The organism is Geodermatophilus sp. SYSU D00703, assembly GCF_054050155.1.
In genome coordinates, this window is sequence record NZ_JBJGYU010000021.1 from 1 (window position 1) to 84,701 (window position 84,701).

Consider the following 84,701-nt stretch of genomic DNA (forward strand, 5'->3'; position numbering starts at 1 on the left):
CGTCTTCCGGGGGCCGGACACGTGGTCGCCCGAGGTCGACGTCGCCGAGCCCAGCAACTGGTTCACCGGGGCGCTGCTGTGGCTGGGGCGCGCCGTGGGGGGGGGGGGGGCCCCCCCCCCCCACCCAGCAACCCGTCCCGGCCGCCGAGACGACCACGACCCCCGGCCGGGTCAGACGATGCGCACGTCGACGTGCACCTCCTCGGGAGCGGTGTGGGTCATCGCGATGACCAGGTCGACGGCCATCTCCTCGAGGTCGTCGACACCGTCGGCCTGGGTGGTGCCGACACCCGGGACGTCGATCACCCAGTGGTCGCCCTCGCAGATCGCGGTCGCGGTGTAGTCGGCCATCCGTCCTCCAGGTGGGGTCATCGGCGGGATGCCGCTGAGGGAACGCCACCTGGATCCTGCCCGCCTCGGCAGCGGGTGGAGTCGGTTCGGAGCCGCCGGCCGAGCGCGGGGTGCGGCCGGGACGGGCGCGGACCGGCGCGCCCGTCCCGGGACCGCGGCGTCAGCGGGCGGGTGACCAGGACAGCGGCGCGCGGACCGGGGAGGTGTTGAATCCCGGCAGGACCAGGTGGCCGCCGTCGACGGGCAGCGCGACGCCGGTCATGTCGGCCGCGTCGTCCGAGGCCAGGAACACGACGGCCCGGCTGATCGTCTCGGGGGTCAGCATGCCCAGGCCGGCGAGCGCGTGCCAGTTGCGGGCGCTCTCCGCGCGGTCCTCCGGAGTGCCGCCCGGGTGGCCGGCCATCATGTCGTAGGACCCCTGCCAGTCGTTCATCTTCGTGTCGACGAACCCGGGGCAGACCGCGTTGCACCGCACGCCGTACGGCGCCATCTCGACGGCGAGGCTCTTCATCAGCCCGATGACGCCGTGCTTGGCCGCGGTGTAGTGCGCGAAGCCGGGGCCGGCCTCGAGCCCGTTGATCGACGCGGTCAGGACCACCGATCCGCTCCCCTGGGCCAGCAGGTGGGGCGCGGCCGCCTTCACCGTCCGCCAGGGACCCGACAGGACGACGTCGAGCATCTCGGCCCACTGCTGCTCGGTGATCTCCCACGCCGGGGTGAGCCCCCAGATGCCGGCGTTGGCCACCACGACGTCCAGCCGGCCCAGCTCAGTGACGGCGCGCTCGACGGCGGCGTCGAGATCCTCCTGTCGGCGCACGTCCCCGTGCACGGCGATGGCCCGGCGGTCCAGGGCCTCGACGGCGGCGACCGTCTCCTTGAGGTCCTCCGCCGTCCCCGGGGAGTAGGGCAGCGTCTCCAGGCCGTCCGGGACGTCCAGGCAGACGACGTCGGCGCCCTCGCGGGCCAGCGCGACGGCGTGCGCCCTGCCCTGCCCCCGCGCGGCACCGGTGATGAACGCGACGCGACCTGCCAGTCGACCGCTCATGTTCGCTTCCTCTCGAGTTCGGGCTCTCCGGAGCTGGGTGTGTCCGGCGGTACGACGGATCAGGCCGGGATCGCGGTGGGCTGGAAGGCCAGCAGGCGCCACCGGTCCCCCTCGGCGACCCACACCGCGGCGACCCGGCTGTTGAGCGTCTTCGCCTTCCCGCGCATCTGGATCGAGCCGGACATGGTGCCGCCGACGACCACCACACCGGGCCGGCTGACGACGGCCTCGGTGGTGTGCTCCAGGCTGTGGTAGACGAGCGTTCCGGCGCGCAGGAGCTCCAGGTAGGAGGCCTTGCTGTCGACCGTCGCGTCGGAGTGGGCGTACCGGACGTCGTCGCTGAGCAGCTCGTCGAGGGCGTCGAGGTCGGCGTCGACCATCGCCGCGTAGCGACGGTCCTCGAGGTCGTTGATCTCGCTGGTGGAGAGCGTGTCGGACAGGGTCATCGTTCCTCCATCTGGTCGTCGTTCCGGAGCAGGCGCAGGACCTCGGCCATGTCCCGGTCGGCCAGGCCGGCTCGCCGGGCGTCGTCGAGGACGCGACCGACCGTGGTCGCGACCGGGAGGTCCAGCTGGTGTTCGCGGGCGAGCGCCAGACCCAGCCCGACGTCCTTCTGCAGCAGGGAGACCGGGAAGGCGACGTCGGCGCTCTCCGGCCTCAGGAACGTCTCGCGCTTGTAGGAGACGTAGGGCGCGGCCACGGCGCTGGCCTGCAGGACGTCGTAGAAGACCTCGGGGTCGAGCCCGTCGGCGCGCGCGACGACGAGCGCCTCCGCGACGGCCTGGTTCAAGGACGCCAGCGCGAGGTTGACCGCGAGCTTGGCGGCCGATCCGGAACCCACCGGCCCGGTGTGGAACTGGGCCCGGGTCATCGCGGCGAGGAGGGGCCGCACGGCGGCGAACACCTCCGGCTCCGCGCCGACCATGGCGGTGAGCGTGGCGTCCTCGGCCATGCTGACGCTGCCGGACACCGGGGCGTCGGCGAGTGCGACGCCCGCCGCGTGTGCCTTCTCCGCCAGCGCGCGGACCGGCGCGGCGCCCACGGTCCCCATCACCACGTGCACGTGGGAGGAGCCGCAGTGCGCCACGATCCCGCGCTCGCCGAAGAGCAGGCTCTCGGTGGCCACGGCGTCCGGCAGCATGCTCACCGAGACCTCGGTCCCGGCGAGGCGGGCCGCGTCCTCGACCACCTCCACGCCGGCGTCCGCCAGCTCGGGCGGCACGGCGTCGGCGGAGACCGCGGGGTCGTACCCGACGACCCGGTGACCGGCTGCCGCCAGATGGCGCGCCATGGGACGCCCCATCCGGCCCAGCCCGGCGAAGCCGACCTGCATGACCTGACCTCCTGGACCTCGTGTTCCGTCCCACTGCGGTCAGCGAGACGGGGGACGGACCGCGGACGGGCCGCGCGTCCGCGGAGAGCGACCGGTCCCGGGCACCGCCCGGCCGGCAGCCGGCGGGCTAGCGCTGCAGGCCGGGCGGCGGTTCTCCCGCCCACGCGGCCCCCAGCAGGGCCTCGACGCCGTCGCGGGTGACCGGCCGGGGGTTGCGATAGCTCGACCCGGCCCCCCCGGCGACGGCGAGCTCGGCGATCCGCGGGATGTCGTCCTCGGCCATGCCGAGCTCGGCCAGTGACCGGGGGGCGCCGAGCCGGCCGGCGAGCTCCCACAGCTCCCGGGCCGGGTCGGGGACGCCGCCCAGCGCCCGGGAGAGCGCGGCGACCGCGTCGGGCGCGGCGGGCTGGTTGTAGGCCAGCGCGTGCGGCAGGACGACGGTGTGGGTCTGGGCGTGCGGCAGGTCGAGGGTGCCGCCCAGGGTGTGGCACAGCTTGTGGTGCAGCGACATGGTGGTCGCGGCCAGCACCGCGCCGCACAGCCAGGCCCCGTACTGCGCCTCGCCGCGGGCCTCGAGGTCGGAGCCGTCGGCGACCACCGCCGGCAGTGCGGCGGCCAGCGCCCGGGTGCCCTCCTCGGCCATCAGCGACACGATCGGCGTCGCGTCGGGGGCGTAGAGCCCCTCCACGGCGTGCGCGATGGCGTTGATCCCGCTGGTGGCCGACAGCCCGGCCGGCAGGGTGAGGGTGAGCTCGGGGTCGTAGACGACGCTGCGGGGCAGCACCCGCAGGTCGCGGCCGGTGCGCTTGGCCCCGCCCTCGGTCAGCCCCCACACCGGGGTCATCTCCGACCCGGCGTAGGTGGTCGGCACCGCGATCACCGGCAGGCCGTGCTCGAGCGCGATCGCCTTGCCCAGGCCGACCGCCGAGCCGCCGCCGACGGCCACGCAGCCGTCGGCGCCGAGCTCGCCGGCCAGCTCCCGGGCCCGGGTCGCCACCTCGATCGGCACGTGCATCCGCGCCTCGGGCAGCACCCCGGCGGCGCGGTCGCCGAGGGCGTCGGCGACCTGCTTGCCGGTGTCCTCCTGCTCCGGGGAGCACAGCACCAGCACCCGGGTCAGCCCGAGGGCCGCGACCTCGTCGGGCAGCGAGGCCAGCGAGCCGGGGCCGAAGACCACCCGCATGGGCAGCGCGGAGTACGTGAAGGGCCGGATCACGACGGCGCTCCGCGCACCACGGTCGGCTGTGCCTGGGCCGGCTGCGCGGCCGGTGGCGCCTGGTCGGCGCGCAGCAGCGTCAGGTCGAACGTCAGCGTCCGGAACGGGTTGGCCAGCCCGACCTCGGCCGCCCGCGCGGGGTCGTCGACCTCCGGCACGTCCCGGATCAGGCTCTCCTTCACCCCGAACACCGCGTCGGAGTCCAGATACGGGCTGTCGGCGACGAACACGTGCGTGGTGACCGGCCGGTAGCCCGGGGCGGCGACGATGAAGTGCAGGTGTGCCGGCCGGTTGGGGTGCCGGCCGGTGGCCGCCAGCAGCTGACCGACCGGGCCGTCGTCGGGGATCGGGTAGAAGCGCGGCACCACCGACCGGAACCAGAACCGGCCCTGCTCGTCGGCGGTGAACAGCCCGCGCAGGTTGCCCGGCGGCTGGATGCCGGGCTGCTGGACGTCGTAGAAGCCGTCCTCGTTGGTCTGCCACACGTCCACGCTCGCCCCGGCCAGCGGCTCACCGTCCGGGCCCGTCACCCGCCCCGACACCAGGCACGGGGTGCCTTTGCGGTCGAGGTTGATGTCGTCCCCGAGCTCCCGCCGCGGGGACTCCACCATGTGGAACGGCCCCAGCACCGTCGACTCCGTCGAGGTGCCGCCGGTGCGGTGGTTGATCGTCTCCACCAGCATCGAGACGCCCAGCACGTCGGAGAGCAGGATGAACTCCTGCCGCACCTCGTCGCTCATGTGGCCGGTGCGGGTGAGGAAGTCGATCGCGAACCCCCACTCCTCCTCGGTGAGCTCCACGTCCTTCACGAACGCGTGCAGGTGGTGGACCAGCGAGGTCAGCACCCGCTTCAACCGCGGATCCGGGGTGTCGTCGAAGCTCGCGGCCACCACCTCGGCCGACCGCTCCTCGCTGAACAGTTGCCGGTGGCTCATGCCGTCACCTCGGTGTCCACCAGGAGCTTGCCCCGCGAGGCCCCCTCGGCCATGGGGACCAGGGCGTCCTCCACGGCGTGCTCGAGGGGCACGACCTTCTCGACCAGCAGCGACGCCAGGTCGCGCTGGGCCAGCAGGTCCAGTGCCGCGGGCAGGTTCGTGTCGCACACGTGCGCGACCGTCGTCATCACGTCGATCTCCCGGAGGATGAGGTCCACGGCGTTGAAGGACACCTCTTTCTTGGGCAGGCCGACGAGCAGCACCGTGCCGCCACGCCGGGTGAGCCGCTGGACCCGGGACAGGCCGTCGGCCAGCCCGCTCGCCTCGACCGTGACGTCGGCCAAGGCGGACCCGGTCAGCCCGCGCACGGCCTCCAGCGGGTCGGCTTCCCGGGCGTCGACCGTGTGGGTGGCGCCCAGCCGGGTCGCGACCTCCAACCGGGCGGGGTCCACGTCCACGGCCACCACCGCGCCGGCGCCGGCCGCCACGGCACCGGCGACGACGAAGGAGCCGATCGCGCCGGCGCCGTGCACCACGACGACGTCTCCCTGCCGGATGCGGCTGCGGTCCACGGCGTGGAAGCCGACGGCCAGGGGCTGCGCGAGCGCGGCGTTGTCGTCGGAGACGTGCGGTGCGATCGGGTACAGCATCGCGGCCGGCACGGTGAGGCGTTCGGTGAGGCCGCCGTCGGCGGACAGACCGAAGGTCCAGTAGGACGCGCAGAGGTTTGTCTGCCCGCGCCGGCACCAGTCGCACCGGCCGCACCACACGCCCGCACCGGCGGCCACGCGGTCGCCGACGGCGAACCGGTCGACCGCGGGCCCGGCCTCCTCGACGACGCCGATGAACTCGTGTCCGAGGACGACCGGACCCTGCGCGCCGCTGGCCGGGTGGCGTTTCTCCAGCGGGGTCATCACCGGGCCGGCCGCGAACTCGGTGGCGTCCGTGCCGCACAACCCCGCCCGGACGACCCTCAGCCGCACCTCGCCGGGACCGGGGGGCGGCGGTTCGGGCCGCTCCTCGATGCGGGCGTCCCCGGCGGCGTGCAGGACGAGGGCCTTCACCGCTGGCTCCGGTTCTCGATGTGCACCTTGATGTTCTCGCCGGTCTGGCGGGCGGCGGCGTAGGCGTCGGGAGCCTCGTCCAGCGCGAAGCGGCGGGTGACCATCGGCGACAGGTCGAGCCCCGTGCGGGCAAGGAAGCGCAGCGTCTGCGGCCACACGCCCGGTGAGCCGATGCTGCCGCGGATCTGCAGCTGCTTGGACTGGATGAGGCCCAGCTGCGCCGGCGCGCTGCGGCCGACGTCGATGCCGATGTTGACCAGCCGCGCGTTGAAGCCGGCCACCTCCAACGTCGCGGCCATGGCGGCCGGTTGTCCCGAGGCCTCGAGCACCACGTCAGCGCCCCGCCCCCGGGTCAGCTCCATCACCGTGTCGAGGAAGCCGTCGGCCGTCGGGTCCACGACCTCCTCGGCACCCAGCTGACGGGCCAGATCCGCCCGCGCGGCGTTGGGTTCGGCGGCGATGACCCGGGCGCCCAAGGCGGAGGCGACGGCCACGCAGCTGAGGCCGATCGGGCCGGCGCCGAAGACCACGGCCGTGTCGCTGGCGTTCAGGTTGTCCGCCCGCATGGCCGCGAAGTAGGCGCAGCTGAACGGCTCGACGAGGGCGGCCTGGGTGTCGGTCAGCTGCTCGGGCACGCGGTGCAGCCACTCCGGCCGCGCGACGAAGTACTCGGCCGCGGCACCGGAGATCGAGAAGCCGAAGTGGTCCTCCCCGATGACGCACTCCCCCACCACGCGGTCCCCGGGCTTGAGGTCGGTGACGTCGCGGCCGACCTCGACGATCTCCCCGGCCCACTCGTGGCCCGGGATGATCGGGTAGTCGAACGGGATGATGTAGCGCCCTTCGAGCAGCTCGAAGTCGGAGTGGCAGATGCCGACCGACCGCGAGGCCACGAGGACCTCGTCGTCCTTGATGGCCGGGGTGTCGATCTCCGCGAGCGCCAGCTCGTCGACGTCCTGGAACTGAACGGCCTTCATCGTGTCCTCACCTCGGGATGACCCGCTCCTGGCGGAGCCGGTCGAACAGGTCCAGGAACGAGCGCTCGCTGTCCTGGACGTCGGGGAAGCCGGCCTCCCGGCTCTTGGCCATGTCGGCGTGCGTCTCGACGGTGCGACCGAGGTCGCTGTCGGTGTGCCACCACGGGGCGAGCCGGTCGACGTCCGGCTCGGTCAGGCCCTCACGCTCGGCGATCGCCCGCCAGGTCGCGGGCGCCTCGGTCATCTGCTCGACCAGCGGCGTCGGGTGACCCGGGTAGCGCGCCGGCTCCACCCCGAGGCCCGCCGCCACGACCTCCCACATCCGACGCCAGTGGAAGGTGTCGCCGTTGACGACGTTGAACGCCTCGTTCGCCGCGGTCGGTGACGTGGCAGCCCAGGCGAGGTGCCGGGCCAGCAGCCGTGCGTCGGTGATGTCGGTCGTCCCGTCGTACTGCTCCGGGGACCCCGGGAAGACGAACGGCTGGCCGGTCTCCTTCGCGATCGTGCCGTAGACGGCGAGCGTGACGCCCATGTTCATGGCGTTGCCCAGCGCGAAGCCGATGACGGTGTGCGGCCGGTGCACCGACCAGCGGAAGCCGTACTTCTCGGCGGCGGCGAAGAGGACGTCCTCCTGGTCGTAGTAGAAGTTCTTGTAGTCCAGCCGTGGCTGGCTCTCCCGGAACGGCGGCTTCGCCGGGTTCTGCGCGTACGCCTCGAACGGGCCGAGGTAGTGCTTGAGGCCGGTGACGAGGGCGACGTGCTCGACGGTCCCTACGGCGCCGGTCGCGTCCAGCGTGTGGCGCAGCATGGCCCCGTTGACCTCGATGTTGAGGTCCTCGGTGTCCTGCCGGAGCCACGTGCAGTAGAAGACGTGCGTCGCCCGCACCTGCTCGGCCACCGCGGTGACCGAGGCGGGGTCGAGCGCGTCCCCGGCGACCGGGCGCACGCCGTCGGCCTCGGCGCCGGGACGGCGGGACATGCCGTACACCTCCCAGCCGGTGGCGGCCAGGTGCTCGGCGGTGTTGCGGCCGGTCAGGCCGGTGGCGCCGACGACCAGCGCCCTGCGGTTGCTCATCGGGACCTCGATCTCTCCGCCGCGCGGGAGCGGCTCGTCGTAGATGTGGGCACGGGGCTCACGGGTGACCGTGGGCGCCGCTCTGGAAGAGCTCGAGGGTCACGCCGTTGGGGTCCTTGAAGTAGGCGAAGGCGCACCCCTCGAGCGGCCCCTCGTCGATGGCCAGCGGGGGCGCGAGGAACTCCACGCCCTTGGCCTGCAGGTCCTCGTAGGCCTTCTGCAGGTCCGGGACGTCGATGCACACGTGCGCGCTGCCGACGTCGGCGTTGGACCGGCCGAAGGTCTCCTCGCGCTCGTTGGCGTAGCAGAGCAGCTCGACGACGCAGCTGCCGAAGCGGAGGAACGCGAACTGCAGGTCGGCGTCGGGGACCCCTACCGCCCGCGACAGCTCGGGACCCGAGCCGGTCGCGATGAACTCCCGCTGCACGTCGAAGACCCGCTCGTACCACTGGAGCGACTCCTCCAGGTCCCGGACGGTGATCCCGACGTGGTGCACGTCGCCGAACGAGGTCATGGCAGTGCTTCCCTTCTCTGGGTCAGGAGCCGGCGCGGACGAGCACCTTGAGCTCGTCGCCCTGGGGGTCGATGAGCGTGTCGAAGCCCCGCGGCACGACGTCGTCCAGCGGGATCTGCGCCGTGACGGCCTTGGCCACCGGGTACTGGCCCGTGGCGATGAGCCGGATGATCCGGGGCCAGTCGGTGGTGTTCCAGCACCAGCTGCCGTAGAGCGTCAGGTCCTTCTCCGACAAGGCCATCGCGTCGAGGGTGGCCGGCTTGGTGTGCAGGCCGGTCTGCACGATCGACGCCCGCTTGCGGGTGAGCGTGACGCAGCTGGACAGGCCCGGCGTGCTGCCCGAGCACTCCACGGCCAGGTCGACGCCGTCCCCGCCGGTGAGCTCCCCGACGAGGTCGTCGAGCGCACCGGTGGTGGGGTCGACGACGTGGCCGATGTCGAGCCGCTCCGCCAGGGCGGCCCGGTTCTCGTTGGGCTCGGAGATGATCACCGAGGAGGCGCCGGCGGCGCCGGCGTACATCGCGCTCAGCACGCCGATCGGCCCGGCCCCGGTGACCAGGACGACGTCGCCACCGGTGACCCCGGCCCGCTCCACGCCGTACGCCGCCACGGCGGCCGGTTCCACCACCGCCCCCTCGAGGTCGGACACCTCGTCGGGCAGCCGGGCGACCTGGTACTCCTTGACGACGGCGAGCTCGGCCATCCCCCCGGTCTCGGCGCTCAGTCCGGTGCACGCGAACTGCACGCACAGGTGTCCCTGGCCGCGCCGGCAGTACCGGCACCGTCCGCACACGATCGCGGGCATGATCGCGACGCGGTCACCGGGGCGCACGTCGCGGACGGCGGGGCCGACCTCCACGACGCGCGCGGAGAACTCGTGCCCGAGGGTCTGCGGCAGCGTGACGCCGGTGAGGGGGTGCGGCGACGTGGGGGTGACGATCGGCCCGACCGCGTACTCGTGCAGGTCGGTCCCGCAGATGCCGCAGTAGAGCGGGGCGATGAGCACGTCGTCGGGCTCGCGGACCTGTGCCTCCGCGACGTCCTCCACTCGGATGTCGCCCTTGCCGTGGTAGCGGGCAGCGCGCACGGGGGTGCTCCCTTCTGGATCGGGTGGGTGGCGGGAGAGGTCGCCGTCAGTGGGCGACGCCGCGGCGGGTGCCGCGGATCTGGCTGTAGACGACGGCCGCGACGACGATCAGCCCGCCCTGGAAGATGTACTGCCAGGTCTGGGTGAGGTTCAGGAAGGTCGTGGCGTTCAGCAGCTGGACGATCAGGCCCGCCCCGAGGAGGGTCCCGACGAAGCTGCCCCGACCGCCGAGCAGGCTGGTGCCGCCGAGCACGACGGCGGTGATGCTGCTGAGCGTGTACCCGACCCCCTGGGCCGGGTCGCCGATGCCCAGCTGGGCCAGCAGGATCAGGGCGCCCAGGAAGGTGAACACCGACACCGCCACGTAGGCCAGCACGACGGTCCGGGTGGTGCGGACGCCCAGGCGACGGGCCGACTCCTCGTCGGAGCCGACGGCGCGCAGCCGCAGCCCCCACCCGCTCCGGCGCAGCAGGAACTCCATGGCGAGCGTGGCGACCACGAAGAGGACGAAGGCCACCGGCACCGGACCGACGGTCCAGGTGATCGCGTCGGTCACGGAGCGGGCGATCAGGCCGCCGGGTTCGTCCCGCAGCAGGAAGCTGAACCCCTGCAGGGCGATGTAGGTGGCCAGCGTCGCTGCGACGGCGGTGAACCTGCCGAAGCGGATCAGGGAGCCGTTCACCAGCCCGGTGGCCGCGGCGAGCAGCAGCATGAGGACCAGGCCCAGCAGCATGGTGCCGCCGGACGACCCGTCGACCAGGAAGAAGGACCCGACGACGACGAGGAAGCCGGCCAGCGGCCCCACCGACAGGTCGATGCCGCCGGTCATCAAGGCGATCGTCTGGCCCATGGCGATGAAGCCCAGGGCCGTGCACAACAACATCACCGAGGTGACGTTGAACGGGAAGAAGTACCGGTCGTTCTGCGAGTAGATGTAGGCGGCCAGGGTCAGCATCACCGCGGCCAGGATGACGACGGGGGCGTAGTCCCCCTCGAGCCGCCGGCGCAGCGCGGAGCTCTTCGGGGTCCGTGCCCGCTGCTCCGCCTGCTCCTTCTTCAGCGTCGTGGAGGACACGGCCGCGTGGACCATCCGCTCCTCGGTGACCTCGTCGCCGCTGAGCGTGGCCACCACGTGCCCGCGGGACATGACGATCACGCGGTCGCACAGCCCCTCGAGCTCCTTGGCGTCGGACGAGGCGACGACGACCGGGACGCCGCCGGCGGAGACCTCCCGGAGGATGCGGTAGATCTCCGCCCGGGCTCCCACGTCGACGCCCTGCGTGGGCTCGTCCGCCAGGAGGATCGCCGGCCGGGACAGCAGCGCCCGCGCCATGACGACCTTCTGCTGGTTGCCGCCGGAGAGCGCGGTGACCGGCGACTCCATCGAGCGGGCCTTGACGTTCAGCTCGCCCAGTTCGGCACCGACGACCTCGACCTCGCGGCGCCGGCTGACCAGCCGGCCGACGCGCAGCCGGTCGAGCGCGGCGACCGCCGCGTTCTCCCGGACCGACATCGTCATCATGAGGCCCTCGTGGTGACGGTCCCCGGGCATGTAGGCGGAGGAGTTGTGCAGCTGGCGCGGGGAGAAGTCCCGGTCGCCGATGCGGACGGTGCCGGTGGACTTCGCCAGGCCGGCCAGGGCCCGCAGCAGTTCGGCCTGGCCGTTGCCGACGACGCCGGCCACCCCGATGATCTCGCCCCGGTGGGCGGTGAACGAGACGTCGGAGAACCCGTCCCCGGAGAGGCCCTCGACCACGAGGGCGGGCGGCCCGTCCGCCTCGACCGGGTGCTTGGGCGGGAAGGTGTACTCCAGCTGGCGCCCGACGATCATGGCGAGGAGCTCGTCGTCGGTGACGTCGTCGACGACCACCGTGCCGCGCTTGCGCCCGTCCCGCAGGACGGTGACGCGGTCGGCGAGCTCCCGCACCTCCGCCATCCGGTGGGTGATGTAGACGATCGCCGTCCCCTCCCGGGCGGCCGAGCGGACCCGGTCGAAGAGCAGGTCCACCGAGTCCTGGCCGAGCGGGGCCGTCGGCTCGTCCAGGATCAGCAGCTTCGGCCGCAGGGCCAGCGCCTTGGCGAGCTCGAGCAGGTGCTTCTGGGCCACGGTGAGTCCGTTGACCCGGTCCTCGAGGTGGACGGTCAGTCCGACGTCGTCGAGCAGCCGGCGCATCGACGCCGTCGTGCCGCCGGCGAACTCGAGGAACTCGCCGGGGACGGCGACGAGGATGTTCTCCGCCACGGTCATGTCCGGCAGCACTGCCGGGTGCTGGTGCACGATCGCGATGCCGAGCCGGCCGGCCAGCGCCGGTGTCAGGTGGTCGACCACCTCGCCGAGGACCTCGATGGTGCCGGTGTCGGGCTTGGTGGTGCCGGACGCCACCCCCATCAGGGTCGACTTGCCCGCACCGTTCTCCCCGAGGAGGGCGTGGACCTCGCCGGGCAGCACCTCGAGCGACACGTCGGTCAGCGCGGCCACCGCGCCGTAGTTCTTGGAGATCCCGGACAGGGAGATCGTCGGGCGCCCGCCGACGACGACCGGGGTCTGCTGGGTCTGCTCTGTCACCACGTCGTCCTTCCGCCTGCGCGAGGGAGGAGGTTCGGGTCGGGGGGTGCGCCGGTCGCCGCGGGTCGGCGACGGCCGGCGCACCGTCCGCCGGTCGTCAGTCGTTGAGGAGTGCTGCCTGGTCCTCGCCGGACATCTCCGCGGAGAGGTAGACGTCGTCGGGCAGGTTCGGGTCGCACGTCACCGGGTTGGGGTCGCTGGTGACCGAGTTCTCGAACGCGCTCGACGGGTAGACGTCCTCCGCCGGGACCTCACCGCCGGTCGCCCGGGCCACGGCGTGCTGGATCGCCAGCCGCGCGTGGTCGTTCTGCGTCGACACCGTGAACAGCTGGAAGTCCGGGTTGTCGGCCTTGCTGTCCTCGTAGAAGCACGCGAGGGCGTTGCCGTCAGACGTCGCGATGGCCGGGATGGAGCGGCCGCTCTGCTCGAAGACGGGCAGCGCGCCGACCAGCGAGGGGCCGAAGTCCGAGACGATGACGTCGATCTCGGGGTTCTGGGCGATGGCGGCGGTCAGCACCTGCTGGGTCTCGGCGGGATCCCAGTTGGTGACCTCGAACGGTTGCTCCCCGACGAACGTGTACTTCCCCGTCGGGTCGAGGACCTCGTGCAGGCCCTCCGCCTCGTCGAGGCCCTGGCTGTTGCCGGGAGGACCGCTCAGGAAGAGGACGTTGCCGCCGTCGGGCAGGGTCTCGGTGATCCACTGACCCCACAGCCGGCCGGCCTCGGCGAAGTCGGTGCCGATGAAGACGTCGTAGTCCTCGCCCGCCTCGCCGCCCGGGGACACCCGGTAGGGCACGGTCACCACACCGGCGCCGTACGCGCTGCGCAGGGCGGGGAGGATCGCCTCGCCGGCGTCCGGGAAGACGACGAGCGCGTCGACGCCCTTCGCGACCATGCCCTGGATGTCGGCGATGGCCTTCTGGGTGTTGCCCTGGCCGTCCGCGTACTCCAGCGAGGTCACGCTCGGGCACTTGGCGGCCTCGTCACGAGCCGAAGCGGTGGTCACCAGGCGCCAGCTGTTGCCGCCGAAGCCGTCGGTCATGCCGAGGACGATCTCGTCGGGGCCACACCACGACGGGACGTCGCCGTTGGCGGCCGCGCCGCCCGCCGACGTCCCACCGTCGTCGCCGCCGCCACCGCACGCCGCGAGGGTGAAGACCCCTGCGCTGCCGAGCGCCAGGAGCTTGGTGCGGACCGTGGATCGGGTCATGGGTCGAGTCCCTTCTCAGTTCTGCCGGACGTTGGACGGGTGCGCGGGTCAGGTGGCGGTGCGGGGGGTCGGTGAGGACCGGGAGAACCTGGCGCGGAGGTCCCGCCAGTTGACGCTGTAGAGCGCGACGCCGACCGTCAGGGCCGCGGCCTCGACGAGGGTGCGGATGGCGAAGGAGACCCCGAGGGCGAGCACGAACTGGTCGAGCTGGCTGAGGAACAGCGCGGCGACGGCCGTGGCCACGAGGTAGCCGCGACCACCGAGCAGGGAGGTGCCGCCCAGGACCACCGCGGCGACCGAGGGCAGGAGGTAGGCGTCGCCCTGGAAGGCGGTCGGCTGGGCGATGATCCCGGCGAGCAGGACGCCGGCGAGCCAGTAGAGGACCTGGGCCCACACGTAGGCGGCGGCGCGGTGCCGGGTCACCGGCAGCGCAGTGGCGAACGCGGCGTCCGGGTTGGCCCCGACGGCCTCGAAGCGCCGTCCGGCCATGGTCATCTTGACCACGACGGCGGCCACGGCCACCACGACGACGGCCACGTACACCGAGTTCGGGATGCCCCACGTCAGGCCACCGGCGACCTCGCGCAGCAGGTCGGTCGTGCGGCGCGGTGAGCCTCCGGAGATCCCCAGGACCCCGGCGTACAGGAGGGCGTTCATGCCGAGCGTCGCGACGATCGGGTTGAGCCCGAGGCGGCCGATGAGCACGCCGTTGCCGATCCCGGCCACGACGGCCACGACCAGACCGAAGGCGAGCGCCGGCAGCAGCTTGCTGTCGTCGCCGTTCGGTTGGTGGGTGGTGATGACGACGGCCAGCGAGATGGCGCCGGGGACCGACAGGTCGATCCCGCCCTGCTGCACCACCAGGGTCTGACCGACGGCGGCGACGGCCAGCACCGCCGCGAACGGCAGCATGCCGAGCAGTGCCCCGCGGCTGATGCTCGTCGGCGCGATGAGGGCGCTGGCCACGAACAGCGCCACGACCGCGAGGGTGATGGTGATCAACCCGCGGGAGACGGCGATGCGGGGCCCGGCCTGGATGGCGGGGCGCGGTGGTGCGTCGAGGGTCATGGCCTCGGCCTCCTCCGGTGGTGTGGGCCTGCCGGACGACGTGACCGGCGTCACGCAGTGATGTGGGACCGTACAGACGGATGTCAGTGTTCACAAGCACTTCACAAAAGTTCCTCAAGGGCGCATGCTGGCACCTCGTCCGGGTGACAGGGGTCACTCCGTCACCCCCGGTCGAGGAACCGCGACGCCGCGTGCGTTAAGCGCTGGCGATCGCAGTGTTAAGTGCTGAGCCGTCTCGCCGGGTGGCCGCAGCAGCGCCCGGCAGCGACAGGAGAGGCAGGTGCGACATGACCGACCACATCGAGGGCAGGGGCGTCGTCATCACCGGTGCGGGCAGCGGCGCGGGTCGCGCCTCCGCCGTGAGCCTGGCCCGTGAGCGCGGAGGCGCCGGGAGGACGGTCCTGGTGTGAGAGGCAGGGCGGCCGTGGACGCAGTGGATAATCGGGGGATCACCGCCAGCGACAGGGGAACCAGCATGAGCACCAGCGCGGAACCGCCTGCCGCCGCGGAGATGGACCCTGCGGAGAACCTGGGTGGACGGCTCCGGCAGGCACGGCTCCAGGCCAACCTGTCACTCCGGGAGGTGGCTCGACAGCTCGGGGTCTCCGCGTCCTTCGTGTCGCAGCTCGAGAACGGCAAGTCCCAGCCGTCCGTGGCCACGCTCTACTCGCTGGCGCGGCTGCTCGGGGTGTCCATCGACCGGCTCTTCGACGAGCAGGACGCCGCCGCGGTCCCGGAAGGGACCGATCCCGGAACGCGGCCGGCCGAAGGGCACGCCCCGGCTCCCGCGCCGGAGGACGACCCGACCTCCGCGGACACCACGGGCGAGGAGGAGGCCGAACCCCTCCACCGGGGCAAGCCGGGGTTCCCGGCCGTCACCTGGGGCGAGCAGTCCTCCGAGCCGGCGCGGTACTCGGTCTCGACGCCGGGCCACCGGAGCCGGCTGGTGCTGGAGTCCGGGGTCTCCTGGGAGCAACTGGTCCGCAAGTCCGACGAGCTGGACTTCATCGAGCTCGTCTATCCCGCGGGCAGCAGCTCCACCATGGACGGCCGCATGCTGCGTCACGACGACTACGAGTACGGGATCCTGCTGGAGGGCGAGCTCGAGGTCACGCTCGGCTTCGACGTCTTCGTCCTGCACGCGGGCGAGGCCATCGGGTTCGACTCGACCATCCCGCACCTCTTCCGGAACCCCGGGACGACGCCGGCCCGCGGGATCTGGGTCATGCACCACCGGCACCAGTAGTCCCGGGAACACGTACCCGCAGGCGCCGCGGCCGGACGTCGCGGACGCCGTCGCACCACCTCGTCGAGCCCGCTGTGCGTCCGCGCCCGGGCACGCCCGCCGGCGTCGGCTGTCGACGAGGCACCCCATCGACCCGGCCGCACGGTTCCGGCCGAGGTCGCTTCCCATGTTCCACCGAGGAGGATCCATGGACACGCTGGACGGGCGGGTCGCCGTCGTCACCGGTGCCGCGCAGGGCCAGGGCGCAGCAGAGGCGCGGCTGCTGGCCGAACACGGCGCGCACGTCGTCATCACGGACCTGAAGGACGAAGGCCGGACCCTGGCCGAGGACATCAGCGGTTCCACACCCGGTGGCGCCGAGTTCGTCCGGCTCGACGTCACCGACGAGCAGGAGTGGGGCGCCCTGGCCGACGACCTGCGCCGGCGCCACGGACGCCTGGACGTCCTGGTCAACAACGCCGGCGTGGCGTTCCGGTACGGGCTGATGGAGACCACGCGCGAGGACTTCGCGCGCGTGCTCGACGTCAACCTCACGGGCCCGTTCCTGGCGATGCGGGCCCTGGCGCCGCTCATGCGGGACAGCGGCGGCGGCTCGATCATCAACGTGGGGTCGGCGGCCGGCATGACGGGGCACTTCTCCGCGGCCTACTCCGCGAGCAAGTGGGGGCTGCGGGGCGTCACGAAGGTCGCCGCGATGGAGTTCGCGCCGTGGAACGTCCGGGTGAACGCCATCCACCCCGGGATCGTCAACACCGCGCTCGTCCCCGGGGACACCGCCTTCCCCCAGGCCATGACGCGCTTCACCCCGCTGGGACGCGCCGCCGAGGTCGACGACATCGCACCGCTGGTCCTCTTCCTCGCCGGCGACGGAGCCCGCTTCATCACCGGTTCCGACTTCGCCGTCGACGGCGGGCTCGTGGACCTGGGCGTCTACGACGCCGTGGCCAAGGAGTACGCGAACCTCAAGTGACGCGCCTGGGAGCTGCCCGGTCCGCCTCGCCGTCGAGCGGGTCCGGGCAGCTCCCGGGTCGTTCCGCGGGGTCGACCGCGGCGCGCCGCTCCCCTGCCCCGGTCGGCGAGGGGCGCCACGACGCGTAGTCCCCCGCCGCGGACACGGCGAGGTCCCGCCGTGGTTGCCGACGGTCGGCAACACCGCGGGGTGTGGGTTGACCGGTGACTGCCCTGTTCCCGCCACCGGCGTGCGGGGAAGGTGGGCTCAGGTCCGGGGAGGGCGCGGGACGTCCCCGCTCCCACAGAGCTCGGCCGTCGCCCGACACGTGTCCCGTGCGTCGAGAGGCGATGGGGCGCTCTGAGGTCTCCCGGCTCGCGCGGGCCCACGACGGGAGGAGGGGTGACCCTGATGGACACGCAGGGCCCGCCTCCTTCCGGCCCAGCGGTGGGTGCCGGGTCACCCGTGCGCTGTCCGTCTCCGGTGACCGGCGGCGGGGCGCTGGCCCTGGCGACGAGCCTGCGGGCCCGGGGGCTGCGCGGCCTGGACGTGCTGCGACGCAGCCAGGACCGGGCGCCGCCGGTGGGGACCTCCTCCGCATCGTCGGTCCTCGTCCGTGCGCGTCCTGCTCCGGTGGGGCGCGTTCCTCGTCATCCCAGGAGAACTCCCATGACCTCACTCGCCGACCCTGCCGCCACCGCCACCGACTGGGCGTCGTTCCGGGGCCTGCTCGAGAGCCAGCGGGCCGACTGCGTCCGCCAGCGCGAGCTCGCCCTGGTCGAGTCGGCCACGTCGGTGCCGGACCCGGTCGCGGTCAACCGCGCAGCGGGCCTGGCGCGCACGATCGAGGAAATCGATGCGGCGCTGGCGCGCATCGCCGCCGGCACCTACGGCCGCTGCGTCCACTGCGGGAACGCCATCCCCGTCGAGCGACTGGAGTTCCGGCCGTTCGCGGCCGGCTGCGTCTCCTGCCAGCAGTCGCGCTGAGCGGCCGGCGCATCGGCCGTGCACCCCCGCACGGCCCGCTGCCGGCCATCCGCCTCCCCCTTGGAGCCTCCCGTGCTGCACACCCCCGTCCACCGGTCCGCCCCCGATCCCGGCCAGCTGCTGTCGGTGGACGTCCGTCCCGACCCCCGCCCCGGCCGGGTCGTCGTGGAGGTCGTCGGCGAGGTCGACAGCTACACCGCCCCCGCCCTGGACCTCTGCCTGACCTCGCAGGCACGCCGGCGCGGCGTCCGCGAGCTGGTCGTGCTCCTGGGGCCGGTGACGTTCCTCGGCGCGGCCGGTGTCAGCGTGCTGGCGCAGGCCGATCGGCGCTGCCGGATGCGCGGCGCCCGGCTGGTCATCCGCACCGGCGGGCGGCCCGCCTTGCTCCGTGCGCTGCAGCTGAGCGGCCTGGCCGACCTCGTCGCCGTCGACCCGGACGGCGTCGCCCCGCCGCCGCGCGGCCCGCGGACGACCGGGCGACCGGGCACGAGCCCGCGCCGCCCCTCGGCGCGGCGTCCGCGGCGGGTCTGCCGGTGACCGGATCGACGACCCGCCGACCGTCGGCGAGGTCGCCCGACTCGTGCGCCGCCCACGGGCGGGGCGGTCCGAACGGTCAACCGAAGGTGGCGTCGGTGACCTCGGCGCGGAAGAACTCCCCGGCGTCCTGCCGGTCGGTGCCCCACCACCAGCCGGCGCGCAGCGCCGACGGGATCGTCACGCCGCCGAGGTCCCGTTCGGCCTCGATGGCGACGCCGAACGGGTAGCGCCCGAACGCCTCCCCGTCCGGATTGCCCCAGCGGTGCAGCCAGAGCTCCCGCAGGGCGCCGTCCGGGTCGACCCGCAGGGAGACGGACTCGTCGGCGTCGCCGATCCGCCAGGTGGCCACGGCGGTGTCCGGCGCCGATCCGTCCGCCCAGCGGGCCGCACCGAAGGCGGTCGGCAGCCAGCAGATGCCCTCACCGGCGAGCCGGCCGGCGGCGCTGCGGGTGACGTCCGGGCCCGCTGCGCTCACCACCGGGACCAGGCCGAGCAACCGCCAGCGCATCTGGCCGCTGCCGGCGCCGTACCGGTCGAAGCCGGTGACCGGCAGGCCGGCGACGCGGGCCGTGGCCGCCCAGATGAACCCGTGCGGTGGGGCCAGGACCTGGCGGGCGGTGAACGACCGCCACGTCCCGATCTTGATCAAGCCGCGCATCCGCAGCTGCACCGAGGACCACAGCGGCGTCCCCGTGGGGAGAGCGTGGGACAGCCAGCGACGGGCCGGCTCCGGCAGCCCGTCCACGAGCTCCGGGGCGAACCGGCCGGGTCGGCGCGGGACGCCGGCGAGCCGCCCCCACTCGGTACGCAGCGACCGCGGCGCGGCCGACGCGCCCGACGTCTGGGTGGTCACCCGGCCTGCTCCCCTCCGTGCCCCGTCGGCCCGCACCGAGCCGCCGTGGCCAGCGTGGTCAGCGGGACGAGCACCCGCCAGCCGAGGGGCCCGCGAGGAACCGGCACCGTGGGCAGTCCGGCGGGGACGACTCCGATCGGCACGTCCGCCGCGGTTCCCGCGTGTCCCGCGGTCCCGGGCGGCTCACCGCTCCCCCGCCCCGCGTTCCGGCCGGCGCGCCGCGGACGAGCCGCGGTGCACCTCACCGATCACCGACCACGCCGTGGCCGAGCCCAGCTCCCCGAGCCGGGGCCAGTAGCGCCACACCCACCACCCGACAGCGGTGGCCACGCCGACCGCCAGTCCGGCAGTCGGCGCCCCGAACAGGACCAGCAGGATCGCGGCCCCGACGGCGGCGACCACGAGGGCGGGCGGATCGGCCCGGTTCCGGCGCGCTCGGCGGCGCGGTCGCAGGGTGCTCCGGGGAGGTTCCTCGGCGTCCACGGCCCAGAACCGCTCGACGTCGTCCCACACCCGCTGCTCGTGGTCGCTGAGCACGATCGGCCTCCTCCTTGCCGACCCCGAGCATGCCCGCCGCCGAGGACCCCCGGCCACGGGCCGCATCGGCCAGATGAGGCAACCGATCTTGCCGGTTGTCGGCAACGAGCACGGGACTGCGGATCGGTTTCCGGCGAGCCGCGGCGGAGAGAGGAGCGGACGTGGCCCGCAGCGCCGGATGGAGACGCCCCGGCAGGACCGCGGCGTCGTTCGGAGGACTGGCCGGCCTCGGTCGGGGCGCCCGGGCGCCGGCCGACCTGCTGGGGAGGTACAGCGGAGCCGGACCGGGCGACGTCGTCGCCGTCGACCGCGCCGAGGTCGGCGCCCTCTGCCGGGCCGCGCTCGACGCCGCCGGCGCGAGCCTGAGGGTCGCCGAGCTGCTCACCGACGCGGCCCTGTTCGCCGAGGACCGCGGCAAGGCCGTCGTGGGCGTGGCCCACCTCCTCGACCACCGGGACGCCATGGACGACGGACGCCTCGACGGCCGGGCCGTCCCCCGGATCAGCCGCCCCTCCCCCGCCGTCACCACCTCCGACGCGCGCGGTGGCATCGCGCACAACGGCTTCGACGAGGGCTTCGCCGGACTCGTGGAGGCGGCCCGCGGCTTCGGCGTGGCCGTCTTCGCGCAGCACGGGTCCTACACCTGCGGGCAGCTCGGCTGGTTCACCGAACGCCTGGCCGCAGAAGGGCTCGTCGCTGTGGCCACCGCGGCCTCCCCGGCCCTGCTCGCCGCCGGACCGGGCACCGGCCGGCTCTTCGGCACCAACCCCGTGGCCTGCTCCGTGCGCCACGCCGGACGCCCGCCGCTCACCGTCGACCAGGCCTCCAGCAGCACCGCCTTCGTCACGGTCCGGGACGCCGCCGCGCGGGGCACCCGCCCCCCGAGGGATGGGCCGTGGACGCGGACGGCCGTCCGACGACGGACCCCGAGGCCGCCCTCACCGGCGCACTGCTGCCCTTCCGCGCCCGGGGTGACCGGGTGCTGGATCGGCGTCGGGGCGGGGAGCTCCGGATTTCGCCCAGCCGGAGGCGCTGGCCGCGGTCGAGCACGCCCTGGCCGACGTCGAACAGCGGCGACGGGCGGGTTGATCGGCGCCCGGGCCGTGGGTCGGCCGGCGGCGTCGCCGAGGAGACGTCGCGGACCGCACCGCGAGTGAGCTTGCGGTCCGCGACGTCGAGCGCCCCGACTGGGATCAGCGCAGCGCGGTGACCGGCGCGGGGTCCATGTCGTCGAAGGACTGGTTCTCCCCCGCCATGGCCCACACGAACGAGTAGGCCGCGGTGCCGACCCCGGAGTGCACCGACCAGGACGGCGAGATGACCGCCTGCCGGTCGGAGATCACCAGGTGACACGTCTGGGTCGGCTCACCGAGCAGGTGGACCACCCGCGCGTCCTCCGGCACGTCGAAGTACAGGTAGCACTCGGTCCGCCGGTCGTGCGTGTGCGCGGGCATCGTGTTCCACATCGATCCCGGGTGCAGCTCGGTCACCCCCATCATGATCTGGCAGGACTGGATGCCGTTCGGGTGGATGTACTGGTTCAGCGACCGCCGGTTGCTGGTGAGCTGGTCGCCGAGCTCACGGACGGTGCCCTCCCCCTTGAGCACGAGCTGCGTCGGGCAGGTCGTGTGCGCCGGGGCGCTGAACAGGTAGAACTGCGCACCGGACTCCGCCTCGGCGGAGCCGGCCGCCGGCGGGGCGTCGGCGAACACGACGTCCCGGGTGCCCCGGCCGACGTACAGGCACGCCCCGTTGGGCAGCGTGTACGTCTGCCCGTCGGCGGTCACGGTGCCCGTGCCGCCGACGTTGACGATCCCGATCTCCCGGTTGGCCAGGAAGTACTCCGCGCGCAGCTCGTCGAACGTCGGCAGCGGCAGCTGCCTGCCCGCGGGGACCGCGCCGCCGAGCACGATCCGGTCGTGGTGGGTGTAGACGGCGGTCACCTCGCCGGGCACGAACACCTCCTCCACCAGGTACCGGGCCCGCAGGTCGTCGGTGTCGAACTGCGGGAGCTGGTCGGGGGTCGTCGCGTAACGCTGCTCCACGGTGCGGATCTCCGATGTCTCGAGGGGTGTGGGTGTGTGGGGGCGGTCAGCGGACCAGCCAGCCGCCGTCGACCGGGATGACGGCGCCGTTCAGGTAGTCCGACGCCGGCGACGCCAGGAAGACGAGCGGACCCCGCAGGTCGTCGGGGGTGCCCCAGCGACCGGCGGGGATCCGGTCCACGATCGACTTCTCGCGGGCCTCGTCGGCACGGATCGGCGCCGTGTTGTCGGTGGCCATGTACCCCGGGGCGATCGCGTTCACGTTCACCCCGGAGGCGGCCAGTTCGTTGGCGAAGGACTTGGTGATCCCCGCGACCGCGTGCTTGCTCGCCGTGTAGCCCGGCACCAGGATGCCGCCCTGGAACGACAGCATCGACGCGATGTTGATGATCTTGCCTGCACCTTGCGCCACGAACCGTCGGGCCGCGGCCTGCGACAGGTGGAAGACGGCGTCCAGGTTGACCGTCAGCACGTCGCGCCAGTCCGACGCCGAGTGCTCCAGCACCGGCGCCCGCCGGATGATCCCGGCGTTGTTGACCAGGACGTCGATCCGCCCGAGCGCGTCCACCACGGACCGGACCGACTCGTCCAGCTGCTGGGGGGTGGCCGCGCTCAGGTCCTGCTCGACGTGGTGGACCCGCCGGCCGAGCGCCTTCACCTTGTCGGCCGTCTCGTGCGCCGGCGCCCGGTTCAGCAGCGCGACGTCGGCCCCTGCCTCCGCCAGCGCCAGCGCGGCACCCTGACCCAGCCCGCGCGACGAACCCGTCACCAGGGCGACCTTCCCGTCCAGTCGGAACAGGTCGACACTCATCAGCTCTCCTCCATCGGGACGGACGTCGTCGTGCGGGAACCGGGGCCATCGGCCCGGTCAGCTGCCACGACTCAGAAGTAGGTGCGCAGGTACTCGGCGAGGCAGAGGATCGCCATGGCCTGCCCGTAGGGCATGGAGGTGCGCGGGATCTCGCGGTAGAAGTCCAGGTCCGACCCCATGCCGGTGCCGAACGAGACCTGTTGCAACTCGCCGTCGTCGGAGATGTTCGCGGTGACGGCCCGGACCGCCTTCTCGGCCACCTCGGTGTACCGGTCCGCGAGGTACCCCTTGCGCACCGCCTTGAGGATCCCGTACGCGAACCCCGCTGTCGCCGACGCCTCCACGTAGGACGACTGGTCGTCGAGCAGCGTGTGCCAGAGCCCCGAGTCGTCCTGCAGTTGGGCGAGGGCCGCCACCTGTGCGTCGAGCACCTCGATGAGGAACCGGCGGACCGGGTCGTCCTCCGGCAGGTCCACCAGCTCGAGGAAGTCGGGGATCACCATCGTGAGCCACGAGTTGCCGCGCGCCCACCGGGCCTCGGCGAAGTTGTGGTTGCCCTCGAACGTCCAGCCGTGGAACCACAGGCCCGTCCTCCGGTCCATGAGGTAGGCGACGTGGGTGAGGAACTGGAACGTCGCCTCGCGCACGTAGTGCGGCCGGTCGAGGAGCAGACCGATCTTGGTCAGCGGGAGGACCGTCATCATCAGCGTGTCGTCCCAGAGCTGGTGGTGGTTCTCCTCCGCCAGCGTGATGTGCTGCATGCCGCCGTGCGGGGTGCGCGGCATCGCGCGCATCGCCCACTCGGCCCACGAGTCGAGCCACGGCCGCAGCGTGCGATCGCCCGTCTCCTCGTACCGGTAGGCGAGCGTCAGGAACGGCGCCATCGTGTTGACGTTCTTCGTGGTGCCCTCGGCCAGCCGCGCGGTGAACCAGGAGTCGATGACGTCGCGCATCGCCGGGTCCCCGGTCTGGTCGTAGTACTGCCAGATGCCGTAGAGGCCGACACCGTGGGTCCACTCCCAGCCGGCCCAGCCCTTGGTGTCGATGACGCGCCCGTCGTCGAGCCGGAGGAGGAACTGACCGGTCTCGTCCGCGATGTTGACCAGGTTGTCCGTCAGCCGGCGGACCAGCTCCTGGAGTCCCTCGCGCGAGATGAACCGCTCCGGCGCCCGCAGCAGCGGACTGTGCTTCACCGGCCACACCGGCTGCGGCGCGCTCGTGGTCTCAGTCATCACCGTTCTCCGTCGTCGTGCCCTGGTCGCAGGGATCGCCGGGACCTGATCGGGCCCGCCGGGAGTCGTCGGTCCGCGGACCGGCTGCCCGCACCCGGGCGGGGATCGGCCGGCAGTCCTGCAGCGCGGAGCTGACCGGCCGGGTGGAACACCTCGGGAACGTACGTGACGCCCTCGTCGGGTCGCCGTCACCCGGAGGGCGGCGCGGACGGCCGGAGGAGCGGGTGGCGCCCGCGCGGAGCGGGACCGAGCCGTGCTCGATCCGGCGCGCGGTCGCCACCCGCTCCCTCGACACAGCCGGGCTCAGACGCGGCCGGCGCCGACCAGCTGCGAGCCGGCCTCGTGGGTCTCGAGGTCCTCGAGCGTCGTGCCCTTGGTCTCGGCGGACAGGAGCGCGGCCACGGCCGCGACCAGGCAGATGCCGAACGTGGTCGCCCCGATGACGAGCGGGACGTTGGTGGACCCGGGAGGAGCGATCGCCGTGAAGACGCTCGGGAAGAACGACGCGAGCATCAGGCCGACGTTCTGCGACACCGCGAAGCCGGTCACGCGGATCCGCATCGGGAACTGCTCCTGGAAGAACGTCGCAAAGGTCGCGTTCCACATCTGGAAGAAGATCCCCTGCACGACGACGACGCTCACGAAGACCAGGAACAGGTTCCCCTGGTCGATGGCCCACAGGTAGACCCCGGAGAGCAGGCCGCCACCGATCCCGCCGACCACCATGAGCGTCCGCCGGCCGATCCGGTCGGACAGCGCCCCGAAGAACGGGATCGTCAGCACGGCGGTCACGTTGGCCACGAGCGTGACCCAGAGGAAGTCGCTGGTGGAGTAGCCGATGCCGTAGCCCTCCTGCGTCGCGTAGGCGATGCCGAAGACGAGGGTCGCCATGCCGATCACGTTGGTGAAGGTCATGAGGACGCACCGCACCAGGACCCACGGGTGGGTGCGCAGGAGGTCGACGATCGGGAACCGGCGCTTGGCCTTGATCTCTCCGGACTTGGCGAGGTAGGCGGGGGGCTCCTGCACGCGACGACGGATGACGTACCCGGCCAGGATCACGAACGCGCTCAGCAGGAACGGGATGCGCCATCCCCAGGTCTGGAACTGGTCGTCGCTCAGCAGCGCCGCGAGCGGCAGCATCGCACCGGTGGCCAGGATCGAGCCGAACTGCGTGCCCTGGAGGCAGAAGCTCGCGAAGAACCCGCGCTTCGCGTCCGGGGAGTGCTCGACGACCATCGCGCTGGCACCGCCGAGCTCGCCGGCGACGGCGAACCCCTGGACCAGGCGCAGGATCACCAGGAGGACGGGCGCGAGGATGCCGACCTGTCCGTACGTGGGCAGCAACCCGACCAGGAAGGTCGACACGCCCATCAGCAGCATCGCGAAGACGAGCACGTTCTTGCGGCCGTGCCGGTCCCCCCACGCGCCCAGGACGACGGCGCCGAGCGGACGGGAGACGTACCCCACCGCGTAGGTCGCGAGGGAGGCGATGATCGCGATGGTCGGGTTCTCGGACGGGAAGAAGATGGCGGGGAAGACCAGCGCCGCGGCCTGCGAGTACAGCGCGAAGTCGTAGTACTCGAGCGCGCTGCCGATCCAGCCGCTCATCGCGGCCCGCTTCGGGTCGCGCGTGCCGAACCTGGCCTCGGTCCCGATCTCGCCGGGTGTGGTCGTCATTCGTCCATACCTCTCGTCAGCAGTGGCGAGGGACCGGGACCGGCCCCTCCGGAACGGCGGGTGTGATCTCGATGGCCGGCGACGCCGGCCGGCCGGTGGGGGCGGACGCGTTCACCGGCGCGCCCCTCCGGACACGGACGCCGCGGCCTGCACGGCCTGGGCGGTGAGCGCGGTGACGGCGGCGAAGTCGCCGGCGTCCACGAGGTCTGGCCGGACCATCCACGACCCGCCGACGGCGGGCACGTTGGGCAGCGCCAGGTAGTCGGGGAGGTTCGCCGGCGAGATCCCGCCGGTCGGGACGAACCGCACCTCCGGGAACGGGGACGCGAGCGCGGCGAGCGTCGCGACACCGCCGTACTGGGCGGCCGGGAAGAACTTCACCGTGTCGATGCCGAGGTCGAGTGCCGCGATGAGCTCCGACGGCGTCACGACGCCGGGCAGCACGTCGACGCCGCGCTCGCGGGCCCGCGCCACCACCGTCGGGCTGAGGCCGGGGCTGACCACGAATCGAGCACCGGCGTCGGCAGCCTGGTCGACCTGCTCGGCGCGGACGACCGTGCCGGCGCCGACCACCAGGTCGGGGTGCCCGGCCATCCGCCGGATGGCCTCGGTCGCCGCCGGGGTGCGGAAGGTGACCTCCGCGACGCGCAGCCCACCGGCGACCAGCGCGTCCGCCAGGCCCTCGGCGCGATCGGCATCGGCCAGGACGACGACGGGGACGAGGCGTCCGCCGAAGGACTCGACGAGATGAGCCACGAGACCTCGTTTCGGTGAGTGGAACGTTTCAGTGCGCTGGGCGGAACGAGGATGGCATGACGGCGGTCACATCCGCAATGGTTTCGTGTCATCTAGTGCAACGGTTCGTTTCGTTGACCGAAACGCCGGGTGGTGTCAGACTCCTGCCATGGCCGAGCCTCCCCGCATCGAGGCCGTGGACCGTGCAGTTCGACTCCTCGTCGCCCTGGCCGAGGCCGGGGTCGATGGAGCCGGTCTGAGCGACCTCGCCGACAAGGTGGGGGTCAACAAGTCCACGGCGTACCGCGCGCTGACGACGCTGCGCGCACACTCCTTCGCGATCCAGTCCGACAGCACCGGCCGCTACCGGTTGGGGCCGTCGGCGATCGCGTTGGGCGACGCCTTCTGGGGGGCGGACAACCTGCAGGTCGCCGTCCACCCGGCGCTGGTCGCCCTGTCCCGCGAGGTCGGCGAGCTGGTGCACCTCGGGGTGATGGTCGACGACCAGGTGCTCTACGTGGACAAGGTGGAGCCCGAGCGGGCCATCCGGGTGTGGTCGTCGGTGGGCCAGCGCGCCCCGGCGGCGACGACGTCCATGGGCCGGGCGCTGCTCGCGGCCGGCGACGTCCCGGACGACCAGCTGAGGGCCTACCTGCGCGCGGTCCCACCGGACCGCGAGGTCAGCTGGGAGCACCTCCTGGACGTCGTCCACGCGGCGCGCTCCCGCGGGTACGCCACCGAGATCGAGGAGAACGAGCCCGGCGTGGCGTGCATCGGCATGGCGATCCTCCGCGGCAACCGGACGGTCGGCGCCCTGTCGATCACCTCGCTGGCCGAGCGCATGGCGCCGGACCGCCAGGTGGCGCTCGCGGAGGCGATCCGCGGCGTCGTGGGCCCGCTGCTGCCCGAGGGGCTCGCCCTCGCCGGGCCGGCCGACACCCTCGTCGAGGACGCCGGCGACGCCGCCCGGGGCAACGGCCACCCGGTCGACGAGTTGGTGAGCCGGTGACGGGCGGAACGGCCCTCCAGCCGTATGTCGTGACCCTGGGCGAGACGATGGCGCTGCTCCGGGCCGACCAGCCGGGTCCCCTGGCACACAACTCCACGCTGGGTCTGGGCGTCGGGGGCGCCGAGTCCAACGTCGCCATCGGGCTGGCCCGCCTGGGGACCGAGGTGGCCTGGTGCGGCCGGGTGGGGGACGACTCCCTGGGTGTGCTGGTGCAGCGGGAGATCCGGGCCGAGGGGGTGCGGGCTCACGTGCGCGTCGATCCGGACGCGCCCACGGGGCTGATGATCAAGGAGCGGCGCACTCCCGCGACGCAGAAGGTCGCCTACTACCGCGCCGGCAGCGCCGGCAGTCGGCTGGCGCCCGACGACGTCCCGGCGGGCCTCGTCGAGGACGCCGCCCTGCTGCACGTCACCGGCATCACCGCGGCCCTCTCCTGCTCGGCGCGGGCGGCGCTGCTCGACGCGGTCGACCGCGCCCGGGCGGGCGGGGTGCCGGTGTCCTTCGACGTCAACCACCGGGCGAGCCTGTGGTCGGCAGCGGAGGCCGGCGCCTTCGCGCGCGACCTGCTGGAGCGGGTCGACCTGGTCTTCGCCGGCGAGGACGAGGCCGCGCTGGTCGTCGGACCGCACCGGCGTGCCGAGGACGCGGCCGCCGAGCTGGCCACGCTCGGCCCGCGGGAGGTCGTCGTCAAGCGTGGCGCCCAGGGGGCCCTGTCACTGGTCGACGGCGAGGTGCACACCGCGCCGGCCGTCCCCGTCGACGTGGTCGACACCGTCGGGGCCGGGGACGCCTTCGTGTCCGGGTACCTCGCCGAGCGCGTCGCCGGCGGCTCCCCCGCCGCACGCCTGGCGCTGGCGGTCACGACCGGGGCCTTCGTGTGCCTCACCCCCGGTGACTGGGAGGGCCTGCCGCGGCGCGCGGAGCTCTCGCTGCTGACCGACAGGGAACCCGTCCAGCGCTGAGGCCCAGCAGCCTCCTCCGGGCGCGCTGTCGAGCAGGCCGAGGTCCGGCTCCCCCGTTCTCTCCCCGGCGGGCTCTGCACGCACGGGCCGACGGCACCTCAGTAGTGGTAGCGCACCTGCAGGACGACGAGCTGGTCACCGTCGACCGTGTGGACCAGGCGGTGCTCCTGGTCGATGCGACGCGACCAGCAGCCCGACAGGTCCCCGCTGAGCCGCTCGGGCTCGCCGGTGCCGGCCGCCGGGTCGCGGGCCGCCTGCTCGTCCACAGTGCCGGCCGGGCGGCGTCGAGGCGAGGCGGCGCGCCACTGTGTCAGGTGCCTGACACAGGCGTACCTTTCGCTCTGTGGCAACGCCGACAGCGCTCGACGGGCGTGACGGCTTCTGCGTCGTCGTGCTTGCCGCAAGTGCCGGCGGTCTGCGGGCGCTGCGCACCGTCGTCTCCCGCCTGCCGGCCGACTTCCCGGTACCCGTCCTGGTGGTGCAGCACCGCAGTCCCGGCCTTCCCGAGGTGCTCGCCGACCTCCTGCGCCCCGCGGCGAACCTCCCCGTGCGGACCGCCACGTCCGGTCGGCTCCACACCGGCGTCACGGTCCTGCCGGTGGGGACCACCGCCGACCTGGAGCCGGACGGGGTGCTGACGCTGCGGCCGCACCCGACGACCACGACCGCGGACGCAGTGCTCGTCAGTGCTACTGCCGCCTTCGGCCCACGAGTGCTGGCCGTCGTACTGACCGGCCGGCTGTCCGACGGGGCCGCAGGCGTGCGCGCCGTCCGGCGGGCGGGTGGTCGGGTGCTGGTCCAGGACCCCGACGACGCCGAGGCGCCGGGCATGCCCAGCGCGGCCCTCGCCACGGGCTGCGTCGAGCACGCCCTGCCGCTGCTCCTCGTGGCGCCGGCGCTGGTGGCGTACGTGATGGCGCCGGGCGCCGCGGACCTGCTCGCCGTCCCCGTGCCGCCGTGGGCCCGGCTGGGTTCCCGCCGGTCCGTCCTCGCGTGAGGGCCGGGATGCAGGCGTAGCGTTCGCCTCGCCCGGAGCCGACGGGTACACCCGTTCGGGAGGAGCGGCACGTGTCCACGCCCGCCCCCACGCCGCCGGACCCACGACGCAATCTCCTGCTCGCGAGCCTGCCCGACGAGGAGTTCGACCGGCTGCGACCCCTGCTCGAGCCGGCGCGGCTGGACGTCCGCGATCAGGTCTACGAGCGCGGCAAGCCCATCGAGCACGTCTGGTTCGCCGTCGACTGCGTGTTCTCCCTGATCGCGACCGTCGATGGGGAGGCCGCCGTCGAGGTGGCGACGATGGGCCACGAGGGGCTGGCCGGTCTGCCGGCATTCCTGGGCTCGGCCGAGAGCCCGAACGACTGCTTCTGCCAGATCGCCGGCGCGGCGGTGCGCCTGACCGTCGGCGACCTGCGTCGATTCCTGTCCGGGGACGGCGCGCTGCACGACGTGCTGCACAGCTACACGCAGGCCACGATGGTGCAGCTGTCCCAGAACGTGGCCTGCAACCGGCTGCACAGCACCGAGGAGCGCTGCGCCCGGTGGCTGCTGCAGACCCGTGATCGCGTGGGATCGGACCAGTTCGAGCTCACCCAGGAGTTCCTCGCCCAGATGCTGGGCGTCCGGCGGGGCACCGTGTCGCTGACCGCAGGCGTGCTGCAGCAGGCCGGCCTCATCCGCTACACCCGGGGCCGGATCACCGTTCTCGATGGCGACGCGCTGCACGAGGCGGCCTGCGACTGCTATGACATCGTGCAGGCCGAGTACCAGCGCCTCACCGCAGCCCCCGAGCTCTGATCGCCACCGCGGCGGATCCCCGGCGCCGGCCGTCGAGGCCAGGGCCTGTCCAGGGGGTCGTGTTCGTCCAAGGCGGTTCGCTCGAGTCTCTGGCACGCCGCATCAGGGAGGGCGACCCCGCCACCCCTGTTCTGGAGTGGCGGGGCCTCACCGCGGCGCGCCCCCGGGTGGCCGCCGCGGCTGCTCGGGGTGCGGGGGAACGCTAGGGGTCTCGCCGCTCGGTGGGCTGGTCGGCGGACCGCGAGGGCCGGGTCCGGACGAGTGGGATCTCGCCGGTGAGGACGAGGTGCTCGGCGATGTCGCGCACCTTGACGTTCCTGCTCATCGATACGGCGGCCAGGGCTTCGAATGCCTGGTGGGGGGTCAACTCGTGGCGCTCGATCAGGATGCCCTTGGCCTGCTCGATGACCGCCCGGGACTCGAGAGCGACCTGGAGGTTGTCGGCCGTCTCCCGGGCCCGGCGGTACGCCTGGACGGTTCCGGCGGCGACCGCCGCGTAGGGGGCGAACCCGGTGGCCACCGCCCGGCTGGCCTCGTCGAAGGCGTGCGGCCTCCGGGCGTAGACGTTCAGCGACCCTGCGACCTGCTCGTCCCCGGCGACGATCAACGGGACGGCCAGCATGCTGAGGACGCCTTGTCCGGCGACGTACCGCAGATAGTCCGTCCACCGGCTGTCCACGCGCGTGTCCCCGATCTCGACCGGGAGGCCGTTGCGGGCGCTGTGCAGGCACGGCCCGTCGCCGCGGTCGTACTGGACCTCGTCGAGGCCGAGGGCCAGTGGCCCGGTGTCGACGACGGTCATCGGCGCGTCCTTGACGAGCAGCGTGACCGACGCCTCGGGGTCACCGGGCATGACCCTCTTCGTGAGGTCTGCCATCGATTGCAGCAGGGTCTCCATGGAGAGTTCCCGCAAGGACCTCTGCCCCAGGTGCTCCAGCGCCTCGACGGCTTCCCTGGATCGCTGGTTCTCGCTGCGGGCCACCGTGGGCCTCCGGTCTCATGGACACCGGGGCGCGACCTCGGCGGCGAACCCCACGGTGGGTCCGCAAGTGCGCTACGCCGCTGCCTGACGCAACTCGACGCCGACGTCTTGAACCGGGCGTCGACAGCAGCCTACGCGCCGGCGGGTGCGCCGGTGCGGCGGGCTCGCCCGGCCACAGCCTCGAGCACCATCTGGTCGAGGCGCGGAGACCGTGCCGGACCCGACCACGTGCGAGCGCCGTACGTGCTGGGCGTGTCCCTGGGCGGTCGTCTCGACCTCGAGCTGGCCCGGGGGAACCCGGCTCGTCTTCAGCACCCTGGCCCCGGCCGCTGGTCCGCTCATGCGCCCGGCCGTCCTCCGTACGGCCGCCCTGGGTGTCCTGCGAGCACGCGGGTGGCCCACGCCCGCTGGCGGGGCAGCGGCACTCGTCCGCGGTTCCGCGGAGGCGGAGGACTTCTGGCGTCTCGTCCGCCACGCCATCCTGCCCGAGGCCACGCTCGACCACCGGGCGATCGACTGTCCGGTCCTGGTCGCGCAGGCCACGCACGACGTCCTCACGCTCAGCCAGGCCGCGTGGCTGACGCTGCTGGTCCCCGGCGCGCGCTTCCGCGGGCTGCCTTCTCCCGAGCCGGGTGCTCGCCGGTGTCAGCCCATCGTCTTCTGGCCGTCGATGGATTCCCGCAGGATGTCGGCGTGGCCGGCGTGCTGAGCGGTCTCGGCGATGACGTGGAGGAAGACCCGTCGGGCCGACCAGCGGGCGCCCGGCTCGAACCAGGGTGCCTCCGGCAGCGCGTGCTCGACGTCCAGGTCCGGGAGGGTGGCGACGAGTTCATCGGTGTGCCGGGCCACCGCTTCGTAGTCGGACAGCACGCCTGCCAGCGTCTCCCCCGGCGCGAGGTGCCAGTGCCGGGACACGGCGTCGGGGCCCCAGTTGCGGTGCATCGCCACGGCCCCGCCCTCGGCGAACCGCACCCACTCGGCCTCCGTGGCCGCCACGTGCTTGATCAGCCCGGCCAGGTTGAGGGCGCTGGCAGTCGGCCGCCGCAGCGCCTGCTCGTCGGTCAGACCGCGGACGGTGTACCGCAGGAAGGCCCGGTGTCGCCGTAGGGACTCGATCAGGTCGGCCCGCTCGCGCGTGAGGGTGGTCGTACCGGTCATGAGATCCCCTTCCGTCGTCCTCCGGTGGGTCGGTGCCGACGCTAGAGGCAGGGAGTGCCCACATGGGACGGATCGGCATCCGCAGATCACCTCGTCGCGGACGATCGGCTCGACCACCAAGCGCCGGTGAGCAGTGGTGCGCCACTCCCCTCCCCGGTCCGCGAGAGCTCGATCGACACACCGCTTCACCCTGCGAGCCGATCTTGGTGCTGTCGGCAGCGGTTGACCAGCGACGAGCATGCAGGTGAAGCCGCCCGTCGGTCACCGGACGTCGTCGGCTGCCGTCGGCCATCGTGGGCGGTTTGTCGATCGCGAGTTGGTCGCGTCCTCCCGGTCGGCCGTGACCCCGATGTCGCCCCCACCCGATGTGCAGACTGCAGGGGACGTCTGGACCCGGACCGGCACGGGGATCAGGCAGATCGCAGGAGGTCGGCCAACACGCCCACGTCGGGCAGGTCCAGGTGCGGGCGCACCTCCTCGGGCAGGTCAGTGAACGACTGGGCGTGCCCGATGCCGGTGTGGACGGCGACGGCGAGTGACCCGCCCTTGTGCGCCATCGGCACCTCCAGTTCAGGGTCGTCGCCGACCACGGCGAGCTCCACGGCTGGGACGTCGAGATGCCGCGCCGCCGCCTGGAGGGCCTGCAGGGCCGGCTTCCCGACGACGGTCACCCGGGCTCGGGTGATGTCGCGGACGACGGCGCTGATCGCCCGCGAGGTGCCGAGCGTGCGGCCCTCGGCGGTGGCGAAGAACAGTGACTGCGAGGCGCTGTAGAACTTCGCCCCCTCGAAGACCGCGAAGCAGGCGGCCTCCAGCGCTTCGAAGGTGAGCTCCTGCCGGAACCAGCCCGCGAAGACGGCGTCCGCGGTCGCTCCACGCAGGGGCGGGAGGGTCTCGATGCCGGCGGCCTCCAGCGGCTCGGTGATGCCCTTGCCGCCGAGCACCATCACCCGTCGGTGTCCTCGTCGCCGGAACAGCTCGGCCGCGGCGGTGGCCGGTGTGAGGACGGCGTCGTCGGGCACGGGGAAGCCGGCCTGTTGGAGCGCGTCCGCGCACTGCCTGGGCGTCTTCACGGTGCCGTTGGTGAACACGCAGAACCGCAGGTCCCGTTCGGCGAGCAGACGCACGAACTCGACCGCTCCGGGCAGTGCGCGCAACCCCCGGTTGTTGCGGTCACCGAGGACCAGGGTCCCGTCCATGTCCAGCACGAAGCCGCGCACCCGCCGCAGCCTCTCGAGCGCGCCGGTGTCCGGTTCAGGCACGGGAGGCTCCTTCCGCACGACGGTGGACGAACAGCCGGAAATCCGGCTTGCCCACCGCCAGGTCGTGGACGGACGGCCGCTCGCCCAGCTCGCGGAGCAGGGTGAGCACCGGTGTCAGGGTCGGGTTGTAGTGCGCCGGCGCCGGGCCGGTGGCGACCATCGCGTCGACCTGCTCGGCGGGCATGTGCGCCCGCAGCAGCAGCTCCTCGTCGCTGACCGCCGGACCGAACTGCCGGCGCAGTTCCTCCGGTGACGGCGGCGGGGGCTCCGACTGCAGCTCGCGCGCCCGTGGCCGGTCGAGGATCCGGTCGAGCACGACCGGGTCGATGGGGGCGGTGGGCCGGCCGAAGCTGCCCAGCGCATACCGGATCACCTGGTCGGGCACGTTCGAGTAGCGCTCGCCGATGACGTTGAACAGCGCCTGCGAGACGACCATCTGGGGGAACGGCGTGACCATGATGGGGTGGCCGAGTTCGGCGCGGACCCGGCCGACCTCCTCGATGAGGCCGTCGAACCGGTCCTCCATGCCGATCTCGCGCAGCTGGCGGCGGGTGGTGGTCATGACGCCGCCGGCGATCTGGTGGTGCAGGAACGCGGCGTCGAAGTCCTGCGGTCGACCGGCCGGCAGCTCTTCCGCCGTCGCCAGCCGTTCGAAGAAGTCGCAGGCCAGGCCGAGCGCGCGGTCGTCGATGTCGACGCGGTGGCCCATCTCGCGGAGGTTGGACACGGTGCGGCGGACCTCCGGCAGCGACGAGCCGTTGCCGAGCGGCCCGCAGCCGGTCTGCACGACCTCGACGCCGAGCTCGGGCGCGATCGAGTAGGTCAGGGGGGAGAGCCCGATGGTGGCGTGCGAGTGCAGCTCGAGCGGCGTGCTGCCGAGCTCGGCCTTGATCGCCGGGAGGAGTGTGCGGGCCCGCTCGGCCGTGAGGATGCCCGCCGGGTCCTTGACGTAGACGCGGTCGACGTCCGGGCACTCGCGCATCTGCCGGGCCAGGTCGGCGTAGAAGGCGTCGTCGTGGACCGCGCTGATCGTGAAGGTCAGCGCCGCGACCACCTCGTCGACGCCGGCCTTCTTCAGCCGGCGGCCGGTGGCGCGGGCGGCGTCCATGTCGTGCATCGGGTCGAGGACGACGACCCGGTCGATCCCGTTGGCGACCAGCCGGTCGTAGACCAGCTGCATGGTGTCGGGGTGGGAGTTCTGCCAGGAGATGAAGCGGAACCCGGTGCCGATGAACTGCAGCTTGGTCGTCGGCATGAGGGCCCTCGTGCGCCGGAACAGCTCCCAGGGGTCCTCCCGGTGGGTGCGGACGAGCATGCCCATCGCGGTGCTGGAGCTGTAGTCCAGAGCCCGGAAGCCGACCCGCTCCAAGATCGGCGCCACCTGGAGCACGTGTGCCGTGCGCAGGCCGGCGGCGCCCCAGAGGCTCTGGTTGCCGTCGCGCAGGGAGACGTCGACCAGTCCGACGTCGGCCATCAGGGCACCTCCACGAGGTCGGGCTGGGAGCTGCGCAGGAACCGCTCGAAGAAGGCGGTGTCCACTCCGCCGGCGGCGAACTCGGGGTCGGCAAGCAGCGCGGCGTGCACGGGCACGGTCGTCGTCACGCCGTCGATGCGCAGCAGTGAGAGCGCGGCGCGGGCCCGGGCGAGGGCATCGGCGCGGTCGGCTCCGTGCACGATCAGCTTGGCCAGCAGCGAGTCGTAGTAGGGCGGGACGACGGACCCGCCCTGCACGTGGGTGTCCACGCGGATGCCGTCGCCGACGGGCAGCACCACGCGATCGATCCGCCCCGGTGACGGCCGGAAGTCGGCGGTCCAGTCCTCGGCGTTGATCCTGCACTCGACGGCGTGCCCGGTGAGGGTGACGTCCTCCTGCCGGATGGACAGCGGCCGCCCCTCGGCGACGGCGAGCTGCTCGGCGACCAGGTCGATGCCGGTGACCATCTCGGTGACCGGGTGCTCCACCTGGATGCGGGCGTTCATCTCGAGGAAGTAGAACGCCTCGCGCTCGCGGTCGTGGAGCAGCTCGATCGTGCCCAGGCCGCGGTAGCCGAGGTGCTCGGCGAGGGCCAGGGCGGCGCGAGCCATCTCGGAGTGCACGCGGTCGGGCAGCAGCGGCGCCGGGGCCTCCTCGAACAGCTTCTGGTAGCGGCGCTGCACCGAGCAGTCGCGGTCGCCCACGGCCACCGCCCGGGTGCCGTCGCCGATCACCTGCACCTCGACGTGCCGGCCGGAGGCGACGTACCGCTCCAGGTAGACCCGAGGGTCGCCGAACGCGGCGGCGGCCTCGGAGACCGCCAGGTCGAGGGTGTGCGGCAGCTCCTCGGCCGTGCGGACCAGCTTCATGCCCCGCCCGCCGCCACCGCCGACGGCCTTGACCAGCAGCGGGTAGCCGACCTCGGCCGCCACCGCCCGCGCGCCGGCCAGGTCCGCGGCCTCGCCGCCGGGCACGACGGGCAGCCCCGCCGCGATCGCGTGCGAGCGGGCCCGCAGCTTGTCCCCGACCGCCTCCAGGGACGCCGGGGTCGGCCCGACGAAGACGATCCCGGCCGCCTCGCAGGCCCGGGCCAGCGCGGGGTTCTCCGACAGGAAGCCGTAGCCGGGGTGCACCGCGTCGGCGTGCACCGCCTGTGCGGCACCGACCACCGCCGACGGGTCGAGGTAGCTCGCCGACGCCGGCGCGGGGCCCAGCCGGACCACCCGGTCGGCCAGCCGGGCCGGCAGCGAGTCCAGGTCCGCGTCAGAGGCGGCAAGCACCGACTCGATGCCCAGCCGGCGGCACGTGCGGATGACACGGACCGCGATCTCCCCGCGGTTGCCGATGAGCAGCCGGCGGATCCTCACGAGGCGCCCTCGCCCAGGCCGGCGGTGTCCGACCCCGGGTCCACCACCAGGAGGACCGCGTCGGTGTCGGCGAACTCCCCGTTGCCGGTGCGGAACTCCACCACCGTGCCGCGGACACCGGCGTGCACCGGGGTCATCATCTTCATGGTCTCGACGATGCCGACGACGGTGTCCTCGGCGACCCGGTCGCCGACCTCGACGAACGGTGCCGCACCCGGCTTCGGCGCCCGGTAGAAGGTGCCCAGCAGCGGCGGGTGCACCGCGACCAGGCCCTCCGCCACCGCGGCGGACGGGCCTTTGTGGCCACTGTGGCCGCCCTCCGAGGGGGCCTTGTGGCCGGTTCGGCCGTCGTCCTCGACCGCGGGCCGGCGGAGCACCTGCTGCTCGGCCGTCCAGCCTGTCGCGCCCTCCCGGCGCACCGTCAGGGTGAGGTCGGCCAGCTCCAGGTGCAGCTCCTCGAGGCCGCTGGAGTCGAGCACGTGCAGGACATCGCGGACGTCGTCGGGAGTGAGGTCCACGGCGTTCAGCTCTCCGGGGAGCTCGGGCGCTTGCCGCCCAGCAGGTTGAACACGTGGTCGAAGGCGCGAGCCGTCGGAGCGGCGACCCCGGACTTGGCCGCCGCGGCGTCCTTCTCCGCCCACACCGTCTCCGGGCGGCTCTGGAGGAGGAAGACGTTCTCGCCGGGTGGCGCCGTCCGCGACACCGCCCACTCGATGTCCTGCGGGCAGCCGTAGTGCGCCTCGACCTGCCGGGCGATCGCCACCAGCTCGGCGATCTCGTCGTCGCTGACCGACGGGACGTCCCGCAGGTTCGCCGGCACGTCGCTCTCCACCACCCCGGCGCCGCTGGGATCGGGCTGGTGCCACCGGGTCTTGGACGACACCGTCCGCCGGACGACCTCCCCGGTGACCTTGCTGACGACGAAGGAGTCCGGGGTGACGTCGCCGCTGACGACGGCCGAGCCGAGGCCCCAGCTGGCGTCGATGGCGACGACCGAGCGGTCGCCGGACAGCGGGCTGCGGGTGAACATCACCCCGGAACTGCGGGAGCCCACCATCTGCTGCACGACGACGGCCATCGCCAGGTCCGTCTCGGGGATGCCGCGGCGCAGCCGGTAGGTCACCGACTCGATGCTGTAGAGGCTCGCCCAGCACCGACGGACGTGGGAGAGGACCGAGTCCGCGCCGCGCACCCACAGGTAGGTGTCCTGCAGCCCGGCGAAGCTGGCCTCGGCGGAGTCCTCGCTGGTGGCGCTGGACCGGACGGCCACCGGCAGGTCGGGCTGGCCGCACGCGTCGGCGAGTCGGGTGTACGCGGCCGTCACCGCCTCGGCGACCTCGGCCGGCAGCGGCGCCGACTCGACGATCGACCGGAGCTCGGCGCAGGCCGCCGCGACCGCATCGGCGTCGGACGGGTCGAGCGCCGTCACGCGCGAGCCGAGGTCGAGCGCGGCGACCGCGGACCGGAAGGCCTCGGTCGTCACGACGAAGCCGTCGGGGACGCGGATGCCCGCCCGCATCAGCTCCCCCAGGCTGGCGCCCTTCCCCCCCGCCACCGGGACGTCGTCCCGGCCGACGTCGGCGAAGCGCAGTACGGGCTGGATCGTGGTCATGGCGGTCCCCATCAGCCGAGGATGGTCACGACGCCGCGGTCGCCGTCGACGCGCACGCGGTCACCGGTCTTGATCTTGGTGGTGGCCTGGCCGCTGCCGACGACCGCCGGCATGCCGTACTCGCGGGCGACGATCGCCGCGTGCGACATGGTGCCGCCGATGTCGGAGACGGCGGCGGCGATCTTGCCGAACACCGGCCCCCAGCTGGGCGCGGTCACCGGGCACACGAGGATCTCGCCCTCGCGGATCTGCCCGATCTCGTTGACGTTCATCAGGACGCGGGCGACGCCCTCGACGACGCCGGGCGAGGCGGCGTACCCGCGGACGGTGTTCTCGTCGAGCTCGTCGTCGGCCAGCCAGGTCTCGATGGTCTCGTCGGTGACGCCCCAGAGCATCTGCACCGCTGGGTCGTTCATCGTCTCGGGCACCGGTCCCAGCGCCGGCGGAGGCGACCACCGGGCCAGCGCCTCGAGGATCTGCTTGCGGCGCTCGACGATCGGCCGCCAGTGGCGGGCGCCCAGCTCCGTCCCGCCGGCCGCCCACGCCAGTTGCACGTCGGCGAGGGCGTCCTCGACCTCGACGTGCCGCAGGTGGAACACGTCCTCGGCGTCGGCCAGCACCCCCCGGTCGGCCAGCAGCTGCCCGAAGGCGCGGATCTTCTGGAAGAACCGGGTGGTGAACCAGTGCTCGCAGTAGAACTTGTGCGACTCGATGTAGGGAAACACCTGCCGGCACAGCCCGAGCATCTGGTCGAAGGCGGCCTTCTCGTCGTCGGAGCCCAGCAGGGCGCGGTACTCCTGGGCGATCCGCTCCCGCTCCTGGGCCAGCCGCTCGGTGGGTCGGGTGAGGTCCTCACCGTTGCGGATCTGCTCGACGTAGCGGGGCAGTGCCGCGAACGGCACGGTCAGGTCGTCGGCCCACGACAGGTGGTGGTGGTAGAAGCCGTCGCCGACCGAGACGTTGAACCACGGGTCCTTGGCCTCCTCCAGGGCGGCCAGCCACCGGGCGCCGGCGTCCCCGCGCTCGGCCAGTGCGCCGAGCACCTTGGCCGGGTCGTTGCCCTCGACGAACAGGTCGGCGAGGTCGAGCTCGACCGCGAGCGCTGCAAGCTCCTTCAGCTCGTCGTCCGGCCGGTACATGGTCACCTCCATGCCGGCGACCATGCGGGCGACCGTCTGGTCCCCGATCTCCGGGAAGGCCTGCTTGCAGAACCCGAAGAAGACGACGTAGGCGCCGTAGCCGAGCATCAGGAACTCGGTGTGGTGGTGCCACATCTTCGAGTACAGGTCGATGCAGCGGTGGAAGTCCTCGCGGAGGAGGTGGTTGGACGCGAAGCCGCGGGCCTCGGTGACGACGGACAGGTCGTCCAGCTCGCCCAGCTGCGGCACCTCGACCGCCTCGATCTCGGCGATCAGCGCCTCGATCCGCTGCTGCCACTCCCCGTACAGGCGATCCCAGTTGGCGTAGTAGTGGCCGGCCCGCTCCTGGAAGTGCTCGAGGCGTTCGGCCTGCTTCGCCGGGTCCAGGACCGGGTTGGCGGTGATGTAGACCCGCCCGTTGACGATCCGGTACTCGATCCCCATCGTCGTCGGGAAGGAGAACAGGCGCGCGGTGTTCGCGCCGATCGCGGTGTACGGGATCTCCGAGGTGAGGCCGTCGAAGGCCGGCACCACCTCGGGGAAGTGCATGGAGTTGTAGAACCAGAACCGCTGGTCGTCCTCGGGCTGGAAACGGGAGAAGTACGGGTACATCTCCTCCCACCCCTCCGCGCCCGGGACGTCGGCGATCTGGGACGGCAGCGGGAACGACCGCTCGCCGGTGGGCTGGGACATCTGTCCTCTCCTCTTTCTCGGGGTCAGGCGAGCGAGTAGTCCCGCTGCGTGCGGGCGTACTCGACGACGTCGGCCAGGGAGCCGGGATCGGCCATGGCGCTGGGATCGGCGACGTCCGCGGGGTCGGCGCCCATCAGCAGCCGGCGGACCGGGACCTCCATCTTCTTGCCGCTGCGCGTCAGTGGGACCGCGCGGACGGCGATGATCCGGTCGGGCACGTGCCGCGGCGTGTACTCCTCCCGCAGCCGGCGACGCAGCCGCGCCTGCAGCTCGTCGTCCAGCACCGCACCGGGCGCCAGCACGACGAACAGCGGCATGAAGAACCCGCCGCCGGGCAAGTCGAGGTTGACGACCAGCGAGGTGACGACGGCCGGGTCGTCCTCGACCACGCGGTAGATCTCGGCCGTGCCGATGCGCACACCGTGCCGGTTGAGCACCGCGTCGGAGCGGCCCCGCACGAAGCAGCCGCCGCGCTCGTTGACCTCGAGGAAGTCCCCGTGCCGCCAGACGCCCGGGAACGTCTCGAAGTAGCTGGCCCGGTACCGGGCGCCGTCCTCGTCGCCCCAGAGGAACAACGGCATCGAGGGCATGGGGCGGGTGACGACCAGCTCCCCGACCCGGCCGACGACCGGGTGACCGGCGTCGTCCCAGGCCTCCGCGGCGACCCCCAGGCACCGCGCCTGGATCTCCCCCGCGCGGACCGGCAGCGTCGGCACGCCACCCACGAGGCCCGTGCAGATGTCCGTGCCCCCGCTGCCGGTGGCAACCCACAGGTCCTCGGCGACGGCCTCGTAGAACCACGCCGTGATCGCGGGGGCGACCGGCGACCCGGCGGGCATGACGACCTCCAGGGCGGAGAGGTCGAACCGTTCCCGCGGCACGATGCCGGCCTTCCTCATCAGCTCGACGTAGGTGGGGCTGGTGCCGAAGAAGCGGGCCCGGCTGTCCTGGGCCAGCCGCCACAGCACGTCGACGTCGGGGTGCGACGGGTTGCCGTCGTAGAGCACCGGCACGATCCCGGCGGTCAGCATGCTGACCAGGAAGTTCCACATCATCCAGCCGGTGGTGGTGAAGAAGAACGCCCGGTCGCCGGGCCGCAGGTCCTGGTGGAACGCCAGCGACTTCAGTTGCTCGAGCAGGATCCCGCCGTGCCCGTGCACGATCGGCTTGGGCAGGCCGGTCGTCCCGGAGGAGAAGAGCACCCACAGCGGGTGGTCGAACGGCACCTGCTCGCAGACGAAGTCGTCGGCTCCCGTCGATGGGTCGGCCAGCACGTCGGGCCAGGACGTGACCGGCAACGGCAGGACGGACACCGGCAGCCCGAGGACGGGCACGGAGACGACCTCGCGCAGATCGGGCAACCCGGCGACGAGGTCCGCGACCTCGCCGCGCCGGTCGAGGTCGCGACCGCCGTAGCGGTAGCCGTCGGCGGTGAATAGCACCGTGGGGCGCAGCTGGGCCAGCCGGTCGAGCGCGCCGCGGGCGCCGAAGTCCGGGGAGACGCCGGCCCACACGGCGCCCACGGCGGCCGCGGCCAGCATCGCGACCATGGCCTCGGGCACGTGCGGCAGGTAGCCGACCACGCGGTCCCCGGGCCGCACCCCGCGCTCGCGCAGGTGGGTGGCGACCGCGCGGACCTGGCCGGTGAACTCCTCCCAGGGGAGCTCGCGCAGCGGCTCGGTCTCGCTGGCGTACAGCAACGCCGGTGCGCCCGGCACCTCTCGGCGGAGGACGTGCTCGGCGAAGTTGAGCCGGGCACCGGGGAACCAGCGGGCGCCGGGCATGGTGTCGTCGGCGAGCACGACGGTGTACGGCTCGGACGACCGGACGTCGAAGAACTCCCAGACCGCCGACCAGAACTCGTCCAGCTCCGTCGTCGACCACTCCCACAAGGCCCCGTAGTCGCCGAACGACCGGCCGGTGCGTTCCTCCGCGAAGCGGGTGAACGCCATCAACCGGGTCTGCTCCACCCGCTCGGGGGTCGGCGTCCACAGCAGGTCGCCCTCGCGGACGGTGCCGCCCTCGGCCACCCCCCGCATCGCCGCGCTCGACATGGGCGAGACGGTTGCCGAGGCCGGTGTGACGGGCAACACCTTCTTCCCGGTATCCGGAAAACACTGGGGCCGGACGAGGCCGGCCGGCGGTCAGCCCAGACCGCCGGCGTCCGTGACCGCCAGTCCGCTGCGCAGCAGGTCGGCGCTCAGGGAGGCAGAGGCAGCTCGGAGGTGGGGTAACGCGCCCGACGAGCGCGGGCTGCGTAGGGGGGCCAAGAGCCCGAGGGCGGCCACCACGCCGTCGTGGCCGCTCACCGGGGCGGCCAGCGAGGAGACGCCGAGGCGGTGTTCCTGCGCGCTGCGCGCCACCCCGCTTCGCCGGATCTCTTCCAGCTGCCGGTAGAGCGCAGTCGGGTCGGTGACCGTGTACGCCGTGTGCCGCCGGAGGCTGCCGGCGACCTGCTCGACGAGGGCCGGCTCGGCGTAGGCCAGCAGCGCCTTGCCGACAGCGGTGCAGTACAGAGGCAGATGGCCACCCGGACTGTGCCGGGTCGGCAGGGTCTTGGTCCCGGAGAGGCGCTCGATGACGAGAGCGGCGGCACCGTCCAGCACGGCCAGGTGCACGGTGTGCCCAGTGGCGCCCACGAGGTCCTGCAGGTGCGGCAGGGCCAACTCGCGCAGTTCGGTGGGCGGCGCGAGCAGGCCTAGACGCCACAGGAGCGCGCCGATCTCGTAGCGGCCGTCGGCCCGGCGGACCAACAAGCGGCTCTCCACGAGGTCGGCGGCCAGGCGGTGGACGGTGGCCAAGGGGAGACCACTGCGGCGGGACAGCTGCGAGAGGTTCAGCACCCGGTGGTCGGCGTCGAACGCGCTGAGCAGCAAGGCCGCCCGGACCGTCACCGACCGACGGCCACCCCGCTGACCGGCTGCGCGATCGCCTCCCATGCCAGCACGCTAGTGCTCCGCCTCCCCCTCCTCGCACGGTGATCCCTGCTCTCGGTCCTTCCAGTCTCCGAACCGCCCATGCGCGTCGGCGCCCGCCCCGAGGTCACCGGCATCGAACTCACCGCCGGCTGACCCGCGGGCCGTCGACCTGCTCGGCGACTCCTCGACCGGTGACCGCGGTCGCTCTCCGTCACCACCGCACCGGTGCGAGACGGCGCCTCCCTGCCGGCCCAGCAGCTCGGACGGCAGGTGGAGGGTGGCCTGATGGTGGTCACACCGCCCTGTGAAGCGGTCAGGGGCCGTTCCGGATCTCTCCGGACACGGCCCCTGAGTTGCGGTTTCCCGCTGTCGGGCTGACAGGATTTGAACCTGCGACCCCTTGACCCCCAGTCAAGTGCGCTACCAAGCTGCGCTACAGCCCGAGCGCCGGGCGGCTCGCACCGCCCGATCGCTGCAGGGAGAAGGCTACCGCACCACCCGCGCGCGCCCGACCGGTGGTCAGCCGCGCGCCGCGACCGGGGCGTCCGCGTCGGTGAGGACCCGGCGTAGCGCCGCCGCGAAGGCCTCCGGCTCCCCGGCCTGGCCGTACTCGCCGCCCAGGAAGCCGCCGTGGTCGCCGGGGAACTCCACCGGCGTCACCCCGAGCCGCTCGGCCACTGCCTCCCCGCCCCGACGGGCCAACTGGCCCTCGGACCCCACGCCGACGGCCACCACGATCCGCGTGGACGCCGCGCGCAGGGCGGCGACGTCGTGCTCGTGGTGGGTGCACGACATCAGGTTCTGCCCGAGCAGCACGTCGTCCCGCGAGCCGTCGTCCTCGGTCGGCAGCCCGAACGCCGCCGGGTCGGCGGGCTGGTCGCCCCAGTCGGCCGGGACCGGGCCCCGGTGGCCCACCAGCCGGATGAACTCGGCCATCCCCGCGCCGAAGCCGCTGCGGCGGTAGACGTCGTGCACGTGCCGGGTCGCGGCCAGCGCCTCCTCGCGGTCCGGGACCAGCGCGGCCGCCGGCGGCTCGTGCGCGACGAGGGTGCGCACCTGCTCGGGGTGCCGGGTCACCAGGACCAGCGCGTTGACCGCTCCCCCGCTGGTGGCGAAGACGTCGACCGGCCCGGCGTCCAGCGCGTCGATCAGCCGGGACAGGTCGTCGGCGTGCTCCTCCGGCCTGGTCTCGGTCGCTCCGTCGGTGCGCCGGCTGCGCTCCACCCCGCGCGGGTCGTAGGTCACCACGGTGCGGTCGGGGAAGTACCCGGCCAGCGTCTCGAACCCCGCCGCCCCCATAGGCGAGCCGATCAACAACAGCACCGGGCCGTCGCCGGGGCGGGCGTCGTAGGTGAGCACGGCACCCGGGACGTCCAGGGTGTGCGTCTGCGGTGCGGTCATTGCCGGCCTCCGGCGGGCTGGAGTGGACGTGTCCTCCCTCAGACCGGCGCCGCGACCCGGACTCATCGCCGTCCGGCTCAGCCCTTCTGCCGGTCGCTCCCCCGGCCCTCGCGGACCTTGACCGAGATCTCGATCGGCGTGCCGTGGAAGCCGAACCTCTCCCGCAGCTTGCGCTCCAGGAACCGCCGGTAGCCGGCCTCGAGGAACCCGGTGGAGAACACCACGAACCGGGGCGGCCGGACGTCGGCCTGCGTCACGTACTTGATCTTCGGCGCGCGGCCGCCGCGGGCGGGCGGGGGAGTCTCCTGCACCAGGGCCCGCACGTAGGTGTTCAGTTCCGCCGTCGGCACCCGGGTCTCCCAGGAGACCAGCGCGTCGCGCAGGTGCTGGGCCAGCTTGTTCACCCCGCGGCCGCTGGTGGCCGAGATGTTGACCCGGGACGCCCACCTCACCCGCGCCAGGTCGCGCTCGATCTCCCGCTCCAGCTGCGCGTGGCGGTCCTCGTCGAGGGTGTCCCACTTGTTGATGGCCAGCACCAGCGCGCGGCCGGCGTCGACCACCTGGCTGATCACCCGCTGGTCCTGCTCGCTGATCACCTCGTCGGCGGCGAGCAGGACGACGGCGACCTCGGCGGCCTGGATGGCGGCCTCGGTCCGCAGGCTGGCGTAGTACTCCATGCCGCTGGCGGTGTTGACCTTGCGGCGCAGGCCCGCGGTGTCGACGAACCGCCACTCCTCGCCGCCGAGGGTGATGATCGAGTCCACCGGGTCCACGGTCGTGCCGGCCACCGAGTCGACGACCGAGCGCTCCTCCTTGGCCAGCCGGTTGAGCAGGCTGGACTTGCCGACGTTGGGCCGGCCCACCAGCGCCACGCGGCGCGGACCGCCCTCCTCCGGCTGCTCCCGCGGCGCCTCCGGCAGCGCGTCGAGGACCAGGTCGAGCAGGTCACCGCTGCCGCGGCCGTGCAGGGCGCTGACCGGCTGCGGCTCCCCCAGCCCCAGCGACCACAGCTCGGCGGCGTTGGCCTCGCTGCGCTCGTCGTCCACCTTGTTGGCCACGACGAGCACCGGCCGGTCACTGCGGCGCAGGACGCGCGCGGCGGCCAGGTCGGTGTCGGTGGCGCCGACCGAGCTGTCGACGACGAAGACGATGACGTCCGCGGTCTTCATCGCGTGCTCGGCCTGGCGGCTGATCGACGCGCCCAGGCCGGAGGCCCGGGGGTCCCAGCCGCCGGTGTCGACGAGCGTGAACCGCTTGCCGTTCCACAGCGCCTCGTAGGAGATCCGGTCGCGGGTGACGCCGGGGATGTCCTGCACCACCGCGGCGCGGCGGCCCAGGATGCGGTTGACCAGCGTCGACTTGCCGACGTTGGGCCGCCCGACGATCGCCACGACCGGCAGCGGCGCGCCGGTCCCCTCGACGGTCACCGCCGCGCCCCCAGCGTGGAGGAGGCCAGCTCCACCACGCGGTCGACGACGCCCTCGCGGTCCAGGTGCGTGCTGTCGACGACGATCGCGTCGGCGGCCGGCCGCAGCGGGCTGTCCTCCCGGCTGCTGTCGTACTCGTCGCGGCGGCGCAGGTCGGCGGCGAGGCCGGCGATCTCGTCGGGGGTGGTGAGGCCCAGCTGCGCGGCGCGGCGCTGGGCGCGGGCCTCGGGCGCGGCGGTCAGGTAGACCTTGAGCGTCGCGTCGGGCAGGACGACGGTGCCGATGTCGCGGCCCTCGACGACGACCGCGTCGGCCGACGCCACGAGCGCCCGCTGCTGGTCGACCAGCTGCCGGCGCACGGCGGGCACCGCGGAGACCGCCGACACCGCGCGGGTCACCTCGGCGCCGCGGATGCGGACGGCGACGTCCACGCCGTCGACCCGCACCAGCTCGGTGTCGGCCGCCGTCCCGACCTCGATCTCGGCCCCGGCGACGACGGCGGCCACGGCCTCGGCGTCCTCCGGGTCGACCCCGGCGTCCAGGACGACGACGGTCGCCGCCCGGTACATGGCCCCGGTGTCGAGGTAGCTCGCGCCCAGCCGGGTCGCCACGGCCCGGGCGACGCTGGACTTCCCCGTCCCCGAGGGCCCGTCGAGGGTGATCTGCCCCCGGAACCCGGCACTCACTGTGCGATGTCCCGTCGCAGCGCCACGGCCCCGCGCAGGTACACGTGCTGGATCTCCGCGCGCGGCCGGTCGGTCTCCACGTGCGCCATCAGCCGCAGCACCCGCGGCAGCGCGTGCGGGACGTCGATCTCGGTGGCGCACATCAGCGGGACGTCGCCGAACCCGAGCTCGCGCGCGGCCAGCGCCGGGAACTCCGAGACCAGGTCGGGAGTGGCGGTGAACAGGATGCTGATGACGTCGTCGTGCTGGAGCTGGTTGCGCTCCATCACCGCGCTGACCAGCTCGCGGGTCGCGTCGAGGACCAGCTCCCGCTTGTCGGCGTCCACCTGGGTCGCACCACGGATGGCTCGGACGGCCACTACCACTCTCCTCGATCGGCGCGGGGCACGAGGCGCCGTGCCCCTCGGTCGAGTCTAGGTAGCCCCCGCCACCCGCCTCGGCCGAGCCCGGGAACCCCTCACCGGCGCATCCCGTCGACGCCGTAGAGCGCGGCGGCGTTGTCCCGCAGGACGAGCTCACCGGCCCGCCGCGCGTCGTCGGCGGACAGGTCGCCGTCGGCCACCAGCTCGCCGAGCACCGCCTCGACGAGCGCCCGCCCAGTCCGGGCGCCCAGCCAGTGCAGCTCCGGGACGCCCGTCCCGTCGGAGCTGTACGCGAGCTTCGGGAACGGCGCCGCGCCCAGCGCCGCGCGGGTCATCGACCGCAGCTCGCCGGTGGAGAGGAACGGGATCGCGTAGGAGAGGTCCAGGTGCGCGTTGCCGTACACCGAGGCGAGGAAGGCGCCCTCCCGCACGTAGGGCCAGCAGCCGTGCAGCAGCACCACCGGCACCGGCCGGTACGCCGGCTCCTCCAGCACCGCGCGCAGCTCCAGCGGCGAGGCACGGCGCAGGTCGACGTCCGGGTCGCCGTAGCCGACGTGGAACTGGACCGGCAGCTCCTGCGCGGCCGCGGCGGCGAGGGCCAGGTGCAGCAGGCTGTCCAGCAGCGGCTTGTGGCCCAGGCGGACCCGGCCGCCGGCGGCGACCTCCGCCCGCGCGGCGCGGAAGGCCGCCCGCGCGTCCGCCTCGGACCACCGCTCGATGCCCAGGCCGGTGCGGTACCCGGCGATGCTCTTGAGGCCGGCGTACCCGGCCGCGCGGACGTCGGCGGTGGCGGCGCGGACGGCGTCCACCAGGTCGGCGTACCGCCGGTGCTCGGCGACCAGGTCCTGGAACAGCACCTCCAGCCGCAGCAGGCGGACCCGGTGCGCGCCGCTGCAGGCGTCGAAGGCCTCCCCCGGCATCGCCGCGGCCGGGTCCGGGAACCCGGTGTCGACCACCACACCGCCGATCGCCGCGTCGGCGAACAGCCGGGCCACGAGCTCCCCCGGGCCCAGCCGGCCGCGCGCCGCCAGGACGGCGTCCTCCTCCGCCGGGACGCCGTGGAAGGCGGCCATGGCCCGCAGCAGCCGGCCGTAGAAGGCGGTCCGCCCGGCGTCCCGGGCGCGCGCGACCGGGTCCGGGGACTCGGTGAACCGCCCGCGCCACGCCGCGGGGTCGGCGTCCGGCGCGCGCTCGACGGCGTGGCAGTGGCCGTCGACGACGGTCACGTCGCTGAGGTCGACGGCGGTCACGGGCGCGTCAGAACCGGAGGAAGTGCTGCCGGAACTCGAACTCCTGGTCCTCGGCCGCGAACGCCTCCGCCTCGGAGCGGCGCACGGCCAGGTAGCAGCGCGCCAGCAGGTCGCCCATGGCGCCGAGCAGGACCGGGTCCTCCTCCAGCTCGTCGAGCGCCGCCGACATCGAGGGAGGCAGCGGCCGCACCCTGCCGCGGACGAGGTCCTCGGGGGACGTCCGCGCGGGGTCGTGGGCGCAGGGCTCGCCGGGTTCGAGCTCCCGCTCGATGCCGTCCAGGCCGCAGGTGATCAGCGCCCCGAGGGCCAGGTACGGGTTGGCGCTGGGGTCCGACGGCTTGAACTCCAGGTTGTAGGTCTGCTCCTCGCGCCGGTGGAACGGCGAGCAGACCCGCAGCGCCGCCTCGCGGTTGTCGAAGCCCCAGGCGGTCGTCGCCGAGGCCCACGCGCCGGGGACCCGGCGCCGGGCGGAGTTGTAGCTCGGCGTGGTCAGGGCGACCAGCGCCGGCAGGTGCGCGCAGACGCCGGCGATGAAGTGCCGGCCCAGCCGCGACAGCCCGCCGGGGGCGGCCGGGTCGTACAGGGTGGTGCGCCCCTCGCCGTCCCACAGGGACAGGTGCACGTGCGCGCCGTTGCCGATGGCGTCGGGCCAGGGCTTGGCCGCGAACGAGGCGACCAGGCCGTGCCGCAGGGCCACCCCCCGCACGGTGTCGCGGAACCGCATCTGGTTGTCGGCCGCCCCGAGCGGGTCGGCGTGCCCGATCGAGATCTCCTGCTGCCCCGGGCCGTACTCGTTCATCGCCTGCTCGACGGCGAGGCCCTGCGCCTCGAGGGCGTCGACGGTGTCGACCACGACCGCTGCGGTGAGGTCGGCGCCGATGACGCTGTAGACCGGCGCGTGGTCGGGGGTGTCGAACGGGACGTAGCGCCCGTCGACCTCGTGGGCCAGGGAGAACTCGTTCTCGAAGGCGGCCCGGACGTGCACGCCGAGCGCGGCGGCCCGGGCGACCACCGCCTTGAGGAACGAGCGGGGGCAGGCGCCCCAGTCGCGGCGGTCGTGACCGACCTGGTCGCACAGGACGCCGGCGGTGCCCGGCACCCAGGGCAGCACGGTGAAGGTGGCCGGGTCCGGCAGCAGCCTGATCTCGCCGACCGGCTCCATGCCCTCCACGTGGACGAGCTGCTCGAGCTGGTTGATCGCCATCTGCGCCCGGGTCAGGCCCACGCCCTCGACGAGCTTGTGCGGCAGCTGGGAGACGTGGACGGCCTTGGTGTGGGCGATGCCGCTGACGTCGCAGTACTCGAAGCGGACCAGGCGCAGGTCCCGTCGCCGGGCCGCGGCGACGACGTCGAGGGCGGTCATCGGGGGGCTCCTCCCGCTGGGGCCGGTGCCTGAGCGCACCACGTCGCCGCCGCCGGGGACAGGGGTCAGCCCAGCGGGCGGATCCCCCAGGACGCCGTCGTGGACTCCCCCGGCTCCAGCCGGCGCACCGCCTCGCCGGTCTGGAACGCGTTGGGCGGGCAGGTCATCGGCTCCACCGCGAGCCCCCGCCGCCGACGCGGCTCGGGCACCACGTCGCCGGTGAACAGCTGCAGGTAGCCGTAGCCGGCGTCCATCCAGACGGCGACCCCGCGGCCGTCGGGGGCGGTGAGGGGGACCTCGGCCAGTCCGTCGGCGCCGCGGGCGAGGTCGGTGAAGCAGGAGTCGACGACGAGGTCCCCGAGCCGCCGTCCGGCCCGCAGGTCGTAGGGCGTGCCCTCGACCGGCACCGAGCGGACGGGGATCGCCCGGTCGTCGGTCTCCAGCACCGTCGCGGCGGGCACGGTCAGCGTGCAGTCGTCCAGCCGCGGGCCGGCCAGCACGTAGGGGTGGTGGCCCTCGCCGTAGGGCAGCGCGGTGGCACCCTCGTTGGTGGCGGTCGTGGTCACCCGCAACCCCTCGGCGGAGAGCTCGTAGGCGATCCGCAGCCGCAGCGTGAACGGGTAGCCGGGCCGCGGGAACACCACGTGCTCGAGCACCACGTGGTCGTCGGCGCGCTCCACCGCCCGCCAGGAGACGAACTGGACCAGACCGTGGATGGCGGTGCCGCGCTCGGGCTCGGTGATGGGTGTGCGGTGCTCCTCGCCGTCCCAGGAGTAGAAGCCGTCGCGCAGCCGGTTGGGCCACGGCGCGAGCACGTGCCCGGTGGCGTACCGGGCCATCTCGTCGACGGGGTAGCCGTCGAGCACCTCGCGGTCCCCGACCCGGTACGTGCGCAGGCCGCCGCCGACCTCCACGGCGGTCACCTCGGCATCGCCGGCGCGGAGGACGAACTGCTCCCCGGTGGGCGGGGTCACCGGACCCGCTCCGCGGTGAGGTCGCGGACCTCGGCGTAGCGCGTCCGGACCGACGGCACGGGGTCGGCCTCGTGGACCTCCGTGCCGGGGCGGGGCCAGTCGGGCGGGGTGGACCCGCCGGCCAGCACCCAGGCGGCCTGGCGGGCGGCGCCGTCGGCCACGTACTCCCCCGGCGGCGGCACCAGCACCGGCACGCCGAGGACGGCCGGCGCGATCCGGCGGACCGCCTCCGAGCGCGCGCCGCCGCCGACGAGCAGCACCCGGCGGACCGGGGTGCCGGTGGCGGCGACGGCGTCCAGCCCGTCGGCCAGCCCGCACAGCAGGCCCTCGACCGCCGCGCGGGCCAGGTGCGCGGGGTCGGCGGTGCCGAGGGTCAGCCCGTGGACGGCGCCGGTGGCGGTGGGCCGGTCCGGCGTCCGCTCCCCCTCCAGGTAGGGCACGAGCACCAGCCCACCGGCGCCGGGCGGGGCCGACAGCGCCAGCCGGGACAGCCCGTCGTGGTCGGTGCCGAGCAGCCGGGCGGTCGCGTCCAGGACGCGGGCGGCGTTGAGCGTGGCGATCAGCGGCAGGTAGTGGCCGGTCGCGTCGGCGAACCCGGCGACGGTCCCGGTCGGGTCGGCCGCCGGGGTGGTGGAGACGATCGAGACCACCCCGGAGGTGCCGATCGAGCAGACGACGTCCCCGGGCTCGGCGGCCAGGCCGAGGGCGGCCGCCGCGTTGTCCCCGGTCCCCGGCCCGAGGACGGCGCCGCCCGGCGTGCTCGGGCCGGCCTCGGCCGGACCCAGCACCCGCGGGACGACGGCGGTCCGGCCCAGCGCCCGCTCCATCAGGTCCAGCCGGTACTCGCCGGTGGCGGGCGACCAGTAGCCGGTGCCGCTGGCGTCGCCGCGATCGGTGACCAGCGCGTCCAGGCCGGGGCGGCCGGCGAGCACCCACGTCAGCCAGTCGTGCGGCAGGCACACCGCGGCCGTGCGGGCGGCGTTCTCCGGCTCGTGCTGGGCCAGCCAGCGCAGCTTGGTCACCGTGAACGACGCGACCGGGACCATCCCGACCGCCTCCGCCCACGCCCGCCGCCCGGCCTCGCCGCCGCCGAGCTCCTCGACCAGGTCGCGGGCGGCCGGCGCGGAGCGGGTGTCGTTCCACAGCAGCGCCGGGCGGACGACCGCGCCGTCCTCGTCCAGGCAGACCATGCCGTGCTGCTGGCCGCCGACGGCGACCGCCGCGACGTCGTCCAGCCCCCCGGCCCCGGCCAGCGCCCGCTCCAGCGCCGTGGCCCAGGCGGCCGGGTCGACCTCGGTGCCCTCCGGGTGCGGCGCCCGGCCCTCGCGGACCAGCGCGCCGCTCCCGGCGTCCCGGACGACGACCTTGCAGGCCTGCGTCGAGGTGTCGATGCCGGCGACCAGCGTGGGGGGCATGGGTCAGCGGGCCCCGAGCAGATGCTCCAGCGCGAGCTGGGACAGCCGCACCGCACCGGCCCCGCGCACCGCGGCCGCGTCGACGTCGAACTCCTCGAACGCCGAGCGGTCGGCCAGCAGGTCCTCGTAGGACTCCCCCTCGGCCAGGGTGGGCCGGGCCAGCTCGGGCACCCGGGCCGCGGCCAGCGCCTCGGCCACCTCGGGGTCGGCGCGGAAGGCCTGCGCGCGCTCCTTGAGCAGCAGGTAGGTGCGCATGTTGGCCGCGGCCGACGCCCACACGCCGTCGGCGTCCTCGGTGCGCAGCGGCTTGTAGTCGAAGTGCCGCGGACCCTCGTAGCGCGGCCCGCCCGACGGGAACCCGTTCTCCAGCAGGTCGACGGTGGCGAAGGCGGACAGCAGGTCGCCGTGGCCGAACACCAGGTCCTGGTCGTACTTGATGCCGTGCTGGCCGTTGAGGTCGATGTGGAACAGCTTGCCCTGCCACAGCGCCTGGGCGATGCCGTGGGTGTAGTTCAGCCCGGCCATCTGCTCGTGGCCGACCTCGGGGTTGAGGCCGACCAGGTCGGCGTGCTCGAGGGTGGCGATGAAGCCCAGCGCGTGGCCGATGGTGGGCAGGAAGATGTCGCCGCGCGGCTCGTTGGGCTTGGGCTCCAGGGCGAAGCGCAGCCCGTAGCCGCGGTCGACCGAGTACTGGGCGAGGGTGTCGAGGCCCTCGCGGTAGCGGTCGAGGGCCGCCTTGAGGTCCTTGGCGGTGTCCACCTCGGCGCCCTCGCGGCCGCCCCACAGCACGTAGGTCTGCGCGCCCAGCTCGGCGGCGAGGTCCATGTTGCGCATGACCTTGCGCAGCGCGAAGCGGCGGACGTCGCGGTCGTTGTTGGTGAGGCCGCCCTCCTTGAACACCGGGTGGGTGAACAGGTTGGTGGTCGCCATCGGCACGACGAGACCGGTCTCCTCCAGGGCCGCCCGGAACCGCTTGACGTGCTGTTCCCGGGCGGTGTCGTCGCTGCCGAACGGGATCAGGTCGTCGTCGTGGAAGGTCACGCCGAAGGCGCCCAGCTCGGCCAGCCGGTGCACGGTCTCGACCGGGTCGAGCGCCGGGCGGGTGGCGTCGCCGAACGGGTCGCGCGCCTGCCAGCCGACCGTCCACAGGCCGAAGGAGAACTTGTCCTCGCGGGTGGGCTGCACGCTCATGGTGGGGTTCCTCCGAACGGGCGAGAGGGGTTTGTTTTGCTCTAGAACATAAGCCACGGGCACGGCTAATCTCAAGAGGTGACCGCCCTCTCGCCGGCGGGCGCGCGTCCGTCGTCGGTGCGCGCGGCCAACCTCGCCCTGGTGCTGCGCACGGTCTGCGCCGCACCGGAGCCGGTCTCCCGGGCCGGCATCGCCGCCGCCACGGGCATGACCCGCGCGACCGCCTCCCGCCTGGTCGACGAGCTCGTCGCCGGCGGGCTGCTCGACGAGGCCGACCGCGTGCCGTCGTCCGGGCCGGGGCGCCCGGCGACGCCGCTGCTCCCGGGCTCCGGGGTCGCCGCCCTGGGGCTGCAGGTGGACGCCGGCCTGCTCGCGGCCCGGGTGGTCGACCTGCGCGGCCGGGTGGTCGCCGAGGCGGTCGAGGACGGCGCCTTCGGCGGCAGCGACCCGGCCGCGACCCTGACCCGGCTCGGCGAGCTGGCCGGCGGCCTCATCGACGGCCGGGTCCTCGTGGGTGCCGGGCTGGCGCTGCCCGGGATCGTCCGCACCGACGAGGAGGTCCTGCTGCGCGCGCCGACCCTCGACTGGTCCGACGTCCGCCCGGCCGACGTCCTCGCCGCCCACCTCCCGGCGGAGCTGCGCCCGGTGCTGGGCAACGAGGCCGACCTCGCCGCGCGCACGGTGGCCGAGACCGCGCCGGGGCGGTCCGGGCGCCGCGACTTCCTCTACCTGTCCGGCCAGATCGGCATCGGCGGGGCCGCCGTCCTCGGCGGGCGGGTGATGACCGGCAGCGCCGGGTGGGCCGGGGAGGTCGGGCACGTCTGCGTCGACCCGGACGGCCCGCCGTGCCGGTGCGGCTCGACCGGCTGCCTGGAGCAGTACGCCGGGCGGCACGCGCTGCTGGCCGCGGCCGGGCTGCCCCTCGACACGCTCCCCGGGGAGTTCGCCGACCGCGTGGCCGACGGCGACCCCGCCGCCGTCCGGGCCCTGGAGTCGGCGGTCCGGGCACTGGGGGTGGCGCTGGCCGGCGTGGTCAACGTCCTCGACATCCCCACCGTCGTGCTGGGCGGGTACCTGGGCGCGCTGGCCGACCTGCTCCGCCCGGGCGTGGAGGAGCTGCTCGCCCGGCGGGTGCTCTCGGCCCGCTGGCGCCGGCCGACGATCGAGTCGGCGTCCGCGCCGCCCGCCGCCGGGGCCACGGGCGCGGCCCTGCGCGCGCTCTCCGGCGTCCTGGCCGACCCGGCGGGCCGGCTGAGCTGACCGGCGGCTACAGGTCGACGAGCTCCTGCAGTGCGCCGACCTCCGCGCGGGTGAGCCGGCGGATGGAGCCCACCCGCATCCGCTCCAGTTTCACCGGGCCGACGGCGACGCGGGTCAGGCGCGACACCGGCAGCCCGACGTGTGCGAGCAGCCGCCGCACGATGTGCTTGCGGCCCTCGTGCAGGACGACCTCGACCACCGACTGCCCGGCGTGGGTGTCGACGACCCGGAACGAGTCGACCCGGACCGGGCCGTCCTCGAGCTCGACGCCCTGGCGCAGCCGGCGGCCCAGGTCGCGCGGCACCGAGCCGGACACCTGGGCGAGGTAGGTCTTGCGCACCTCGAAGGAGGGGTGGGCCAGCCGGTGGGCGAGCTCGCCGTCGTTGGTGATCAGCAGCAGGCCCTCGGTGTCCTGGTCGAGCCGGCCGACGTGCACCAGGCCCGGCGCCAGGTCGCCGATCATGTCGCCGACGCATGCGCGGTTGCGGTCGTCGCTCATCGCGGTGATGACGCCGGCGGGCTTGTTGAGCGCGTAGGTGACGCGGTCGTCCCGCAGCTCGATGCGGACGCCGTCGACGGCGATGCGGTCCCGCTGCGGGTCGACCCGCATCCCCTGCACGGTGACCGTGCGGCCGTTCACGCTGATCCGGCCCTGGTCGACCATCTGCTCGACCACCCGGCGGGAGCCGACCCCGGCGCGGGCGAGCACCTTCTGCAGCCGCTCGCCCTCGCGGTCGGCCGCAGCGGGCGCGCGGTCACCGGGGTGGGCGGGGGCGAGTTCCATGTCGTCCGACCAGCCCTCGCCGGCCGCGCTGGTGGTCTCGTCGTGCGGGGCGCCGTTCATCGCCGTCCAGTCTCCCACCGGCTCCGTCCGCGTCTCCGCCGGCCGCCGGAGGCCGCTTCCCTCGCTGCCGTTGCCGGTGTCCCTCGCGGGATGCCGGTGCTGCAGGACCGGCAACCCGCGAGGAGCGGCCGCACAGCGCCCGGCTGACCGGGCTCAGGCGTCCGGGTGCTCGTCGAGCACGGACGACGTCTCCGGCAGCAGCGGGCCCAGTTCCGGCAGCTCGTCGAGGCTCTCCAGGCCGAGCCGCTCCAGGAACAGCGGCGTGGTCGCGTACAGCCCGCCACCGCTGTCGGGATCGGTGCCCACCTCGTGCACCAGCCCGCGGCCGACCAGCGTGCGCATGACGCCGTCCACGCCGACCCCGCGCACCGCCGAGACGCGCGCCCGGGTGACCGGCTGCCGGTAGGCGATGACCGCCAGCGTCTCCAGCGCCGCCTGGGTGAGCCGGCTGCGCTGCCCCTCGCCCAGGTACCGCTCGACGACGGGGGCGTGCTCCTCGCGGGTGTAGAGCCGCCAGCCCTCCCCCACCCGGCGCAGCGTGATGCCGGCGCCGCGGTCGTCGTACTGCGCGGCGAGGTCGGCCAGCAGGGTCTGCACCCTCGGCACGGGGCAGCGCAGGGCGCCGGCCAGGGTGACCTCGTCGACCGGCGTGTCGACGACGAACAGCAGCGCCTCCAACCCGCCGCGCAGCGCCGCGGGGTCGAGGTCGGGTTCGGGTTCGGGTTCGGGTTCCGGTTCGGGTTCGGGCCGGGGAGCCGCGGCGACCGGCGGGGGCAGCGACGCCGGCTCGGGCACCGGCGCGGGCTCGGCCTCGTCGGGCGGCGTCGCGCGCTCGGCGACCCGCGCGGCGAGCTCGGCCGCGACCGCGTCCCACGTCGCGGGGTCCGGGCCCTCGCGCTCCTCGGCCTCCTCCCGGGTGGCGGCCAGTTCGGCGGCCAGCGCCTCCCACGAGACCGGCGGGCGCTCCTCGTCTCCCGGCGGGCGCTCCTCTGTCACGTGTACTCCTCGTCCGTGGCGTCGTCGTCCTCCGGCTCGGGCTCGGCGCTCCCGGTCCAGCGCACGTGCAGCTCGCCGAGTGGGGTCAGCTGCTCGAAGGTCACCCGCTGCTGGCGGTAGAGCTCCAGCAGCGCCAGGAACCGGGCGACCACCTCCAGGGTGTGGCCGCAGTCGGCGGAGAGCGCCCGGAAGGTCGTCGTCCCCGCGGCCATGAGCTGGTTGCGCACCAGCAGCAGCTGCTCGGCGACGCTGACCGGTGGCGCGTGCAGGTGGGACACGCTGACCACCGCCGGTGCCTTCGGGGTGAGCGCCCTGGCGGCCAGCGCGGCGAGCTGCTCCGGGGTCACGCCGAGGAGCACCTCGGGGACCAGGTCGGCGAAGCGCGGCTCGAGGCCGACGTCCCGGGGGTACCGGCGGACGGCGTCGGCCTCGCGCCCGCGGAGGAACGCGGCGGCCTGCTTGTAGGCGCGGTACTGCAGCAGCCGGGCGAAGAGCAGGTCGCGGGCCTCCAGCAGCTCGAGGTCGTCCTCGTCCTCGACGTCGGCGGCGGGGAGCAGCCGGGCGGCCTTGAGGTCCAGCAGGGTCGAGGCGACGACGAGGAACTCGCTGGCCTGGTCGAGGTCGAGCTCGTCGCCGAGCGCGCGCAGGTGGGCGATGAACTCGTCGGTGACCTTCGACAGCGCGATCTCGGTGACGTCGAGCTTGTGCTTGCCGATCAGCTGCAGCAGCAGGTCGAACGGGCCCTCGAAGTTGGTCAGCCGGACGGTGAAACGACTCGGCGCGGCCTCCGGGGTCGTTCCGGAGGCCGCGCCGGGAGTCTCCACGTCCCCCGAGGGTAACCGGGCCGGGGTCAGCGGCCCTTCAGCCGCCGGACCAGCACCGAGTCCTCGCCGCGCTCGCCGAGGTCGGCGAGCAGGACGCCGATCGCCTCGCGCACGATGCGGCCACGGTCGGCGGCCACGCCGTGCTCGGCCCGCAGCGACAGGCGGGCGCTCTCCAGCGCCAGCAGCTCTTCGGCGGAGATGTAGACGGTGATCTTCTCGTCGTGCTTGACCCGCTCGGGACGGGTGGGCCGGCCGCGGGTGGGCCGCTTCGGCGCCACGACCGGCGCCGGTGCCGACGGGATGCGGTAGGCCGCGAGCGGGTCGCCGGAGTCAGCGGCCCCGCCGGGCACCAGCGTCAGCGGCGCGGTGGTCTCGGCCGGGGTCGGCTCGGCCGGGGCGGTGCGCCGGGCGCCGGTGCCGCGCAGCGCCGGGGAGCTCACGGTGGCGCTGATGCTGGGCAGCTCGGTGACCTCGGGGGTGGCCGGCGCGGTGTCGGTGCGCCGGAACAACTCGGCCGCGCCGGGGAGGACAGGACGCCGGGTCACGCTGCCACCTCGCCGGCGCTCGGCGGGAGCGTGCCTCCAGGTGCCGTGCTCATCGGTGAGCTCGCCCGCTCGCTCACAGTGCCAGGACCTCCTTGGCCAGGTCGCGGTAGGCGGACGCCCCCGAGGAGGTGGGCGCCCAGGTGGTGATCGGCTGCCCGGCGACGGTCGTCTCCGGGAAGCGGACCGTGCGCTGGATGACGGTCTGGAAGACCGTGTCGCCGAACGCCTCGACCACACGGGAGAAGACCTCCCGGCAGTGGACGGTGCGGGCGTCGTACATCGTGGCCAGGATCCCGGAGATCTCCAGGTCGGGGTTGAGCCGCTCCTTGACCTTCTCGATGGTGTCGACCAGCAGGGCCACGCCGCGCAGCGAGAAGAACTCGCACTCCAGCGGGATGACCACGCCGTGGGCCGCGGTCAGGGCGTTGACCGTGAGCAGGCCCAGGGACGGCTGGCAGTCGATGAGGACGTAGTCGTAGTCGTCGCGCACGTCGGCGAGCACGCGCAGCAGCGTCTGCTCGCGGGCGACCTCGCTGACCAGCTGCACCTCGGCGGCGGACAGGTCGATGTTGCTGGGCACCAGGTCCAGGCCGGGGACGTCGGTCTGCACGAGGACGTCGCGCAGCGAGGTCCGCCGTTCCATGAGGGCGTTGTAGATGGTGCGGTCCAGGTTCTGCGCCGGCACGCCCAGCCCGACCGACAGCGCGCCCTGCGGGTCCAGGTCGATGAGCAGCACCCGGCGGCCGTACTCGACCAGCGACGCGCCCAGGTTGATGGTCGACGTCGTCTTGCCGACGCCGCCCTTCTGGTTGCACATCGCGATGATCTTGGCCGGCCCGTGCTGCGTCAGCGGCTCGGGCTCCGCCAGGGGGCGCACCCGCGCACGAGCGGGGTCCAGCCGCGAGGCGGCGGCACCCATCTCCGGTCCGGTGTCGGTCGGGAGCGCGACGGCCGGGCCGGCCGCGTCCCCTCGCATCGCCATCGGTCTGTTGCCTCCACCTCGTGCCCGACCCGGCCGGTCGCCGGTGCGGTCAGCCGTTCTGCCGCTCGGGTGATCACGAAGGTAGGGAGACGGCAGCGTTTTGCCGGGGAGGCTCGCCGCGTGCCGAGTCGACTTGGCGACCGATGACAACTCCTGTGACCACGCAAGCCGAGGGGCATGGCAACCTGCGCCAGTCTGGTCCTCGTCGGCCTGTCAGCTCAGCGCCCGCGGGTGGCTGCTGGCGTACACCTCACGCAGCCGGTCGACGGTCACGAGCGTGTACACCTGTGTCGTCGTCACCGAGGCGTGGCCCAGCAACTCCTGGACGACGCGGACGTCGGCGCCGCCGTCGAGCAGGTGGGTGGCGAAGGAGTGCCGCAGCGTGTGCGGGGACACGGTGGTCGCGAGGTCACGGTCCACCCGCTCCGCCGCCGTCCGCAGGATCGCCCAGGCGCTCTGCCGGGACAGCGCGCCGCCCCGGGCGTTGAGGAACAGCGCACCGCGGGCGCCGGAGCGGCCGGCCACGGCCAGCGCCGGGCGGCCCCGCACCAGGTACTCCTCGACCGCGCGCACCGCGTAACTGCCGACCGGCACCACCCGCTGCTTGCCGCCCTTGCCGGCCAGCCGCACCGTCGCCTGCCCGCGGTCGAGGTCGTCGACGGCGAGCCCCACGGCCTCCGAGATGCGCGCGCCGGTGCCGTAGAGCAGCTCCAGCAGCGCCCGGTCGCGCAGCCCGCGCGGGCCCTCCACCGCGCCGGCCGCCTCGATCAGCGCCGCCACGGACTCGACCGGGATCGCCTTGGGCAACCGCCGCGCCGGCGTCGGCGGGCGGACCTCGTGCGCGACGTCGTCCGGCACCAGCCCGTCGAGCAGCGCGAACCGGTGCAGGCCGCGGACGGCGACCACCGCGCGGGCCGCCGACGTCGCCGACAGCGGCGGGTGCTCGTCGTCCCCCTCGCGCAGGGCGGCGAGGAACCCCGCGACGTCGGACTCGGCCACCTCGGCCAGCCCGCGCACGCCCGCGGCGTCGAGGAACTCGGTGTACCGGCGCAGGTCCCGCCGGTAGGAGGCGATGGTGTTCGCGGCCAGGCCGCGCTCGACGGTGAGGTGGTCGAGGTAGCCGGTGACGACGCGGGCGACGTCGCTCGGCGGCGCGGTGACGGTCAGGCCATGCCCACGGTCCCGACTCCGCGCGCCGGTCCGCTCCTCGCTCGCCGGCGCTCGCTGCGATGCTCCCGTCGCTGTCGTCAGGACAGCACCTCCTCGAGCGGTACGGCCGTCATGCCGTGCGCCTGCGCCACCTCGGGCAGCACGACCTGCCCGGCCACGACGTTCACCCCGTGGGCGAGCGCGCGGTCGGTGCGGACCGCGTCCGCCGTGCCCTCGTTGGCCAGCGCCATGACGTAGGGCAGCGTCACGTTGGTCAACGCGTGGGTCGAGGTGTTCGGCACCGCGCCCGGCATGTTCGCCACGCAGTAGAACACCGAGTCGTGCACGCGGAAGGTCGGCTCGTCGTGCGTGGTGGGCCGCGTGTCCTCGAAGCACCCGCCCTGGTCGACCGCGATGTCGACCAGCACCGACCCGGGCTTCATCCGCGACACCACCTCGTTGCTCACCAGCGTCGGGGCCTTGGCGCCGGGGACCAGGACCGCGCCGATCACCAGGTCGGCGTCGAGGACGGCGCGCTCGACCTCGTAGGCGTTGGAGGCCACCGTCTGCAGGTGCCCCTGGTAGATGCGGTCGGCGGCGCGCAGCTTGTCGATGTCCTTGTCCAGGACGACGACCTCCGCCTGCATGCCCAGCGCGATCGCGGCGGCGTTCATCCCGGACACCCCGGCGCCGATGACGACGACCTTGGCCGCGTAGACGCCGGACACGCCGCCGAGCAGCACCCCGCGCCCGCCGTGCGCCCGTTCCAGGCTGTGCGCGCCGACCTGCGGGGCCATACGGCCGGCCACCTCCGACATCGGGGCCAGCAGCGGCAGGGCACCGTCCGGGGTCTGCACGGTCTCGTAGGCGATCGCGGTGGTACCTGAGGTGACCAGCGCGTCGGTGCACTCCTTGGACGCGGCCAGGTGGAGGTAGGTGAACAGGGTCTGCCCTTCGCGCAGCCGCCCGTACTCCTCGGCGACCGGCTCCTTCACCTTGAGCAGCAGGTCGGCGTCGGCCCACACGTCGTCGGCCGACTCGACGATCCGCGCGCCGGCGGCGGTGTAGTCGGCGTCGGGGATGGAGGACCCCTCACCCGCCCCGCCCTCGACCAGCACCGTGTGCCCGGCGCGCACCAGCTCGGTCACCCCCGCGGGGGTGAGCGCCACCCGGTACTCCCGGTTCTTGAGCTCTCGGGGAACCCCGACCCGCATCGCGCGCTCTCCTGGTCCCGGCGGGGCGCCCGAGGATGACGGCACGTCCCGCACGCGTCTGGGCCGCCCGGTCGGGGCGGGCCTCGCGCGGAGTCTAGGCGGGCGCGGGGGCTCCTCCCGGTTCCGACGTGTGCCGCGCCACCTGGCCGGGTGATCGGCCACCGGCGGCGGGTAGGGGGCCTGCGCCCCGCCCTCGACCTCGCCCCGCCCCCGACCTGGAGGACGCCCCCATGCCGCTGTACGCCGCCCGCCCCGGCCTGCGGGCCCGCCAGCTCGCGGCCGACCTCGGCCTGGTCGCCTGGGTCGTCGCGTGGGCGGTCGTGGCCCGGGTGGTCCACGGCGCGGTCCTCGTGCTCGCCGAGCCGGGCCGGGCCGTCGAGGACCTCGGCTCGTCGGTGGCCGGGAACATGGCGTCGGCGGCCGACGTGGCCGGGGACGTCCCCGTGGTCGGCGACGAGCTGGCCCGCCCGTTCGACGCCCTGGGCAGCGCCGGGACCTCGGTCGGCGGGGCGGGGCAGGCCGCGCAGGACGCCGTCGGCACCCTGGCCGCGGTGCTGGGCGTCGTCCTCGTGGTGCTGCCGGTGGGCTGGCTGCTGCTGCGCTGGCTGCCCTGGCGGCTGGGCTGGGCGCGGGAGGCCCGCGCCGCGCGGGGGCTCGATCCCGAGGTGCTGGCCGCGCGGGCGCTGGCGACCGCCCCGCTGTCCCGGCTGGCCGCGCTGCCGGCCGGCACGGCGGCCGCCTGGCGCGCCGGCGACGGCGACGCCACCCGTGCGCTGGCCCGCCTCGAGCTCGAGCGGCTCGGCCTGGCGACGCCGGAGACCCCGGCGACCGGTTGGCGTTGAGGTCGGCTCCGTCGGTGCCGATGTCTCTCCCGGACACGGGAGGCGTCATGGCCGGATCGGCGGGACGACGGCGGTCGCGGCGGTCGCGCGGCGGCCGGTACGGCACCGCGGTCGGCGTGCTGGCCGTCGGCCTGGTCACGCTGAGCGCGCCGGCCGGCACGCTCGCCGCCCAGCTCACCGCGGTCACCACGCCGACGCGGCCGTCGGTGCCGCAGCCGGTGACCCCGCCCGCGGCTGCGCTCGCCCCCGCGCCGGAGCCGGTCGTCGAGCCCCCGGTGGTCGCCACCGGCCCCGCGCCCGTCGCTCCGCGCGGGGTGGACCTCGACGTGCCCGACCCGGTGGTGCCGCGCGGGACGCCGCTGGTGACCGAGCCCGGCCCGTCGCTGTGCGGCGGGTACGCCAACCCGCGCCGGATCCTGCCCGCGGTGGTGCCCGGGCCGGGGACGGCCGAGGTCACCTGGCAGGCCGACGGCCACGACGACGTCCAGCGCTACCGCGTGCAGGCGGTCGGCCAGCGGCTCGTGACCGGCTCCCAGCCCGCGCACCCGACGCTGGTCGCCGCCCAGCCCGACGGCTGCGTCCCGGTGGCCGTCCGGTTCACCGGCCTGCAGCGCGGCGTGCCCTACGTCTTCTGGCTGGAGGAGGAGGTGCGCGACAGCCTGTCGGCGCGCTGGGTGCAGGTGGGGACGACGACGCCGGTCGTCATCGGCTGAACGGGCGGCCGGCCCGCGCGAGCCGACCGGGAGCCTCGCGGACCGAGGTCGTTCCCCGCGTGCTCGTGCTCTGCGTGCCCGGTGGACGCAGGGTGCCAGTACCCGCAGCGCAGGCACACGGGAGGTCTCGGCATGCTCGTGCTCTGCCCACCCACGTGGGCAGAGCACGAGCGTCCGCAGACCCCGGGGCGCTCCCTCGACCGACCCTCAGGTCACTCGGCGTCGGCCGGGCGCAGCTCCGGCTTCGTGGCGCGCACCTGCGCCGCCGCGAGCACGCCGATGACCGCCGAGGCGTTGCGGATGCCGCCGGAGAGCACACGGGCGATCGCGTCGGCGAGCGGCACCCGCTCGACGGTCATGTCCGACTCCTCGTGCTCGACGACGAAGCCCTCCGGCCGGTCGGCCTCCGTCAGCCCCTCGGCGAGGTAGATGAGCACCTGCTCGCTGCAGAAGCCGGGGGTGCTGTAGCTGTTGACCAGCAGCGACCACCGCTCCGCGGAGAGGCCGGCCTCCTCGGCCAGCTCCCGCACCGCGGTCGCCAGCGGGGCCTCGCCGTCGGTGTCGCGCAGGCCGGCCGGCAGCTCCCACAGGTACCCGCCGACCGGGTGCCGGTACTGGCGGACCATCACGATCCGGTCCTCGTCGTCGACGGCGGCCACGCAGACCGCGCCGATGTGCCGCACGACCTCGCGGTCGCTGGTCCCGCCGCCGGGCATGGCGACGGTGTCCCGGACCAGCGTGATGATCCGGCCCTCGTGCAGCGTCTCGCTCGCGACGACCTCGTACTCGCCGGGCCGCGTGGGTTCCACCACCGTCAGATCCCGACCTTCTCGGCCTCGTCCACCGGCACCGGCAGCCGCGCGGACTCGGAGAAGTCGATCGCCGCCTGCACGAACGCGGCGAACAGCGGGTGCGGCCGGGTGGGGCGGCTCTTGAGCTCCGGGTGGGCCTGGGTGCCGACGAAGAACGGGTGGCTCTCCCGCGGCAGCTCGGCGAACTCCACGAGCAGGCCGTCGGGCGAGGTCCCGGAGAAGACCAGCCCGACGTCGCCGAGCTTGGCGCGGTAGGCGTTGGACACCTCGTAGCGGTGCCGGTGCCGCTCGGTGATCTCGGTGCTGCCGTAGGCCTCTGCCACGACCGAGCCCTTCTGCAGGCTGGCCGGGTAGCTGCCCAGCCGCATCGTGCCGCCCATGTCCCGCTCGCCGGCGACGACGTCGACCTGGCTGGCCATGGTCGCGATGACGGCGTCGGGTGTGTCGGGGTCGAACTCGGTGGAGTTGGCGTCGGGCAGCCCGGCCAGGTTGCGCGCGGTCTCGATCACCATGCACTGCAGGCCCAGGCACAGGCCCAGCAGCGGGACGCCGTTGACCCGCGCGTACCGGATCGCGCCGAGCTTGCCCTCGATGCCGCGGACCCCGAAGCCGCCGGGGATGCAGACCCCGTCGACGCCGGCCAGCGCCCGCTCGGCCCCCTCGGGGCTCTCGCAGTCGTCGGAGGGCACCCACCGGATCTCCACCCGGCTGCGGTGGGCGAAGCCGCCGGCCCGCAGCGCCTCGGTGACCGACAGGTAGGCGTCGGGCAGGTCGATGTACTTGCCGACCAGCCCGATCGTCACCGTCTGCTTGGGCGCGTGCACCCGGTCGAGCAGGTCGCCCCAGACGGTCCAGTCGACGTCCCGGAAGGGCAGCCCCAGCCGCCGGACGACGTAGGCGTCCAGGCCCTCGCGGTGCAGCACCTTGGGGATGTCGTAGATCGACGGCGCGTCGGGGCAGGAGATGACGCCCTCGGCGTCGACGTCGCACATCAGGCTGATCTTGCGCTTGAGCCCGGTGCCGATCTCCCGGTCCGACCGGCAGACCAGCGCGTCGGGCTGGATGCCGATGCTCCGCAGCGCGGCCACCGAGTGCTGGGTGGGCTTGGTCTTCAGCTCGCCGGACGGCGCGATGTAGGGCACCAGCGAGATGTGCAGGAAGAAGCAGTTGTCCCGGCCGATCTCGTGCCGCACCTGGCGGGCGGCCTCGAGGAAGGGCAGCGACTCGATGTCGCCGACGGTGCCGCCGATCTCGGTGATGACGACGTCGACCCGGCGGCCGTCCTCGTCCTGGTCGGCGCCGGCGAGGATGCGCGCCTTGATCTCGTTGGTGATGTGCGGGATGACCTGGACGGTGTCGCCGAGGTACTCGCCGCGGCGCTCCTTGGCGATCACGTCGCTGTAGACCTGGCCGGTGGTGACGTTGGCCCGGCCGGTCAGGTCGGTGTCGAGGAACCGCTCGTAGTGACCGATGTCGAGGTCGGTCTCGGCGCCGTCCTCGGTGACGAAGACCTCGCCGTGCTGGAACGGGTTCATCGTCCCGGGGTCGACGTTGAGGTAGGGGTCCAGCTTCTGCATGGTGACCCGCAGGCCACGGCTGGAGAGGAGGGCGCCGAGGGAGCTGGCCGTCAGGCCCTTGCCGAGGGAGGAGACCACACCGCCGGTGACGAAGACGAACTTCGTCGGCTGCGAGTTGTGGAGGAGACCCCCCGGCCCGTAGTTACTGTTCCGCGTTCCAGACGGTCGATCCACGGGAGACGACCGTAACACGGTCGGGCCCCTCGACCGGGTCCGGACCGGGCGTGCCGTCGGCCACCTCGCGGGCCTCCGCGCCGCTCGCGCGGGGTGCCGCCGCCAGCCAGACCAGCAGCGGGACGAGCAGGGACGCCGCCGTCGCGGGCAGGGCGACGCCGGAGTCGTTGGCCGCCGCGCCGACCGCCAGGCTCAACGCCCCGGCGACGAGCCCGGCCCGCAGCGGGGCCAGGTCGCCGGCCGGCAGCAGGTCGGCCCGGCCGCGCAGCAGACCCGGCCCCCGGAGCCGAGCGGGCAACCAGCTCTGCACCCACCCGCCCCACCGTCCCCCGGCCGGGCGGACCAGCCACACCGCGGCGACCAGCGCGACCGGCAGCATCCAGGCGAGCGGGCTGCCGAGCAGGATGCCGAGGTTGGCCTCGGCCTTGCGGCCCACCACCGTCCACGCCTCGCCGGTGAGCACCTGCTCGACGAACCGCCCCAGGTGGCTGCGCTCGGCCGGCGGGCGCAGCCAGTCGACCACCGCCAGCGTGCTCACGGCGACGACGGCCAGCGCGAGGACCGCGACCAGCCGGGTCACCGTCACCCGGGTGCGGGTGAGCAGCATGGCCAGCAGCACGAACCCCGGCAGCGCGGCGAGCACGCCGCCGAAGTCCCGTCCGAGGGACGGCGCGCCGATGACCAGCACGGTGAGCAGGCCCGCGCCCAGCACGGTGCCGGCCACGACGGCCCGGGTGCGGCCCGCGGGAGCGCGCCGTCCGGCCGCCGTCGCGGCCGCCGCGGTCAGCAGCAGCGCGCTGACCGACAGCAGCCCGAAGGACAGGTTGCCGTAGCCGGTGAACCGGCCGGCGACGATCGCGTCGTAGCCCAGCAGGCCGTTGAGCTCCAGGTGCGACCCGGTGAGCACGTCCCCGACCAGCGTGGCCAGGGTGATGGCGAGGACGGCGGCCGGGGGCCCCAGCCGGGAGGTGCGCCACGGGCCCAGCGCGGCGACGGCGAGGACGGCGAGCGCGGCGGCGACCACCGAGGCGGCCAGCGCGAGTCGGGGCGCGCCGGCCCGCTCCCACGGCAGCAGCCCGGCCAGGTGGGTGGCCACCGGCAGCGCCGCGACCCCGAGGGCGACCGGCCGGACGGCGCCGCGCAGCCGCTCCCCCGCCGGCCGCGGCGCCCGGTCGCGGCGGCGCCCGCCGGCCACCAGCAGCCCCAGCGCGACGAGCGCGCCGTTGACCAGCACCAGGGCCCAGAAGAACGCGCCGGTGCTGCGGTAGTGCACCGTCGCGGCGGTGTTCGCCCGGTCGAGGACGTCCACCGCCTCGGCGAGCCCGGGCCGCTCCCCGCCCGCCCGCAGCGGCTGGCCGTTCATCGAGGCCGGCTCGGCCAGGCCGAGGGCGGCGAGCACGGTCGGCGCGACGTCGATGAGCTGGGTGTAGGGCGCCCGGCCGGTGCTGGCCGAGGTGAGCCAGCCCGGCCCGTCTAGGCCGGGGCCCGAGGCGATGCCCACGTGCAGCTGCGGCCGGCCGTCGTTGACCTCCGAGATCCCCTGCAGCAGGAGCAGGGTCTCCCCCGGCGTCGCCGCCACCGCCTCGACCAGCCGGCCGACGGCGTCGTCGATGGCGGCGAGGGCGGCGGCCCGCGGCTGCGGTTCGGTGCCGGTGTCGCTGCCCTCCAGCGCCGGCTCGCCCGCGTCGACCAGCGCGTCGAGCGAGACCAGGGTCAGCGGGCAGCCGGTGAGCAGCTGCCCCACGAGGGCGGGGTCGGTGGGCAGGGTGTCGGTCTGCGACAGGGCCACCCCGGGCGCGGCGGCAGCGAGCGCCGGTGCGCGGCCCACCACGGTGGCGCAGCCGACCGCGGTGCCCAGGGCCGCGGGCTCGGCGCCGAACCGGGCGGTGCTCTCGTCGCCGGCGACCGCGGAGACCGCCGACTGCGGATCGGCCAGCCCGTCCGCGGCGAGCCGTTCCTGCAGCCCGCAGTGCGACAGCGCCGGGCTGGCCGGGGGCACCGGGGCGGCCTGCTCCTCGGGCACCGCGTCGTCCTCGGGCGGCGCGTTCGCGTCCGCCGGGTCCTCCGCGCCGGGGGTCTCGCCGGGCAGCGGCACGGTGGGCAGCGGCACGGGCGGCACCGACTCGTCCGGGGCCGGGAAGCGGGCACGGTTGCCGGCGCCCAGGGTGGCCCAGCCGTCGAGCAGGCAGCTGGTGGCCCGGGCGGCGCGGACCGACACCGCGGAGATCGGCGAGCGCTCGGCCAGCGCCCACAGCTGCGGCGTCGCCTCGGGGTCGACGTCGCTCCACACCAGTCCGGGCACGCCGACGACGAGGACGCGGTCGGCAGTCGCCCCGCCGTCCGGAGCCGGCACGGCCGACGCGCCGCCGGCGACGGCCAGCAGCACGCTGAGGACCGCGAGCAGCAGGGCTGCGCAGCGGGCTCCGCCTCGTGCGACCGGACTCATCGGGCGCCGGCCTCCGGTGGTCCGAGCAGCTCGCGGTAGACGGCCACCAGCTGCCGCGCCGTGGCCGCCTCGTCCGGCCAGGTCGCCGCCTGGCGGGTGCCGGCCCCCGCCAGGGTGCGGGCCCGGTCGGGGTCGGCGAGCAGTCCGGCGACGGCCTCGGCCAGCGCGGCGGGGTCCCCCACCGGGACCAGCTCCGCGCCGTCGCCGAGCAGCTCGGGCAGCCCGCCGGTGCGGCTGGCCACCAGCGGCGTGCCCGCGCGCAGCGCCTCCTGCGCGGTGAGCGAGCGCGCCTCCCAGCGGGAGGGCAGCACGGCGAGGTCGGCGGCGGCCAGCAGGTCGGCGACGTCGCTGCGCCGGCCCAGCAGGACGACGGGCAGCCGCTCGTCCGCGATCCGCCGGTCCAGCTCGTCGTGCAGCGGGCCGTCGCCCGCGACGGCGACCAGCGGCGCCACCGGCAGCCGCGGGTCGCCGGCCCACCGGGCGGCGGCGTCCAGCAGGACGTCGTACCCCTTCTGCGGGTGCAGCCGGCCGACGGCGACCACCAGCGGCCGCCCGTCGGCGAGGCCGAGCCCGGTGCGGACCTCGTCGCGGCCGCGCCCCGGCGGAGGCAGCGGCGGCGCGGAGACCGGGGCGACGCGCACGTCGCGGGCCCCCTGCCGCCACGCGTTCTCGGCGAGGTCGCCCGAGGCGGCCAGGACCACGTCGGCGCTGCGGATCGTGGCGCGCTCGGCGACGGACAGCACCCGGCGCTTGACGCCGCCGCCCTCGGGCAGCGCGTTGTGCAGGGTGATCACCAGCGGGCGGTCCCGGTCCCCCAGCCGGCGGGCCGCGGCGGCCACCAGCCCGGCCCGCAGCCCGTGGGCGTGCACCAGGTCGGCGCCGGCGGTGGCCCGCCGCAGCGCGGCGACGGCGCGGGCGTCGGCGAGCGGGGCCAGGCCGGCGGAGATCTCCACGGGGGCGAACCGCGCGCCGGTCGCGGTGAAGGCGAACAGCCGCTCGGTCGCCGCGGGCCCGCAGACCCCGGCCGCGGCGCCGGCCGCCAGCAGGGCGGGCAGCACCGAGCGCACGTGCGTGCCCACGCCACCGGTGCTGGTGGCCAGCACCTCGGCGACCCGGCGGCCCGCCAGCGGCAGCGGCTCAGCCACCGTGCACCTCCTGCCGATCCGACGTTCGCAGCCCGCGCACGGCGGCCCGCAGCGGGCCCCGCGCCGTGCCCATCATGACCGCCCCCGCCACGGCGAGGGCAGCCGCCGCGGCGAGGACACCGGCGACGACCACACCGACCAGGCCGCCCTCCGCGACGGGGTCGGCGCCCAGCAGCCGCGCGACGGCGAGCCCGGCGGCGGCGCCGAGCCCGGCCGCGAGCAGGGCCGGGACGCCGGTCCGCAGCACCCCGGCCAGCCCGGCCCGGCCGACCTCGCGGGCGACGACGACGAGCAGCGCGAGGCCGGCGACGGTGACCCCGACCGTGTGCCCGGCGCCCAGCGCCACGCCGCGGGAGGCCGCGGGCAGCGCTGCCGCCAGGACGACGTCGGCGGCGACCGCGAGCAGCCACCCGCCGAGCACGCAGGCGGTGGGCGCCTTCCACCGGCCGCGGGCGTAGAGGGCCCGGGTGAGCACCGCGACCAGGCCGTAACCGAGCAGGCCGGGCGCGAAGGCGACGATCGTGTCCCGCAGCGCGCCGACGGTGTCCGGGGACTCCGCGGCCAGGAACACCCGCGCCATCGGCCCGGACACCGCCACCAGCACCGCCGCGGCCGCGAGCGAGCCGGCCACCACCAGCACGGTGACCGGGGCCAGCGCGCGGCGGAACCCGGTCTCGTCGCCGGTCTCGGCGCGCTCGGCCAGGCCGGGGTAGGCCGAGGTGGCCAGCGGCACGGCCAGCGCCGCCCACGGCACGAGGAACAGGGTCAGCCCGGCCGTGTAGACCACCTGCGTGCCGTCCGGGGCCCCGGCGTTGGCCAGCCGGATCGCCACCACGGCGACCAGCTGCTGCCCGGCGAGGGTGAGCACGCCGGCCAGCGCCAGCCGCCGCACCCGCGGCGCGGCACCGACCGGGAAGCGCAGCGACGGGCGCAGGCCCAACCGCAGCCGCCGCAGCGGGACCAGCAGGCTCAGGCTCAGCGCGGCCACGCCGAGCGTCGTCCCCACGGAGAGGACCAGCTCGGCCGGGGTCGACAGGTCCTCGGCCGTCCGGCTGCCGCCGATGGCGGCGAAGGCCAGGTAGGCCGCCACAACCACGACGCTGGACAGCAGGGGCGCCAGCGCCGGTCCGCCGAACCGGCGGTGCGCCTGTAGCACGCCGGTCAGCACGATGCCGACGCCGTAGAGGACCACCTGCGGCGCGAAGACCAGCAGGAACCGGGCGGCGAGGTCGACCTGCTCGGGGTCCGCGCCGCCCAGCAGCATGCGGGCGATCGGCTCGGCGAGCACCGCGACCAGGACCGCCAGCGGGGTGAGCACCAGCAGGCTCCATCCCAGCAGCGCCGAGGCGGTGCGGCGCACCTGCTCCCGGTCGCCGGCGGCGATGCCCCCGGCCAGCATCGGCACGACGAGGCTCGCCAGCGCGCCGCCGGCGACGACCTCGAAGACGATGTTGGGGACGTTGTTGGCCGCCAGGTAGGTGTCCCCGGTGCTGTGGGCGCCGACGGCGTTGGTGAACACCAGGGTCCGGCCGAACCCGGCCAGCCGGGCCAGGATCGTGAGGACGGCGATCAGTGCGGCAGCGCCGGCCACGCCGGACGCCAGGCGCCTGCGGCTCGCCCGGCCTCCCCGCGGGCGCTCGTCCGCGACCTGAGCCCGGCTCGCTGCGTCCATCGGTGAGCTCGCGAGGTCGCTCACGAGGACCGGCGGCCGAGCCGGTCCAGTTCCCGCAGGCCCGCGGTGGCCTCGATGACCTTCGTGAAGCTGACCTTCTCGCTGGCCAGGGTCAGGGCCACGACGCCGGCGAGCAGGCCGGCCCGGGCCGGACGCCCGGGCAGCGCGGCCAGCCGCAGGCCCAGCAGGGCACCGACGGCGTTGGCGCCGCAGTCGCCGAGCATGACCCGCTCGCCGAGGTCCGCGGGCAGCACCGCGAGGCTCGCGCCGAGCGGGCCGGCCACCAGGGTCCCGGCGGGCCCGCGCAGGCCGGCGAGGGCGACCAGGCTCGCGGCCTTGGCCGCCCGCCCGGGGCGCAGGTCGAGCAGGTTCACCAGGTTCGCCGTGCCGGCGACCAGCCCGGTGGTGAGGACGGCGTCGGCCAACGCCCTGGCCCCCCGCTCCCGCCGGGTCAGCAGCGCCGCGGCCGCGGCGGCGGCGCCGATGCCGGCGACCTTGACCGCGCCGGCCGAGACCCGCCCCGCCCGCAGCGCGCGCAGGTGGCCGGCGAGCCCCTTGTCGCGGGCCTGCTCGGGACGGGCGCCGGCGAGGTCGTCGTAACCGCCGACCAGCCCGGAGACGGTCCCGGCGACCGCGGCGGCCGCCCGCCAGCCGGGGACGGCGCCGGCGACCGCGCTGCCGGTGGCGGCGGCGGCCAGCGCCGGGCCACCGAGCAGGGTGACCGGCCGGCCGGCGTAGTTGGTGCGCCGCCACGGCGCACCGGCCGGGCGGGCGGTGACCGCGGCACCCGCGGCCAGGCCGAGCCGCGCCGCGGCCGCACCGCCGAGCACGAGGAGCAGCCGGCGCCGCGGGCCGCCGTCCGCGCGGCGGGTCACGGGGTGGCGGCCGGGACCGGCGGCACCGGCTGCGTGTCCTCGCCGGTGCCGTACTTGCCGGACGTGCCCTCGCGCTCCCGGGTCAGCGCGAGCACCGTGCTGACCCGGCCGGCCGCGGCCTGGACGTTGTCGACGGTGGACACCGCGGCGGAGGTCTCGGGGTCGGCCCGGATGACGCCGACCAGCCCGGTCTCGCGGGCCGACGGCGCGTCCCCGGCGACGACCGCGCCCGAGCCGCCGGCGTCGAGGGCCAGGGCGAGGTCGACGAGGGTGCCGGTGCGGTCGTCGGCCTCCTCGTCGGGGAAGGCCCCGGCGGTGAGGACGACGGCGTAGTCGGCCGGGGTCACCGCGGGCGACTCCTGGGTGAGGACCTCGAGCGCGGACAGGCCCGCGAGCACCGAGGAGAGCGCGGCGGTGTCCGGCGCCTCCCCGCCGGTCGGGCGCATGAGCACCTGGGCGAGGAGCGCGGCAACGAGCTGGCCGGTGTCGTCGGTCTCCGGGAGGGTGACCCCCGTCGGCAGCCCCGGCCCGGTGACGTAGCTCTGCAGGCTGCTGGCGGTGGCCGGGTCGCTGTACTCGGGCTGGAGCTGGACGGTGCCGTTCACGGTCCCGCCGGCCTGGCCGATCAGGGTCGAGACCTCGTCGACGGTGTCGGCCACGACCTCCTCGCCGGTCACCACGAGGACGACAGTGCGGCCCTCGAGGCTGCCCGCGACCAGGGCGGGGGCGACCGCCTCCTCGAAGGCGTCGCCGGTGTCCAGCGCGGCCTGCAGGTCGCGGTTGGAGTCCTCGAGGTCGCGCTTGTCCTGCGTCAGCGCGCCCACCTGGGTCTCGAGGTCGGCGAGGATCGGCTGGTTGAGCGCGGTCGTGCCGATGACGATGCCGAGGGCCACGGCCAGGAACACCGCGATCAGGGAGACCAGGTGGTAGCGGAAGTCGATCACGAGAAGAGGTTCTCCAGCCAGAACACGAAGCTGTTCCATTGGTCGACCAGCAGGTCGAAGTAGACGCGGCCGGCTGCCGAGACCGCGAGGGCCGACCCGATCGCGATGAAGGCGGCGAGCACCAGGACCACCAGCGCCGTCGTCGAGATGCGGCTGCGGTAGAGCCGGCTCACGCCCTTGGCGTCGACGAGCTTGCCGCCCAGCCGCAGCCGGGTGAGGAAGGTCGAGGCCATGCCCCCGCGGCCCTTGTCCAGGAACTCCACCAGGGTGGCGTGGGTGCCGACGGCGACGATGAGCTTGGCGCCCTTCTCGTCGGCCAGCAGCATCGCGATGTCCTCGCTGGTCGCGGCGGCCGGGAAGGTGATGGCGTCGACCCCGAGGTCCTGGACGCGGGCCAGACCCGGGGCGCGCCCGTCGGCGTAGGCGTGGACGACGACCTCGGCGCCGCTGCGCAGGACGTCGTCGCTCACCGAGTCCATGTCGCCGATGATCATGTCCGGCTGGTAGCCGGCCTCCTTGAGCGCGTCGGCACCGCCGTCCACGCCGACGAGCACCGGCCGGTAGTCGCGGATGTAGGACCGCAGCGCCTGCAGGTCCTCCTTGTAGTCGTAGCCGCGGACGACGACCAGCACGTGCCGCCCCTCGATGGGGGTCGCGACGTCGGGCACGCCGACGCCGTCGAGCAGCAGCGCGCGCTCGCGCTTCATGTACTCCATCGTGTTGGTGGCGAACGCCTCCAACTGCGTGGACAGCCCGGCCTTCGCCTCGGCCATCGCCTCGGCGATGGACTCCGGGGTCTGCTCCATCCCCTGGGCGACGACGGTGCCGTCGTCGAGCACCAGGCGGTTGCCGTCGAGGCGGGCGTGGGTGCCCTCCTTGATGGCGGAGAGCACCTCCTTGCCCACGTTGTCGACCAGCGGGATGCCGGCGTGGGCGAGGATCTCGGGGCCGAGGTTCGGATAGCGGCCGGAGATGCTGGCCGAGGCGTTGACCACCGCGGCGACCCGGCAGGCCACGAGGGAGTCGGCGCTGACCCGGTCGATGTCGACGTGGTCGATGACGGCGATGTCACCGGGGCGCAGCCGCTTGGTGAGGTTCTTCGTGCGGCGGTCCAGCCGCACCGTGCCGGTCACGCCGGGGGCCGCCTCGGGAGCCCGGCCGCGACGCAGGGAACCGATGCGCATCCCTGCACTCTCCCACGCGGGCGGAGACGGGCCGTCCACCGACTCGCATCTCCACCCGCGCGCGTGTGCAACGTCTCGCTCACACACAGTGTCCGACACCACGAGGATCGCGACACGCCGGACACGCCGGTCCCGGCGGCCCTACCCGGCTCCCCAACTGCGCTGTCTAGCGTTGCGCGGGTGACACGAGGGGCGCATGCGGTCGGCCGGACGCACGAGGACGACGACCTGCGCGCCGACGGCCCCGTGGACACCCCGGAGGCCGACATCCCGCCGCCGGCACCGGACGCGGACGCCGCCCCGCACGATGCTGCCGCCCAGGACGCTCCCCCGCCGCTGCCCGGTGCCGCGGCCGTGTCCGCGTCCGCCCCGCCGTCGGCCGCCGAGGCGGAGCCGACCTCCCGCGGTCGCCGCGGACGGCGCGCCCGGCGCGGGCCGGGCCTGCGCGAGCGCCGGCGCCAGCAGACCCGCGCCGCGATCGTCGACGCCGCCGCGGAGCTGTTCGCCGAGCGCGGGTTCGACGCGGTCAGCGTGGTGGAGATCGCCCAGCGGGCCGGCGTGGTCGAGAAGACCGTCTTCAACCACTTCCCGGTCAAGGAGGGGCTGGTCTTCGAGGCCGACCCGCCGATGCGCGCCGCGCTGCTCGACGCCGTGCGCACCCGGCCGGCCGGTGAGTCGGTCACCGCGGCGGCGGGCACCTTCGTCGTCCGGGCGATGAGCGGCCTCGGCGCGCCGGAGGCGGCAGCCGGCGTGGCGGAAATGGCGCGCATCATCCGCGGCAGCCACACGCTGCAGGTGCGCGAGCGGGAGATCATCGGCGAGCTCACCGCGGCGCTGGCCGAGCTGATCGCCGGGGAGACCCGGCCCGAGCCCGGGGAGCTGGCGCCGTGGCTGGCGGCCCACTCGGTGCTCGGCCTGTACGCGGCTCTGCTGGAGCTGGCCCGCGACCGCGTGCTCGCCGGCGTGACCGGGCCCGAGCTGACCGCGGAGCTGCGCGCCCGCGGCGAGCGCGGCCTGGCCCTGCTGCAGTTCGGCCTGGCCGGGTACGCCAAGCGGCGGCCATGACATCGTCGTCCTACCGGACGACACCGCGGCCAGGTGCCGTCCCCGACCTGCGCTGAGCCCCACCCGGCCGTCGTCGCGGGAGCCTCCGGCCCCCACTCCTCGAACCGCCTCGCAGGGCGGCTCTCCTCAGGAACCGCCTCCGGTCAGCTCCCGATCTGCAGGGCGCGCAGGAGCTGGGTGGAGCGGTCGCCGGGGATGTCCGGGTCCTGGGTGAACAGCGCGACCGCCACCATGTACTCGTCCTCGCCGGCCCAGCCGCGACCCTCGGCGCACATCGTCCGGACGTGCTCGCGCACCTTGGGCTCGGAGCTGTAGGGGCCGTAGTCCAGTCCCATGGCGAGGAAGTTGGCCACCCGGTAGCCGAGGTCGCCGGCGGTGCGGACGGTCGTCTCCGGATCGGAGTAGCTGGGGACGGCGACGACCACGTTGCGGTAGCCGGCCTTGAGCAGCTGCAGGGCCAGGTCGTTGCCGTGGACTCCGCCCCAGAGCTCGGGCATGAGGATGTCGCGGTCCGGCGCCGGGATGTAGGGCGGGTTGGCGATCACCGTCGACACCTCCGGACCGCCCGCGGAGTCGGCGCTGTCGAAGAAGTCGCCGAGCTCCACCGTGTAGCGGTCGGCCACCCCGCGGGTGGCGATGTTCTCCCGTGCCTTCTCGACCGACGGCGCGCTGATGTCGAAGCTGCGCACCCGCAGCCCGGGCAGGCCGGCGACCACGTCGGCGATCGCGGTGGCGTCGCCGGTGCCGAGCTCGACGACGCCCTCCCGCTCCCAGCCCAACTGCTCGCGGTACTGCTGCAGCAGCATGCAGACGGAGAACCCGTAGTGCGCCGACTCGTCGGCGGACGAGAAGCAGCTCACCGGGCGGCGCCGGCAGTCGAACGGGGGGCGAGGCGGTCGACGTCGACCTGAGCTCGGTTGCGCACGACCGACCCCTACCCCGGCCGTCCGGCGTCCACTCCTCCCGTCCCCCGCCCTGGCGACGAGGGGTCAGGCGGCGGCTCGGGCGGTCGCCGCCACGGCGAGCAGCTCCCGGGCGTGGGCCTGGCCGGTGTCGCTGTCGGTGAGCCCGGAGAGCATGCGGGCCAGCTCGCGCACCCGGTCCTCCCCGTCGACGGCGCGGATGTCGGTGGCGGTGACCCCGGCGCCGGTGTCAGGGGACTTGTCCACGACCAGGTGGGTGTCGGCGAACGCGGCCACCTGCGCCAGGTGGGTGACGACGACGACCTGGTGGTCGCGGGCCAGCCGCGCCAGCCGCCGCCCGATCTCGCCCGCGGCCTGGCCACCGACGCCGGCGTCGACCTCGTCGAAGACCATGACCGGCACCGGGTCCGCGCCGGCGAAGACCACCTCGATGGCGAGCATCACTCGTGAGAGCTCACCGCCGGACGCGCCCTTGTGCACCGGCCGCGGCGGGGCGCCGGGATGGGCGGCCATGAGCAGCGCCACCTCGTCCATGCCCTCGGGACCGGGCTCGTCGGGGTGGCTGTCGATCGAGAAGGAGACGCGGGCGCTCTTCATCGCCAGCCCGGCCAGCTCCCGGCCGACCTCCGCGGCGAACCCGTCCGCGGCCGCGCGCCGCCCCGCCGAGACCTGGGCGGCCAGCTCGTCGACCTCGGCCCGTGCGGTGTCGCGGGCGGCCTCGAGCGCCTCCAGCGCCTCGTCGGAGACGTCCAGCTCGGCCAGCCGGTTGCGGGCGTCCTCGGCCCAGGCCAGCACCCCGGCGACGCCCTCGCCCACGTCGGCGTACTTGCGCACCAGGGCGGTGATCGCCGCACGGCGGTCGAGGACCTCCGCCAGCCGCGCGGGGTCGGCGTCGAGGTCGGCCACGTAGCCGGCCAGCTGACCGGCGACGTCGGAGACCACGGCGACCGCGTCGGCGAGGTCCTGCGCGAGCATCACCAGGGTGGGGTCGTCGGACGCGGCGAGCGCGCGCTCGGCGATGGCCAGGGCCGCGGCGGCGTCCTGGGGCAGGTCGTCCCCGCCGAGGTCGCCGGTGACGTCGCCGACCAGCGCCATGCGGGCCTCGTCGGCGGCCGCCCGCAGCGCGTCGGCGTCGCTGAGCCGCCGCGCCTGGGCGTCGAGCTCCTCGTCCTCGCCGGGCTGCGGCGCCACGCCGTCGATCTCCTCGAGCCCGTGCCGCAGTACGTCGGCGGCCTGGGCGAGCTCCCGGGCCTGGCCGCGGCGCCGGTCGAGGTCGGCGGCGAGCTCCCGCCAGGAGGTGTACGCGGTGCGGTAGCGGTCGAGCAGCTCCAAGTGCGCCGGGCCGGCGTAGCGGTCCAGCGCGCGCCGCTGCTCGGCCGGCCGGGACAGCCGCAGCTGGTCGCTCTGCCCGTGCACGGCGAGCAGCCCCTCGGCCATCTCGGCGATCACACCGACCGGCACGCTGCGGCCGCCGAGGTGGGCGCGGGAGCGGCCCTCGGCGCTGACCGTGCGGGCGAGGATGAGGCTGCCGTCGTCGTCGGGGTCGGCGCCGGCCTCGGCGGCCCGCTCCCAGATGGGCGAGTCGGCCGGGAGGGCCAGCCGGCCCTCGACCCCCGCCCGCCCGTTGGCGCGCACCCGCCCGGGGTCGGCGCGGCCACCGAAGAGCAGCGTCAGGCCGGTGACGACCATCGTCTTCCCGGCGCCGGTCTCCCCCGTGACGACGGTGAGCCCGCTGCCGAGCTCGAGGGTGACGTCGTCGATCGCGCCGAGCCCGCGGATGCGCAGCTCCGTCAGCCGGCCCAGCCGGTCGTCCGCCTGGGACGCGGCGGCGCTGACAGCGGGAGCCGATCCGGCCGCCGTCTGCCCGTGCACCTCGGCGGCGGGGTCGCCCGAGCGGGGCGCCCGCTTCTCACGCGTCGTCGTCCGTGCCGCCACCGCTGCCCTCCTTCCCGGATTCTGCGCGGACGAAGCCGCGGGTGAGCACGTTGCGGCCGGGGGTGAGCTCGTGCCCTGGGTCGTGCCGACGGGCGTCCCGGAAACCCCGGACCGGCAGGCCGAACTTGGCCACCAGCCGGTCGCCGAAGGTGGTCGCGTGCACCCGCGCGATGCGGACCGGCCGGGCCGCCCGGCGGACGTCGACCCGCCCGCCCTCGGGGACCTCGAGCGCCCGCCGCCCGTCGGCGGACACCCGCGCCCGGTTGCCGTCGGTGGGGATGGCGACGGTGAGCACCGAGTCCGGTGAGGTGACGAAGGGCCGGGCGAAGAGCGCGTGCGCGTTCGACGGCACCACGAGCATCGCCTCGACGTCGGGCCAGACCACCGGGCCCCCCGCGGAGAAGGCGTAGGCGGTCGAGCCGGTCGGGGTGGAGAACAGGACCCCGTCGCAGCCGAAGCTGGTCAGCGGCCGCCCGTCGATGGCGAGGACGACGTCGAGGACCCGTGACCGCTCCGACTTCTCCACCGACGCCTCGTTGAGCGCCCACGTCCCGCCCACGACGGCGCCGGTCGCGTCGAGGACGTCGACCTCGATGGCCAGCCGCTTCTCCACGGAGTACTCGCACCGCTCGATGGCGGTGAGGGTCTCCTCGACGGCCTCGGGCTCGGTCTCGGCGAGGAAGCCGACGCGGCCGAGGTTGACCCCCATGAGCGCGGCGTTGCTGTAGCGGGCCAGCTCGGCGGCCCGCAGGAAGGTGCCGTCACCGCCGAAGACCATCACGATCTCCGCGCCGCGGGCGGCCTCGGCGTCGGCGGGCACGACCTCGGCGCCCTCGATGCCGAGCGCGGCCGCCTCCTCCTCGAGCAGCCGGACGGTGATGCCGGCCTTGGCCAGGCGGGCGGCGGAGCTGCGGGCGAGCTCGACGATGTCCTGCCGGCCGGTGTGCACGGCGAGCAGGACGTGCCGGCTCCCGCTCGGCGCCCACAGGGCGGGGCTGACCTCGCTCACGGTGCCTCCTCGGGGATGCGTGCCGGCTCCGCTGCCGGCACGGCTGCGCTGGCGCACTGCCTCACGATGGTCCTTCCTCGACCGCCCGGTGGACGTCGTCCTCGCGGGGCCGCCCGGCGTCGCGCCGCAGCCACAGGAAGAACTCGACGTTGCCCGCCGGGCCGGGCAGGGGGCTCGCGACCACCCCGGCCGTCCCCCACCCGAGGTCGGCGGCGGCCCGGGCGACGTCCAGCACGGCCGCCTCCCGGTGCGCGGGGTCCCGCACGACCCCGCCCGCGCCGAGCCGCTCCCGGCCGACCTCGAACTGCGGCTTCACCATGGGGAGCAGGTCGGCCTCGGCGGTCGCGCAGGCCGTGATCGCGGGGAGCACCAGCCGCAGCGAGATGAAGGACAGGTCGGCCACGACCAGGTCCACCGGGCCGCCGATCTGCTCGGGGGTCAGCGAGCGGACGTTGGTGCGCTCCAGCACGGTGACCCGCTCGTCGGTGCGGAGGGACCAGGCCAGCTCGCCGTAGCCGACGTCCACCGCGACCACCTCCCGGGCGCCCCGGCGGAGGAGCACCTCGGTGAAGCCGCCGGTGGAGGCGCCGGCGTCCAGGGCACGCCGGCCCTCGACGCTCACCGGGAAGGCCTCGAGGGCGCCGAGCAGCTTGTGCGCGCCGCGCGACACCCAGCTGGGCTCGTCTGGGTCGGTGCGCACGACCACGGGCGTGTTGGCGTCGACCCCGGTGGCGGGCTTGGTGGCGGCCCGCCCCGAGACGGCGACCCGCCCCTCGGCGATGAGCGCGACCGCGTGCTCGCGGGAGCGGGCCAGCCCGCGTCGCACGAGCTCCGCGTCGAGCCGGCTGCGGCGGACCATCAGAGCTGGTCGATCGTGGCCAGCTCGCGCTGCAGCCGCGCGTGCTCGGCCTCGAACACGGCCACGTGCTCGGCGACCGGTCGACGGCCGAGGCCGGCGAAGGGCGCGGCGTCCGGAGACCCCGGCGCGGCCGTCCCGTCCTGCGCGTGGAGGCCCGCCGAGCGCAGGCCGGTGACCGGCCCCGGACCGCCCGACGGACGCGGGCCGGGCCGGGGAGGCCCCGGGACCGGTCGCGGTCGACTCGGCTCGGTCATCGTCCGCCTCTCGGGATGTGGTGGTCGCGGCCGTGACGCCGGCTGGGGAGGCGCTCGCCGCGGAGCGCGTCTCGGGGGATGCGTCCCCGGCCCGCGAGGTTACCGGCCGCGGACGACGGGCACGGGTCACCGGCCGAGGGATAGCCTCCGCCCGCCCCCTTCCTTCTCGCCGTGGAGGCCCGCCCGCGTGGCCACGATGGATCAGTGCATGACCGCCCTCAAGAGCGTGCTCGGGGACCTCGCCGCGAGCCCGGCCGCGGAGGGCCTGGACAGGAGCCTGTCCTGTCGGCTGCCCGACCTCGGACAGGTCGTCCGCGGGCGGCTGGCCCGTGGACGGGTCCACGAGCTGCGTGCCGAACCGGAGGACCAGTCGCTGGAGAAGGCCGACATCCGGCTCACCATGACCAGTGACGACCTCGTGGCGCTGACCGACGGCCAACTGTCGTTCGGTCCGGCGTGGGCGACGGGCCGGGTCAAGCTCGAGGCAGGCCTGCGCGACCTCCTGCGGCTGCGCAAGATGCTCTGAGCCGGCGTCCGCATCCCGGGCGCGACGGCCCCCCGCCGGTGTCGGCGTGCGGCGCTCCGGCGCGGCCCCGGGCACGTCAGCCCGCCAGTGCCCAGCGCGTGAGCGCGGCCGCGGCGACCTCGTCGGTCGCCCGGACCGCCGCCGGCACGGCGTCGTCGGGGTGCAGGGCCCAGTGTGCGACACAGAGGGCGCGCAGCCCGTCGAGCCCGTCCCGGCTGTCCACCTCGGGAGACGCGTCGTCGCAGCGCAGCTGGAGCGGGCCGCCCTCCCCCACCGGCCGGGCTTCCCAGCGACGGCACCGCCACGCGCCGCCGTCGCGGATCACCGCTGGGTGGACGTCGAGCAGGCCGGAGGCGTCGGGGGCCAGCAGGTCGGGCCGGCGCTGCGGCCCGGCGGCGAGCAGGGACGCGGGATCGGTGACACCGGAGAACACCAGCAGGCTGGCCGCCCCGGCGCGGCGCCCGCCCTCGACGTCGGTGTCGAGGCGGTCCCCGACCACGAGGGGCCGGCGAGCGGCGGTGCGCCGCACACACTCCGCGTGCATGGCCGGATCGGGCTTGCCGGTGACCAGCGGCGCCCGGCCGGTGACGCCGGCGACCACGCCCACCATCGCGCCGTTGCCCGGCAGCGGACCGCGGGGTGAGGGGATCGTGGCGTCGGTGTTGGTGGCCACGTGCTGCGCGCCGTTGCGCACCGCGACGACCGCCTCGGCCAGCTGCGCCCAGCCGACGTCCCGCCCGTAGCCCTGCACGACCGCCGCCGGGTGGTCCTCGGCCCGCTCCACGACGGTCAGCCCGGCGGCCAGCAGCGCCGCGGCCACCCCGGGCCCGCCGACCGGGAGCACCCGCGCCCCGGGGCCGAGTCGCTGGGCCACGACCGAGGCGGCCGCCTGCGAGCTGGTGATCACGTCGCCGGGCCCCGCCGGGATCCCCAGGTCGGTCAGGTGCCCGGCGACCTCCCCCGGCGTCCGGGCCGCGTTGTTGGTGACGAACCCCAGCCGCATCCCGGCGGCGCGGGCCGCGGCCAGGGCATCGGGCACGCCCGGCACCGCGTCGCGGCCGACGTACACGACGCCGTCGAGGTCGAGCAGGGCCACGTCGTAGGCCGCGGTGGGCGGTTCCGCGGCGCCGCCGGCCAGGGAGGGCAGCGGGGGTCCGGTCACGGGGTCGCCCCCGAGCGCCGGGCCCGGACGCCCCGCAGCGCCCGTGAGTAGTGGGTGACGTCGGGGCGCATGGCCACGGCGAGGGCCAGGTGCTCGGCGGCCAGGTCCAGGTCGCCCGCCCGGCTCGCGGCGAGCCCGAGACCGAACTGCGCGTAGTCGTCGGTGGGATTCCGGCTGATCAACTCGCGGAAGGTGCCGATCGCCTCGTCGTAGCGCCCCGCGTCGTACTGGGCGCGGCCGAGGGCCTCGAGCAGGCTGCGTGATCCGGGCTCGGCCTCGGCGGCACGGGCGAGGATGGTCGCTGCCGCCGCCGGGTCGCGGTTGGCGAGCAGGTGCAGCCCGCGCTGGTACCACTCGTACACGCCGCCCCCGGGAGCCCCCGTGTCATCCACCGCTGCCCCCTCGGTCCGAGTGCTCCCGGCCGGCGCACGCACCGCCGACCCGTGGTCGAACGCGGCCGCGACAGCGGACCGGGCTGCACCGCTCCTACGATGCCCATCGTGCCCTCGTCGTCGGCGGACTCCCCGCACCCCGCAGCGACAGGGCTCGAGGTCCGGCCCTTCCGCGCCCTGACCTACCGGCAACGAGACCCCGGGTACCTGGCCCGGGTGAGCTCGCCAGCCTACGACCTGGTGACGCCGGATGGGCGGGAGCGCCTGGCGGAGGCCGACCCGCACAACGTCGTCCGCCTGATCCTCCCCCGCGTCGCACCGGCACCGGGCGACTCCGGTGTGGATGCCCTGCGCCGGTCGGTCGACCAGGCGGCCCGGACGCTGCGCGAGTGGGAGTCCGGCGGCGTGCTCGAACGGGACACGACGCCCGCCATGTGGGTCTACGAGATGCGGCCGCCGGACGGGGCCGCGGCCACGGTCGGCTGGCTGGCCGCCGTCGGCCTGCCGCCGGCCGGCTCCCGGGCCGTGCTCCCGCACGAGGACACCTATCCGGTCGCCGTGGAGGGACGCCGGGCTCTCCTGGCCGCCACCGGCACCGACCTGGAACCGATCGTCCTGGCCCACGACCCGGACCCGGAGCTGCGCCGCCTCACCGCCGCCGCGTGCGAGGGAGAGCCGGACCTGGTGGTGGTCGACGGCGACGGCGTGCGGCACGCGCTGCGGCGGGTGGTCGACCCCGACTTCCTGGAGCGGGTCCGGGTCGCCCTGGCCCGTACCGGTGCGGTGATCGCCGACGGGCACCACCGCTTCGCCGCGGCCCTGTCGCACGCGCGGATCAGCGCCGGCGTCCCCGGCGCGCAGGCCATCCTCGCCCTCGTGACGCCGATGGGGCCGGGCGGCCTGCGGGTGCACGGCATCCACCGGGTGGTTCCCCACCTGCCGCTGGAGGACGCGGTCGGCCGGGCCGCCGCCGGTTTCGCCGTCGACGAGCTCGGCGTCGACGACGGCGGGGTCGCCGGCACCGCGCGCCGGTGGCTGGCCGAACCCGACGCGTCCGGCCTGCTGGTGACCGACGGCCGCCGCCTGCTGCGGCTGAGCGGCCCGACCGAGGAGGTCCGCGCCACCGTCCCCGAGGGGGCGCCGGCCGCCTGGCGAGCGCTCGACGTCGTGCTCGCCCACCACGGCCTGTTCCAGCGACTGTGGGAACGTGGCGACGACCCGCGCTCGGTCATGGTCGTCCACACCCTCGACGAGGCACTCGACCAGGCGCAGGCCAACTCCGGCATCGCCGTCCTGCTGCGCGCCCCGTCGCCGGCCGACGTGGCCGCCGTGGCACGCGCCGGCGCGCGGATGCCACGGAAGTCGACGCTGTTCGTCCCCAAGCCCCGCACCGGGCTGGTCCTCCGCCCGCACACCGACTGACCGGCCGGTCACGCGCTCGCGACCGTCGTCCCGCCGGACGACCGGGGCACCTTCCGGCCGCGTCGGCAGTTGACCTCGCACACCGACGCGGTGCCGTTCGGTGTCCGCCAGAAGCGGCGCTGCAGCGCCCCCTCCACCTCCACGACGTTCCCCGCCTCCCAGGCGGCGACCCGGCGCTGCAACGCCCGGTCGTAGGTGATGCAGCTGAGGACGTCGACGGACTGGCCCCGCGCCCGGGGTTCGGGTCGGCGCACCACCAGGCGGAAGGTGACCAGCGTGTCCCCGCTGGGGAGGGTCCGCAGCTCCGCGGGCGCGGACAGCCGCCCGCGGAGCACCACGTCGTTCCGGTCGATCACTGCCACGCTCATGACCGCAGCCTCGCCGCCGGCGTTGCCACGGCACAGGCCCGGCGTCCGTCTGTGGAACACCACAGGCGGTGTGGACGGACGCCGGCCCGGTGTCGGTGGTCAGTGCTCCCCCGGGTCCTCCGGCGGCTCGATCTCGCCGAGCAGCTCGGCCACCTCGGCCTCGATGTCCTCGTCGAGGACCAGCTCCTGCTCGTCGTCCGTCGCCGGGACCGGCTCGGGGAACGACTCGGCGGGTGCACCCGGTGCCGCGACGTCCTCCGCTGCCGCGGCCTCCCCCGCGGAGAGATCCTCGGCGGGCAGCTCCTCTTCGGAGAACTCGACGTCGACCTCCACGGGGCTGTGGGCGGCGACGGCCGCCGTCCACGCCTGCGCCGGCGCATCCTCCCCCGCCGCCGCCAGGAGGTCGGCGTAGGCGCCGGCCAACCGCAGCGCGCCCGGGTCGCTGAGGTCGACCGACTCCGGACGCGGGCGGCCACCGAGGGCGTCCTCGAGCACCAACCGGGCCGCGGGCAGCTCGCCGAGGTCCTGCCGCGCACCGGCCTCCACCAGGCGGAGCTCGACGACCTCGTCGGCGTCCGGACGCGCGTCGAGCGCCTCCCGGACCAGGCGCAGCGCGACCTCCGGCCGGCCGAGGGCGCGTTCGCAGTCGGCGAGGACGGCGCGGTAGCCCTCGTCGCCGCTCATCCGCCGGTAGGCACGCAGCTCCCGCGCGGCTTCGGCGTAGTCGCCCGCGTGGTACGCCGCCACGCCCACGGCCTCGCGCACGGCCGCGATCCTCGACGCCCGGTCGCGGGCCGCGCGGGCATGTGCCAACGCCACGTCCGGGTCGTCGTCGACGAGCGTGCCCGCCGCGACGAGGTGCTCCGCCACCCGCGTGGCGTTGCGCGGGTCCAGCCCGCGCAGCGCCTGCCGCACCGACGGGTCGAGGTCGCGCGGGTCCGCCCACTCGGGGACCGGAGGGCCGGCCGGCGCAGGCGGCGTCCGGTCGGTGGGGGCGTTCCTCGTCGGGCGTCCGCGCCGGTCGTCCGTGGGACGGCGGTCCCGCCAGTCCCCCCGTCCGCCCCCGGCGCCGGCTCCGCGCTGCGGACGGCGCTCCTGCCAGGGCCCCCGGTCCCCGGCCTCAGGCCGCCGTGGGCGGTCCCCGGCGGGACCACGCTCCTGCCAGGACCCCCGGTTCACGTCCTCAGGCCGCCGTGGGCGGTCCCCAGCGGGACCACGCTCCTGCCAGGAGCCGCGCCCGCCGGCGGCCGACTGACGTCGCTCGCCGGCAGGCCGGCCCGCGCTGGGCCGCCGCTCCTGCCAGCTGCCCTGGAGACCACCGGAACGCTGCTGCCGCCCGCCCTGCGAGCTCCCCCGCGGGCCGTCGGGAGCCTCCCCCTCCGCCCGGCGGTCCCGCCACTCCCCGCGGGCATCCCCGGGCCGCTGCGGCCGGTCCCGCTGCGGACGCCGGTCCTGCCACGAGGAGCGGGACGCCTCCGACCGCTGTGCGCCGCCGCGCTCCGTCCGGCCCTGCCAGGACGACCTCTCACCTTGCGACCGGCGGTCGTCCTGCGGCCGGCGGTCCCGCCAGCCGCCACCCGGCCCACCCGACCCCTCACCGCGTCCCCGCTCCGGACGACTTCCTTGACCGCGCTCGTCAACGGGACGACGGTCCTGACCTTCATCACGCCTGCCGCGACCGGCTCCGGCCGGCCCGCCACCGGTCGGACGACGCCCCTGGTAGCCCCCTTGGCCGCCGCCCGCACCCCGAGGATCCCCCGGCCGCTGGGGACGTCCCTGACCACCGCCGCGGCCGCCACGGGGACCACCCTGCCCACCGGAGCCGCCGGCGCCTCGACGTGGAGAAGTCATGACTGTGTGCGTACCTCGATGCTCGTCACGACACCCACGAGTGCCGGGGAGAAAATGCATGAAAGCACGAGAACGGGGGCCAGAGCTCGTGGCTCTGACCCCCGTTCCGTGAATGGTTGTCCGGCGGCGTCCTACTCTCCCACCCCGTCGCCGGGGCAGTACCATCGGCGCTGAGAGGCTTAGCTTCCGGGTTCGGAATGGATCCGGGCGTTTCCCTCTCGCCATGGCCGCCGTAACGCTGT

81 protein-coding genes, 1 tRNA gene and 1 rRNA gene are annotated in these 84,701 nt (G+C 74.7%); 16 read left to right on the top strand and 67 right to left on the bottom strand.

What is annotated here, in order from left to right; genetic code table 11:
• Positions 1-171: 171 nt before the first annotated feature.
• The 14 genes from ACI782_RS17990 to ACI782_RS18055 all read right to left on the bottom strand — a co-directional run bounded on the left by ACI782_RS17990 (position 172) and on the right by ACI782_RS18055 (position 14,441).
• Positions 172-351: a hypothetical protein gene (locus ACI782_RS17990; protein ID WP_456911441.1), complete on the bottom strand. Its 180-nt coding sequence runs from the start codon at positions 349-351 to the stop codon at positions 172-174.
• A gap of 160 nt (positions 352-511) precedes the next feature.
• Positions 512-1,396, bottom strand: coding sequence for a mycofactocin-coupled SDR family oxidoreductase (locus ACI782_RS17995; RefSeq protein ID WP_456911442.1), 885 nt, complete (start codon positions 1,394-1,396; stop codon positions 512-514).
• Positions 1,397-1,455: 59 nt separating this feature from the next.
• Complete coding sequence (locus tag ACI782_RS18000) at positions 1,456-1,842, bottom strand: nuclear transport factor 2 family protein (protein ID WP_456911443.1); 387 nt, start codon at positions 1,840-1,842, stop codon at positions 1,456-1,458.
• Positions 1,839-2,729, bottom strand: a complete 891-nt coding sequence (locus ACI782_RS18005; RefSeq protein ID WP_456911444.1) for an NAD(P)-dependent oxidoreductase — start codon at positions 2,727-2,729, stop codon at positions 1,839-1,841. The genes ACI782_RS18000 and ACI782_RS18005 overlap by 4 nt, the downstream gene beginning before the upstream one ends.
• Before the next feature lie 127 nt (positions 2,730-2,856).
• The gene (locus ACI782_RS18010) at positions 2,857-3,945 is read right to left on the bottom strand and encodes a maleylacetate reductase (protein WP_456911445.1); all 1,089 of its coding nucleotides are present in this window, start codon (positions 3,943-3,945) and stop codon (positions 2,857-2,859) included.
• Positions 3,942-4,880, bottom strand: coding sequence for an intradiol ring-cleavage dioxygenase (locus ACI782_RS18015; RefSeq protein WP_456911446.1), 939 nt, complete (start codon positions 4,878-4,880; stop codon positions 3,942-3,944). Before ACI782_RS18015 ends, ACI782_RS18010 begins: the two co-directional genes overlap by 4 nt.
• Positions 4,877-5,944: a zinc-dependent alcohol dehydrogenase gene (locus ACI782_RS18020; protein WP_456911447.1), complete on the bottom strand. Its 1,068-nt coding sequence runs from the start codon at positions 5,942-5,944 to the stop codon at positions 4,877-4,879. Before ACI782_RS18020 ends, ACI782_RS18015 begins: the two co-directional genes overlap by 4 nt.
• Positions 5,941-6,921 carry a zinc-dependent alcohol dehydrogenase gene (locus ACI782_RS18025; RefSeq protein ID WP_456911448.1) on the bottom strand — a complete coding sequence of 327 codons (981 nt, stop codon included), beginning with the start codon at positions 6,919-6,921 and terminating at the stop codon, positions 5,941-5,943. The genes ACI782_RS18020 and ACI782_RS18025 overlap by 4 nt, the downstream gene beginning before the upstream one ends.
• A gap of 7 nt (positions 6,922-6,928) precedes the next feature.
• Positions 6,929-7,996, bottom strand: coding sequence for an SDR family oxidoreductase (locus ACI782_RS18030; protein ID WP_456911449.1), 1,068 nt, complete (start codon positions 7,994-7,996; stop codon positions 6,929-6,931).
• 58 nt (positions 7,997-8,054) lie between these two features.
• A complete protein-coding gene (locus ACI782_RS18035; protein WP_456911450.1) occupies positions 8,055-8,510 on the bottom strand; it encodes a VOC family protein in 456 nt (151 codons plus the stop codon).
• Between the two features lie 22 nt (positions 8,511-8,532).
• Positions 8,533-9,597 (bottom strand): alcohol dehydrogenase catalytic domain-containing protein, encoded by a 1,065-nt coding sequence (locus ACI782_RS18040; RefSeq protein WP_456911451.1) that lies wholly within the window; start codon positions 9,595-9,597, stop codon positions 8,533-8,535.
• 46 nt (positions 9,598-9,643) lie between these two features.
• The gene (locus tag ACI782_RS18045) at positions 9,644-12,163 is read right to left on the bottom strand and encodes an ATP-binding cassette domain-containing protein (protein WP_456911452.1); all 2,520 of its coding nucleotides are present in this window, start codon (positions 12,161-12,163) and stop codon (positions 9,644-9,646) included.
• A 97-nt stretch (positions 12,164-12,260) separates the two neighbouring features.
• A complete protein-coding gene (locus ACI782_RS18050) occupies positions 12,261-13,373 on the bottom strand; it encodes a substrate-binding domain-containing protein (protein ID WP_456911453.1) in 1,113 nt (370 codons plus the stop codon).
• A gap of 48 nt (positions 13,374-13,421) precedes the next feature.
• Positions 13,422-14,441, bottom strand: a complete 1,020-nt coding sequence (locus ACI782_RS18055) for an ABC transporter permease (protein ID WP_456911454.1) — start codon at positions 14,439-14,441, stop codon at positions 13,422-13,424.
• Between the two features lie 287 nt (positions 14,442-14,728).
• Here ACI782_RS18055 and ACI782_RS18060 point away from each other — a divergent pair, with 287 nt between their 5' ends.
• From ACI782_RS18060 to ACI782_RS18080, 5 genes are all read left to right on the top strand, one after another.
• The gene (locus tag ACI782_RS18060) at positions 14,729-14,851 is read left to right on the top strand and encodes a hypothetical protein (protein WP_456911455.1); all 123 of its coding nucleotides are present in this window, start codon (positions 14,729-14,731) and stop codon (positions 14,849-14,851) included.
• Between the two features lie 65 nt (positions 14,852-14,916).
• A complete protein-coding gene (locus ACI782_RS18065) occupies positions 14,917-15,687 on the top strand; it encodes a helix-turn-helix domain-containing protein (protein WP_456911456.1) in 771 nt (256 codons plus the stop codon).
• 187 nt (positions 15,688-15,874) lie between these two features.
• Entirely contained in the window at positions 15,875-16,657 is a 783-nt protein-coding gene (locus ACI782_RS18070; protein WP_456911457.1) for an SDR family NAD(P)-dependent oxidoreductase, read from the top strand.
• A gap of 648 nt (positions 16,658-17,305) precedes the next feature.
• On the top strand, positions 17,306-17,623 hold the full coding sequence (locus ACI782_RS18075) for a TraR/DksA family transcriptional regulator (protein WP_456911458.1): 318 nt from the start codon (positions 17,306-17,308) through the stop codon (positions 17,621-17,623).
• Positions 17,624-17,695: 72 nt separating this feature from the next.
• Positions 17,696-18,160, top strand: a complete 465-nt coding sequence (locus tag ACI782_RS18080) for an STAS domain-containing protein (RefSeq protein ID WP_456911459.1) — start codon at positions 17,696-17,698, stop codon at positions 18,158-18,160.
• Between the two features lie 76 nt (positions 18,161-18,236).
• On the opposite strand, the gene ACI782_RS18085 is transcribed toward ACI782_RS18080, so the two are convergent.
• Together ACI782_RS18085 and ACI782_RS18090 are read right to left on the bottom strand one after the other, a co-directional pair.
• Complete coding sequence (locus tag ACI782_RS18085) at positions 18,237-19,013, bottom strand: DUF6544 family protein (protein WP_456911460.1); 777 nt, start codon at positions 19,011-19,013, stop codon at positions 18,237-18,239.
• A gap of 183 nt (positions 19,014-19,196) precedes the next feature.
• The gene (locus tag ACI782_RS18090; protein WP_456911461.1) at positions 19,197-19,550 is read right to left on the bottom strand and encodes a DUF3040 domain-containing protein; all 354 of its coding nucleotides are present in this window, start codon (positions 19,548-19,550) and stop codon (positions 19,197-19,199) included.
• 161 nt (positions 19,551-19,711) lie between these two features.
• Between ACI782_RS18090 and ACI782_RS18095 the strand changes: the two genes are divergently transcribed.
• Positions 19,712-20,707 carry an Ldh family oxidoreductase gene (locus ACI782_RS18095; RefSeq protein WP_456911462.1) on the top strand — a complete coding sequence of 332 codons (996 nt, stop codon included), beginning with the start codon at positions 19,712-19,714 and terminating at the stop codon, positions 20,705-20,707.
• A 36-nt stretch (positions 20,708-20,743) separates the two neighbouring features.
• On the opposite strand, the gene kduI is transcribed toward ACI782_RS18095, so the two are convergent.
• The 5 genes from kduI to eda form a co-directional block, all read right to left on the bottom strand.
• Entirely contained in the window at positions 20,744-21,595 is an 852-nt protein-coding gene (gene kduI / locus ACI782_RS18100; RefSeq protein WP_456911463.1) for a 5-dehydro-4-deoxy-D-glucuronate isomerase, read from the bottom strand.
• A gap of 46 nt (positions 21,596-21,641) precedes the next feature.
• Positions 21,642-22,406, bottom strand: a complete 765-nt coding sequence (gene kduD, locus ACI782_RS18105; RefSeq protein ID WP_456911464.1) for a 2-dehydro-3-deoxy-D-gluconate 5-dehydrogenase KduD — start codon at positions 22,404-22,406, stop codon at positions 21,642-21,644.
• Between the two features lie 71 nt (positions 22,407-22,477).
• Positions 22,478-23,638, bottom strand: coding sequence for a beta-galactosidase BglB (gene bglB, locus ACI782_RS18110; protein WP_456911465.1), 1,161 nt, complete (start codon positions 23,636-23,638; stop codon positions 22,478-22,480).
• Between the two features lie 303 nt (positions 23,639-23,941).
• A complete protein-coding gene (locus ACI782_RS18115) occupies positions 23,942-25,318 on the bottom strand; it encodes an MFS transporter (RefSeq protein ID WP_456911466.1) in 1,377 nt (458 codons plus the stop codon).
• Positions 25,319-25,429: 111 nt separating this feature from the next.
• Positions 25,430-26,074: a bifunctional 4-hydroxy-2-oxoglutarate aldolase/2-dehydro-3-deoxy-phosphogluconate aldolase gene (eda, locus tag ACI782_RS18120; RefSeq protein ID WP_456911467.1), complete on the bottom strand. Its 645-nt coding sequence runs from the start codon at positions 26,072-26,074 to the stop codon at positions 25,430-25,432.
• A 148-nt stretch (positions 26,075-26,222) separates the two neighbouring features.
• Between eda and ACI782_RS18125 the strand changes: the two genes are divergently transcribed.
• Entirely contained in the window at positions 26,223-27,062 is an 840-nt protein-coding gene (locus ACI782_RS18125; protein WP_456911468.1) for an IclR family transcriptional regulator, read from the top strand.
• Entirely contained in the window at positions 27,059-28,024 is a 966-nt protein-coding gene (locus ACI782_RS18130) for a sugar kinase (protein WP_456911469.1), read from the top strand. Before ACI782_RS18125 ends, ACI782_RS18130 begins: the two co-directional genes overlap by 4 nt.
• Positions 28,025-28,122: 98 nt before the next feature.
• Here ACI782_RS18130 and ACI782_RS18135 read toward each other — a convergent pair whose 3' ends face one another.
• A complete protein-coding gene (locus tag ACI782_RS18135) occupies positions 28,123-28,290 on the bottom strand; it encodes a Txe/YoeB family addiction module toxin (protein WP_456911470.1) in 168 nt (55 codons plus the stop codon).
• Positions 28,291-28,367: 77 nt separating this feature from the next.
• On the opposite strand from ACI782_RS18135, the gene ACI782_RS18140 reads away from it, so the two are divergent.
• Complete coding sequence (locus tag ACI782_RS18140; protein ID WP_456911471.1) at positions 28,368-29,021, top strand: chemotaxis protein CheB; 654 nt, start codon at positions 28,368-28,370, stop codon at positions 29,019-29,021.
• A 71-nt stretch (positions 29,022-29,092) separates the two neighbouring features.
• Positions 29,093-29,821 (top strand): Crp/Fnr family transcriptional regulator, encoded by a 729-nt coding sequence (locus ACI782_RS18145; protein ID WP_456911472.1) that lies wholly within the window; start codon positions 29,093-29,095, stop codon positions 29,819-29,821.
• A gap of 202 nt (positions 29,822-30,023) precedes the next feature.
• On the opposite strand, the gene ACI782_RS18150 is transcribed toward ACI782_RS18145, so the two are convergent.
• The 20 genes from ACI782_RS18150 to xylA form a co-directional block, all read right to left on the bottom strand.
• Positions 30,024-30,698 (bottom strand): ANTAR domain-containing protein, encoded by a 675-nt coding sequence (locus ACI782_RS18150; protein ID WP_456911473.1) that lies wholly within the window; start codon positions 30,696-30,698, stop codon positions 30,024-30,026.
• Between the two features lie 750 nt (positions 30,699-31,448).
• Positions 31,449-31,961: a DinB family protein gene (locus tag ACI782_RS18155; RefSeq protein ID WP_456911474.1), complete on the bottom strand. Its 513-nt coding sequence runs from the start codon at positions 31,959-31,961 to the stop codon at positions 31,449-31,451.
• A 410-nt stretch (positions 31,962-32,371) separates the two neighbouring features.
• A complete protein-coding gene (locus ACI782_RS18160; RefSeq protein ID WP_456911475.1) occupies positions 32,372-33,223 on the bottom strand; it encodes an HAD-IIA family hydrolase in 852 nt (283 codons plus the stop codon).
• On the bottom strand, positions 33,216-34,697 hold the full coding sequence (locus ACI782_RS18165) for a biotin carboxyl carrier protein (RefSeq protein WP_456911476.1): 1,482 nt from the start codon (positions 34,695-34,697) through the stop codon (positions 33,216-33,218). The genes ACI782_RS18160 and ACI782_RS18165 overlap by 8 nt, the downstream gene beginning before the upstream one ends.
• Complete coding sequence (locus ACI782_RS18170; protein WP_456911477.1) at positions 34,697-36,064, bottom strand: acetyl-CoA carboxylase biotin carboxylase subunit; 1,368 nt, start codon at positions 36,062-36,064, stop codon at positions 34,697-34,699. Before ACI782_RS18170 ends, ACI782_RS18165 begins: the two co-directional genes overlap by 1 nt.
• Entirely contained in the window at positions 36,061-36,582 is a 522-nt protein-coding gene (locus ACI782_RS18175; protein ID WP_456911478.1) for an acetyl-CoA carboxylase biotin carboxyl carrier protein, read from the bottom strand. The genes ACI782_RS18170 and ACI782_RS18175 overlap by 4 nt, the downstream gene beginning before the upstream one ends.
• A 5-nt stretch (positions 36,583-36,587) precedes the next feature.
• Complete coding sequence (locus ACI782_RS18180) at positions 36,588-37,688, bottom strand: PEP/pyruvate-binding domain-containing protein (protein WP_456911479.1); 1,101 nt, start codon at positions 37,686-37,688, stop codon at positions 36,588-36,590.
• Positions 37,688-39,508: a PEP-utilizing enzyme gene (locus ACI782_RS18185; RefSeq protein WP_456911480.1), complete on the bottom strand. Its 1,821-nt coding sequence runs from the start codon at positions 39,506-39,508 to the stop codon at positions 37,688-37,690. Before ACI782_RS18185 ends, ACI782_RS18180 begins: the two co-directional genes overlap by 1 nt.
• A 23-nt stretch (positions 39,509-39,531) precedes the next feature.
• Complete coding sequence (locus ACI782_RS18190; protein WP_456911481.1) at positions 39,532-41,562, bottom strand: acetoacetate--CoA ligase; 2,031 nt, start codon at positions 41,560-41,562, stop codon at positions 39,532-39,534.
• 90 nt (positions 41,563-41,652) lie between these two features.
• Positions 41,653-42,447, bottom strand: a complete 795-nt coding sequence (locus tag ACI782_RS18195) for an IclR family transcriptional regulator (RefSeq protein WP_456911482.1) — start codon at positions 42,445-42,447, stop codon at positions 41,653-41,655.
• Between the two features lie 348 nt (positions 42,448-42,795).
• Positions 42,796-42,869, bottom strand: a tRNA-Pro gene (locus ACI782_RS18200).
• Between the two features lie 76 nt (positions 42,870-42,945).
• Positions 42,946-43,827 (bottom strand): alpha/beta fold hydrolase, encoded by an 882-nt coding sequence (locus ACI782_RS18205; RefSeq protein WP_456911483.1) that lies wholly within the window; start codon positions 43,825-43,827, stop codon positions 42,946-42,948.
• A gap of 77 nt (positions 43,828-43,904) precedes the next feature.
• A complete protein-coding gene (gene der / locus ACI782_RS18210; RefSeq protein WP_456911484.1) occupies positions 43,905-45,254 on the bottom strand; it encodes a ribosome biogenesis GTPase Der in 1,350 nt (449 codons plus the stop codon).
• Positions 45,251-45,940: a (d)CMP kinase gene (gene cmk, locus ACI782_RS18215; protein ID WP_456911485.1), complete on the bottom strand. Its 690-nt coding sequence runs from the start codon at positions 45,938-45,940 to the stop codon at positions 45,251-45,253. The genes der and cmk overlap by 4 nt, the downstream gene beginning before the upstream one ends.
• Positions 45,937-46,299: a chorismate mutase gene (gene aroH / locus ACI782_RS18220; protein ID WP_456911486.1), complete on the bottom strand. Its 363-nt coding sequence runs from the start codon at positions 46,297-46,299 to the stop codon at positions 45,937-45,939. The genes cmk and aroH overlap by 4 nt, the downstream gene beginning before the upstream one ends.
• A gap of 98 nt (positions 46,300-46,397) precedes the next feature.
• A complete protein-coding gene (locus ACI782_RS18225) occupies positions 46,398-47,552 on the bottom strand; it encodes an amidohydrolase family protein (protein WP_456911487.1) in 1,155 nt (384 codons plus the stop codon).
• A 7-nt stretch (positions 47,553-47,559) separates the two neighbouring features.
• Positions 47,560-48,915 (bottom strand): glutamine synthetase family protein, encoded by a 1,356-nt coding sequence (locus tag ACI782_RS18230; protein ID WP_456911488.1) that lies wholly within the window; start codon positions 48,913-48,915, stop codon positions 47,560-47,562.
• 65 nt (positions 48,916-48,980) lie between these two features.
• Positions 48,981-49,889, bottom strand: coding sequence for an aldose 1-epimerase family protein (locus ACI782_RS18235; RefSeq protein WP_456911489.1), 909 nt, complete (start codon positions 49,887-49,889; stop codon positions 48,981-48,983).
• Positions 49,886-51,304, bottom strand: coding sequence for a xylulokinase (locus ACI782_RS18240; RefSeq protein ID WP_456911490.1), 1,419 nt, complete (start codon positions 51,302-51,304; stop codon positions 49,886-49,888). Before ACI782_RS18240 ends, ACI782_RS18235 begins: the two co-directional genes overlap by 4 nt.
• A 3-nt stretch (positions 51,305-51,307) precedes the next feature.
• Positions 51,308-52,495, bottom strand: a complete 1,188-nt coding sequence (xylA, locus tag ACI782_RS18245) for a xylose isomerase (protein ID WP_456911491.1) — start codon at positions 52,493-52,495, stop codon at positions 51,308-51,310.
• A gap of 78 nt (positions 52,496-52,573) precedes the next feature.
• Here xylA and ACI782_RS18250 point away from each other — a divergent pair, with 78 nt between their 5' ends.
• Positions 52,574-53,755 (top strand): ROK family transcriptional regulator, encoded by a 1,182-nt coding sequence (locus tag ACI782_RS18250; RefSeq protein ID WP_456911492.1) that lies wholly within the window; start codon positions 52,574-52,576, stop codon positions 53,753-53,755.
• 7 nt (positions 53,756-53,762) lie between these two features.
• On the opposite strand, the gene ACI782_RS18255 is transcribed toward ACI782_RS18250, so the two are convergent.
• The 7 genes from ACI782_RS18255 to ald all read right to left on the bottom strand — a co-directional run bounded on the left by ACI782_RS18255 (position 53,763) and on the right by ald (position 60,309).
• Complete coding sequence (locus ACI782_RS18255; protein WP_456911493.1) at positions 53,763-54,617, bottom strand: pseudouridine synthase; 855 nt, start codon at positions 54,615-54,617, stop codon at positions 53,763-53,765.
• A gap of 135 nt (positions 54,618-54,752) precedes the next feature.
• Complete coding sequence (gene scpB, locus ACI782_RS18260) at positions 54,753-55,595, bottom strand: SMC-Scp complex subunit ScpB (protein ID WP_456911494.1); 843 nt, start codon at positions 55,593-55,595, stop codon at positions 54,753-54,755.
• Complete coding sequence (locus ACI782_RS18265; RefSeq protein WP_456911495.1) at positions 55,592-56,419, bottom strand: segregation and condensation protein A; 828 nt, start codon at positions 56,417-56,419, stop codon at positions 55,592-55,594. The genes scpB and ACI782_RS18265 overlap by 4 nt, the downstream gene beginning before the upstream one ends.
• 26 nt (positions 56,420-56,445) lie before the next feature.
• Positions 56,446-56,964 carry a hypothetical protein gene (locus tag ACI782_RS18270; protein ID WP_456911496.1) on the bottom strand — a complete coding sequence of 173 codons (519 nt, stop codon included), beginning with the start codon at positions 56,962-56,964 and terminating at the stop codon, positions 56,446-56,448.
• Positions 56,965-57,037: 73 nt separating this feature from the next.
• Complete coding sequence (locus tag ACI782_RS18275; protein WP_456911497.1) at positions 57,038-57,946, bottom strand: ParA family protein; 909 nt, start codon at positions 57,944-57,946, stop codon at positions 57,038-57,040.
• 213 nt (positions 57,947-58,159) lie between these two features.
• Positions 58,160-59,113 carry a site-specific tyrosine recombinase XerD gene (locus ACI782_RS18280; RefSeq protein ID WP_456911521.1) on the bottom strand — a complete coding sequence of 318 codons (954 nt, stop codon included), beginning with the start codon at positions 59,111-59,113 and terminating at the stop codon, positions 58,160-58,162.
• An 80-nt stretch (positions 59,114-59,193) separates the two neighbouring features.
• A complete protein-coding gene (gene ald, locus ACI782_RS18285; RefSeq protein ID WP_456911498.1) occupies positions 59,194-60,309 on the bottom strand; it encodes an alanine dehydrogenase in 1,116 nt (371 codons plus the stop codon).
• Positions 60,310-60,539: 230 nt separating this feature from the next.
• Here ald and ACI782_RS18290 point away from each other — a divergent pair, with 230 nt between their 5' ends.
• Positions 60,540-61,151 carry a hypothetical protein gene (locus tag ACI782_RS18290; RefSeq protein ID WP_456911499.1) on the top strand — a complete coding sequence of 204 codons (612 nt, stop codon included), beginning with the start codon at positions 60,540-60,542 and terminating at the stop codon, positions 61,149-61,151.
• 47 nt (positions 61,152-61,198) lie between these two features.
• Positions 61,199-61,864, top strand: a complete 666-nt coding sequence (locus ACI782_RS18295) for a hypothetical protein (protein ID WP_456911500.1) — start codon at positions 61,199-61,201, stop codon at positions 61,862-61,864.
• A 212-nt stretch (positions 61,865-62,076) separates the two neighbouring features.
• Here ACI782_RS18295 and ACI782_RS18300 read toward each other — a convergent pair whose 3' ends face one another.
• The 8 genes from ACI782_RS18300 to steA form a co-directional block, all read right to left on the bottom strand.
• The gene (locus ACI782_RS18300; protein ID WP_456911501.1) at positions 62,077-62,676 is read right to left on the bottom strand and encodes an NUDIX domain-containing protein; all 600 of its coding nucleotides are present in this window, start codon (positions 62,674-62,676) and stop codon (positions 62,077-62,079) included.
• Positions 62,677-62,678: 2 nt separating this feature from the next.
• Positions 62,679-64,427 (bottom strand): CTP synthase, encoded by a 1,749-nt coding sequence (locus tag ACI782_RS18305; RefSeq protein ID WP_456911502.1) that lies wholly within the window; start codon positions 64,425-64,427, stop codon positions 62,679-62,681.
• Complete coding sequence (locus ACI782_RS18310; RefSeq protein WP_456911503.1) at positions 64,396-66,873, bottom strand: hypothetical protein; 2,478 nt, start codon at positions 66,871-66,873, stop codon at positions 64,396-64,398. Before ACI782_RS18310 ends, ACI782_RS18305 begins: the two co-directional genes overlap by 32 nt.
• Complete coding sequence (locus tag ACI782_RS18315) at positions 66,870-68,018, bottom strand: glycosyltransferase family 4 protein (RefSeq protein WP_456911504.1); 1,149 nt, start codon at positions 68,016-68,018, stop codon at positions 66,870-66,872. Before ACI782_RS18315 ends, ACI782_RS18310 begins: the two co-directional genes overlap by 4 nt.
• The gene (gene murJ, locus ACI782_RS18320) at positions 68,011-69,609 is read right to left on the bottom strand and encodes a murein biosynthesis integral membrane protein MurJ (RefSeq protein ID WP_456911505.1); all 1,599 of its coding nucleotides are present in this window, start codon (positions 69,607-69,609) and stop codon (positions 68,011-68,013) included. The genes ACI782_RS18315 and murJ overlap by 8 nt, the downstream gene beginning before the upstream one ends.
• Positions 69,610-69,710: 101 nt before the next feature.
• Positions 69,711-70,565 (bottom strand): hypothetical protein, encoded by an 855-nt coding sequence (locus tag ACI782_RS18325; RefSeq protein ID WP_456911506.1) that lies wholly within the window; start codon positions 70,563-70,565, stop codon positions 69,711-69,713.
• The gene (locus ACI782_RS18330; RefSeq protein ID WP_456911507.1) at positions 70,562-71,509 is read right to left on the bottom strand and encodes a copper transporter; all 948 of its coding nucleotides are present in this window, start codon (positions 71,507-71,509) and stop codon (positions 70,562-70,564) included. The genes ACI782_RS18325 and ACI782_RS18330 overlap by 4 nt, the downstream gene beginning before the upstream one ends.
• Positions 71,506-72,693, bottom strand: a complete 1,188-nt coding sequence (steA, locus tag ACI782_RS18335; protein ID WP_456911508.1) for a putative cytokinetic ring protein SteA — start codon at positions 72,691-72,693, stop codon at positions 71,506-71,508. The genes ACI782_RS18330 and steA overlap by 4 nt, the downstream gene beginning before the upstream one ends.
• A gap of 180 nt (positions 72,694-72,873) precedes the next feature.
• On the opposite strand from steA, the gene ACI782_RS18340 reads away from it, so the two are divergent.
• On the top strand, positions 72,874-73,758 hold the full coding sequence (locus ACI782_RS18340) for a TetR/AcrR family transcriptional regulator (protein WP_456911509.1): 885 nt from the start codon (positions 72,874-72,876) through the stop codon (positions 73,756-73,758).
• A gap of 143 nt (positions 73,759-73,901) precedes the next feature.
• Here the strand turns inward: ACI782_RS18340 and ACI782_RS18345 are convergent, their stop codons facing one another.
• The 5 genes from ACI782_RS18345 to ACI782_RS18365 all read right to left on the bottom strand — a co-directional run bounded on the left by ACI782_RS18345 (position 73,902) and on the right by ACI782_RS18365 (position 78,738).
• Positions 73,902-74,618, bottom strand: a complete 717-nt coding sequence (locus ACI782_RS18345; RefSeq protein ID WP_456911510.1) for a methylase — start codon at positions 74,616-74,618, stop codon at positions 73,902-73,904.
• Positions 74,619-74,747: 129 nt separating this feature from the next.
• Positions 74,748-76,616 carry a DNA repair protein RecN gene (gene recN / locus ACI782_RS18350; protein ID WP_456911511.1) on the bottom strand — a complete coding sequence of 623 codons (1,869 nt, stop codon included), beginning with the start codon at positions 76,614-76,616 and terminating at the stop codon, positions 74,748-74,750.
• Positions 76,591-77,625 carry an NAD kinase gene (locus ACI782_RS18355; RefSeq protein ID WP_456911512.1) on the bottom strand — a complete coding sequence of 345 codons (1,035 nt, stop codon included), beginning with the start codon at positions 77,623-77,625 and terminating at the stop codon, positions 76,591-76,593. The genes recN and ACI782_RS18355 overlap by 26 nt, the downstream gene beginning before the upstream one ends.
• 61 nt (positions 77,626-77,686) lie before the next feature.
• The gene (locus ACI782_RS18360) at positions 77,687-78,484 is read right to left on the bottom strand and encodes a TlyA family RNA methyltransferase (protein WP_456911513.1); all 798 of its coding nucleotides are present in this window, start codon (positions 78,482-78,484) and stop codon (positions 77,687-77,689) included.
• Positions 78,484-78,738, bottom strand: coding sequence for a hypothetical protein (locus ACI782_RS18365; protein WP_456911514.1), 255 nt, complete (start codon positions 78,736-78,738; stop codon positions 78,484-78,486). The genes ACI782_RS18360 and ACI782_RS18365 overlap by 1 nt, the downstream gene beginning before the upstream one ends.
• A gap of 208 nt (positions 78,739-78,946) precedes the next feature.
• Here ACI782_RS18365 and ACI782_RS18370 point away from each other — a divergent pair, with 208 nt between their 5' ends.
• Positions 78,947-79,264, top strand: a complete 318-nt coding sequence (locus tag ACI782_RS18370; protein WP_456911515.1) for an alkyl sulfatase C-terminal domain-containing protein — start codon at positions 78,947-78,949, stop codon at positions 79,262-79,264.
• A gap of 76 nt (positions 79,265-79,340) precedes the next feature.
• Here the strand turns inward: ACI782_RS18370 and ACI782_RS18375 are convergent, their stop codons facing one another.
• Positions 79,341-80,426: an HAD-IIA family hydrolase gene (locus ACI782_RS18375; protein WP_456911516.1), complete on the bottom strand. Its 1,086-nt coding sequence runs from the start codon at positions 80,424-80,426 to the stop codon at positions 79,341-79,343.
• On the bottom strand, positions 80,423-80,818 hold the full coding sequence (locus tag ACI782_RS18380) for a tetratricopeptide repeat protein (RefSeq protein WP_456911517.1): 396 nt from the start codon (positions 80,816-80,818) through the stop codon (positions 80,423-80,425). Before ACI782_RS18380 ends, ACI782_RS18375 begins: the two co-directional genes overlap by 4 nt.
• Before the next feature lie 99 nt (positions 80,819-80,917).
• On the opposite strand from ACI782_RS18380, the gene ACI782_RS18385 reads away from it, so the two are divergent.
• A complete protein-coding gene (locus ACI782_RS18385; protein WP_456911518.1) occupies positions 80,918-82,240 on the top strand; it encodes a DUF1015 domain-containing protein in 1,323 nt (440 codons plus the stop codon).
• Between the two features lie 8 nt (positions 82,241-82,248).
• Here the strand turns inward: ACI782_RS18385 and ACI782_RS18390 are convergent, their stop codons facing one another.
• From ACI782_RS18390 to rrf, 3 genes are all read right to left on the bottom strand, one after another.
• Positions 82,249-82,608 (bottom strand): single-stranded DNA-binding protein, encoded by a 360-nt coding sequence (locus ACI782_RS18390; RefSeq protein WP_456911519.1) that lies wholly within the window; start codon positions 82,606-82,608, stop codon positions 82,249-82,251.
• A 99-nt stretch (positions 82,609-82,707) separates the two neighbouring features.
• Entirely contained in the window at positions 82,708-83,523 is an 816-nt protein-coding gene (locus tag ACI782_RS18395) for a tetratricopeptide repeat protein (protein WP_456911520.1), read from the bottom strand.
• Between the two features lie 1,054 nt (positions 83,524-84,577).
• A 5S ribosomal RNA gene (rrf, locus tag ACI782_RS18400) occupies positions 84,578-84,694 on the bottom strand.
• Positions 84,695-84,701: the final 7 nt, after the last annotated feature.

Bases quoted from the DNA above. Each gene is read 5' to 3' on its own strand.
- ACI782_RS18035 (WP_456911450.1), bottom strand. From the start codon at position 8,510: ATGACCTCGTTCGGCGACGTGCACCACGTCGGGATCACCGTCCGGGAC.
- ACI782_RS18155 (WP_456911474.1), bottom strand. From the start codon at position 31,961: ATGACCGGTACGACCACCCTCACGCGCGAGCGGGCCGACCTGATCGAG.
- steA (WP_456911508.1), bottom strand. From the start codon at position 72,693: ATGCGCATCGGTTCCCTGCGTCGCGGCCGGGCTCCCGAGGCGGCCCCC.
- ACI782_RS17995 (WP_456911442.1), bottom strand. From the start codon at position 1,396: ATGAGCGGTCGACTGGCAGGTCGCGTCGCGTTCATCACCGGTGCCGCG.
- ACI782_RS18295 (WP_456911500.1), top strand. From the start codon at position 61,199: ATGGCCGGATCGGCGGGACGACGGCGGTCGCGGCGGTCGCGCGGCGGC.
- ACI782_RS18125 (WP_456911468.1), top strand. From the start codon at position 26,223: ATGGCCGAGCCTCCCCGCATCGAGGCCGTGGACCGTGCAGTTCGACTC.
- ACI782_RS18055 (WP_456911454.1), bottom strand. From the start codon at position 14,441: ATGACCCTCGACGCACCACCGCGCCCCGCCATCCAGGCCGGGCCCCGC.
- ACI782_RS18360 (WP_456911513.1), bottom strand. From the start codon at position 78,484: ATGGTCCGCCGCAGCCGGCTCGACGCGGAGCTCGTGCGACGCGGGCTG.
- ACI782_RS18370 (WP_456911515.1), top strand. From the start codon at position 78,947: ATGACCGCCCTCAAGAGCGTGCTCGGGGACCTCGCCGCGAGCCCGGCC.
- ACI782_RS18310 (WP_456911503.1), bottom strand. From the start codon at position 66,873: ATGAGTCCGGTCGCACGAGGCGGAGCCCGCTGCGCAGCCCTGCTGCTC.
- ACI782_RS18165 (WP_456911476.1), bottom strand. From the start codon at position 34,697: ATGGCCGACGTCGGACTGGTCGACGTCTCCCTGCGCGACGGCAACCAG.
- ACI782_RS18190 (WP_456911481.1), bottom strand. From the start codon at position 41,562: ATGTCGAGCGCGGCGATGCGGGGGGTGGCCGAGGGCGGCACCGTCCGC.
- ACI782_RS18075 (WP_456911458.1), top strand. From the start codon at position 17,306: ATGACCTCACTCGCCGACCCTGCCGCCACCGCCACCGACTGGGCGTCG.
- ACI782_RS18060 (WP_456911455.1), top strand. From the start codon at position 14,729: ATGACCGACCACATCGAGGGCAGGGGCGTCGTCATCACCGGTGCGGGC.
- ACI782_RS17990 (WP_456911441.1), bottom strand. From the start codon at position 351: ATGGCCGACTACACCGCGACCGCGATCTGCGAGGGCGACCACTGGGTG.
- ACI782_RS18150 (WP_456911473.1), bottom strand. From the start codon at position 30,698: ATGGCAGACCTCACGAAGAGGGTCATGCCCGGTGACCCCGAGGCGTCG.
- ACI782_RS18240 (WP_456911490.1), bottom strand. From the start codon at position 51,304: ATGCCCCCCACGCTGGTCGCCGGCATCGACACCTCGACGCAGGCCTGC.
- ACI782_RS18005 (WP_456911444.1), bottom strand. From the start codon at position 2,729: ATGCAGGTCGGCTTCGCCGGGCTGGGCCGGATGGGGCGTCCCATGGCG.
- ACI782_RS18195 (WP_456911482.1), bottom strand. From the start codon at position 42,447: ATGGGAGGCGATCGCGCAGCCGGTCAGCGGGGTGGCCGTCGGTCGGTG.
- ACI782_RS18015 (WP_456911446.1), bottom strand. From the start codon at position 4,880: ATGAGCCACCGGCAACTGTTCAGCGAGGAGCGGTCGGCCGAGGTGGTG.
- ACI782_RS18230 (WP_456911488.1), bottom strand. From the start codon at position 48,915: ATGACCGCCCTCGACGTCGTCGCCGCGGCCCGGCGACGGGACCTGCGC.
- ACI782_RS18385 (WP_456911518.1), top strand. From the start codon at position 80,918: ATGCCCATCGTGCCCTCGTCGTCGGCGGACTCCCCGCACCCCGCAGCG.
- ACI782_RS18030 (WP_456911449.1), bottom strand. From the start codon at position 7,996: ATGAGCAACCGCAGGGCGCTGGTCGTCGGCGCCACCGGCCTGACCGGC.
- ACI782_RS18390 (WP_456911519.1), bottom strand. From the start codon at position 82,608: ATGAGCGTGGCAGTGATCGACCGGAACGACGTGGTGCTCCGCGGGCGG.
- ACI782_RS18290 (WP_456911499.1), top strand. From the start codon at position 60,540: ATGCCGCTGTACGCCGCCCGCCCCGGCCTGCGGGCCCGCCAGCTCGCG.
- ACI782_RS18275 (WP_456911497.1), bottom strand. From the start codon at position 57,946: ATGGCGATGCGAGGGGACGCGGCCGGCCCGGCCGTCGCGCTCCCGACC.
- ACI782_RS18180 (WP_456911479.1), bottom strand. From the start codon at position 37,688: ATGGGGACCGCCATGACCACGATCCAGCCCGTACTGCGCTTCGCCGAC.
- ACI782_RS18365 (WP_456911514.1), bottom strand. From the start codon at position 78,738: ATGACCGAGCCGAGTCGACCGCGACCGGTCCCGGGGCCTCCCCGGCCC.
- ald (WP_456911498.1), bottom strand. From the start codon at position 60,309: ATGCGGGTCGGGGTTCCCCGAGAGCTCAAGAACCGGGAGTACCGGGTG.
- ACI782_RS18185 (WP_456911480.1), bottom strand. From the start codon at position 39,508: ATGTCCCAGCCCACCGGCGAGCGGTCGTTCCCGCTGCCGTCCCAGATC.
- ACI782_RS18025 (WP_456911448.1), bottom strand. From the start codon at position 6,921: ATGAAGGCCGTTCAGTTCCAGGACGTCGACGAGCTGGCGCTCGCGGAG.
- ACI782_RS18115 (WP_456911466.1), bottom strand. From the start codon at position 25,318: ATGACGACCACACCCGGCGAGATCGGGACCGAGGCCAGGTTCGGCACG.
- bglB (WP_456911465.1), bottom strand. From the start codon at position 23,638: ATGACTGAGACCACGAGCGCGCCGCAGCCGGTGTGGCCGGTGAAGCAC.
- xylA (WP_456911491.1), bottom strand. From the start codon at position 52,495: ATGAGCGTGCAGCCCACCCGCGAGGACAAGTTCTCCTTCGGCCTGTGG.
- ACI782_RS18000 (WP_456911443.1), bottom strand. From the start codon at position 1,842: ATGACCCTGTCCGACACGCTCTCCACCAGCGAGATCAACGACCTCGAG.
- ACI782_RS18070 (WP_456911457.1), top strand. From the start codon at position 15,875: ATGGACACGCTGGACGGGCGGGTCGCCGTCGTCACCGGTGCCGCGCAG.
- ACI782_RS18205 (WP_456911483.1), bottom strand. From the start codon at position 43,827: ATGACCGCACCGCAGACGCACACCCTGGACGTCCCGGGTGCCGTGCTC.
- ACI782_RS18050 (WP_456911453.1), bottom strand. From the start codon at position 13,373: ATGACCCGATCCACGGTCCGCACCAAGCTCCTGGCGCTCGGCAGCGCA.
- ACI782_RS18065 (WP_456911456.1), top strand. From the start codon at position 14,917: ATGAGCACCAGCGCGGAACCGCCTGCCGCCGCGGAGATGGACCCTGCG.
- kduD (WP_456911464.1), bottom strand. From the start codon at position 22,406: ATGAGTGTCGACCTGTTCCGACTGGACGGGAAGGTCGCCCTGGTGACG.